We start from the raw sequence: 111747 nt of genomic DNA, 5'->3' as shown, positions 1-111747 counted from the left end.
CGACGGGCCAGCCGCGCCGGCCGATCCAGCCTCCTGCACACCAAGATGAAGATATGTCCGCGTAATTTCTTGTCGATGTTGGGCAGCGGCGCGCAATTAGGGGCAAGGTTGTGCCGGGTTTGTCGGAAGATAAGAGAATTGTTGGTCGGCGCTTCGGTGAAGCGCCGATCTCCCCCTTGTGGGGGAGATCACGCGCTCCACCGTTCACTCCGTCCTCGTGCCATGCTAACCACCCCTCATGGCTCAGAAGAAAGCATACGAGGTGGATTCCTGGCTGGCGAAGCCAGATCCGCGCATCTTGATCGTCCTGCTTTACGGTCCGGATCGCGGGCTCGTCGCCGAACGTGCGAAAGCCTTCGCTGAAAAGACCGGCCTGCCGCTCGACGACCCCTTCTCGGTGGTCCGGCTCGACGGCTCCGAAGTCGAGCGCGACGAGGGCCGCCTGCTCGACGAGGCGCGCACCGTGCCGATGTTTTCCGACCGGCGCCTGCTGTGGGTGCGCAATGCCGGCGGCCAGAAGGCGCTGGCCGACGATGTCAAGGCGCTGACGGCGGAGCCCGTGCGGGACGCGATCATCCTCATCGAGGCCGGCGATCTGAAGAAGGGCGTCGGGCTGCGCGCCGTCGTCGAGGCAGCCGACAACGCCATGGCGCTACCCTGCTACGCCGACGAGGCCAGGGACATCGATGCCGTCATCGATGACGAGCTGCGCAAGATAGGCGCGACGATGACGCTGGAGGCAAGACAGGCCCTGCGCCGCAATCTCGGCGGCGACCGGCTGGCCTCGCGCGGCGAGATCGATAAGCTGCTGCTTTATGTCCATGGCCAGAAGGAAATCGGCCTCGAAGACGTCAGGGCGATGTCCGGCGACGTGTCCGGCGCGTCCTTCGATGATGCCGTCGACGCGCTTCTCGAAGGCAAGGTCGGCGAGTTCGACACCGCGTTCACCCGCCATTGCCAGGCAGGCGGCCAACCCTTCCTGGTGCTGTCCTCGGCGATGCGACAGTTTCATGCGATGCAGTCCATGCGCGGCCAGATGGAGGCCGGCGGCCGCAATGCCGCGTCGGTGGTGGCGGCGGCGCGCCCGCCGGTTTTCTTCTCGCGCCGCAAGCTGGTGGAGAAGGCACTGGAACGCTGGACCGTAGAGGCGCTCGGCCGCGCGCTGACCCGGCTGCAGACAGCCGTGCTCCAGACGCGGCGAAGGCCGGACCTGGCGGCGGCGCTGGCCAGGCAGGCGCTGCTCGGCATTGCGGTGGAAAGCGCGAGATTGGCGCAGCGTTAGGCCCTTTGGCGCCGGGCGCTGCCTCCGTTGGTCAATTCATTGTCATGGCGCCCACCGGCTCAAAAGGTCGGCAGCGCCTGGGGAAAGGCCAGCACCGCCGCGCCATAGAGCAGCAGAGCGATACCCGATAGCTTCGCGATCCCATTTCCAGACGGCAGGGTCTTTTCCGCGAATATCAGCAAGGTGACCACGGCCATTGCGGCAACGTTCATGATCCCGAGAGGAAAGAGGGCGAGGAACAAAAGCCAGCAGCAGCCCAGGCAGAAAAGTCCATGCTCCAGACCCATGCGAACCGCGCCCCAGTAACCATCGCGCCATGAGGTCAGGATGAACCCGATCGGCGTGCGGCATTTGGCCAGACACAGATCCTTCAGTGGGGAAAGTTGATAGGCGCCCCCAAGCATCAGCAGCGCGCCGCCGATACGCGCGGCCGTCACTGTGGACAATCCCACATGCCCGGCAAGCATTTCCGCACCCGCCGCGCCGGCAAAGGCCATAACGCCCATCACGCCCCAGACCAGCATGTACCCGGCCACGAACACCCAGCTCGAGACAAAGGTCTCGCCCCGGCCCTGTTTGCCGGCCTGGACCCGGTGAAATGTCAGGATCATGGGTGCGGCCGTCGGAAACATCATGGCAATCATCATGATCATCCAGACGGCAAGAAACAGCGGCGCCTTCATGCCCATGGTGAGTGAGTACATTTCCATGCGCATGTCCGCGTCCATGCCCGTCTGCTGCCAGATAAGCAAGGTCCACGCCGCCGCCGCGATGGCGATCAGCAGCGCGAGAATGACGTATCGCTGCAACGTCTGCACCATGGACGAAATACGTTCCGTACTCTGCGGCCAGCGCTACTGCTGCCCGGACCAATTGATCGGGGCGTAATGTCCGTTCCGGCGGGAATTGTCCCAGCTCATGCCATGGTCGCTGAATGTGCTGCCTTCCGCCCCCATCGCCAAGGCGAGCCAGTCGGGGTTGACGGGATGGCCGGTGGCCGCCCACATCTGCCCGTCCTCGCGCATCGTCGGCAGAGGCTCGACCGCCATCCGCATAACGCCGGCAATCTCCGCCGACCGCTTGTTGCCGTCCATCCGGTAGCTTATCGGCACCTTCTTGGCGCCGAGGTTCGTGCCGATCATGGGTGCCAGCACCGCCATGGGGCCGCCCGCGGCGCCAGTGAAGATGGCGCCCAGCGCCTCTGTCTGCCTGTCATCGGCCCGTTCGTCGATATAGGCGGCGGCCGTCCAATTGCCGTCTGCCATCGGACCCGGCGTGTGGGCAACCATCGCGACGCTGAGCCCGTCCAACCGAACATCGCCGTAGGTGCCCGTATCGATATGAAAAACCAGGCCGACGTCGCAAACGCCTTGCGTCGGCCTTGATGTCAGCTGCGCGTTGGTGGACAGCAGGCAAGGACACACGACATCGCAGCTACAGTTTTCGAAGTAACTTCCGGACAATTGCCAACGGACTGCCATTTGCACCTCCCCACTTGCGTCAGGCGCGTCGGCATATTGGTTTGGCGAGGCGGTGCCATTTCACGACTATTGCACGAATGGCAGATAGCCCTCGCCGCGACTGACCGGCACGCCAGGGCAATTAATTTAAGCCTTGTCTAATAGAGGTTACGCCGTTGCCGGGCACTGTCAAGCCGCGAGCGCCAGGGCTGGCGACAGGTGCTGATGGGCCGCTTTTTTGCCAATCGTCGGCGCCTCAAACGAAAGGGCTGACCGACGGCCAGCCCTCGTTGCGCTGAATCAAGCTCCCGCTTTTCCTAACTTCGCCGGCTAACTACCGCTCTTGTTTCAATCTCCGGCACAGCTCGTCAAGCTGCTCCAGTGTCCGGTACGCCACGCGAATCTCCCCGCCTCTGTTCGTGTGATCGATGGTCACGACCATGCCCAGTGTGCCGGTCATCAGCTTTTCCAGCGCCAGCGTATCGGCGTCTTTTTCCGGCGCGCTTTTCGCCTGCTTCGGCTTGGCCGGCGTCGGACCGGCCGGCATCTGCGCCAGCGCTTCGGCCTGGCGCACCGAGAGCCCTTCCTCGACGATGCGCTTGGCGAGCCCTGCCGGGTCCTCCGCCGTCACCAGGGTGCGGGCATGGCCTGCCGACAAGGCCCCGTCGACCAGCATGTCGCGGATCACGTCGGGCAGCTTCAACAGCCGCAGCGTGTTGGCGACATGGCTGCGGCTTTTGCCGATGACCTGGCCGAGATCGGCCTGGGTGTAGCCGTGATCGTCGATGAGCTGCTGGTAACCGAGCGCTTCCTCGACCGGGTTGAGGTCGGCGCGCTGGACGTTCTCGATGATGGCCAGTTCCAGCGCCGTGCGGTCGTTGACCTCGCGCACGATGACCGGAATCTCGGTCAATCCGGCGCGTTGCGCGGCACGCCAGCGTCGCTCGCCGGCGATGATCTCGTAGCGCCCGGCCTGGGCCGGCGAAGGCCGCGCCACCACCGGCTGCACCACGCCGTGCTCGCGGATCGATTGCGCCAGGTCGGTCAGCTCGGCGTCGCCGAAATGCCGGCGCGGGTTTTTCGGATTGGGCGTCAGGAACTCGATCGGCACCTTGCCGTCGGCACTTATGCCAGGCTTCTCCGGCGCGCTCGGACGGTCGATCTCGCCGATCAGCGCCGCCAGCCCGCGGCCCAGTCTTTTTCTCGAAAGGTCTTCGCTCATGTCGGTTCCAGATTGTTTCGGTATCGAATCGGCTTTTGCTCCATGCGCGGCCGCTTGTTAAGCGGCGCGCAATTTACGCTCGCGACGGATCACTTCCGACGCAAGCTGCAGATAGGCCTGGCTGCCGGAGCATTTGAGATCGTAGAGGATCGCCGGCTTGCCGTAGGACGGCGCCTCAGACACCCGCACATTGCGCGGAATGATGGTCTCGTAGACCTTGTCGCCCATATGCTCCCGCACGTCCTGCACCACCTGGTTGGCGAGGTTGTTACGGCCGTCATACATGGTCAGCACGATGCCCTGGATAGTGAGGTCCGGGTTGATCGAGCGGCGCACCTGCTCGACGGTCTCGAGCAACTGGCTGAGGCCTTCCAGCGCGAAGAACTCGCATTGGAGCGGCACCAGCACCGAATCGGCCGCGGCCATTGAATTCAACGTCAAAAGATTGAGCGACGGCGGGCAGTCGATCAGCACATAGCCGAAACCGGCCGAACGCGCCGACGCTGCGCGCAAGGCGTTACGCAGCCGCAGCACCCGGTCCGGCGCCGAGGCGATCTCCATCTCGATGCCGAGCAGATCGAGCGTCGACGGCACGATCGACAGGCCGGGCACCGCCGTCGGGATCGCCGCCTCCTCAAGCTCCAGCTCGCCGGTCAGCACGTCATAGGACGACACCGTACGGTCCTTGCGGTCAATGCCGAGGCCGGTGCTGGCATTGCCTTGCGGATCGAGGTCGACGATCAGCACCTTCTCGCCGATCGCCGCCAGCGCGGTGGCCAGATTGATGGCCGTGGTGGTCTTGCCGACACCACCCTTCTGGTTGGCTACGGTGATGATTCGAGGGCCGTTCTTCATCATGGGTCTATGCCAGGAATTCATTTTGGGTCGCCAACACGGATTCGGACAGGTCTTTGTTCAGACAGGTCGCACATTGGACAGTTCAAGGATGACGCCGCCAGGGTCGGTCATGCTTGGATGTTCTACCAGATCGAAGCTCCAGCGGTTAACGCTTTCTTGCACTTCGGCGCGGTAATCCCGGCCTTTGTGAAATAGCCCGCGCGCGCCTAATGTCAGCCACGGCCCCGCCAGCTCGAGCAAGGTCGAAAGCGGCGCCAGCGCCCGCGCCGTGACGATTTGCGGTGCCTCGACAAGCGCATGGCTCTCGTCGATGCGACGCGCCACGACACGCGCCGGCAGCCCGAACTGGCCGACGACGGCTTGCAGGAATCCCGCTTTCTTGCGATTGCTTTCGACCAGGTCGATGCTGGCGCCGTCACGCTCGGCAAGCAGGAACGCCAGCACCAGTCCCGGGAACCCGCCGCCCGAACCGATATCGACCCATCGCCGCGCTTTGTCCTCGATTCGCCAGAGCTGCGCGCTGTCCAGTATGTGCCGTTGCCAGACATCGGCCGCCGTCGACTGCGCGACGAGATTGATGCTGCGGTTCCATTTCTGGAACATCTCCTCGAATGCCACGAGGCGGTCGAATGTTTCACGTGAAACGGGACCGGCAGCGTCCTGCAGGCTCTTCCAAGTGGCAGCGCTCACGCGACATCCCTTTGGCCGGCCGCGCTTTCGGAATGCCTGATATGAGCGACGATGATCGCCAGCGCCGCCGGCGTCATGCCTTCCATGCGCTGCGCGTCGGCAACCGAACGCGGCCGCCTTGCACGCATCTTCTGCTTCAGCTCGTTCGACAGTCCCGGAACCTCGGCGAAGTCGAGCGTCTCGGGGATGAGCCGGCTTTCCTCGTGCCGGATTTGGGCGACGTCGCTCTTCTGGCGATCGAGATAAACGGAATATTTCGCTTCCGTTTCAAGACGTTCCGCGGTCCTGGCATCGATCGCACCGAAATTGGCATCGATTCGCGCCAGCCAGGCCACGTCGACGCCGGGATAGGCGAGCAGTTCATAGGCGGATCTGCGCACGCCGTCGCGATTGACCTCCAGCCCGTGGCGCGCCGCCTCGTTGGGGGTCAGCTTGACGCCGAGCGCCAGCCGGCGCGCTTCAGCTAGGCGCTGCTCCACCTCGCCAAATCGCAACAGGCGCTGCGCGGACGCGATTCCCAGCTTTGTCGCCAACGGCGTCAGCCGTTCGTCGGCATTGTCGGCGCGCAGCGAAAGCCGAAACTCGGCGCGCGAGGTGAACATGCGGTAGGGCTCGCTGATGCCGCGGCTGGTCAGATCGTCGACCATCACGCCGATATAGGCTTCGGTGCGGCTGAGCACGATCTGCTCTGCGCCCGACGCCCGCCTCGCCGCATTGAGCCCAGCGAGCAGGCCTTGCGCGGCCGCCTCCTCATAGCCGGTCGTGCCGTTGATCTGCCCGGCAAGAAACAGGCCGCCGACGCGCTTGGTCTCCAGTGTCGGGTTGAGCTCGCGCGGGTCGACATGATCATATTCGATGGCATAGCCGGGCTGCAGCATCACCGCGCGTTCCAGCCCTGGGATGGTCTTCAAGATTTCGAACTGGACCTCCTCGGGCAGCGAGGTCGAGATGCCGTTCGGGTAGACCGTATCGTCGTCCAGGCCTTCCGGCTCAAGAAAAATCTGGTGGCCTTCACGGTCGCCGAACTTGACGATCTTGTCTTCTATCGACGGACAGTAGCGCGGCCCCACGCCTTCGATAGAGCCCGAATACATGGCTGAGCGCCCGAGATTGGCGCGGATGAGCTCATGCGTGGCCGCGGTCGTGCGCGTGATGCCGCATTCGATCTGCGGCGTCTCGATGCGATTGGTCATCAGCGAGAATGGCACCGGATCGTCATCCGCCGCCTGGCTTTCCAGAGACGCCCAGTCGATGGTGCGCCCGTCGAGGCGCGGCGGCGTGCCGGTCTTCAGGCGGCCGAGCTTGAAGCCCGCGCGGCTCATCGTCCCCGACAGCCCAAGGCTCGCCTGTTCGTTCATGCGACCGGCGGCGATCTTCTTTTCACCGATATGGATCAGGCCGCGCAGGAAGGTTCCGGTGGTCAGGACCACCGCGCCGCAGGCAAGGCGCCGGCCGTCGGCCAGGATGACGGCGCGCAGGCACTCCGAATCGTCGATCTCGAAGTCGAGCACCTCGCCCTCGATCACATCGAGATCGTCCTGCTGCCGAATCGCTTCCTGCATGGCGAGCCGGTAAAGTTTCCGGTCGGCCTGGGTGCGCGGGCCGCGCACGGCCGGCCCCTTGCGCCGGTTGAGCAGGCGAAACTGGATGCCGGCGGCGTCCGCCACCCGGCCCATCAGTCCATCCATGGCGTCGATCTCGCGCACCAGATGGCCCTTGCCGAGCCCGCCAATGGCCGGATTGCAGGACATCACGCCGATCGTGTCGAAACGCAGCGTCACCAGCGCCGTCCTGGCGCCCGCACGCGCAGCCGCGCTGGCCGCCTCGCTCCCCGCATGGCCGCCACCCACCACAACCACATCATAGTGATCGGTCATTTCAAAAACGTCCTGGATTCGAAGTTGGTGGACAGATGTCCCCGCAGGGCGACAGTGTCAAGAAACTTCGCCGGAGTTTCACGTGAAACAGGCGGCGAACCTTGTTGCGTGTTTCACGTGAGTCAAGCAAGTCGGCGCCGCCCCTGTCGCCCTGTCGGGCACTTCTCTCTGTATAGAGGCGGGGAGAAGGGAACTGGCCGCAACCGCGGCGCCTCTCTTGCAGCGCTAGTGATTGGGGCGGCGCCGACGCTGGCGATTGGCCGGCGCGCAAAGCCGTTTCACGTGAAAACAAGGTCGCGCCGCAAATTCTGTTTCACGTGAATCCCCGCAGCGACAATCGCCGAAGTCAGCGCCGCGCTCATCCCCTGCCGGGCACTTCTCCCCGAATAGAGACGGGGGAGAAGGGGCTGTCCGCAGCGCTGGCGCCCTCTTTGCAACATCGGCGATGATGGCGTCCCTCTCCCCGTCGCTATACGGGGAGAGGATGCCGGCAGGCAGGCGAGGGGCGTCGCTGGCGCTGGCGATTGGCCGGCACAGCCGTTTCACGTGAAACCACCTTCCGCGCACCTCGACAATGTTCCACGTGAATCATTTCCCGATGCAGAACTGCGAAAAAATCACATCCAGCATGTCCTCGACATTCACCGCGCCGACAATACGGCCGAGCCGGTCGGCGGCCAGCCGAAGATCCTCGGCTCGCAGTTCCTGCCCCGCGTCCGGGCTCTCGGCCGCGCGCAGCAGGAAGCGGTTCGCCTCGCCAAGTAACTCGACGTGTCGGAGCCGGGAGGGCAGGATGTCACCCGCGTCGCCGACCTGTTGGGCCGCCAGCCTGCCGATGTCGGCTAGCAGCGCCGCTACGCCAGTCCCGTCCTTTGTCGAAATGACGCGATCGTAGCCGCCGGCGGCCGCTTGCCCCCGCACCAGATCGAGCTTGGTGCCCACGCGCAATGTCGCGATTCCCTCGCGTGGCAGAGCAACGGGATGCGGGTCGGCAATGTCCTCGAGCACGAGCAAGAGGTCGGCGCCATGCGCCTTGGCTCGCGCTTTCTCGATGCCGATCGCTTCCACCTTTCCGGCGGCATCGCGTAGGCCGGCGGTGTCGGTCAGCCTGACTCGCAGGCCATCGAGGTCAAGCACGATTTCGAGCAGGTCCCGCGTCGTGCCCGGCTCATCCGTTACAATAGCTGCATCGCGCCGCGCCAAAGCGTTGAACAGGCTCGACTTGCCGGCATTCGGGGCACCGAGGATGACGACCTCGAACCCCTCGCGGATGATTTCGCCGGCACGAAACCCCGCAATGTGGCGGTCGATCTCGCCGATCAATGTCCGGACATCGGACCAGACCGTATCCGAAACGGAACCGGGAATGTCGTCCTCGTCGGCGAAATCGATCTGGGCCTCGATCATGGCGCGTGCATGGGTCAGCCGCCGACGCCAGCTCAGGTAAAGCTCGGCTTGGACGCCTTCGGCATTCTGCACCGCGAAGCGCCGCTGTGCTTCGGTCTCGGCGTTGACCAGATCGGCCAGCGCTTCCGTTCTCACCAGATCGACCTTGCCGTTGAGGAAGGCCCGGCGCGTAAACTCGCCTGCTTCGGCATGCCTGATGCCTTCGAAGCCCGCGATCGTCTCCAACAGCCTCGCCACCACGGCGCGGCCGCCATGCACCTGGAATTCCGCCACGTCCTCGCCGGTGAAGCTGCCGGGCCCCGGGAAAAAGATCACAAGGCCGCTGTCGAGCACGCCGCCACCGGGCGCCCGCAGCTTGCGCAGGCTGGCCACACGGTTCTTAACCATGCCGCCGGCAATCGTTTCGATAACGAATCGAGTCTTTGGCCCCGAAACACGGATGACGGCCACGCCGGCGGGCAGGCGCCCGCTGGAAAGCGCGACGATTGTGTCGGCCGAAATCATTTGCCCGCCTTGTTGGACCGCCCTAGCTTCATTGTCCAACCCTGTTTCGCCGGATCGCCTCATCGTGACATTGCCTGCTCAAAATCTGCTTGCCGACGAAGCCAGCCCCTATTTGCAGCAGCACAGCGGCAATCCGGTGCATTGGCGGGCCTGGTCGCCGGCATCGCTTGACGAGGCGAGGGCGCTGGATCGGCCGATCCTGCTGTCGGTCGGCTATGCTGCCTGCCACTGGTGCCACGTCATGGCCCATGAAAGCTTCGAGAATGACGACGTCGCCGCCGTCATGAACCGTCTGTTCGTCAATATCAAGGTCGACCGCGAGGAGCGTCCCGACATCGACCAGATCTACATGGCGGCGCTGTCCTCCATGGGCGAGCAGGGTGGCTGGCCGCTGACCATGTTCCTGACGCCGGACGGCAAGCCGTTCTGGGGCGGCACCTATTTCCCTCGCGAACCGCGCTATGGCCGCCCGGGCTTCATCCAGGTGATGGAGGCGATCGACAAGGCCTGGCGGGAGAAAAGGGCAAGCCTGAACCAGAGCGCCGACGGGCTGACTGCCCATGTCGAGACCAGGCTCGCCGGCGCGCATGCCGGCACCGCGCTCGACCGCGACACGCTGGCCGCTCTCGCCAAAGGCATCGACGGCATGATCGACAAGGATCTCGGCGGCTTGCGCGGCGCGCCGAAATTCCCCAACGCGCCGTTCATGCAGACGCTGTGGCTGTCCTGGCTGCGCGACGGCAATGCCGGCCATCGCGACGCTGTCCTCTTGAGCCTCGAACGGATGCTGGCCGGCGGCATCTACGATCATGTCGGCGGAGGGCTCAGCCGCTATTCGACGGACGCGCAATGGCTGGTGCCGCATTTCGAAAAGATGCTCTACGACAACGCGCAGCTCATCCGTTTTTGCAACTGGGCCTACGCCGCGAGCGGAAAGGATTTGTTCCGGGTCCGAATCGAGGAGACCATCGACTGGCTGCTGCGTGAGATGCGCGTCGATGGCGGTGCCTTCGCCGCCAGCCTCGATGCCGACAGCGAGGGCGAGGAGGGCCTTTTCTACACATGGAGCCGGGAGCAGATCGAGGCTGCGCTAGGCGACGAATCCCCGTTATTTTTCAGGCACTTCACGCTCTCCAGCCCACCCGGTTGGGAAGGCAAGCCCGTCATCCACCAGACGCAGGCCCAGCAGACGCAGGGCATCGCCGAGCAGCCGCTTCTGGGCGCTCTCAAAGCAAGGCTGCTGGCCGTCCGTGAACGGCGCGTCAGGCCCGGCCGCGACGGCAAGGTCCTCGCAGACTGGAACGGCCAGATGATCGCGGCGCTTGCCGAAGCGGGGCGCTCTCTGGCGCGGCGAGACTGGATCGATGCGGCCAAGTCCGCATTCGCCCATATCGCCGGGTCCGCCGAAGGAGGACGGCTGCCCCATTCCATGCTCGGCGCCAAGAAACTGTTCCCGGCCCTGTCGAGCGACTATGCGGCGATGGCCAATGCGGCGATCGCCCTGTTCGAAGCCACCGGCGACTGGAACTACGCCGATCGGGCCCGGCAATTCGTCGAGCAGCTCGACCGCTGGCATGCCGATGCCGACGGCACCGGCTACTATCTCACCGCCTCCGACAGCACCGACGTGCCGATCCGCATCAGGGGCGATGTCGACGAGGCCATTGCGTCCGCCACCGGCCAGATCATCGAGGCGCTGGTCCGGCTCGCCGCGCTGACCGGCGATCTCGAGCTGCAGGAGAAAGCGACGAAAGTCGCCGAACACGCCGCCGGCCGCGCAGCGCACCAGGTCTATGGCCAGGCGGGCATCGTCAACGCTTCGGCGCTCGCCATCGAGCCGTTGAAGCTGGTGCTTGTGGAGGATCTGACGAATCCAGAGCTCGTTCCCGTAGCGAATCGCAATCCCGATCCGCGTCGGGTGGATGTTGTGCTGGCGGTCGGTACGCAGGCGGATCGAGCTTCCTTGCCGGGCGGAGTATTGCCGCCGACCGACAAGCCCGGTGCGTGGCTCTGTACGGGGCAGGTGTGTCTGCCCGCCGTGGCCGATCCAGGAGCTCTCGATAAACTGTTGCGTCGATCAGACTAAGCGCCGGCGGGACAGCGCTCCTCTGCGCTGCCGGGCATCTCCCCCACAAGGGGGAAATCGGATATCGCGGCGATTCCGCCGATTTTTCGACGTCTAAGAAGTCTAAGAAAAGGTGCCAGCGTGAAACTGCTAGTCTCCCCCCTCGTGGGGGAGATGTCCGGCAGGACAGAGGGGGCGCGAAGGAACTCGACGCCCATCCCAAAACCTTACGTATTCATCGAATCGAAGAAGTCGGCGTTGGTCTTGGTCTGCTTGAGCTTGTCGATGAGGAACTCGATCGCGTCGGTCGTTCCCATCGGCGCCAGGATGCGACGCAGCACGAAGATCTTCTGCAGGTCGGCGCGCGGCACCAGCAGGTCCTCCTTGCGGGTGCCCGACTTCAGGATGTCCATGGCCGGATAGATACGCTTGTCGGCGACCTTGCGGTCGAGCTGGATTTCGCAGTTGCCGGTGCCCTTGAACTCTTCGAAGATGACTTCGTCCATGCGGCTGCCGGTATCGATCAGCGCGGTGGCGATGATGGTCAGCGAACCGCCTTCTTCGATGTTGCGGGCGGCACCGAAGAAGCGCTTCGGCCTTTGCAGTGCGTTGGCGTCGACGCCGCCGGTCAGCACCTTGCCCGAGGACGGCACCACGGTGTTGTAGGCGCGGCCGAGGCGGGTGATCGAATCGAGCAGGATGACGACGTCGCGGCCATGCTCGACCAGGCGCTTGGCCTTCTCGATGACCATCTCGGCGACCTGGACGTGGCGCACGGCCGGCTCGTCGAAGGTCGAGGAGATCACCTCGCCCTTCACCGAGCGCTGCATGTCGGTCACTTCCTCCGGCCGCTCGTCGATCAGAAGCACGATCAGATAGCATTCCGGATGGTTGGCGGTGATCGAGTGGGCGATGTTCTGCATGAGAACCGTCTTGCCGGTACGCGGCTGCGCGTTAATCAACGCGCGTTGTCCCTTGCCGATCGGCGCCACCAGGTCGATCACGCGCGGCGAGATGTCCTTGGAGGTCGGGTTGTCTATCTCCATCTTCAGCCGCTTGGTCGGATAGAGCGGCGTCAGATTGTCGAAGTGGATCTTGTGACGGATCTTCTCGGGGTCATCGAAATTGATGGTGTTGACCTTGAGCAGCGCGAAATAGCGCTCGCCCTCTTTCGGGCTGCGGATCGGCCCTTCGACCGTATCGCCGGTCTTCAGTGAAAAGCGCCGGATCTGCGATGGCGAGATATAGATGTCGTCGGGACCCGGCAGATAATTGGCGTTGGCCGAGCGCAGGAAACCGAAACCGTCCTGCAAGACTTCGACCACGCCGTCGCCGATGATCTCGATGTCCTGCGCGGCCAGCTTCTTGAGGATTGCGAACATCAGCTCCTGCTTGCGCATGACGCTGGCGTTCTCCACCTCGAGTGATTCGGCATAGGCGATCAGCTCTGGCGGTTTCTTGTTCTTGAACTCGGTGAGTTTCATTTCTTGCATTAGGATAGACTCTGGGTAGGCTTTTGGGAGGAAATCGGCGGGATGCGATAAATGCCGGGCGCGGCCAAAAGCAATGAAGGGCGGCGCATGACGGGAAGGAAGACCCGTCTTTTATCGTCGGCCGGCTGAAAGAGCAAGCCGCCTTTTAGCAGGTCGTGAGAGAGGTCTGAGGGTTCAGAACGGCTTGACGACGACCAGGATCACGATAGCGATCATCAGCAATGTGGGGATTTCATTGACGATCCGCCAGTGCCTCGCGGGCTTTTCATTGCGGTCCTCGGCGAATTTCCGCACAGCGCCGGCCAGATAGCCGTGGATGCCCGACAGGATCAGCACCAGCATGATCTTGCCGTGCAGCCAGCCGCCCTGGAAACCAAAACCTTTCCAGGCCAGCCACAGGCCGAACACCCAGGTGACGATCATCGCCGGATTGATGATGCCGCGCAGCAGCCGGCGCTCCATCACCTTGAAGGTCTCCGACTGCACCGAACCCTTCTCGGCATCGGCGTGATAGACCAGCAGCCGCGGCAGATAGAGCATGCCCGCCATCCAGGATATGACGGCAAGAACATGGATCGCCTTGGCCCAGAGATAGAAGCCGTCGGGCGCCGCCAGAAAGAGCAGCGCCGTCAGCACGACCAAAGCGGCGATGCCGATCACCATGCGCATCATCGCCTGGGCCGTGCTGTTGGTGTTGCTCATCCCGGCCATCAGCGTGTCGCGCTCCTCACCAGTTTCACCATCGCCTCGACATGCGCCACCGGCGTTTCCGGCGTGATGCCGTGGCCGAGATTGAAGATCAGCGGGCCGCTTCCCAAGCTCTCCAGGATTGCGCTGACGCCGTCAGCCAGCGCCTTGCCGCCCGTCACCAGCCGCAGCGGATCGAGATTGCCCTGGATGGCCCCTTCCCGCTGCAACGCCTTGGCTGTCTCCAGCGGCACAGTCCAGTCGATCCCCAGCCCCGTGACGCCGGTCTTCTCGCGATAGCTCCGGTAGCGAGCGCCGGCGCCCTTGGGAAAACCGATGATCGGCACATCGGGATGGACCGCCCGAACCTGCCTGACGATCTCGGCCACCGGCTCGACGCAGAACAGCTCGAAACAGGCATCGTCGAGCACGCCTGACCAGGAATCGAATATCTGCACCACATCGGCGCCGGCCTCGATCTGCCTGATGAGATAGGCGGCCGAATGATCGGCCAGCACCTTGAGCAACTGACGAAACGCCGCCGGCTCGCGATAGGCAAACAGCCGCGCTGGCGCCTGGTCCGGCGTGCCGTGCCCGGCGATCATGTAGGTCGCCACTGTCCATGGCGCGCCGCAGAAGCCGATCAGGGTGGTTTCATCGGGCAGTTTCGCGCGCAATCGGCGAACCGTCTCGTAGACCGGTTCGAGATTCACGTGAAACACCGTGCTGTCCAGGGCCGCGATTTCAGCCGCCGTGATCGGCGTCAGCAGCGGCCCTCGCCCCTCTTCGAAGCGCACGTCGCGGCCGAGCGCATGCGGAACGACAAGGATGTCGGAGAACAGGATCGAGGCGTCGAAGCCGAAACGCTCGATCGGCTGCTTGGTCACCTCGAAGGCAAGGTCGGGATCATAGCAGAGGTCGAGGAACGAACCTGCGCGTCGGCGCGTCTCGCGGTATTCCGGCAGATAGCGCCCGGCCTGGCGCATCATCCAGAGCGGCGGCGGAAACACCGTCTCACCCTTCAGCACGTCCAGCATGATCCGTCTTGCAGGCATAGAGCGCTCGCCTCTCCCGGCTTTCCCTTAATCAAATATCTTATTTCTAGAGAATCTTCTGATTCTAAGAGTCTGTTGGTTGTGGTGGTTGTCACCTGTCCCGCTTTGGCCGTCAAAACACCAGCAAGCATATTGTCGCGCATTTCCAATCGCCCCTTGCAAGGTTCTGGGGACGATCCGGAATCTTCCATTGGACTCAACACGCTAGAGCAGCGATCCTGCAGGCTCGTCCTGTGGACGGACAAAAGGCAAAAATATTCGTCCACGGACTTGTCCCCAGCCGCCCGACGAAGCCTACAGCGCATCGAATTGTGGACAAACCGGCATCTGATACAGTCGCCCTGGCCGGCGGGTCTTCCGAACCCTGCTTTATCCACATCCGCCCACAGCCCTAGGTAAAACCCTGTGAACAAACCCCAGAGCTTCTTCCACCTGCACCTGATCTCCGACGCCACCGGCGAAACGCTGCTCGCGGCCGGCCGCGCGGCTTCGGCCCAATACAAGGATGCGCGCGCCATCGAGCACATCTACCCGCTCATCCGCACCGAAAAACAGGTGGCCAAAGTGTTCGAGGATATCGAGGAGGAGCCGGGCATCATCCTCTATACCGTCGTCGACCAGAAGCTGGCGCGCGGCATCGACGAGCGCTCGGCCGCCATGGGCCTGCCCTGCGTCTCCGTGCTGGAGCCGGTGCTCACCGTCTTCCAGTCCTATCTGGGCACGCCGGCCGGCCGCCGCGTCGGCGCCCAGCATGTCCTCGATGCCGAATATTTCCGCCGCATCGACGCGCTCAACTTCACCATGGAGCATGATGACGGCCAGCTGCCGGCCAATATGGACGATGCCGACATCGTGCTGGTCGGCATTTCGCGCACGTCCAAGACGCCGACCAGCATCTATCTCGCCAACAGAGGCATCAAGACCGCCAACATTCCGATCGTGCTCGGCGTGCCGGTACCTGAAAGCCTGGTCAACGCCAGGACGCCGCTGATCGTCGGCCTTGTCGCCACCGCCGAGCGCATCTCGCATGTCCGCCAGAACCGTATCCTCGGCAACTCGAGCGCCTATATGCCAGGCGACTATGTCGACCGCGCCGCTATCAATGAGGAACTCGCCTATGCCCGCCAGATCTGCACCCGCCACGGCTGGCCGATGATCGACGTCAGCCGCCGCTCGATCGAGGAAACGGCGGCGGCCATCGTTGCCCTGCGGGGAAAGACGCGGTAGGTGCAGATGAGTGAGTTTTTCCGAGTTTTTCTGGCGGAAATCGGCGCTGCCCCTCACCTGCCTGCCGGCATCCTCTCCCGTATAGTGACGGGGAAAGGGGCGCTGTCATCGATGGTTTCGCCAATCGCCAGCGCGGCCGGAAAGAACGCTTGCGCCGAAGCTGCCCTTTCCCCGTCTCTTTACGGGGAGAAATGTCCCGCAGGACAATGAGGGGCGGCGCCGACTCTACAGATCAAAGCGCCTCATACGCCAACCGCCCGTGTTTGCATCCGAGTGAAAAAATGACCGAAAAAATCATCCTCGCTTCCGGCAGCCCATTCCGCAAGGCGATGCTGCTCGCTGCCGGCATCGACGTCGAGGCGGTTGCGCCTGACGTCGACGAGCGCGCGCTCGAGGCGCCCCTGCAAGGCAGCGGCGCCTCGCCCGAGGATGTCGCGCTGGTGCTTGCCGAAGCCAAGGCCACCGAAGTAAGCGAGCGCAGGCCCGGCGCACTGGTGCTCGGTTGCGACCAGACGCTGTCGCTGGGCGACGAGGTGTTCCACAAGCCGGCCGACATGGAAGGCGCGCGCCGCCACCTGCTGGCGCTGTCGGGAAAGACCCATCAGCTCAACAGCGCCGCGGTCCTGGTCCGCGACGGCGAGGTGCTGTGGCGCCATGTCGGCATCGCCAGCCTCACCATGCGTAAGCTCAATCCGGCCTTCATCGGCCGCCACCTGGCGCGGGTCGGCGCCAAGGCGCTGTCAAGCGTCGGCGCCTACCAGATCGAAGGCGAAGGCATCCAGCTCTTCGAGAAGATCGAGGGCGACCATTTTACCATTGTCGGCCTGCCGCTGCTGCCGCTGCTGGCCGAACTGCGCACGCTGGGAGCGATCGATGGCTGAGGCGACCAAAAAGGCCTTCGTCACCGGTCACCCGATCAAGCATTCGCGCTCACCGAAGATCCACGGCCACTGGCTGGCCAGATACGGCATCGACGGCAGCTACCAGGCGATCGACGTGGCGCCGCAGGATTTCGCCGAATTCCTGCGGACATTGCACGCGAGCGGTTATCTCGGCGGTAACGTTACCATCCCGCACAAGGAGGCGGCGTTCGCCCTGGTCGAGCGCCGTGATGGGGCGGCCCAGCAGATCGGCGCCGTCAACACGCTGTGGCTGGAAGATGGTCGGCTCTGGGGCGGCAACACCGACAGCCATGGCTTCGCCGCCAATCTCGACGACCATGCGCCGGGCTGGGCGTCCATTGGCCCGGCGGTGGTGCTCGGCGCCGGCGGGGCCTCGCGCGCCGTCATCCACGCGCTGAAAGAGCGCGGCATCCGCGATATCCGCATCGTCAATCGCACGCTTGCCCGGGCGATGGAATTGCGGGACCGGTTCGGCGCCGGTGTCTCGGCGCATGGCACGGAGGCGACCGGTGAACTGCTTGCCGATGCCGGCCTGTTCGTCAACACCACGGCGCTCGGCATGCAAGGCAATGAGGGGCTCGCCGCCGACCCGGCCCTTTTGCCGGACCACGCCATCGTCACCGACATCGTCTATGTGCCGCTCGAGACGCCGCTGCTTGCCGCGGCGCGGGCAAGAGGGCTGAAGACCGTCGACGGCCTCGGCATGCTGCTCAACCAGGCGGTGCCGGGTTTCGAGCGCTGGTTCGGCATCAGGCCCAAGGTTACCCCCGAGTTGCGGGCGCTTGTCGTTGCCGATCTGGCGCCCAAATCATGATCGTGCTCGGGCTGACCGGGTCGATCGGTATGGGCAAGTCGACGACGGCGAAAATGTTTGCCGAGGCCGGCGTGCCGGTGCACGATTCCGACGAGACGGTGCATCGCCTCTATGCCGGCAAGGCAGCCCCCCTGGTCGAGGCCGCCTTTCCCGGGACCACCGGCGCAGGAGGCGTCGACCGGGCAAAGCTCGGCGCCCGCGTGCTTGGCGATGCGGCCGCGCTGAAAAGGCTGGAAGCGATCATCCACCCGCTGGTGCGCGCCGATGCCGACGCGTTCCTGGCGCGCAACCGTGCCGCCGGCGCGCCGCTGGCCGTCCTCGACATTCCGCTTCTGTTCGAAACCGGCGGCCGCGACCGCGTCGACAAGGTCGTCGTCGTCACCGCGCCGGCCGACGTCCAGCGTCAGCGCGTGCTGGCACGTCCCGGCATGAGCGAAGAGAAACTCGCCTCCATCCTGGCCAGCCAGGTGCCCGATGCGCAAAAGCGGCGGCAGGCCGATTTCGTCATCGACACCAGCCAGGGCCTGGACGCCGCGCGGGCCGCCGTCACGGCCATCATCGCGAAACTGACCGGGGTGTCTGGTCACTGACGCTTCCCTTCTCCCACAAGGGAAGAAGGGAAAAACGGCATTGCCCATTGCCATTTTGTTCTGGTGTATGATTCTGCTCTCTGGAGCGACTGATTCGATGCGTGAGATCATTTTCGACACGGAAACCACCGGCCTCGACATGCGCGACGACCGCATCATCGAGCTTGGCGGCGTCGAGCTGGTCAACCGCTTTCCGACCGGCAGGACCTTCCACCACTACATCAACCCGCAGGGCCGCTCGATCCACGCCGAGGCGCAGGCCGTGCACGGCATCAGCATGGCGGACCTGCAGGGCAAGCCGTCCTTCGCCGAGATCGTCGAGGAGTGGATCGCTTTCACCGACGGCGCCAAGCTGGTCGCACACAATGCCACCTTCGACATCGGCTTCCTCAATGTCGAGTTCGGCCGGCTCGGCCATCCGGCCGTCGACATCGGGCGCGTCGTCGACACGCTGGCGCTGGCGCGGCGCAGGCATCCGATGGGTCCCAATTCGCTCGACGCGCTCTGCCGGCGCTACGGCATCGACAATGCGCGGCGCACCAAGCATGGCGCCTTGCTGGATTCGGAGCTGCTGGCCGAAGTCTATATCGAGCTGATCGGCGGCAAGCAGACGGCTCTGATCCTCGATACCGTTGCCGTGCAGATGAACGGCGCGGGCGAAGTGGCCGACATCGACATCTCCGTCGGCGCGCGGCCGATCGCCCTGCCCCCGCGCCTGAGCGAAGCCGAGCGCGCAGCCCATGCCGGCATGGTCGCCACGCTGGGCGAGAAGGCGCTGTGGCTGAAGGTGATGGCCGCGGAGTGAACGGACAACTGCGCAGGCGCTGTCCCGCCGTCCCGTCCAAACAAAAACCCGGCGCGAGGCCGGGTTCTTCAATGCTGCGGAAGAGCCGCCGTCAGCTCACCTGAACCTTCGACGCCGCCTGGTCCTCGGCCAGCTTCTGCTGGAACATCTGCGCGAAATCGATCGGGTCGAGCATCAGCGGCGGGAAGCCGCCATTGCGCGTCGCCTCGGCGATGATCTGCCGGGCGAACGGGAACAGCAGGCGCGGGCATTCGATGAACAGGATCGGCAGCATGTGTTCCTGCGGGAAACCACTGATGGCGAAAACGCCGCCATAGACCAGCTCGACGTTGAACAGCACTTCCTGGTCGAAGGACGCCTTGGCGTTCAGCGTCAGATTGACGTCGAACTGCTTGTCGGAGAGCGGATTGGCGTTGACGTTGACGTTGATGGCGATGCCGGGCGCCTTGTCGCGGCCGCGCAGCGAGTTCGGCGCGCCGGGGCTCTCGAAGGAAAGATCCTTCACATACTGGGCAAGGACGTTGAGCGAGGGCTGCGCCGTATTGCCGTTTCCGTTGGCGCCGACCGGCGCGTCATCTTTGCTGGCCATGAGCCTTGTGTCCTTTTGCCTGGGCAGCATTGCTGACCGAATTGAAATCGGGCGTTCGCTACCATGGCCGGCATGACAAGACAAGGTTTGCCGCCCTGCGAACCGAGGGGCTAGACCGTGTCGAGATTCAGGTCAGGCCGGCATCACCGGAATATCGATACAGTCTCAATCGTCTTTCAGGCGGCGCCATGGCGAGTTGTGGTCCGGCCCGCGCTTGAAATCGTCTTCGCGCGAATAATCGCCGTCGTCGAGGTCGATGACCCTGTCGCGCGGCCGGCCGCGGAAGCCGCCGGCCGAGAAATTCGTTGCCACCACGATGCGGCGCTTGAGCCTGCGCCAGGCAAGGTCGCGCACCGGCGGCAGGAACAAGAGAATGCCGAAAATGTCCGATATGAAGCCCGGGATGATCAGCAGGATCGCCGCGAGCACGATCATGGCGCCGTGCGCGAGTTCGCGGCTCGGATCGCGGCCGGCGCCCATCTCGGTGCTGATGCGGCTCATGACGCCAAAACCCTGATGCCTGAGCAGCAGCGCCCCGGCGATGCTCGAGGCGAGCACCAGGCCGACCGTCGCCAGCGCGCCGATCTGGCGCCCGACTATGACGAAGCCGGCGATCTCCAGCAGCGGAAGCGCCAGAAGAAAAACGGGAAATAACGAAATGCGCAAGTCTTGCCGATCCTTCCGATCGTTCTGGCGTTGGTCTGTTTTGCCGGCCGCCGGCCGCCGGCCGCTGGCGCCGAGGCTGTTAGATAGGTATGGCTGCCTTTGATTTGAATGATTGCGCCTTGCGTTCTATATGGTTTGCATGTTGAACGCTATGCGACCGCTGCCCTGTTGGCCGGGCGGTCCGGCCGAGGGCAGGATTGATTGGCGGAAGATATGGGTTTCTTCGACTTCGGCACGATTTTCTTTCTGATTGCGGCAGTTGTGATCTTTTTCCAGCTGCGCAATGTGCTGGGCCGTCGTACCGGCAGCGAACGGCCGCCTTTCGACCCCTATACCGCCGCCCGCACCGGCGACAAGGATGCGCAGAAACCCGAGAATGTCGTGTCGCTGCCGCGCAAGCGCCAGCCCGGCGAGCCGGCCGGCGAGGTCTATGCGGCCATCGACGCCTTCGCCAAGCCCGGCACCGACCTCAACAAGGGCCTGCGCACGATCAAGGACAACGATCCGTCGTTCGACCCGAAGGGTTTCGTCGACGGCGCCAAGATGGCTTACGAGATGATCGTCATGGCCTATGCCGACGGCGATCGCAAAACGCTGAAGAACCTTCTGTCGCGCGATGTCTATGACGGTTTCGTCGCCGCCATCGGCGAGCGCGAGGCGCGGTCGGAAAAGATCCAGTCTTCCTTCGTCGGCATCGACAAGGCCGATATCGTCTCGGCCGAGATGAAGGGCGGCGAGGCGCATGTCACGCTGCGCATCATCAGCGAGCTGATTTCGGCGACGCGCGACAAGGCCGGTACGGTCATCGACGGCGACCCCGAAACCGTCGCCGAGGTCAAGGATGTCTGGACCTTCGCCCGCGACACGCGTTCGCGGGATCCGAATTGGAAGCTCGTCGCCACCGAAGAAGAAGACTGAATCCCCGACCGCGGCGGACCTGTCGTGTCCTTCCATCAGGCATTCAGCGAAAGATCCTTCGGCGATCTGCCCGGCTGGGATGACGACGACCATCTGGCAGCTTTCGAAGCCTTTCGCCGCTCTGCCTTCCATGTCCTGGCCAAGCCCTATCGCAGCGGCGCGCTCGGCGTCGACTTTGACGCCTTTGCCGGTGCCTATGCCGAGGCGCGCGCGGCCCCTGCTGCCAGCCGGTCGGAGGCGCGGAGCTTCTTCGAGCGTCATTTCGTCCCCATGCTGGTGCGTCCAGAGACCGGCGCCGGCCTCGTCACCGGATTCTATGAGCCGCAGGTCGAGGCCTCGCCGGTGCGCACGGAGCGTTTTGCCGTGCCGCTGCTGTCGCGTCCCGCCGATCTCGTCGACATCGACGACGCCAACCGGCCCGACGGAATGGACCCCTATCTCGCTTTCGCGCGCCGGACGCCCGACGGGCCGGCCGAATATTTCGACCGTGGCGCGATCGAACGCGGCGCGCTCGCCGGCAAGGGCCTGGAAATCGCCTGGCTGGCCGACAAGGTCGACGCCTTCTTCATCCATGTGCAGGGCGCGGCGCGGCTTCTCATGACCGATGGCCGGCTGTGCCGCGTCACCTATGCGGCCAAGTCCGGCCAGCGCTTCACCGGGCCCGGCAAGGTGTTGAGCGAGTTGGGCGAGATCCCGCTGGAAGAGGTGACGATGCAGTCGATCCGCGCCTGGTTCAGGGCGCATCCCGACCGCGTCGACGAGGTCCTGTGGCAGAACCGCTCCTATATCTTTTTCCGCGAGGCTGATGTGGAGGACGCGGCGCTCGGGCCGATCGCCGCCGCCAAGGTGCCGCTGACGCCCGGCCGCTCGATCGCCGTCGACCGGCTGCTGCACACATTCGGCACGCCCTTCTACATCGATGCGCCATCGCTGACGGCTTTCGAGGCAAAACCATTCCGCCGCCTGCTGATCGCGCAGGACACCGGCTCCGCCATCACCGGGCCGGCGCGCGGAGATCTCTTCGCCGGGTCCGGCGATGCCGCCGGCGAGATCGCCGGCGTGGTGCGCAATCCGGCCGATTTCTACGCGCTGGTGCCGCGCCCGCTCGTCTCGGGGTTGAAGCCATGACCCGCCGCACCGACAGGCTGAGCGAGGACGACCGGGTGCTGTGGAACCTGGTGGCGCGCACGGCCAAGCCGCTGAAGGGCAAGGCCGCCGTGCCCGTCCCGGATTTCGACCTCGAGGCGAAGCCGGCGCCGACGCAACAGGCCCGGCCCGTTGCCGGTCCGGCCAGCGCGGCGAAGCCGAAGGCCCAGCATGTCTCCCATGCGCTCGACGAGCCGACGCTGGACAAACTGTCGAAAGGCCGGCTGCCCATCGAAGGCCGGGTCGACCTGCACGGCATGACGCAGGACGAAGCCTATTCGCTGCTGTTCTCCTTCCTGCACCGCGCCCATGCCGGCGGCATCCGTTACGTCCTGGTCATCACCGGCAAGGGCTCGTCGTCGGGCGGCGACGGCGTACTGCGCCGCGCGGTGCCGGCCTGGCTGTCGACGCCGGCGTTCCGGCCGCTGGTCTCCAGCCACGACTATGCCGCGCGCAACCATGGCGGCTCGGGCGCGCTCTATGTCAGGCTGCGGCGGGTCCGGTCGTGAGGGTGGGGTCGTGACCCCGTTCGGCGAGAGGCTGCGGGCGCTGAGGGCCGAGCGCGGCGTCACCCAGAAGGACATGGCCGCCGCCATCGGCGTCAGCGCCGCCTATCTGTCCGCGCTCGAGCATGGAAGGCGCGGCGCGCCGACCTGGACGTTGATCCAGAAGATCATCGGCTATTTCAACATCATCTGGGACGACGCCGAGGAGCTGGCGCGACTGGCCGAAGCCTCGCATCCGCGCGTCAGGCTCGACACGTCCGGCCTGAGCCCGGCCGCGACCGAGCTTGCCAACCTCCTGGCCGAGAACATCGAAAAGCTCGAGGAGGAGGAACTGCGCCGCATCACCGCCTCGATCCGGGCGGCGCTGGGGCGGCGACGGTAGGTCGGGGTTGCCCGGCTCACGCGGCGGCTGAGCTCCCGATCGCGAAACGGTGCCCGCCAGCAGCAGCCGGCGGGCAGCCGTGACGAGATCAGTTCTTGCCGGCCGTGCTGCCGCCATTGCCGCCGCGGCCGTGATCACCATGGCCGCGGCCACCATTGCCGCCGCCCAGGCAGTCCGATGCGCCGGCAGCGCCGCAACAGCGGCCGCTCCACAGGTCGTTAAGATTGGTGTTGGCGCAGCTTGGAATGGTCTGATCGGCCAGAGCGGATCCGGCCATGCCCGACACCGCGACAGCGGCAAGAAGGGTGTTGCGCAGGAAAGCAGTCATTTGAAGTCTCCATGGTTGGTTTCGGTTCACGGCTGTGTGTCGCCGGCCGGGCCGAAATGGTTCACGGAGGGTGTGGGAATTTTTTGGGGAGTGAGCGAGGCGCGTCACTGCAACGTCGGCGCCGCTCCTCATCCGCCTGCCGGCACCTCTCCCCGTATCGTGACGGGGAGAAGGGAGACAGCCGCGCCCGCAGCGTACTTCTTGCGACGTCGGCAATTGGCGAAGTCATCGATGACAGCGTCTTTCTCCTCGTCACGATACGGGGAGAAATGTCCTGCAGGGGAATGAGGGGCGGAGCCGACATCCGGCGGTTGGCCGCGCCGCCCGCCGCAGTCCTACTGCACGGACCCCACCAACACCTGCTGGCCGCCGCGGATCGAGACCCAGCGGCCGGTGTTGTCGATCGCCTGGCGCTTGAGGAAGCGGTAGCCGGTCTCATCCCAGGCCTTGACCTTGTCGGTCAGATTGTCGAGCACATAGTCGCCCTTGTCGGTGCGAACCGTCAGCACCGAGTGTCCTTCGCCGTCGGGTTTGCGCACCACGGTGATGAGAAGATCGGCAAGCGATATGCCCATGCGGGACAGCAGGCGCCGCTTTTCCAGCACGTAGTCCTCGCAGTCGCCGACGCCCTTGGCGGGATAGGCCCAGACCTCGTCCTTGCCGTAGATGTCCATGTCGCTCATCGGCTTGACGGCGGCATTCACCCTGGCGGTGACCTTGGCCAGCTTGCGCCACAACCTGTCCGTCATCGCCGCCGGCGCAAGATTGCCGGGACGGATCGCGCATTCGCGGGCATTGAGCCTGCAGAAATCATAATGGCCGATGGGTTGCGACGCGACGCCGCCGGTCGTCATCGCTCCAGCCGCCAGGGCCGGCGCCACCCAGCCTCCCATCATTGTCGCCAGTCCGGCTACTGCGCACGCACGAAGCGTTCGCGCCATTGGTGAGGAATTCATTGTCCCCGCTCGCCCTTGTTATTAATGAAAGGTTAAGGGCGATCTACAGTCCGTGTCAATTACCACGATTGGGTGATTTGCGACATGGTTACCCGCGAGACGCATGGCAGCGGCGCCCGTGCGACAGGCCTGCCCGGCCTGTCCGGCGCGATCGGGCCGGCAATGCCGGCTGCCTATCTTTTGGCGGTGCGGACCAGCTTCGGTTTCACGGCGACCCGGTTCTGGCGGCCATAGCTGGTGATGAAGTCGACGATGCGCGGCACGATCTCGGAGCGGAAGCGCGAGCCGTTGAAGACGCCGTAATGCCCGACCGCGGGCTGCATGTAGTGCGCCTTCCTGTCGGCGGGAATGTTGACGCACAGATCGTGCGCCGCCCGCGTCTGGCCGAGGCCGGAAATGTCGTCGTTCTCGCCCTCCACCGTGAATAGCGCGACATTGCGGATGGCCGAGGGATCGATCGGCGTGCCGCGATGCGTCATCTCGCCCTTGGGCAAGGCATGCCGGACAAACACCGTGTCGACCGTCTGCAGGTAGAACTCCGCCGTCAAGTCCATCACCGCCAGATACTCGTCGTAGAAGTCGCGGTGCTTCTCGGCGCTGTCGCCGTCATGCTTCACAAGGTGCATGAAGAAGTCCTTGTGGGCGATGATGTGGCGGTCGAGGTTCATGCTCATGAAGCCCGAAAGCTGCAGGAAGCCTGGATAGACTTCGCGGCCGAAGCCCGGCACCGGCCAGGGCGCGCGCATCACGACATTGTCGCGGAACCAGTCTATGCCCTTCTCCTCGGCCAGAAGGTTGACCGCGGTCGGGTTGCGGCGCGTGTCGATCGGCCCGCCCATCAGGGTCATCGTCGCGGGAACGAAGGGGTCGCCGCGCGTTTCCATCAGCGCCACGGCCGCCAGCACCGGCACGGAAGGCTGGCAAACAGCCATCACATGCGTGTCGGGGCCCAGCACATGCAACATGTCGACGACATAGTCGATATAGTCGTCGAGATCGAATTGGCCGTCGGCCGTCGGCACCATGCGGGCGTCGATCCAGTCGGTGATGTGCACGTCGGCATGGGGCAGCATGGCTTCGACCGTGCCGCGCAGCAGCGTCGCATAGTGGCCCGACATCGGCGCCACGATCAGAAGCTTCGGATCGCGCCGCCGCCCGGCGGGCACGGCGCGCTCGAAACGCACCAGGTTGCAGAACGGCCGCGACCAGACGGTCTTCTCCGTCACTGCCACGCTCTTCCAGTCGACCACCGTCTTGTCGAGGCCGAATTGCGGCTTGCCGTAGCGGCGCGTGGTGCGCTCGAACAACTCGGCGCCCGCCGCGATCGAGCGGCCCCAGGACGTGTGCGACAACGGATTGAGCGGGTTGGAATAGAACAGCCGCACCGCATCGGCATAGAGACGGGCCGGCTGCAGGGCGGCGTGGTTCATTTCATAGAGCTGGTAGAACATCCGTTTACCCCGCTGCGGCCTGCGACCGAAGGGGCGGCGAGCAGCGCCTGGCCCTAACTGTCTCGCGGGGAAGTTAACAACTAATTGCTGCGATGCAATACGTCACGTGGCGTGATCTATACGCATTCTTGGTCCAAAGCTTTGGAAATCAGCCTTGGACGGTACAAGCCGGCTCATTGTGCAGGTGCGAAGGCGGCACGACGGCCCGGCCGCCAGGCCGGGCAACGTGGTCAGACGCGCGCCATGCAGACCGCGGTGTGGCCGGAACCGATGAAGCCGAGCTGGCCGGCGGCACCCTTCGACAGGTCGAGCACGCGTCCCCTGATGAACGGGCCGCGATCGTTGATGCGCACCACGACGCTGCGGCCATTGTGCTGGTTGGTGACCCGCAGCTTGGTGCCGAAAGGCAGCGTGCGGTGGGCGGCGGTCAAGGCCGAAGGGTTCATCCGTTCACCCGACGCGGTCCTGGAGTGAAGGGCGTACCAGGAAGCGCGGCCGCATTGGCCGGCGGCGGAGGCGGCTGGAGTGGCGGAGGCGCCGACCATCAGGCCAGCAGCGATCGTCACCGCGGCAAGCGCGGTCCGGTTGTTGTTATTCATATCTGGGGGAAGGCTCCGTTTTTGACAGACCCCAGCCGTTACGGAGACAATAAGGCACGAAATGCGGCAATCATCTGGCAGTTCCGTGGCATCGGCACACGTTTAGAGTCGCCCGGTAACAGTCTGTCAGTGATTTTCCGCTGATCCGCGATCAAGTCACGATGATGTTCCAGTCGACAGCCATGTCTTGTTTGACAAGATCGAGCGGCAACATCCAAGTAGAAGATGCTGCCCTTGACCCGATTCCTTTGCCTCTTTCATCGCGACGGCGGCGATGCAACCGATCAACTTCGGAAGGAGAATCCGGCAACGAGACTGACCAAAAATTTGCTGGCGTTGATCGTGGTGGCCGTCGGCGCGCTGTGGTCGCTGCAAGGCATCGGCGTGATCGGCGGCAGCTTCATGACCGGCCAGTCGCAATGGCTCACCATCGGCATCGTCGTCATGCTGGTTGGTCTCACCGGGCTGGTGTGGGCGAACCCTTCGCGCGGTTGAGCCGCTCTCACTGCGACCAGTACTGCCAGGCCCAGTAGAAGCTCTCATCTCGCGGCGGCAGGTGGTCACGCCCGGCCGGGAGTTGGACGGGCGCCGGCGAGCGCGGACCGTCCTCCCTTGTCGTGTTGTCCTCCTCTATCGCCTTGTCATCGGATGTCAGGCCCAGCAGCCAGGTGCCGAAATGGGCGAACAGCATGGCGGTGGAATGGGTCATCGTCATCTCCGTTTCCGATCATTCGCGTCCCGCCCACGGCACAAGCGCGCGCTCGGTCCTGCGGATGGCGAATTCGAGCACGAAGGCGATGGCCGCGATCACCAAAATGCCCATGACCACCACGTCGGTGACCAGGAACTGCGCCGCCGACTGGATCATGAAGCCAAGCCCGCGCGTCGCCGCCACCAGTTCGGCGGCGACCAGCGTCGACCACCCGGCGCCGAGCGCGATGCGCAGTCCGGTCAGGATCGACGGCAGCGCGCTGGGCAGGATCACGTGGCGGACCACCTGGCGCCTCGTCGCGCCAAGCGAACGCGCGGCGTTGACGCGCTCCTGCGAGACGCCGCGGACGCCGGACGCGGTCGACAAGGCCACCGGCGCCAGCATGGCGATGGCTATCACCAGGACCTTCGATGGCTCGCCGATGCCGAACCAGATGATAACCAGCGGCAGATAGGCGAGCGGCGGGATCGGCCGCAGGAATTCCAGCAGCGGATCGAAAATGCCGCGCCCTATGGTGCTGATGCCGATGGCGAGGCCAACCGGCACACCGACGAGGAGCGCCGCGATGAGCGCCGCGAACACCCGCCCCAGGCTGGCGGCGATATGCTGGACGAGCGTTGCGTCGACAAAGCCGTCGCGGGCGACGACGACGAATTTGTTCCACACCGCTAAAGGCGAGGGCAGGAACACCGGCGACACCAGCTGCAGGCGGGCCGACAGCGTCCAAAGCGCCAGCACCAGAAGAATGGTGGCCGCGCTGACCATGCGCGCCGAAACGCCCTTGCGCTTCGGGATCGGGCGCGACCACGGCACCGACAGGCCGTCGGCCTCTTCGATCCTGGAACTGGAGCGTTCGGTGTAGGATGAAACGGTCATGCCGCCTCTCCCTCGAAGATGGCGTCGGTCAGTTCGCCGCGCGCCGCGGCGAAGCCAGGATCGGCCTTGATGGCGCGGATGGCCTCGCCCGATGCGTAGCGCCTGGAGAAGCCCGGCTCCAAGGTCCGCACCACCCGGCCCGGGCCGGGCGCCAGGACGACGATGCGGGTGGCGAGCACCAGCGCCTCGTCAGTGCCGTGCGTGACCATCAGCACGCCGACCTTGCTTGCCGTCCACAGGTCGAGCAGCGTCGTCTGCATACGCTCGCGCGTCAGCGCGTCGAGCGCGCCGAGCGGCTCGTCGAGCAGCAGGAATTGCGGCTCGGCAGCCAGCGCCCGGGCAAGGCCGACGCGCTGGCGCATGCCGCCGGACAGCTCCCAGATGCGCTTGTCGCCGGCATCGGTGAGCTTGACCAGGCCGAGCAATTCGTCGGCGCGGCGTGCCCGCTCGGATGGCCCGACACCGCGTAGCCTGAGCGCGAAGGCGACGTTCTCGCGCGCGGTCAGCCAAGGAAACAGCGCGTCGTTCTGGAACACCACCGCCCGGTCCGAACCGGGTGCTGCGATCGGCCGGCCGTTGATCGTGGCCGTGCCGCGTGCCGGCGTGACAAAGCCGGCGGCGACATTGAGCAGCGAGGTCTTGCCGCAGCCGGAACGGCCGACAAGGATGACGAAATCATTCTTGGCGATATCGATCGACACCCGCTCGACGGCCGGTGCGGGCTGACCGTCATAGTGGACCGAGATTCTGTCGAGCACGAGATGCGACATGAGCCCTCGCAGGGAGTTCGTTGAAGTCCACCTGCCCGAAGCCGCGCCTCGTCAGCGGCTCCGGGACAGACGACACGCGGCGTCAAGAAAGACGTGCGCGTCTCATCGGGCGCCACCTGCCTGTCATGGCATGGGGCGCTCCAACAGTCGGATCAGTTCGAGGCCAGCGCCTCGGTGACGTATTTCGATGTCACATATTTCGAATAGTCCGGCAGCACGGCGTCGACCTTGCCCTGCTCCTTGAGGAACGCGGATGCCGCCGCGATCGCCTTGACCGTGCCGCCGCCGAGGAACTTGTCGGAGGCCTGTTCTTCGAGTGTCGGGAAGACATAGCCCTTGAGCAGTTCAGGCACTTCCTCGACCTTGGCGCCGGTCAGCTTGGCGATCTCAGCCGCCTGCGGCGACGCTGCCGACCAGGCATCGGGCTCGGCCAGGTACTCGGCATAGGCTGCACCCGTCATCTTGACGAAGTCGCGCACCGCTTCCGGGTTCTTTTCGGCAAAGTCGGTGCGCACGATCCAGGCGTCGAAGGTCGGCGCGCCCCAGGCGGCGACCTCAGAGGAATCCAGCACCACCTTGCCTGATGTCTTGACCTGGCCGAGCGCCGGATCCCAGACATAGGCCGCATCGATGTCGCCGCGTGCGAAGGCGGCGGCGATTTCCGGCGGCCTGAGATTGAGGATTTCGACCGACTTCGGGTCGACACTCTCATGCTTGAGCGCGGCAAGCAGGCTGTAATGCGTGGTCGAGACGAAGGGCACGGCCACCTTCTTGCCGGCGAGGTCGGCGACCTTCTCGATGCCGGCGCCGTTGCGTGCGACCAGGGCTTCGGATGGCCCGATCAGGCCGACGACGAAGATCGTCTGGACCGGCAACTCGCGGCTCGCCGCCGCCGCCAACGGGCTCGAACCGACATAGCCGATGTCGACCGAGCCGGATGCGACCGCGGCGATGACATCGGCGCCGGAATCGAATTTCCGCCAGTCAATGGCGGCCTTGGTAGCCTTTTCATAGGCACCATCGGCCTGCGGCACCTTGGAGGGTTCGACCACCGTCTGGTAGCCGATGGTGATCTTGAGATCGTCGGCAAAAGCCGGGCCCAGGAAGGCGGCGCCGGCAAGCGCCGCCGACAGGAGAAGGATGCGTCGCGAAATGGTGGTGGACATCAAGGGCTCCATGAAACAGGGGAAAACCGGATTGCTTCATGATAGTCCGCTAATTCTATCATTATTGTAGAGTTAAATTCTTCCAGTTGCGGCGGATTTGTTGGAAAAAAATCGTCGGTGACGGGGTGCCCGGACGGATTTGGCGGCCGCAACCGCCTTCATCGCCTTCGATGCCAATTCGCCGCATGAACAGGATGGTGCTCGGCAAAACCGCCAGGCCTCGTCATCCTCGGATCTGCGCCGCGTCGCTACGGTCCTTGTCGGCCTTGACGAGATCCGGAAAATCCGACGACACTGGGGGCAAGCGCCGGCACACTCATCCGCGAACAACGGTTCGCATTTCTGGCATGATATCGAGAAAATCATGCCTCAAATGACCAGGAAATTAAAAACATGTTCCGCCTATTCGGATTTAAGTATAGTAAGCTTATGGACATAGAGACTTGGAGGCGGCGATGAGAGGTCATACCCATCCGTATCGCGGCGATCACCTGTGGCACCAGTCTCAGGCCGTCGCGCCACGTTTTGTGTCCCCGGAGTCACAAGGCGGGTCCAAAATGACCGCAGCGGCTTGAAAACCAAGCAAGATCAATCGCGATTGGCTTGTATATCATGTCACTAGAATTTATGTGTCATGGGTGCTTGAGCGCGGCGGGAGGCACGCCAGGCGTTTCGCAACGGATGGCCTCGAGCCATCGCATGACAGAGAAACGTTCGGATCATGCTCACCAAGAAAGGCAAGTACGGGCTCAAGGCGCTCGTCCACCTGGCGCGGATGCCGGCCGGGCAACTTGCCTTCGTCAACGACATCGCGACCGGCAACAACATCCCGAAGAAGTTTCTCGACGCCATTCTGGGCGAACTGCGCAATGCCGGTTTCGTGCAGAGCCGCAAAGGCAAGGATGGCGGCTATCGCCTGGCGCGGCCGGCGGAGGAAATCAGGGTCGGCCATGTCGTGCGCGTGCTCGACGGCCCGCTGGCGCCGATCCCTTGCGCCAGCCGCACCCAGTATCAGCGTTGCGAAGACTGTAACGAGGCGACATGCCAGGTCCGACATCTGATGCTGGAAGTCCGGCAGGCGATCGCCGAGGTGCTCGACCAGCGCAGCCTCGCCGAGATGCGCGACATCGGCCTCGACGACCTTGCGACCGACGATCTGCCGGTTGCGGTGAAGGCCTGACGCCGGCGCTTCGCACGGGGCCGGCATGAGCGGCCGCGGCAGCTCGATCATCATTGTCGGCGGCGGCGCCAGCGGCGTCGTGCTCGCCGCGCATCTGCTGAGACAGCCCAATCCCGACCTTCGCGTCACGCTGATAGAGAAGCGCCCGCATTTCGGCCAGGGCATCGCCTATTCCACATTGCTCTCCGCGCATGTGCTGAACGTCAGCGCCGCCGGCATGAGCGCCTATGCCGACGATCCCGGCAATTTCTGGCGTTGGCTGCTGGAACGCCACCTGGCAACGCCGGCGCAGGCGCCGGTCTACGCGCCGCGCAGCATCTATGCCCGCTACCTCGGCGAATTGCTGGACGATCTCGAGGCGCGCGAGAGGGAGACTGGACGCCTCCGGCTGATCCATGAGGAAAGCCTGTCGATCTCGCCCACGGCCTCGGGGGTCGAAGTGGCGCTCGCTAACGGCACCAGCGTCGTCGCCCATCTGGCGGTACTCGCCACCGGCCATGACGAGGTGCCGGCCATGGGGCAAGGCCATGCAGTTCGGATGGGATCGGAGGCCGACACCGCGCTCGATCCCGACCGGAGCGTCATGGTGCTGGGCACCGGCCTCAGCATGGTCGATGCATTCCTGGCGCTCGAACAGCGCGGCCACCGCGCGGAGATCGTCGCGGTGTCGCGGCGCGGTCTGCTGCCCTCGCCGCACCGCAAGGGCAATCCGATCAAGCTTGACGTCGCCGACATCCCGCTCGGTACCCAGCTTTCCTATTTCGTCGGCTGGTTCCGCGATCTGATCCGGGAAAACCAGAAGGCCGGCATCGACTGGCGCGACGTCGTCGACGGCCTGCGCCCGTTCAATCAGAAGATCTGGCAGAACTGGCCGGCCTCCGCCAAGCGCCGTTTCGTCGAGCACACCAAGGCCTGGTGGGATATCCACCGCCACCGCATGGCGCCCGAGGTCCATTCCCGCGTCACGCAAGCCGTGCAGTCCGGCCGTATCCGCCTCGTTGCCGGCCGTGTCGTCGACATCGCGGCTGGCCAGGAGTTCACGGTCCAGGTTCAGTCGCGCCACACCAAGCGGCTGGAGAGGTTCGAGGTCGCCCGCATCTATGATTGCTCCGGCATCGTCAGGGATATCTCGGCCTCGTCGAACAGCGTCGTGCGCTCGCTGGTCGACCGCTCCCTGGCGCGGCCGGATCCGCTGCGCATCGGCCTCGACGTGACAGCCAATTGCGAGATCATCGCCGGCGACGGCACGGTGTCCAGGAAGATCCTCGCCGTCGGCCCGCTGACCAGAGGCACCTTCTTCGAGATCGACGCCATTCCGGATATTCGCGTCCAGTGTGCCAGGCTGAGCAAGCAGCTGCTGGGCTGAGGCACGGCAACAGGCGTGTGACTATCGAGCCTGGCGCTCTACGGCGCCCCCCTCTGGCCTGCCGGCCATCTCCCCCACAAGGGGGGAGATCGGCAGTTTCGCCGACCGCACCATTCTTTCAACGTTGGAGATTGGCGAAAGCCGTGGTGACAGCCAATCTCCCCACCCGTGGGGAGATGGCCGGCAGGCCAGAGGGGGGCGCTGTCCCGCCAACGTCCGAGTCCTGCACCACAGCGAAAACGCCGAACGGGAATTTCATTCTCCATCTAGCCGGTCGATTGGCACGATCTATCTTCTTTCCCACTGCAAAGGGCTGGAAAAGAGGATACGCTGCCGCCCTGCACGAGGCGGCCGCTTGATCATGGAGCATCGATATGAGCAGGCACAAGATCGCGCCCTCGGATAGCGCCCCTTTGGAAAGCGTCGCTTCGGAAAACGCAATGTCGCGCCTGCGGCCACCTTACGGATCGGTGCTCGACCTGATCGGCCAGACCCCCGTGGTCGAGCTGACCCAATTCGACACCGGCAAATGCCGGCTGTTCATCAAGCTCGAAAGCCAGAATCCCGGCGGCTCGATCAAGGACCGTATCGCTTTGTCGATGATCGCCGCCGCCGAGAAAGGGGGCAGGCTGAAGCCAGGCGGCACGATCGTCGAGGCGACGGCCGGCAATACCGGCCTGGGCCTCGCCCAGGTCGGTATCCCCAAGGGCTACCGCATCATCCTGGTCGTGCCCGACAAGATGTCGCGCGAGAAGATCCAGCACCTGCGCGCGCTGGGTGCGGAAGTGCGCATGACGCGCTCCGATGTCGGAAAGGGCCACCCCGAATATTACCAGGACATGGCCGAAAAGATCGCGGCCGAGCTGCCCGGCGCCTTCTACGCCAACCAGTTCGCCAATCCGGCCAATCCTGAGGCGCATGAAACCACCACCGGTCCGGAAATCTTTTCGCAGCTCGACGGCGATGTCGACGCGGTGGTGGTCGGCGTCGGCTCAGGCGGCACGCTGACCGGCCTTGGCCGGTTCTTCGCCAAGGCATCGCCGAAGACGGAAATGGTGCTGGCCGATCCGGTCGGCTCGGTGCTGGCGCCGCTGATCAAGACCGGCAAGATGGTGGAGGCCGGCAGCTGGACGGTGGAAGGCATCGGCGAGGACTTCGTGCCGCCCAATGCCGATCTTTCCCTGGTCAAGAAGGCCTATTCCATATCGGATAAGCAGAGCATGCTGGCGGTGCGCGATCTCCTGTCCCGGGAAGGCATCCTGGCCGGCTCGTCGTCGGGGACGCTGCTGTCGGCCGCCTTGCGCTATTGCCGCGAACAGACTTCGCCCAAGCGCGTCGTCACCTTCGTCTGCGACAGCGGCAACAAATATCTGTCGAAAGTCTTCGACGATTTCTGGCTGGCCGAACAGGGGCTGGCCGAGCACGAGCAGCATGGCGACCTGCGCGACCTGGTGATGCGCACGCACCGCACCGGCGACACCGTCTATGTCGGTCCGGACGAGAGCCTGCTCAACGCCTATGGCCGCATGCGCCGCTCCGATGTCTCGCAGCTGCCGGTGCTCGACGACGGCAAGCTGATCGGCATCGTCGACGAAAGCGACATTCTGGCCAAGGTCGACGGCCCCTATGAGGGCCGCTGGGAGCGCTTCAACGCGCCGGTGCGCTCGGCGATGACCTCCAATCTGCATACTTTGCAGGCCAGCCAGACGCTGGACGCGTTGCTGCCGGTATTCGACCGCAACGAGGTCGCCATCATCTTCGACGGCGACGAGTTCGTCGGCCTGATAACCCGCATCGACCTGATCAACCATCTGAGGCGCCGCGCACGATGACCGCATCCGGAAAGAACCGCCTGGCCTTCTCCACGCGCACCATCCATGGCGGCCAGAGCCACGATCCCCTGACCGGAGCGGTGATGGTGCCGATCTACGCCACCTCGACCTATGGCCAGCAGTCGCCCGGCGTGCACAAGGGCTTTGAATACGCCCGCAGCCAGAATCCGACGCGCTTTGCCTTCGAGCGCGCGGTGGCCGATCTCGAAAGCGGCTCGGCTGCTTTCGCCTTCGCCTCCGGGCTGGCGGCGATCGCCACCGTGCTGGAGCTGCTCGATTCCGGCGCCCACATCGTCGCCACCGACGACATCTATGGCGGCTCCTTCCGCCTGATGGAGCGGGTGCGCAGGCGCTCCGCCAATCTGGAGATCTCCTTCGTCGACTTTACCGACCTTGCCGCCGTCGAGGCTGCGATCCGCCCGGAGACGAAAATGCTCTGGGTCGAGACGCCGACCAACCCGCTACTGCGCATCGTCGATCTCGAAGGCGTCGCAGCCCTCGCCAGGCGCAAGGGCATCCTCTCGGTTGCCGACAACACTTTCTGCAGCCCCTATCTGCAGCGGCCGCTGGAGCTCGGCATCGACATCGTGGTGCATTCGACGACGAAGTACCTCAACGGCCATTCCGACATGGTCGGCGGCGTGGCTGTTGTCGGCGACAACAAGGATTTGGCCGATCGCCTGAAATTCCTGCAGAACGCCATCGGCGCCATTTCGAGTCCGTTCGACAGTTTTCTCGCCCTGCGCGGCCTCAAGACATTGGCACTGAGGATGGAGCGCCATTCGTCGAACGGCCTCAAGATCGCTCAGTGGCTGGAAGCCCGCAAGGATGTGCGCCGGGTCATCTATCCCGGCCTCGCCAGCCATCCGCAGCATGCCGTTGCCGTCCAGCAGATGCATGCGTTCGGCGGCATGATATCAGCCGTGCTCGACCGCGACCTCGCCGGCACAAAACGCTTCCTCGAACGCACGCAACTGTTCACGCTGGCCGAAAGCCTGGGCGGCGTGGAGAGCCTGATCGAGCATCCGGCGCTGATGACGCATGGATCGATCCCGGCGCAGAAGCGCGAAGAGATCGGCATATCGGATTCGCTGGTGCGGCTGTCGGCGGGCATCGAGGATGGCGACGATCTGATCGCGGATCTGGGGCAGGCGCTGGGGGGCTGAGCGGCGGCACTCCCGCTGAGACGAGCCAGTCTCCGAAGCCGGCGCCAACTTCGCAGAAAGCCAGCCACAACCCCGTTGACCCCAAATCCCATCTGCCCGAGATGTAGCGCTATGGGCACGCGCGACACATCTCCCGATACGCCCCTCACCTTCGCGGTGCTGGTGTTCCCCGGTTTTCCGATGATGGCGTTCTCGTCCGTCATCGAGCCGCTGCGCGCCGCCAACATATTGGCGAAGCGGGAATGCTATCGCTGGATCATCGTCGGGGCTACCCAGGGTGCGGTCGAGGCCTCGAACGGCGTCGTCATCCAACCGGGCTTCTATGCCGAGGATGCGCCCAAGGTCGACCGCATCGTCGTCTGCTCGGGCGGCGATGCCGATCATCTCGTCGCCGAGGATGCGGCAAGCTGGATCCGCCGCAGCTTGCGCAATGGCGCCCATATCGGCGCGGTGGCGGATGCCGCCTTCTTCCTCGCCCGCGCCGGCCTGCTCGACGGCCATGCCTGCACCTTGCACTGGACCAGCCAGGCGGCCTTCACCGAGGCCTTTCCCAACGTCGAGCTGAGGCGCGACCTCTATGTCATCGACCGCAAGCGTTTCACCTCGGCCGGCGGCGTCGGCAGCCTCGACATGATGCTGGAGATCATTACCCGCGACTACGGCGCCGAACTTGCGGCCGGCGTCGCCGAATGGTTCGTGCACAGCCAGCTGCGCTCCAGCGTCGACCGCAAGCTGATGCCGCTGCGCCTGCGCACCGGCGTGCGGAACGAGCTGGTGCTGTCGGCCATCGCCATCATGGAGGATGCTGTGGAGGAGCGGCTCGGCATGGCGGAGCTGACCGCGAGGCTCGGCGTGTCTTCGGACAAGCTCGAACGCTCCTTCCGCTCCGAACTCGCCATCTCGCCCAATGGCTATTACCGGCGGCTCAGGCTGAAGCGCGCCGCCGATCTGCTCGCGCACTCCACGCTCGCGGTGCGCGACGTGGCGCTGGCCTGCGGCTTTGCCTCGATGTCGAGCTTCGCCCGGGCGTTCAGGGAGGAGCATGGGCATCCGCCGAAACTGGCGAGACGGCATTAGGTACTTTCGAAGGTTGGCGGGGCGCCTGGCACCTGCATCTCTCGTTATTGTTAGCGGCATCCCGCACAACACACGCGGTTTTCCGCACAATGCATCCGCCCCTCCTGCGCCATGGTCAAGCCTTGCAACCCACCCAAGGTCAGCCCCCATGAGCATCGTCGTATTCGACCCCGACAGCACTGAAGACGTCGACTTCAAGGACCGCATGCGCCACCCCGCGGCGGCCGATCCGGCGGGCGGCATGTGGCTGTCCGACACCGAGCCGTCCTTCATCGATGCCGACGCCCTGCGTAAAGGCCGGCTTGCCAAGCTGCGCGGCTGGATGCGTGAGGCCGGCTATGGCGGCGTGGTGCTGTTCGATCCCTACAACCAGCGCTACGCCACCGGCTCGCGCAACATGTTCGGCTATTTCCTGCGCAATTCGACCCGCTATTTCTTCATCCCGACAGAAGGGCCGATCGTTCTGTTCGAATACCCGCAGAGCTACCATGTCTCGATGGTGCTCGACACGATCGACGAGGCGCGTCCGTCCAAGCTCGTCTGGTCGTCGGTGTCGGGCCGCGACGACGAGACCGCCGGTCCCTTCGCCGACGAGATCGCCGAACTCCTGAAGCAGTATGGCGGCGGCTCGATGAAGCTCGGGCTCGACCGCTGCAGCCACTTGCAGGCGCTGGCCCTGGAAAAGCGCGGCTGCGAGGTCCGGGATTGCCAGGGCGAGATCCTGGCGGTGCGCGCGGTCAAGACGCCGGAGGAAGTGAAATGCCTGCAGGTGTCGATGGCCGGCGCGGAAGCCGCTGTCTATGCGGTGCGCGAGGCGATCAAGCCCGGCGTTTCCGAGAACGAGCTGTTCGCCATCATGTATGGCGAGGTCATCCGCCAGGGCGGCGAGTTCATCGAGACGCGGCTGTTGACGTCTGGCCAGCGCACCAACCCCTGGTTCAACGAGGCCAGCGGGCGAAAAATCCGGCCGGGCGAATTGCTGGCGCTCGATACCGACACGATCGGCTGCTATGGCTATTACTCGGATTTCTCGCGCACCTTCCGCTGCGGGCCCGGCAAGCCGACCCCCTATCAGAAATCGCTCTACCGCATGGCGCACGACCAGGTTCAGCACAACATCTCGATCGTGAAGCCCGGCATGGCTTTCCGCGAGATCGCCGAAAAGGCATGGAAGATCCCTGACCGCTTCGTCGACCAGCGCTACACCTCGGTCATGCACGGCGTCGGCATGCATGGCGAGACGCCTTTCATCGCGCACGCCATGGACTACGAAACCTATGGCCGCGACGGCCATATCGTGCCAGGCATGGTGGTGAGCGTGGAAAGCTATATTGGCGAGAAGGGCGGCCGCGAGGGCGTCAAGCTGGAGGACGAGATCCTGATCACCGAGACCGGCACCGAGCTCCTGTCGCGTTTTCCTTATGAGGATGAATTTCTGGAGAAGCAGGTTTGATGTTCGCTGCTTGCCTCGGCGACGTATCGCAGCTGAAGAACGAGCGCCTCATTCCTTGGCGCCCCCCTCTGTCCTGCCGGACATCTCCCCCTCTAGGGGGGAGATCGGCAGCTTCGCTTGCGGCGCTTTTTCCTGCAACGCGGGTTATGGGCGAAAGCATTCGCGGCCGCCAATCTCCCCCCTTGAGGGGGAGATGCCCGGCAGGGCAGAGGGGGGCGCTTACCCTCCGGCATATGGAAGGATCGTGGACCGCCGCGCCCTTCCATGACGAGGGCTCACGCCCATGAAAACCCCCCTCTCCATCAAGTGCGGCACGGTTGCCGCTGTCTTCATCGACCTGCAGGAGGAGCACCGGCAGGACCCGCGCTACCTCGTCGAGGGCTTTGAGGCGATTCTCGCCAACGTCCAGCGCCTGCAGGCGGCGGCGCGGCAGAACCATGTGCCGCTTTACCACTGGGCCTATATTGTCGATCTCGACAAGCAGGACCGGCCCTTCCATCCCGTCGGAGAGGACGGCAAGTCCGCTTTCTCCGACAAGAGCGATCCGCTGACCGAAATCTGCCATGAGGTGGCGCCGGCCCAGGGGGAGACGCTGCTGATCAAGGCCGAGGCCAGCGCCTTCCGGTCGGGGCCGGCTACCGACCAGCTGAAGGCGCGCGGCATCGAATGGCTGGTCATAGCAGGCGTGTGGACCGAGGCCTGCATCGACGCCACAGTGAAGGACGCCGTGGCGCGCGGCTTTCGCGTGCTTCTGGTCAAGGATGCCTGCGGCAGCGGCAGTGCCGCCATGCACCAGACCGCCATCCTCAACCTCGCCAACCGGCTCTATGGCGGCGCCGTCACCGACACAGACGGCGCCTGCCGGCTGCTGGCCGGCGAGAGCGCCACCGTCTGGCAGGTCGAGGGCTCGGTACCGCTGCGCTTCAGCTTTGAAAACGCGGCCAGGCTTTACAGCGAGCTTTAAGGCAATGCCTTCCGTGGGCAGCAGTGAAACGACCAGGCGCGGCAAATACGCGACGCTGCTCGACCCTGCGCTGTGGGCCTATATAGACGGCATCAACGCCTGGTATCCGCCCGAGACGATCGACCTGCCGATCGCCAAGCAGCGGGCGATCTATGACAGGATGTGCCGAGCGCTTCGCCAGCCCTATCCGCCCGGGGTGACGGCCAGCGACGACCTCATCGCCGCCCCCGGCCGCGGCATAGCGGTGCGGCGTTACCGGATGCCAGGCACCGCGCCGGCCACGGTGCTTTATTACCATGGCGGCGGCTTCATCCTCGGCGGGCTCGACAGCCATGACGACATCTGCGCCGAGATCTGCGCCGGCACCGGATTTGCTGTGTTCTCGGTAGACTATCGGCTGGCGCCCGAACATCTTCATCCCGCCGCCTTCGACGACGCTCTGGCCGCCTTCGAATGGGCGGCGGCCACGGCGAGCGGGCCACTGCTGCTGTGCGGCGAGAGCGCCGGTGGCAATCTGGCGGCGGCGGTCAGTCATGCGACGCGCGCTCACGCGAAGAGGCCAACCGGCCAGGTGCTGATCTATCCCGGCCTCGGCGGCGACGAGACTGCCCGCTCCTATATCGAGCATGCCGAGGCGCCGCTTCTGTCGACCGGCGACGTCGCCTTCTATCGCCATGTCCGCTCGGCCAAGAGACAGGCGCCGAACGATCCGACCTTCTCGCCGCTGCGCGACGCCGACTTCTCCGGCCTACCGCCCACCGTCGTCTTTACCGCCGAATGCGACCCGCTGTCGTCCGACGGCGAGGCCTATCGCGACCGCATCCTGGCCGTCGGCGGCAAAGCGAGCTGGCGTGAGGAAAAGCGCCTCGTGCACAGTTTCCTGCGCGCCCGCACCACGGTGCCGGCCGCCGCCGAGGCGTTCCGGCGCATAATCGCGGCGATCGCCGCACTTGGCGCGGGCGAATGGCCCCTCGAACGCTGAACCCCGCGACGCAGCCCTCAATTGCGCCCGTAAAACGCGTTCTCGACATGCACCGGCCAGCGCCATGGCAGCACGGCAATCATGTCGAACCGCATCGACAGCCTGCCATAATCCGGCTGGCGCGACAGCCAGATGTCGGCGGCGCCTTCGATGCGGCGCTCCGATTCATGGGCGATAGCCTCCATCGCCTCGATCAGCGTGCGGCGCGCCTTGACCTCGACGAACAGCACCAGGTCGCCGCGCCTTGCGATCAGGTCGATCTCGCCGAAACGGGTGCGATGGCGGCGCGCCAGGATACGGTAGCCCTTCAGCATCAGCGCGGCCGCCGCCAGCCATTCGCCGCGATGGCCGCGCCGATAGGCCTTTTGGCGGCTGACGCTCGGGAGCCTAGCCACGGTCCTCTCCAGAGGCATCCCTGAGTTCCAGCAGCCGCCGATAGAGCGCCTGCTTCTGGCCGCCGGTCATCCTGGCCGCTTCCGCCGCCGCCTTCGAGGCCGGCATCTCGGCGGCGAGCGACAGCAGCAGGCGATCGATGTCCGCGGGCGTCTCCGCCCTGGCCTCGGCCGGACCGACACAGACGACGATCTCGCCCTTCGGCTTATCGGCCGCGGCATAGTGGTCGGCCAGCGCCCGCAGCGTGCCGGTGCGCATCTCCTCGAAGGTCTTGGTCAGTTCCCTGCCGACCGCTGCCTTGCGCTCACCGCCGAGCGCTTCGGCCATCGCGCCGAGCGATTCGGCCAGCCGGCGCGGCGATTCGAAGAAGATCAGCGTCGCCGGCACCGCTTTAAGCGCTTCCAGCCGCGCCAGCCGCTGCCCCGCCTTGACCGGCAGGAAACCGGCGAACAGGAAGGCATCCGAAGGCAGGCCGGATGCGGTGAGCGCGGCAAGCGGCGCCGACGGACCGGGGATAGGCACGACGCGAATGCCCTGGTCAAGCGCCTCGCCGACCAGCCGGTAGCCGGGATCGGAAACCAGCGGCGTGCCGGCATCCGAGATCAGGGCCACGCTCTGCCCCGACTGGAGCGCCGCTATCAATTTTGGCCCGGCCTCGCCGGCATTGTGCTCGTGATAGGCCGTGGTGCGGCGACGGATGCCGTAGCGGTCGAGCAGCACGCGCGACACGCGCGTGTCCTCGCAGGCGACGATGTCGGCGGCGGCCAGCGTCTCCAGCGCGCGCAGCGTGATGTCGGCGAGATTGCCGATCGGCGTCGCCACCAGATAAAGCGCCGGTTCGAGCGGCCGGGCCGCAATCTCGGTCTGCCCGATCACATAGCTGCGCTTGCCCGTCTCGCCAGTCACCGGTGCCTTCTCCGTCAGCGGCGCGCCCGCGTCCAGATGGAGCCGCGAAGGACGTTCCGAAATCATTCGCCTGTTTGGCACGGCCCGCGCCGGGTTGCAAAAGCGGCTGTAATGCAAGGCGAGCGCCATTCCTTCGCCACAGTAGGGAACGAAACCGGCTTTCGCAGATTTAGCCCCTGATTCCCCTGGGAGGACAGGATGGACAGACTGACGATACAGGACGCTTTCGAGCCCTACTATGCAGGCCGCAAGCGCTTTGCCGCGCAAGGAGACGGGAAGCCGCCCGCCACCACAGACGGCAAGCAGGGGCCCGCGCGCCGCCCGCCACCAGAGATCAAGCTACCCGACAACGAACCCGACAGCACGACGGAGCACTGACCGGACGATGCCCAATCGCTTCGATATTTTCATCACCCGTCTCGAAACCAAGAACGCCCGCCACGGCGCAGCACTACCCTCGATAAGCGACCAGCACCGCGCCCGCCGCGATAAGGGCGACGCCAAGCCAGTTCGCACTGGTGAGCCGCTCGCCGAGAAAGACCGCGCCAAACACCGCCACAAGCACGACGCTTAGCTTGTCGATGGGCGCCACCTGCGCTGCATTGCCGATTTTCAGCGCGCGAAAATAGCAGAGCCACGAGGCTCCGGTCGCCAGTCCCGACAGGCCGAGGAAAAGCCAGGTCTTTCCGGAGATCGAGGCCCATGATTGGAATTGGCCACTGGCGGCGAGGATGGCCGCAAGCACGACCAGGATGATAGCTGTCCGGATGAGGGTGGCGAAATCGGAATTGATCGTTTCGATGCCCACCTTGGCAAAGATCGCCGTCAGTGCCGCGAAAGCCGCTGACAGGAGCGCCCAGAATTGCCAGGAAAGCGTCAGGTTCATTTCGGGCCTCGCGATGTCCTGGGTCCAGATAACGTGAAACCCGCGCCTCCAGAAGCGCAATCTCCGGCTTCGGGATTGAGAGCGGTATCCCGCCTTCGTCCTCCTCGGATCTGCGCGCCGCTTCGCATTACTCCGCTGGTGGATGACTTCACTGGTGGATGTGGGAGCCTACCGCGCCAGATCGGCCACCACCGCGTCGAGCACGATCATGCCGGCGGGCGTGGCGCGCAGGCGGGCGTTGCCGATCGGCGCCACCAGGCCTTCGCCCTGCAGCACCGACAGCCGTGCGCTCGACAGGCCGCGCCCGGAAAACGCTTCGTAGCGCGACAGGTCGATGCCTTCCGCCAGCCTCAGCCCCATCAGCAGGAACTCGTCGGCCTCTTCCGAGCGCGTCAGGGTCTCGCCGCCGGTGACGCCATGGCCCTTGGCCTCGACAAGATTGGCCCAGGTCTCCGGCATCTTCTCCGCGATGGTCACGACGCGGTGGCCGTTCTCGACGAAACGGCCATGCGCGCCGGGGCCGACGCCGACATATTCGCCATAGCGCCAGTAGGTCAGATTGTGGCGGCTCTCGGCGCCCGGCTTGGCGTGGTTGGAAATCTCATAGGCCGGCAGGCCGTGCGCCGCCGTGATCTCCTGCGTCAGCGCATAAAGGTCGGCGGCGTGGTCGTTGTCGGGGATGATGAATTTCTTCGCCGCGTGCAGCGCGTGGAACGGCGTGCCTTCCTCGATGGTCAGCTGATAGAGCGACAGATGGTCGGCGGCGTGGCCGATCGCCTGTTCGAGCTCCGTTGCCCAAGCCTCCGGCGTCTGGCCTGGCCGTGCGTAGATCAGGTCGAAGGAGAGCCTTGGGAATATCTCCCGTGCGAGCCCGATCGCGTGCAGCGCCTCGTCCACATTGTGCAGCCGGCCAAGGAAGCGCAAATCCTTGTCGTTCAGCGCCTGCACGCCGAGCGAGACCCGGTTGACGCCCGCCGCGCGATAGCCGCGAAAGCGTTCGGCTTCGACCGAGGAGGGATTGGCCTCCAGCGTCACCTCGATGTCGTCGGGCACCGTCCAGTTCTTCGCCACGGCATCCAGGACCCTTGCTACCGTTTCCGGCTTCATCAGCGACGGCGTGCCGCCGCCGAGAAAGATGCTGGTCACCTCGCGCGGGCCGGTGCGCTGGCGCATCGTCGCCAATTCCGCCTCGAAGGCGGCGGCAAAGCGCTCCTGGTCGACCGGCTGGTGGCGGACATGGCTGTTGAAGTCGCAATAAGGGCACTTGGCCGCGCAGAACGGCCAATGCACATAGACGCCGAAACCGGGGCTGCGGTCGAGCGGCATGGTGGCGCCGGGCCTGATCATGCCGAGCCTAACCTGGCCAGACCCAATCGAGCTTGGGCGAATTTCTGGAAGGCGCGGGCGCGATGCGACAGCGCCGTGGCCTGGCCGGGCTTCCAGCCATGTTTCTCCTCGGCGCTCATCTCGCCGAAGGTTTTTTCGAAGCCGTCCGGCAGGAACACCGGGTCATAGCCGAATCCGAGCTCGCCGCGCGGCGGCCAGACCAACGTGCCTTCGGCCTCGCCGCGGTAATATTCTGCCTCGCCGTCGGGAAAGGCCAGGCAGATGACGGCGACGAAGCGTCCCGTGCGCTGTGCGGGCGTGGCCGCGCCGACTTCCTGCAGCGCCACTTCGGTGCGCTGCATGGCGATGCCGAAATCCCTGCTGCCATCAGGCGTTTCAGCCCAGTTGGCGGTGTAGACGCCGGGCGCGCCGTCGAGCGCGTCGACACACAGGCCCGAATCATCCGACAGCGCCGGCAGGCCCGTCGCCTTGGCCGCGGCGAACGCCTTGATATAGGCGTTCTCCTCGAAGGTGGTGCCGGTTTCGTCGGGTTCGGGCAAGCCATAGTCCTTCGCCGATTTCGCCTCGAATCCGAACGGCGCCATCAGATCGGCGAATTCGCGCAGCTTGCCTTCATTGTGGCTGGCGACGACGATCTTTTTTCCGTCGAGTGAATGCATCAAAGTCCCCAGATTCTCGGCTCGGCGAATTCGATCGAATTGCCGGAAGGATCGCGGATATAGAGCGAGCGGCCGCCTTGCGGCCATTCGAATTCGCTTTCGATGGCGATGCCCTTCGCCTCCAGATGGGATCTCCAGCGGCTGATTTCATCGGCGGTCGCCGCGAAGCAGAGATGGCCTTCGCCTGATGTGCCGTGCGGGGGTACTTTCAGCCTCGCGTCGGGCGCGGGCGGGACCTTGGTCGCCTCGGCGTTGAAGATCAGCAGCACGCCGGCTCCGCAACGGAAGAAGAGATGGCGGCCCTCGACCTTCCCGAGAGGAGTGAGGCCGAGGACATCGGTGTAGAACGCTTCCGCTGCGGCTAGGTCGGTGACGTAGAGGGCTGATTCAAGAATGGCGGAGGGTATCACGAGGCGCCCCCCTCTGCCCTGCCGGGCATCTCCCCCACAAGGGGGGAGATCAGCCGCCATCGCGGCTTTCGCCAATTACTTTCGTTGTAGAAGTGAACGGAGCGCCAAAGCTGCCAATCTCCCCCCTCGTGGGGGAGATGTCCGGCAGGACAGAGGGGGGCGCTCACGCTCGGCATCCAGGATTCAAACCACCGCCATCTGCTGCAGACTCACCAGCCTCTGGATGCCTTTCTTGGCCAGGCCCATCAGCTCGGCGAACTGCCCTTCCGAAAAGGGCTCGCCCTCGGCTGTGCCCTGGATCTCGACGATGCCGCCCTTGCCTGTCATGACGAAATTGGCGTCGGTGCCGGCGGAGGAATCTTCGAGATAGTCGAGGTCGATGACCGGCTGGCCTTCATGGATGCCGCAGGAAATCGCCGCGACATGGTCCTTCAGCACCTTGCCGACGCTCACCATCTGCCGCGCTTCCATCCAGCGCAGGCAATCGTAGAGCGCCACCCAGCCGCCGGTGATGGAGGCGGTCCGGGTGCCGCCATCGGCCTGGATGACGTCGCAGTCGACGGTGATCTGCTGCTCGCCCAGCGCCTGCAGGTCGACCACGGCGCGCAGCGAGCGGCCGATCAGCCGCTGGATCTCCAGCGTGCGCCCGCCCTGCTTGCCGGCGGAGGCCTCGCGGCGCATGCGCTCGCCGGTCGAGCGCGGCAGCATGCCGTATTCGGCCGTCACCCAGCCTTTTCCGGAATTGCGCATCCAGCCCGGCACCTTTTCCTCCAGGCTTGCCGTGCACAGGACATGCGTGTCGCCGAACTTCACCAGGCACGAGCCTTCGGCATGTTTGGAGACGCCGCGCTCGAAGGAGATGGCGCGCATTTCGTCGAACTGGCGTTTGGAGGGGCGCATTCGGCCTGCTTTCTTGTCAGCTTTTTTGAATCTTGGCCGGCTTTTAGACGCATGCGGGGCACGGCGTAAAGGAAAATGGACCGGCGACCGCAAACGCGGCGACACTGGGTGATCGCGCAACGCGACACCGGATGATCGCAAGTGCGACACCGGGATGATCGCAAGTGCGACACCGGGTTGCGCGCGGCGCCGCGAAGTCTATATCCTTGAACCGGAGGTTATGGCCGCAATGACCAAGGCAGTCGATCCCGCTTCGCAGTCGCTCGCTCTTCCCGCGCCGGCACTTCAGGCGCTCGATATGCGTTCGCGCGACATCTTCCGGCGTATCGTCGATTCCTATCTGAGGGACGGCGAGCCCGTGGGATCGCGCAGCCTGTCGCGCATCCTGCCGTCCTCGCTGTCGCCGGCCACCATCCGCAACGTGATGAGCGACCTCGAACATCTCGGCCTGATCTATGCGCCGCACGTCTCGGCCGGCCGCCTGCCGACGCAGGCCGGCCTGCGCTTCTTCGTCGACGCCTTCATGGAACTGGGCGACCTCTCCGACGAGGAGCGGCGCAGCATCGAGGCGCAGGTGCGCGCCTCCGGCTCGGGCGCCACGCTGGAACACATGCTGACCGAGGCCAGCCAGATGCTGTCTGGCATGTCGCGCGGCGCCGGCCTGGTGCTGGCCGCCAAGAACGAGGTGGCGCTCAAGCACATCGAGTTCATCCAGCTCGAGCCGACCAAGGCGCTGACCGTGATGGTGTCGCAGAACGGCGACGTCGAGAACCGGGTCATCGATCTGCCGGCCGGCATCACCGTCTCGCAATTGCACGAGGCCTCGAATTTCCTCAACGCCCATATTCGCGGCCGTACGCTGGCCGAGGCGCGGGCGGAGGTCGCGCGTATCAAGGAAGAGACAAGGGCGGCGCTCGACACGCTGTCGCAGGACCTGGTGGAGAAAGGGCTGGCGGTGTGGGCCGGCGCGGAAAGCGGCCTGCCGGCGCGCCTGATCGTGCGCGGTCGCGCCAATCTTCTCGAAAACGTCACCGCCCAGGCCGACATCGAACTCTTGCGCCATTTGTTCGAGGACATGGAGACGCAGGACGGGCTGATCCAGCTGCTAGACCTCGCCGAGGCCGGACCGGGCGTGCGCATCTTCATCGGCTCGGAAAACAAGCTTTTCTCGCTCTCCGGCTCGTCGCTGGTCGTGGCACCCTACCGCGACAAGGACGCCCGCGTCGTCGGCGCGCTCGGCGTCATCGGCCCGACCCGGCTCAACTATGCCCGCATTGTCCCGATGGTCGACTATACGGCGCAGCTGATATCGCGCATGCTGCGCTGAGGGCTGGGATCGATCCAGACGGCCGAGGAGAGAAAAGATGGCGCTGGAATCGTTCAAGGCCCAGATCAGCCTGCTGCTGGAGGAGATGGTCAACCAGCCTGAGGATGTGCGGGAAGTGCAGGAGCAATTGCGCGAGAAGCTGCGCGAAATGCGCGCCATGGGCATGCCGCTGCCGGCCGACCTCGTCGAACTGGAAAAGAACCTCGACGCCGATCTCGACGCGGATACCTGACCCGAATTCCCCGTGTCGTCCGGAACGACTGCCGAGCCCGCCCGTTCCCTTGATGCATGTGATCCTCGGTCTTGGGACAACGACATGCATAGCGAAGCGAGAAGCTGGAGACTGGGATGATCAGACTTGCCGGCGCCGTGGCGATCCCTGCAGCATTGCTTTTCGCCGCGACGGCATTGGCCCAGCAGACAGAGCCGGTGCTCAAGGGCGCGGCCGCATTCGGTGACTGGCGGGCCGACGAGCCGGGCGTGCGCCGGCTGATCAGCCCGCAAGACCAGCCCAGGCCCTATGTCACCAGATCCGCCTCGAACAGCGCCGGTCCGGTGCAAAGGCCGCAAGGCGCCGAGCCGCGGCTGCCGGCGGGTTTTTCGGCGGAACTGATCGCTTCGGGCATCGACAATCCGCGCGTCGTGCGCGTCGCGCCCAATGGCGACCTGTTCGTCGCCGACAGCGAGGCCAACCAGATCCGCGTCTACCGTCTGGGCGAGGGCAACGCGAAACCCGTCAGTGACGGCGTCTTCGCCCGCAATCTCAACCAGCCCTACGGCATCGCCTTCTATCCGCCCGGGGACAGTCCGCAATGGGTCTACGTCGCCAACAGCGACAGCATCGTGCGCTTTCCCTACCGCGATGGCGACCTGAAGGCCTCCGGCGAGCCGGAAACGATTGTCCGCGACATTCCGGCCACTCATCACTGGACCCGCGACATCGCCTTCTCGCCGGACGGTAAGACGCTCTATCTCTCGGTCGGCTCCGGCTCGAACGCCGCCCAGGACATGGCAAGGAAACCGCGGGGCGGGCTCGATGCCTGGGCCAAGTCGAAGCCGCTCGGCGCCGCCTGGGGCTCGGAGGAAGGCCGCGCCGACGTAAGGGCTTTCGACCCGGACGGCAAGAATGGCCGCATCGTTGCCACCGGCCTGCGCAATTGTTCGGGCATGGCCATCCAGCCGGCGACGGGCGCGCCGTGGTGCGTGGTCAACGAGCGCGACGCGCTCGGCGACAATGTGCCGTTCGAATATGCGACCGAAGTGAGGGAAGGCGCCTTCTACGGCTGGCCCTGGTACTATATCGGCGACAATGAGGATCCGCGCCACAAGGGCGCGCGTCCCGACCTTGCCGGCAAGGTCACCGTCCCCGACATTCTGATGCAGGCGCATTCGGCGCCGCTCAACATCGCCTTCTACGACGGCAGGAATGTCCGCGCGGGATCCGGTTTTCCGGCCGAATACAGGGGCGACGCCTTCGTCGCCCTGCACGGTTCGTGGAATCGCGGCAACAGGACCGGCTACAAGGTGGTGCGGCTCAAGTTCAAGGACGGCAAGCCGACCGGCGAATATGAGGATTTCATGACCGGCTTCGTCACCTCCGGCGGCGAGGTCTGGGGCCGGCCGGTCGGCGTGGCGGTGGCGAATGACGGCGCGCTGATCGTCACCGAGGACGGCAACGGCACCATCTGGCGCGTGACCTACGGCGACGGGCGGTCCTGATCCGCTTGGGAGGTCCCGAGCGCGGCGCATGCCTGGTGCAACCAAATCCGGATCCAGGCAATTCCCGCCTGCGAAACTCTGTGCGACAAGGCGTCCCAGCAGTTTCGCGGACGCAAGGCTCGATCCATGACCCTCACCGGCTTCCTCGCCTACAGCGCCGCCCTTGGCCTCGCCGCCGCCATTCCCGGCCCCGGCATCACCGCGCTTGTGGCGCGCGCGCTCGGCTCCGGCTTCCGCTCCTCGCTGGCCATGTCCTTCGGCCTGATGCTTGGCGACCTCCTTTATCTGACCGCCGTGGTGCTTGGGCTTGCCTTCGTCGCGCAGACCTTCGGCCTGGTGTTCCTCGCCGTCAAATGGGCCGGCGTCGCCTATCTCGCCTTCCTCGGCTGGCGCTTCTGGACCGCCGGCATCACGCCCGAGACGGTCGAGGCCAGGAAAGGCAAGAGCGGGCTGGCGTCGAGCTTCCTCGCCGGCCTGACGGTGACGCTCGGCAATCCGAAGACGATGATCTTCTATCTCGCCATCACGCCGACCATCGTCGACCTCAAGACCATCACGCTGGCCGATTACGGCATCCTCGCCGCACTCACCGTCCTCGTCCTGTTCGTGGTGCTGGTGCCTTATCTGGCGCTGGCGGCCAAGGCGCGCTGGTTCCTGCGCTCGCCGCGCGCCCTGAAGGCGCTGAACCGCACCGCGGCCGGTTTCATGGTCGGCGCGGCGGCGGCGATCGCCGCCCGCCAATAGGGCCATTTTTGCCAAAGCATTCCGCCGGCTCGGCTTTTGCGGGAATGCTTTTCCGAGGCCGATGCGTTTTAGACACGCGCCCCACTCGGATATTTTCGGGCGACGGTCTATCTTGCGTCCGTGGAAGGCCTATCCTGGCGGCCATCCGTCTGAGATCAGTTCCATCCGCCTGACATTCTGGGAGCCAAACCAATGAACAAGTCCGCCGCCTCCGCTCGTGTTCCCGGCCGTGGCCGCATCTACAATTCCATCACCGATACGATCGGCGACACGCCACTGGTGCGGCTCGACAAATTCGCCAAGGAGAAGGGCATCGTTGCCCATCTCATCGCCAAGCTCGAATTCTTCAACCCGATCGCCTCGGTCAAGGACCGTATCGGCGTGGCGATGATCGAGGCGCTCGAGGCAGCGGGCAAGATCGCCCCCGGCAAGACGACGCTGATCGAGCCGACTTCGGGCAATACCGGCATAGCGCTTGCCTTCGCCGCCGCCGCCAAGGGCTACAAGCTGATCCTCACCATGCCCGAAACCATGTCGGTGGAGCGCCGCAAGATGCTGGCGCTGCTCGGCGCCGAACTGGTGCTGACCGAAGGGCCGAAGGGCATGAAGGGCGCCATCGCCAAGGCCGACGAACTGGCGGCCACCATCCCCAACGCCATCATCCCGCAGCAGTTCGAGAACCCGGCCAATCCCGAGATCCATCGCACGACGACGGCCGAGGAGATCTGGAACGATACCCATGGCGAGGTCGACATCATCGTCTCCGGCATCGGCACCGGTGGCACTATCACCGGCGTCGGCCAGGTGCTGAAGAAGCGCAAGCCCTCGCTGCATGTCGTCGCGGTCGAGCCGGAAACCTCGCCGGTGCTCTCGGGCGGCCAGCCCGGCCCGCACAAGATCCAGGGCATCGGCGCCGGCTTCGCGCCGAAAATCCTCGACACCACCATCTATGACGAAATCGTCACGGTCTCGAACGAGGATTCGGTCGCCAATGCCCGCCTCGTCGCCCGGCTGGAAGGCGTGCCGGTCGGCATCTCTTCGGGTGCCGCTTTGCAGGCGGCGATCGTCGTCGGCTCGCGGCCGGAGAACAAGGGCAAGAACCTGGTGGTGGTCATCCCGTCCTTTGCCGAACGCTATCTGTCGACCATCCTGTTCGAGGGTTTGGGGGCGTAGCACGCAGCACGCAGCATAGATTCGCCGCGATCCTTCGCGCCGACGTCAAAAGGTCTTGCCGCTGCTCGCCTGGCCCGCTGAAAAACCAGCCGTGGCGGATGCCGCGGGCTTGAGCAGCGCCCTGCTTCCGGTTCATATCGCCCCGGGGCCCCGCAGGGCCGGCGGAGGACCTCATGTACAAGCTCTACACCCGTCCCGGCAGCGGCGGCTTCGTTGTCGAGGCGGCCCTGACGCTGGCCAAGGCGCCGTTCGAGCAGATCAACGTACCGAAATCCGACCGGCCCGATCCCGCTTTCCTGGCCATCAGCCCCCTGAACCAGGTGCCGGTGCTGACCTTGCCGGACGGAAGCTCGCTGACCGAATCGGCAGCCATCTGCATCCTGCTCGCCGAACGCCATCCGCGGGCCGGGCTGGCGCCGGCGGCCGACGCCCCGGCCCGCGCCGACTTCCTGCGCTGGATGGCGTTCATGTCGTCCGCCCTCTATCCGGCGGTGCTGCGTTTCTACTACGCGCCGCGCTACACGGTCGACGCCGACGGCGCCAAGGCCGTCAAGCAGGCGGCCGTGGCCGAGATGGACCGCGGCTTTGCCGTCGTCGATGCCGCCCTGCGCGGCCGCGACTGGCTGGCAGGCGAGGCGATGTCGGTGGCCGATATCTATCTGGCCATGCTGGTGGCCTGGCATCCCGACAGCGGTAAGGCACGCACCGCCTGGCCCGACATCGAACGCCTGTGGGCCAAGCTTCGCGAGCACCCGCTGATGAAGACGCTCAACGCATCGCACGAAATGTGGCCGGGCTGAACGGGCCGTCGGCAAAGCACCGCGCTCAAGCATTTCAATGCCTGAGCGTCGCGCGTTTTACCTGCAGGAAACGGCGTACCGCCGGATCGCTTTCGAGGCCGATCGCCCGGTCATAGGCTTCGACCGCCTGCGGCACCTGGCCGAGCCTGGCCAGAAGGCCGGCGCGCGCGGCCCAATAGGGCTGGTAATCATTGAGCCGGTTGTCGTCGCCAAGCACGTACAGCGCCGCCAGCCCCGCCACGGCGCCCTCAGCTTCGGCGATCGCCACCGCGCGGTTGATCGCCACCACGGGCGATCGTGCGATCGAAAGCAAGGCATCGTAGAATTCGCGGATCGCCACCCAGTCGGTCTCGCCGCTCAGCCGCCGCGCCGCGTGGACGGACTGCACGGCCGCTTCGAGCTGGTAGCGGCCGATGGCGTCCAGAGTGGCGGCGCGGCCGAGCAGGGCTTCCGCCTCGTCGATCAGCCCGTGATCCCACAGCGCATGGTCCTGCTCGGCGAGCGGCACATACTCTCCGGACCCATCGCGGCGCGCGGCGCGGCGCGCCTCGGCGAACAGCATCAGCGCAAGCAGGCCCAGCGCCTCCGGTTCGTCCGGCAGTAGCGAGGCCACCAGCCTGCCGAGCCAGATTCCTTCGGTGGCCAGGTTCCGGCGCCGCGTCTCGGTGCCCGCCGGGTCGGACCAGCCCTCGGCGAAGGTCGCGTATATGGCCTCCAGCACGGTATCCAGGCGCTCGCCGAGTTCGGCCCGCTCCGGTACGCGGAACGGAATGCCGGCTTCACGAATGCGGGCCTTGGCCCGCACCAGACGCTGGCCCATTGTCGCCGGCGGGACCAGGAAGGCGGAGGCGATCGTCGCTGCGTCGAAGCCAAGGACGGCCTGCAGGATCAATGGCGCGCGCACGCCAGGCTCGATCGCCGGATGCGCGCAGGCGAACATCAGCCGCAGCCGTTCGTCGGGCAGGTCCTGGTCGGTCATGCACGCCTCCGCCTCCTCGGCAATCAGCTTGAGATGGTCGCGGCCGGCTTCGCTGGTGAGCCGCCGCCGCACCGCGTCGACACGCCGCCGCCTTGCCACGGCAAGCAGCCAGGCCTCCGGCTTTTCCGGCACGCCGGTCTGCGGCCAGCGTTCGAGCGCCGCGGCAAAGGCGTCGGCCAGCGCGTCCTCGGCGGCGGCCACGTCGCGCGTGCGCGCCGCGAGCCAGGCGACCAGCTTGCCGTAGCTTTGCCGGGCGGCGGCCTCGGCGGCTGCCCGGGCAATCTGCTCGCTGCTGTCCATCACATCGTCATTTCTTGGGCATGTATTCGGCCATTTCCCAAATCGGCCGCAACTCGACCGTGCCGGTGCTGGCCGCCGGGCAGCGCGCCGCCCATTCGATGGCGGTATCGATGTCGGGCGCCTCGATCATGTAGAAGCCGGCAAGCTGTTCCTTGGTGTCGGCATAGGGGCCGTCGATCACGTTGGTCTTGCCGTCGGTGATCCGCACCGAGGTGGTTGCCTGGGTCGGGCGCAGCCTTTCTCCGGCCAGCCACGCGCCGGATTTCTTCAACGCTTCGGTATAGGCGCCATAGGCCGCGCTCATCTGTTGGGCCTTCTCGATCGGCGTGTTCGCCAGTGCGGCTTCGTCGTTGTTGATCAAAAGCATGTATCGCATGGGTCTTCTCCCGTGGTTTCATAGGCCGCGTCCTTGCGAGCCGGACATATGTCGCGCGGCAAGGGCCGATTTCGACAGGTGCCGGAAAAAATCTTTCGGCCAGGGTCGCGTCCCGCGCAAGCCGGGAGCTGTTTCCGCATCCATTCAACCGTTCGTCTAATGAATGCAATTGCGGGTTGGCATTTGCGGCCCGCCGTCTAAACTCGGCCGGTTCGCATCGAGGAGGTGGTGCGGCAGCCAATATTTTCAGGGAGGAAACCGGATGTTCCATTTCAGAACGAAGTTCGTTGCGGCCGGCGCAATGGCGCTTTCACTTGGGCTCGGCATTGCCTCGGCCAGGGCACAGGAATTCATCAACGTGCTGACCGGCGGCACGTCGGGCGTCTACTACCCGCTCGGCGTGGCGCTGTCGGAAATCTACAGCAAGGGCATCGCAGGCGCCCGCACCCAGGTGCAGGCCACCAAAGCTTCGGTCGAGAACCTCAATCTGCTGCAGCAGGGCAAGGGCGAGATCGCCTTCGCGCTCGGCGATTCCGTCAAGATGGCCGCCGAAGGCAATGCCGAAGCCGGCTTCCCCGGCAAGCTCGACAAATTGCGGGGCATCGCCGCCATCTACCCCAACTACATCCAGATCGTCGCCAGCCAGGAATCCGGCATCAAGACGCTGGCCGACCTCAAGGGCAAGAGCCTGTCCGTCGGCGCGCCGGCCTCCGGCACCGAGCTTAATGCGCGTGCCATCTTCGCCGCCGCCGGGCTGAAATACGAGGATCTCGGCCGGGTCGAATACCTGCCCTTCGCCGAATCGGTCGAGCTGATCAAGAACCGCCAGCTCGACGCCACGCTGCAGTCGGCCGGGCTTGGCGTCGCCTCGATCCGCGACCTCGCCACCTCGGTGCCGATCAATGTCGTCGCCGTGCCGGCCGAGGATGTCGCCAAGATCGGCGCCCCCTATCTGTCTGTCCTTATCCCCAAGGGCACCTATGAGGGCCAGGCCGAGGATGTCGCGACCGCGGCCGTCGGCAATTTCCTCGTCACCCGCGCCGACGTTTCCGACGAGACCGCCTACCAGATGACCAAGCTGATGTTCGAGCATCTCGACCAGCTCGCCGCCGCCCACGCCGCCGCCAAGGCGATCGACCCCGCCAAGGCGCTCGACGGCATGCCGGTGCCACTGCATCCGGGCGCGGAGCGGTACTACAAGGAGAAGGGGCTGTTGAAATAGGCGGGCAATCGGACATGTCTTCGCCAGGCGCCCCCCTCCGGCCTGCCGGCCATCTCCCCCGCAAGGGGGGAGATCGGCAGCGTCAATGTCGGCGTTTATCCTGCAATGTCGGCGTTTGGCGAAGAGCATTGCGACAGCCAATCTCCCCCCTTGTGGGGGAGATGCCCGGCAGGGCAGAGGGGCGCGCCTCGCACTACAATTCGCTCGCTTTGGAGTTGGCCGGATGAGCGAAACAACGCATGGAACGCCAGCCGACGGCAAATCCTCCACCTTCCATCTCCCTGTCGCCGAAGAGCAGGTCGAAGGCTTGCCGCCGGGCTTTGGCGACGGCATCGCCGGCAAGGCGGCCTTCGCAATTGCCGTCGCCTTTTCGGTCTTCCAGATCTACGTCGCCGCCTATGGCAGCATTCCGAGCCAGGTGGTGCGGGCCATGCATGTCGGCTTCCTGCTGCTGCTCGGCTTTGGCCTGATCGCCAATTTGCGCGCCCGAAGCCTGCCGGCCAAGGCCGTGTTCTGGGCGCTCGGCGTGCTCGGCTTCGGCACCGGCCTCTATAACTGGGTGTTCTACACCGACCTCATCCGCCGCTCCGGCTTCCTCACCGTGCCGGACCTGATCGTCGGCGCGGTGCTGGTGGTGCTGGTTTTCGAGGCGGCCCGGCGGCTGATGGGATTGCCGCTGGCAATCATCGCCTTCATTTTCCTCGCCTACTGCTTCGTCGGCAACCACCTGCCGCCGCCCTTCATCCATCGCGGCTACGATTTCGCCCAGCTCGTCGACACTTTCGCCTACGGCACCGAAGGCATATACGGCACGCCGGTCTATGTCTCGGCCGCCTATATCTTCATCTTCGTCGTCTTTGCCGCATTCCTCGAACGCGCCGGCATGATCGCGCTGTTCAACGATTTCGCGCTCGGCCTGGTCGGTTCGTGGCGCGGCGGCCCGGCGCAGGTCTGCGTTTTGTCTTCGGCGCTGATGGGCACCATCTCCGGCTCCGGCGTCGCCAATGTCGTGGCCAGCGGTCAGTTCACCATCCCGCTGATGAAGCGCTTCGGCTTCCGGTCGGCCTTCGCCGGCGCCGTCGAGGCGACCTCCTCGATGGGCGGCCAGATCATGCCGCCGGTGATGGGCGCGGTCGCCTTCATCATGGCCGAGACGCTGAACATCCCCTATGCCGAAGTGGTCAAGGCGGCGATCATCCCGGCGCTGCTCTATTTCGGCGCCTGTTTCTGGCAGGTGCATCTGGAAGCCGGCAAGGCCGGCCTGCACGGCATGGCCAAGGCCGAACTGCCCAATCCCTGGGATGCCGTGCGCCAGCACTGGCCGCTGGTGCTGCCGCTGGCGGCCCTCATCTATCTCCTGTTTGCCGGCTACACACCGATCTTCGCCGGCACGATGGGCCTGGCGCTGACCATCGTGCTCATCCTCGGCACGCCGCTGGCGGCCCTGATCGGCCCGCTCGCCTTCCGCGTCGTCTTCTGGCTGGCGCTCGGGCTCGCCGCCGCCTCGTTCATGCGCTTCGGCGTCAACATACTCGGCCTCGTCATCGCCGCGCTCGTCGTCGCCTGCTTCGCCTTCAAGGGCGGGCGCGAAACGCTGCGGATCTGCGTGGATTCACTCGCCGAAGGGGCCAAGAACGCGCTGCCGGTCGGCATCGCCTGCGCCATCGTCGGCATCGTCATCGGCACGCTGACGCTCACCGGCATAGCCTCGACCTTCATCGGCTGGATCATCTCCATCGGCGAGGACAATCTGTTCCTGTCGCTGGTGCTGACCATGCTCACCTGCCTGGTGCTCGGCATGGGCATCCCGACCATTCCCAATTACATCATCACCTCCTCGCTGGCCGGCCCGGCGCTGCTGTCGCTCGGCGTGCCGCTGGTGGTCAGCCATATGTTCGTCTTCTACTTCGGCATCATGGCCGATCTTACGCCACCGGTTGCGCTGGCCGCCTTCGCGGCCGCCCCGATGGCCAGGGAGAGCGGCCTCAAGATCGGCATCCAGGCGACCAAGCTCGCCATTGCCGGCTTCGTCGTGCCATTCATGGCGGTCTACACGCCGGCGCTAATGCTGCAGGATCCAGGCCCGATCGCCGCCCAGTTCGGCTACCCCGTCGAGGTCGCCTATATCGTCGTCAAGGCGTGCATGGGCATCGTGCTGTGGGGTGCCGCCGCCGTCGGCTTCCTTGCCAGGCGCATGGCGTGGTGGGAACGGCTCGTGGCCTTCTGTGCCGGCGTGCTGCTGGTCGCGGCGATCCCGCTCACCGACGAGACGGGCTGGGCACTGTCGTTCGCCTGGATCGGCTGGCATTTCTGGCGCGCGCGGCGGGCCACGGCCAAGGCATGAACCTGTGTATCCTTGCCGTGGGCAAGACGGTGACGCTGGCGGCCGCCGCCTTCACCCTGTCCTGGACGCATTCGGTGGAGCGCACGCGCTGGGAGGAAGACTGGAAGGTGATGCCTTCCGGCCTGCAAGTCACCGAGGCGCGCATAAAGGGCTCGGGCGCCGGCATGGAGCCGCCGGAGGGCGCGGTGCTGCGAGACGGCTGGTGGGCCTATGCTCCGAAGGTCGGGCCGCAGCGAAGCCTCGCGCTCGCCGCCTCCGGCGCGACCGGTGATGGTTGGACACTGTGCACAGGTCAGGGTTGCCGAGAGCTCGGCAAGGTGGCTGGCGGCACGATCGTGCTGGAGCCATGTGCGCCGGACGGCGCGAACCGGCCGCGGTAGCTCATCCCGGCTGGAGCAAACGCTGTCGAAGACGGTCAGCGGATGGCTTGCATCGAAGGGTATTCAGAAGGACGGCTTGGACTGGGCCGACTGGACTGGGGCCCGACTGGAGAAGGTCGCTCACGCAGGCCCCGCAGCCCCATGTCCTGAGACATTAAGCCAGCGAAGGCGGTCTCAAAGCCGCGGCGATGTCGCACGCCGCCGATCGGCGAAGACCGGGCGCTCGGCGCGATAGGTGGTGGCGCGCGACTCGGCGTCCGGCCTGCAGATGCGGCTGTTGTGTCGGCTCTCGAAAGTCATGGTCAGTGCGCGCCCAACGAGGTGCCGCGACGAGCGCAGGCCGGGCCTGGTCCGCGCATGTAGTAGCGCTCGGGCCGATAGGTTGGCGCGACGAATTCGCGGATCGCTGCGGCATAGCCGATTAGGTGCGTGAGGAAGTTCATTTTACCTGGTCCCTGTCCCGACTTTCGGGTGTCCCTTCCGAATTGCGGAAATCATAGCGTCGAGGCGTGAATAGTCGGTGAACGCGATGTTAATTTCTGGTCGAAAACCCGTCGCTTCATGGCCGGAATGCGGCTGATTCGGGGTCTTTCCACGCCTTTTGTCGCCATTTCGGCGTGTGTGACTTTTGCATCACATATGTTTCGTTTGAATGTCGCCTGGGTGCGGTTGCGTTTCAGCTTTCGTCCTGGCGGGAGAATTTCGTTGCTCGACGCCGCAAGTCCGGAACCCGGCCCGGGACGAGACGTTGACTCCTCGAGCCGGCATGGTCGGCCGATGGGGCCGCCGACCGGTGTCCCTCCAACCCGCAACCGCAGAGCAAAGGAAGGGTCACAATCATGGGCTTCTTTTCGAAGGACATCAAAACGCTGGACGATCTCTTCGTGCACACGCTGCGCGACATCTACTATGCCGAGAAACAGATCGAGAAGGCATTGCCGAAGATGGTCGACAAGGCGACCGATCCGCAGCTGAAGGCCGGCTTCGAGAAACATCTCGAGCAGACCAGGGGCCATATCGAACGCGTCGAGCAGGTGTTCGAACTGCACGGCGTCAAGGCCAAGGAGGTCAATTGCCCGGCCATAGACGGCATCCTCGAGGAAGCGGACGACGTCAGCGGCGACGTCGACGACAAGGAGGTGCTGGATGCGGCGCTGATCGCCTCGGCGCAAGCGGTCGAGCACTATGAGATGACCCGCTACGGCACCTTGATCGCCTGGGCCAAGCAGCTTGGCCGCAGCGATTGCGCCAACGTATTGGCCAAAAATCTCAAGGAAGAGCAGGCGACGGATCGCAAGCTGACCGAAATCGCGGAAAGCAAGATCAACCTGCAGGCCGCCGAATAGGGGCTGAAAGCCGGGGCCGGCGGCAATCGCGCCGGCCTTGGCTCGACCGGATTGGAACCGTTGGGGTCGTCGTCCGTTCCAGCCTGGTCTTTCTCTACAGGAAATCATCATGGCGCCGCGTCCCGCCTGGAAAGGCTATCTGAAGCTTTCGCTGGTCACCTGCGCCATCGAACTGACAAATGTCGTAACCCATGCCGAGAAGGTCTCGTTTCGCATCCTCAACCGCGAGACCGGCAACACGGTGAAACGGATTTATGTCGACGCCGAAACAGGCAAGCCGCTTGAGGACGGCGACGAGATCAAGGGCTACGAGGACGACGATGGCAATTTCATCCACATCGAAGAGGACGAGATCGAGGCCATCCAGATCGAGTCCTCGCATACGATGAGCCTCGACGGCTTCGTCGACAAATCCTCCATCGAGCAGATCTATCTCGATACGCCCTATTATGTCGCGCCGGCCGACAAGGTCTCGCAGGACGCTTTCGCCGTCATCCGCGACGCGATGGCCGGCAAGAAGATGGCGGGCCTGGCGCGCATCGTGCTCTATCGGCGCGAACGTCCCGTGGTCATCGAACCGCTCGGCAAGGGCATGGTGCTGACGACGCTGCGCTACGACAACACGGTGCGGCAGCCGGACACCGTCTTCGGCGACGTCGAATCGGTGAAGACGGATCAGGAGATGACCGATCTGGCCGAGCTCATCATCGACAAGAAGAAAGCGAAGTTCGATCCCTCGAAATTCGAGGACAAATACGAGGACGCGCTGCTCGAACTGATCCGCGCCAAGAAGGCGGGCCGCAAGGCACCCAAGGCCAAGGCCGCGCCCAAGCCGTCCAACGTCGTCAATCTTTTCGATGCCCTGAAGAAGAGCCTCTCGTCGGATGGTGGATCCGGCGAACGCCGCGGCAAGGCCTCCGTGAAAGCCAAACCGCCGGCCAAACGCGGCAAGTCGAAAGAAGCCGCGCCCAAGCGCAAATCGGCGTGAGGACACCAAGGGATGGCCAGCCTCGAACAATATCACGCCAAGCGCGATTTCAGGAAAACCGCCGAACCTCACGGCAAGGTCGCCCGCGGCAAGAAGAGCGAGGCCGGCGGCATCTTCGTCATCCACAAGCACGCGGCGACCAGGCTGCATTACGACCTGCGCCTCGAACATGCCGGCGTGCTGTGGAGCTGGGCGGTGACGCGCGGCCCGAGCCTCGATCCGCACGAGAAACGGCTGGCCGTGCATGTCGAGGACCATCCGATCGATTATGCGCCGTTCGAGGGCACCATTCCCAAGGGAGAATATGGCGCCGGCTCGGTCATCGTCTGGGACGAGGGCACATGGGTGCCGGAGGGCGATCCCGCCAAGGCGATGAAGAAGGGCCATATCAACTTCGAGCTCAACGGCCATAAGCTGCACGGCCGCTGGCACCTGGTGCGGCTGAGACCGCGCCCCGGCGAGAAGCGAGACAACTGGCTGCTGATCAAGTCGGACGATGGCGCGGCGCGCCCAGGCGAGGATATTCTGGAGGAAGCGCCGAAATCGGTGAAGTCGGGCCTGACCATCGAGGAGGTCGGGGCGGGCAAGGCCGCGAAAGGTGAGAAGGCGAAGGTCTGGCACTCCAACAAACCGGCCGCCGCCCAAGCCAAGGCCGGACACGCACAGCGCCTCGACTTCATCGAGCCACAACTGGCCACGCTCGAGCGGGAAGCGCCGCCGGGCGAGGACTGGCTGCATGAGGTCAAGTTCGACGGCTATCGCATGCAGGCGCAGATCGCCGGCACGGACGTGCGGCTGCTCACCCGCACCGGCCTCGACTGGACGAAGAAATTCGGCGACGCGATCGTCGCCGAGCTCGCCGGGCTGAAATGCAGCGACGCTATCATCGACGGCGAGATCGTGGTGTTGGCCGACAGCGGCGTCTCTTCCTTCGCACTTTTGCAGGCCGACCTGTCGGCGAAGCGCACGGACCGCTTCATCTACTACGTCTTTGACCTGATGCGGCTGAATGGGCGGGACCTGCGCCGCGAGCCGCTGGTCGAGCGCAAGCAGGCCTTGCAGGAATTGCTGGCCAGCCAGCCGGAGGATTCGGCGGTTCGCTTCAGCGACCACTTCGCCGAGCCCGGCAAGGTGATGCTCGAGCATGCCTGCCGCATGGGACTGGAAGGCGTCGTCTCCAAGCGCGCCGACGCGGTCTACCGCAGCGGGCGCGGGCTGTCCTGGGTGAAGTCGAAGTGCACGCTGCGACAGGAGTTCGTCATCGCAGGCTACCTGCCGTCCGACAAGACCGGGCGCGGGCTGCGTTCGCTGCTGCTCGGTTATTTCGAGGCCGGCAAGCTCCACTATGCCGGCCGCGTCGGCACCGGTTTCTCGACCGGCAGCGCCAATGCCCTGAAGAAGAAGCTCGATGCTCTGCAAACGAAGTCGTCGCCCTTCGACAAGGCCGTGCCGAGGGGCAAGGGCCTGGTCTGGGTGAAGCCGGAGCTTGTCGGCGAAGTGGAGTTCCGCAGTTGGACCTCCGACCGTATAGTACGCCACGCCTCGTTCCAGGGGCTGCGCGAAGACAAGCCGGCGGAGGAAGTCGTGCAGGAGAAACCGAAGGCACCGACAGGCAAGAGCACGGCCCGGGCCAAGCCGGCGTCAGGCGGCGCAACGCCGGCAAGGGCGGCAACCACCACGGTGAAGCTGTCCCATCCGGACAAGCTCCTGTGGCCCGACGAAAAGATATCCAAGCAGGGGCTGCTCGACCATTACGCGCTGGTGTGGCCGCGCATGAAACAATTCGTGGTCAACCGCCCGCTCAGCCTGGTCAGGGCCCCCGACGGTGTCGGCGGCCAACGCTTCTTCCAGAAGCACGCCTCACCCGGCATGCATGACAAGATCGAGAAGACGAGGGATCCCACGGACGGCGAGGAAATCCTGTTCATCCGCGATTTCGACGGCATCGCGGCACTTGTCCAGCTCGGCGTGGTCGAGATCCACATCTGGGGCTGCACCGTCGACGAGCTCGAGCGGCCCGACCAGATCGTCTTCGATCTCGATCCCGATGAGGGGGTGCATGTGAAGGCGGTCCGCGCGGCGGCACTCGATATACGGGGCAAGCTTGACGAGCTGTCGCTGCCCAATTTCGTCAAGACATCGGGTGGCAAGGGCTTTCATGTCGTCGTGCCGCTGAAACCATCGGCCAACTGGGAGGAGGTGAAAGGCTTCGCCCATGATTTCGCGCGCGCGCTGGAACAGGGCGCGCCCGACCGCTACACCGCGACACTGTCGAAGAAGGCGCGCACCGGCAAGATATTCGTCGACTATCTGCGCAATGGCAGCGGCGCCACCACGGTCGCGCCTTACTCGTCGCGGGCCAAGAAGGGTGCCACGGTGTCGATGCCGGTGACCTGGGACGAGATCGAGGCCGGCCTGCCGCCGAACGCCTTCCCCATCGGCGACAAGACGACGCTGAAGCGGCTGGCGGAAGCCGATCCGTGGAAGGATTTTTTCAAGAAGGGGAAGGTGTTGAAGCGGGGGTAATTCTGGCCGCATCTGAAGCGCAGCGATCCTTCGTGCCTGTCCCCGCCGACGGATCGATGCTGGCAACAGCGTCGATAACCTCAAGCCAAAAACACCTTCTCGAACGCCTGTTTGCCGGGCGGCGAAAAAATCACCGCGCGGCTGTCCTTCTCCCGGCGCGCCCATTTCTCGGCGAGAATCTTGTCGAGGATGGCGGCGCCCAGCGTGCCGGCGAGATGCGAGCGCCGTACGCTCCAGTCGAGGCAGTCGCGGCACACCGGCCGCCGGGCCTTCGCCTCCACATCGATGCCGATCGCCGCGAAATGCGAGGCGGCCGAAGGCGCCAACCGGATTTCGCCCTTGTCGCGCAGCAACAGCCTCCGGTCGATGAGACGGTCGAGCATCGCCACCGCCTGCTCGCCGGCAAGATGATCGTAGCAGACGCGCGCCACGCGCATCGCTCCGTCGCGCGGGCCCGGCCGCACCCGCCTGGGGCCGACGGTTTCGGCGACGCCGGCGATCGCTTCGATCATTTCAGCCACCTGCGGCCCGGCGAGCCCGTAATAGCGATGCCGGCCCTGGCTTGCCACGGTCAGCAGCCCGCCTTCCATCAGTTTCGACAGATGCGAGGAGGCGGTCGGCATCGACACGCCGGCCTCGAGCGCCAGTTCGCTCGCCGTCAGCGCCGTGCCGCCCATCAGTGCGTTGAGCATGTTGGCGCGGGCCGGGTCGCCGATCAGGCTGGCGATGCGGGCAATGTCGGGTCCTTCACGCATAGTTTCATCCCTATCGAAGCATTCTCGCCAGATAATCACTATCCTTCGCTCAGCTCAAGGAGCGCTGACGATGCTCCTGACAGGAAACTGGTAGCACAACGGCGTAGGCGACGTTTCGACAGAGATCGAATTATCTGTGCGCCAACTCAGGGAGACCGAAATGACCATCACCTGCTTCATCCGTTACGAGATCGATCCGTTCGGCAAGGCCGCGTTCGAGGAATATGCCCGTAACTGGGGCCAGGCCATTCCGCGCTGCGGCGCCGACCTGATCGGCTACTACGCGCCGCATGAAGGCTCGGCCACGACCGCCTATGCCGCCTACAACATAGAAAGCCTGGCCGCCTACGAAGCCTATAGGGCCCGGCTTGCCGCCGACCCGGCCGGCAAGGCAAACTACGAATTCGCCCGCCGTGAAAAATTCATCCTCAAGGAGGACCGCATGTTCCTGAAACTGGCGTCCGGCCCGCACGCGAAGTTGGTGCTGCCGTGATCGCCGTCATCTTCGAGGTCGAACCGGCCGCAGGCAGGCGCGATGCCTATCTGGGCATCGCCGCCGAGTTGCGGCCGCTGCTTGAAAGCATCGATGGCTTCATCTCGGTCGAGCGCTTCCAGAGCCTCGCCAATCCGGACCGCATCCTGTCACTGTCGTTCTGGCGCGACGAGGAAGCGGTGAAGGCATGGCGCAACACTGAGGAACACCGGCAGGCCCAGCAGGCCGGGCGCGGCGGCATCTTTGCCGGCTACCGTTTGCGGATTGCGCAGGTGGTGAGGGACTACGGGCTGACGGAAAGGGAAGAGGCGCCGGCGGACAGCCGGGCGGTGAACGGGTAAGGGAGTGGCGCGGCTCTTCCTTGGTGGCCTCGAGAAGCGAGGTCGGATGAGGGGTGCACCAGGGACCGCCAAGGTCTCATTCCGCTGGAACACCCCTCGTCCGTCTCGGCGCTACGCGCCGATCCACCTTCTCCCACAAGGGGAGAAGGAAGAACCGCCTAAGCGTTTCCGATCAGCACGCCCGCCGCGAACACCAGCGCGCCGCCGAGCACCACCTGGAAGGCGGCGCGCAGGAAGGGTGTCTGCATGTAGCGGTTCTGGACGAAGGCGATCGCCCAGAGTTCGAAGAACACCACCACGGCGGCAACCGCGGTCGCCGTCCAGAAATGCGGGATGAGGTAAGGCAGCGCATGGCCGAGGCCGCCGAGCGTCGTCATGATACCCACGGTCAGGCCGCGCTTGACCGGCGAACCCCGGCCCGACAGCTTGCCGTCGTCGGAGGCGACCTCGGTGAAGCCCATCGAGATGCCGGCGCCGATCGAGGCGGCGAGGCCGACGAGAAGCGTCTGCCAGGTGTCGTGCGTGGCAAAGGCGGCGGCGAAGATCGGCGCCAGCGTCGATACCGAGCCGTCCATCAGTCCGGCCAGTCCCGGCTGCACATAGGTGAGGATGAACTGGCGCTGCTCGGCCGTCGCCTCCTCGACCTTCACGGTGCCCGGCACGTGCTGCTGCTCCAGTCGCTGCGCCATGCTCTCATGGCTCTGTTCCGCCGCCGCCAGTTCGTCGAGCAGCTTTCTGGTCGAGGCATCGGTGGTGCGCCTGGCCGCCTCGACATAAAACAGATAGGCTTGCCGCTCCATCGCCTCGGCCTGGCGGCGTACCTGCTCGATGCCGAGCGGCTTGACCAGCCAGTCGGGCTTGCGCTCGTAATAGCCCTTCACATGCTCGCGCCGGATCAGCGGAATGCGCTCGCCGAAACGCCTGCGGAAAAGCTCGATCAGCGCGTCGCGATGACCGTCCTCCTCCTCGGCCATGTCCTCGAACATCTTGGCCGATTGCGGAAAATCCTCCGCCAGCCCATCCGCATAGGCGCGATAGATGCGACCGTCGTCTTCTTCCGACGAGATGGCAAGCGCCAGGATCTCCTGTTCGGAGAGCGAATCGAAGGAGCGGCGGCCGAAGCCGAAAACACGGGAAAGCATGAGGAAATCACCCTAGTTTAGAATTGTTCTAAACTAAAGTTTGCTGCCGCATCGGTCAATCGTGCGCCTGGGCGGCAGTCAAGATTTGTTGAAGCAGCTATCCGGGCGCCGGCCCTTCATTATCGGCAAATGTTCACTTATATGACGGAACTCAAGCCAACAACCGAGGAAGCCCGATGACAGCAAAGCCGCACGCCCATCACTTCGACCCGAAACCAGTCCTCGACCTCATCGCCAGCATCGAGGCAGATCTGCAGCGCCTGAAAGGCCTGGTCGAGCAGCAGATCGAGAAGTTCGACCCGGCCAACCCGCACAACAAGACCCTCGACGGCAAGCTGACCGAGGAAGGCGTCGAGTGCTGCTACCGCATGTTCGACGAAGGCAAGTCGCGCTATTCGGTCTCCCAGCAGATGAAGATTTCCTTCGCCGCCGCCACCCATCGCTTCAACGCCTGGCGCAAGGCCGGCGGCAACAAGCGGCAGCGGACGTTGTTGGGGTGAGGGTTGAACTGGACGGACCGGCAGGCAGGTGACGGCCAGCACTGCTGGCCGTCGTGACCCCAAACCTTGTGACGGTTACATTTTTTTGTTGGCCTCGCGCGGCCCTTTGCGTGCACCATGGCCGGACCACATCTACAGGACCCGCCATGACCACGCCTCCCGGCATCGCCGATATCCACGCCGCCGCTGCCCGGCTCTCCGGCCTTATTGTCGAGACGCCACTGATCGAATCGCCCGAGCTCAACAGCCGCTTCGGCGGTCGCATCCTGTTCAAGCCGGAAACGCTGCAGCGTACCGGCTCGTTCAAGTTCCGCGGCGCCTACAACAAGCTGTCCTCGCTATCGGCCGAGGAACGTGGCCGCGGCGTGGTCGCCTTTTCCTCGGGCAATCATGCGCAAGGCGTTGCCGCTTCCGCCGCCATGTTCGGCGTCAGGGCGGTCATCGCCATGCCGTCGGACGCACCGGCCATGAAGATCGGCAATGTCCGCAAGATGGGCGCCGAAGTGGTCCCCTTCGATCGCGTCCGCGAAGACCGCGTGGCCGTGGTTCGGCCTTACGTGGAGAAGGGCATGGTCCTGGTGCCGCCCTATGACGATCCCGCCATCATCGCTGGCCAGGGCACGATCGGCCTCGAACTGCTGCGTCAGGCCAAGGCGCTTGGCGTGAGCCTCGACGCCGTCGTCGTTCCCTGTGGCGGCGGCGGGCTGAGCAGCGGGATTTCGATCGCGGTCAAGGACGGTTCGCCCGCCACCGCCGTCTGGGCGGCAGAGCCGGAATTTTTCGACGACACCAGCCGGTCGCTGGCCAAGGGCGCCAGGGTAGCAAACGAGCCCGGCCACATCTCGATCTGCGACGCGCTTCTCGTTGCCGAGCCGGGCGCGCTCACCTTCGAGATCAACCGCAGGACGCTGGCCGGCGGCATTGCCGTCTCGGAGGAGGCGACGAAGCAGGCCATGCGTGATGCCATGGCCCATCTCAAGCTGGTCGTGGAGCCCGGCGGCTGCGTCGGGCTGGCGGCGCTCTCGTCGGGCAGGATCGACTTGGCCGGCAAATGCGTGGCCGTGGTGCTCTCTGGCGGCAATGTCGATTTCGACGCCTATGCCAAGATCATGGCTGCTGCCGCCTGACGCCCGCCCCGCGTGGCAGGGCGGGCAGCCTTGTTGTTTCGCAATTCCGGATGGAAACCGCTGCGCACTTTTCCTGGAATTGCCCCAGTGCCGTCAGTCGATGACCTTCACGATGCGACGGGTTCCGGGATCGACGAGGACGGTCTGACCGTTGACGACGACATAGCGGTACTGCACATCAGGGACATCGATCGCGTGCAGTTCCACTGTGTCCGGCAAGGTCGAGCCGATGGCCAGCTGGACGCCCAGCAGGTCGACCGAGGCGATCGGCTTCTTGTGCACATATTCGCGGATGACGGTCTCCTGCTGCGGCTCGATGATCACGTCCTGAGCGGCGGCCGCACCGATGCCGGCAAGCAGAAGCCCGGCCGCGGCGGCGGAAAGATACAGTCTCATCATTGCCTCCATTGCTGGTCGATAGAGCGCAATACACTTGCAAGTCTGTGCTCTAGGCTTCGCTTGCACTGAGGGGGCCATCTTGGCCCGCAAGTGGCAGCGGCGAGGCTGATCGACAACGCCGGGGCAGAAGCATGGTTCCAACCTTCCGGGGGCTGTTCAGTCCAGCGTGCGGCGGAAGCGGACAAGGGCGACGCCGGCAAACAGCGCCACGAACACCACCAGCCAGCCGATCTCTACGGCCACCGCCGGCAGCTGCGCGCCCTTCAGCATGACGGCACGGGTAATGCGCAGGAAATGCGTGAGGGGAAAGATCTCGCCAAAGATCTGCGCCCAGCCCGGCATGCCGCGATAGGGAAACATGAAACCGGAAAGCATGATCGACGGCAGGAAGAAGAAGAAGGTGAGCTGCAACGCCTGCATCTGCGTGCGCGCGACGGTCGAGATCGTGTAGCCGAGCAGCACCAGGGACAGCACGAACACCAGCACAGCCGACAAGAGCAGCGTCATCGACCCCGTGAAGGGGATGGCGAACAGAAGCTTCGACGCCGCCAGCACCACCACGACCTGAACCGCGCCGACCGCCAGATAGGGCAGCACCTTGCCCAGCATGATCTCGAGCGGGCTCGAGGGCATGGCGAGCAGGTTCTCCATCGTGCCGCGCTCTGTCTCGCGCGTCAGCGCGATCGAGGTCATCATCACCATCGTCATCTGCAGGATGACGCCGAGCAGGCCGGGGACGATGTTGTATTGCGAGATGCCCTCCGGATTGTAGCGCCGGTGCACGACCACATCGAGCTGGCCCCGGGCGGCCTCGGCGGCGGCCTCCTGCATGCCTTGCGCTCTGAGCAGCGCCTGGCCGGCGACGGTGCTGAGCGTCGAGATGGCGCCGCTGGCCACCGCCGGGTCGGTGGCGTCGGCCTCGATCAGGATCTGCGGATTGTCGCCGCGCTCCACCCGCCGCGCGAAATCGGCCGGAATGGTGACGACGAAGGCGACGTCGCCGCGCGCCATCAGGAATTCGGCCTCCTCGGCACTTTGCGCCACATGGTCGAAGCGGTAGTAGCCGGTGGTCTGCAGCGCCGAGACCATGGCGCGCGTATAGGGATCGCTGCTCGTCGCCACGAGTGCCGCCGGCAGGCTCTTCGGGTCGTTGTTGATGGCGTAGCCGAACAGCACCAGCTGGATCAGCGGCACGCCCAGCATCATGGCGAAGGTGATGCGGTCGCGGCGCATCTGGATGAACTCCTTGATCAGCAGCGCGCCGAGCCGGGCGAAGGAGAAGACCGCGTTCATGCCATGTTGTCCTTCGAGCCGGACATGAACTGGATGAAGACGTCCTCGAGGCTGGTTTCGCCCGGCGCCACCGTCACGCCCTTGTGCTCCTTCTCGACATCGGCCAGCGCCGCCTCCAGCTTCTTCCTGTCGGCCCCCACGACATGCAGCGTCGCGCCGAACGGCGCCACCTGGTCGACGCCCGGCCGGCCTTCGAGCGCTTGCGCCACCTGCTCGAGGCGCGGGCCCTGCAGGACGAAAGTGGTCAGGCCGGCATTCCGGACTACCTCGGCGACGGTGCCCGTCGCCAGCATCTTGCCGTAGGAGATATAGCTGATGCGATGGCAGCGCTCGGCCTCGTCCATATAGTGGGTGGAGACCAGCACGGTCAGCCCGCCGCTGGCCAGCCGGTGGATCTCGTCCCAGAACTCGCGCCGCGCCTTGGGGTCGACGCCGGCCGTCGGCTCGTCGAGCAGAAGCAGCTTCGGCTTGTGCATGATGCAAGCGGCCAGCGCCAGCCGCTGCTTCCAGCCGCCCGACAGCGTACCGGCGAGCTGGTTGCGGCGTGTCGCCAGGCCGAGTTCCTCCAGGGTCCTGGCGACATGCTCCTCGACCGGCTTCAGCCGGTAGAGCCGCGCCACGAATTCGAGGTTCTCGCCGATCGTCAGATCCTCGTAGAACGAGAACTTCTGCGTCATGTAGCCGACCTCGCGCTTGATGCGCAGGCTGTCGGTGAGGATGTCGAACCCCAGCACCGTGCCTTCGCCCTCGTCCGGGGTCAGCAGGCCGCACATGATGCGGATGGTGGTGGTCTTGCCCGAGCCGTTGGGGCCGAGGAAGCCGACGATCTCGCCTTCCGCCACCGTCATCGTGACATGGTCGACGACGGTCTTGTCGCCGAAGCGCTTGACCAGGCCGTGCACGTCGATGACGTTCATTTCCCTGAAACCGCCAGCTCGACATCGACGATCTGGCCCGGTTGCAGGGCGCTGGCGTCACCCTCCGGCCGCGCCTCGACGAGGTAGACCAGCTTCTGCCGGTTCTCCAGCGAATAGATCACCGGCGGGGTGAATTCCGGATCGGGCGAGACATAGCTGACGCGCGCCTTCACATCCGGGCCGCAGCCGTCGCAATGGACGCGGAGCAAGGTGCCGACCTTGACCGAGGAGAAGGCGGCTTCCGGTATATAGACGCTGAGCTTCACCGCGCCGTCGGGCAGCACGGAGATGACGGGCGCGGTCGGCCCTGCCGTGTCGCCCGGATTGCGGATGACGTCGCTGACGCGGCCCGGAGAAGGGGCCGCCAGGGTGCGCTTGGACAGCCGCCACGCCGCTTGGTCGAGCGCGGCCTGCGCCTGCTTGACCTGACTTTCGGCGGCCTTGATCGTCTCGGGACGCGCCGGCAGGCCGCCGGCGGCGAGATTGGCCTGCGCCTGTCCGACCTGCGCATTGGCCGTCTCCAGCGTGGCGGAGGCGGTGTCGTAGTCGGCCTGCGTGCCGGTGCCGCGCCTGAACAGGTCGGCGGCGCGGTCGTATTTGCGTCTGGCATCGTCAGCCTGTGCCTTGGCCATGTCGACCTGGGCCTTGAGGGCGGCGATTTCTTCCGGCCGCTTGCCCACTTGCAGATCGGCAAGCTGCGCCTGCGCCTGGGCGAGACTCGCCGTGGCCTGTGCGACCGCGATTTTCGCGTCGGCGTTTTCCAGCGTCACGATCGTCGTGCCCGACGTGACGCGATCGCCGCGCTTGACGGCGACGGTCTCGACCTGCGCCACCTCGATCGGCGCCAGCAGCACATAGTCGCCTTCGACATAGCCGACGGCCAGCGGCGAAGCCGGTGCGCAGGCGCCGAAGAGCTGAGCGGCAAGCGGCAGCGAACACAGAAAGCTCATCGTCTCGATCCCTTCCGGGCGGCCAGTATGGCGCCGAGGTTGTCCGATGTGACGGCCGCCACCTTGGCGGCCTCGGCGGCGCCGATCTCGCGCCAGCCCATGCGGCGCATGACCGCCTCGCGGCCGATGCGGAAATAGATGACCTGTCCGATCAGCGTGAACACGGTGAGCCGGGTCGCCTCGCTCTCGGCCGCCTCCCCGGTCGCTTCTTCCCAGAGCAGGCACAGGCGCCGATGCGTCGGCTCGAATACGCCCTCATAGATGCGGTCGAGCGCCGCGGTCGGGTGCGAGAGCTCACGCAGCACGAACTGCACGATCTCGCCGGCCTGCGGCTGCGCCACGACGAATGCCACCATCCGCTCCAGCGCCGCGAACAGCTGCGCGCGCGCCGTCTCGGGGTTCGCGATTGCCGGCGCCCGCGCCTCGCCGAGTGCCTGGCCGGCGACGGACTGTATGGTGTCCACGATATGGTCAGCGGCGGCGAGGCGCAGCCCTTCCTTGCTGCCGAAATGATAGGCGATGGAACCGATATTGGCCTTGGCCTCGGCCGCGATCTCGCGCGTGGAGGTGCCGTCGAAGCCTTGTCTTCCGAACAGCTTGAGCGCCGCGCGGACCAGGGCTTCACGCGTCATCTCCGCGGCGGGCGGCTCGCGGCGAAGGTTTCGGGCTTCGGGCGGCTTGATCATGCGGCACACTTTAATCAATCGATTGATTAAAGTCAAATCGGATCGCGGACATGGCTTGCCACGCCGGCCCGCGCGGGCTTTAGTGCGCGGCCATGGGCAAGGAAGTCGAGCGCAAGTTCCTGGTCTCCGGCACGGCATGGCGGGATCTGGTCGAGGTGGACATCCGCATCCTCCAGTTCTATCTCGCCGCCGCGCCGGGGCGCACGGTGCGCGTGCGCATCAGCAACGGCGCCTCGGCCAGGCTGACGCTGAAATTCGGCAGCAAGGCGCGCGAGCGCGACGAATTCGAATATCCCATTCCGCTGGCCGACGCCGTGGAGATGCTCGGCTTCGCCATCGGGCGTGTCATCGAGAAGACACGTCATCATGTTAGGCATGGCGGCTATCTCTATGAAGTCGATGTCTTTGGCGGCGCGCTGGCGGGGCTTGTGGTGGCCGAACTCGAGACGCCGGACGATGTCCCGGATGAAATGCTGCCAGACTGGCTCGGCCGTGAGGTGACTGGCGAACAGCAATTCTACAACGCGTCGCTCGCCCTCGGGGGGATTCCGGAGATCGCCGCATGAGCTTTCGCATCGATCCCCGCCTGCCGCTGACCGGCGAGGTCAGGCGTATCCTGGCCGAGGAAATCGGCAAGGCGCTTACTCATCTCGACACGGCGCGTGACAGGCCGGAGCAGGGACTGCACAAATCCCGCAAACGACTGAAGAGCGTGCGCGCCTTGTTGCGTCTAGTCCGTTCCGGTGACGAAACATTCTGTCGCGCGGAGAATGAGCGTTACAGGCAGGTCTCGGCATTGCTCGCCGGACCGCGCGAGGCGACCGCCTTGATCGAGACGATCGACCGTCTGGCCGACGCCTTTCCGGGGCAAAGCGGCGGTGACGGCCTCGGCCCCGCCCGCGATCGCCTGGTGATGCGCCAGCACGCGCTTCATGCCGGCGCCGGTCTCGACGCGGCCATAGAAGCTGCCATCGCCGCCTGCCAGGAGGGCCTCGAACGCGTCGACAGGCTGTCCTTGCCGGACCAGCCGGAGCGGGCCGCCGACATCCTGGCCGAGGGCGCCCGCGCCATATTGCGGCGCGCCCGCAAAGCGCTGGACAAGGCGGCCTCGAGCGGCGAGGCGGAGGATTTCCATGACCTGCGCAAGGCGGCCAAGACCCACAGCATGCATCTGTCGCTGCTCGGCCGCCTGTGGCCAACGCCAATCAAGGCTCGTCGCAAGGCGGTCGACAGGCTCGCAGAGCAACTCGGCGAACTGCACGACGTCTTCGTCATGCGCGCGATGCTGGATGCCGGCGGCGAGCCGCTTGGGCCGCCCGGGGATACGAAACTCCTCGGCAAACTCCTGAAGCATTCCGAAAAGAGCCTGAGGAAATCCTGCCTTGCCGAGGCGGCCGAACTGTTCGGCGACAGTCCCAGGCGCTCAACGAAGAAGCTGGCCCGCAAGGCGCGCGACGATCTTGCCGGCGCTCCGCCTGCGGAGGAATTGGCGGCGAGGTGACGCGACGGGATTCATCGCCGGTCATGCCGGCATTGGCCGTGGGTGGCTCGCCGGGAGGGGCTGGCCCTTCATTCGCGCACCGGCATCACGCGGGTGCGGGCCGATCGGCATGATTGCGGGAAACGGCGTCGCACCGAAGGCGAACGTCCATTTGTAGCCGACCAGTGCGTCCTCCGGCGTCGTATGCTGGTCATGATGGGCAAGCAACCGGGCTCGGTCGGCCAGTTCTTCCGCCTCGCGCCGCACCATCTCGGCCGTTTCCGGGCGCATGCGCCTGGAGAAGCTGACGAAGGTCGCCTCGTTCTCGATATGGGTTATGGCCCAGCCGATGAAATTCTTGTTGGTCATTTCGAATAGCGGCCTCAGCGGCCCTTCGAAATTCCACTGGATCGGCGTCTCCACCAGCAGCCTTGCCGACAGGCCGCGCCCAAGCGCCACCAGGCCCAGCTCCTCGAGGTCACGCAGATAAAGGAACATCGAGGCCTCGCTCAGTCCCTGCGAGCGCATGATGCCCTGTGGCGTGAACTTTTCCGACAGCATGACGAAGACGAACAGCAGCGCCGGCCGGCCGGCGAGCCTGCGCTCGATCTCCGGCGCGATGTGGTTGACCGGTCCCGGTCCCCTGTTCATCGAGCCGAGCACGTTCTCCAGCTCGACGCCGGCGGCCGCGCAGATCTCCATCAGCCTGTCGAGCTTGCAGTTGCGTTCGTGGAAGATGCGCTTCACCGTCGGCTCTGAGACACCCATCCGTTCGGCAAGCGCGCGATAGGTGAGGCCCTTGGCCTTCAATGTCCGCTTCAGCGCCTCGAAGATCGGACCGTTCATGGAATGAATCTCTTTTGCGAGGTTTCGTATCGACTTTCGATACTAGCAGCGATCAGTCTTCCCGGGAAGTATCGAAATCGCTAGCTCTACGCCGGCAATCACAGGAGACCAGTCATGAAGAGCCCCTCCATCCTTGTCGCCGTCGCGGTCGCCGCCATCGCGCTAGCCTTCCCGGCGCAGGCCGGCGAGACCTGGCGCGCCACCGGTTTCGAGCAACCGGAATCGGCGCTCTTCGACGCCGCCGACAACCGAATCATTGTCTCCAACATTGTCGGCAATCCCGGCGAGGCCGACGGCAACGGCTATCTGTCGCTGCTATCCTCCGACGGCAAGCTGATCACCCGTCACTGGGTCGGCGGCATGGACGCTCCGAAAGGCATGGCGATCTCGGGCGGCAGGCTCTACGTCGCCGACATCACGAGGATCCGCGTCGTCGATCTCGCCAGCGGCAAGCTCATCTCCAGCATCGATGTGCCGGACGCCGTCTTCCTGAACGACATGACATCGGATGTCTCCGGCAAGGTCTATGTCACGGATATGCTGGCCGACACCATCTACCGCATTGACGGCGACAAGCCGGTGCCGTTCGTCAAGGACGCACTGCTTGCTTCGCCCAACGGCATCTTCGCCCATGGCGGCAGGCTGATCGTGGCGTCCTGGGGCAAGGGCATCAAGCCGGATTTCAGTACGGGCGAGCCCGGCGGGCTGCTGGCGGTCGACCTCGCCGGCAAGACGGTGACGCCGCTGCCCGGCGCCCAGAACTTCGCCGATCTCGACGGCGTCGTGGCCATCGGCGACAGCATCTACGCCACGGCCTACATGACCGGCACGCTCTACCGGTACAGAGAGGGCGGCACGCCGGAAGCAGTGGCGCATTTCAGACCGGGCAGCGCCGACATCGGGACCGACGGCAAGTCGATCCTCTATGTCCCGCTGATGAACGACGGCGAAATCGTGGCGCTGAGGCTCGATTGAGAAGCCAGATTTTCGGAGCCGACCTTACGAGAGCCTTTGCCACATGGGCCGGGCGGATCTAAAACCAGCCGCCATGAGGATGGTCGTCCGCCGCCCGCTCGCCCGTTCGGAACTGCCGCACGATACGGCCGTTCTCGCGCGCTATCTCATCGGCAAGATCGTGGTGCGGGAACTGCCCGGAGGCATTGCCAGCGGCCGCATCGTCGAGACCGAGGCGTATGTCGCCGGTGACGCTGCCGGGCACGGCTACCGGGGAATGACCTCGCGCAACCGCTCGCTGTTTCTCGAGCGCGGGCATGCCTATGTCTATCTCGCCTACGGCATCTCATACATGCTGAATGTCTCGAGCGAGGTGCCCGGAATCGGAACCGGCGTCCTGATCAGGGCACTCGAGCCGCTCGACGGCATTCCGATCATGCGGCTCAATCGCGGCATCGAGCGCCTGCGTGACCTGGCGCGAGGACCGGGAAGGCTCGCCATGGCGTTGCGGATCGACCGTTCGCTCGACGGGCTCGATCTTTGCCGGGAAGGCCCTCTATGGCTTGCAAGCGATGGCCGCGACCCCGGCGAAATCGGGCAGGGCGTTCGGATCGGCATTTCGAAGGACGCGGACCGCCTGCTGCGATTTTATGTCCGGGGAAGTCCGTTCGTCAGCGGTTCGCGATCGCTCAACCCATGAGAGGTGCTTCCCGGCGCGCTGAAAGCAAGCAGAATGCAATTACTGCGCCGCCCTTTTTCCCTCCAGCTGCGCTCGCGCGGCCCGGATCGAGGCGGCGTAGGTCACCAGCGGGCGCCTGAGGCCGTGGTTGATCAGCGTGCGCCTTGTCTGCGGCGAAGCGCCCGATATGACAAAGCGCACGCCGGCGCGCCTGGCCTTGTGTGCGGCGCTCTCGATGACATTGGCCGCGGTCGAATCGAAGAACGGCACCGCCGAGCAGTCGAGGATGAAGTTCTTGCGCTGGTCGGCGATGCGGTCGAGCACTGCGCCGACGGTCGAAGCGGCGCCGAAGAAGAACGCGCCGGAAATGCGGTATACGACGGTGTCGGCGTCGGTCGCGTCCCTGGAATCATAGACGCTCTCGCGGTCGGCGACATCCTCCGGCACCAGGATCTGGTCGGCTTCGACGGCGATGGATTTCGCCATGCGGTCGATGAAAAGGATCGAGCCCAGCGCGAAGCCCACGACGATGCCTTCGGTCAAGTCGCGGAAGACCACGATCAGGAAGGTGGCCATCAGCACCAGGGCATCGCCGCGCGAGGCGCGCAGCAGCGTGGCGAAAGCCTGCTTCTCGAACATGTTCCAGCACACCACCGCCAGCACGCCGGCGAGGGCGGAGAGCGGGATGTAGCTGGCGAGCGGTGCTGCCACCAGCATCAGGACGAGCAGGATCATGGAGTGGACCATGCCAGAAACCGGCCCGTGCGCGCCGGCCCGCACATTGGTGGCGGTACGGGCAATGGTGCCGGTGGTGCAGATGCCGCCGAACAGGGCCGAGGCGATGTTGGCGAAGCCTTGCGCCACCAGTTCGCAGTTGGAACGGTGCCGGCGGCCGGTCATGCCGTCGGCGACGACGGCCGACAGCAAGGATTCGATGGCGCCCAGCAACGCGAAGGCGATGGCGTCCGGCAGCACGTCGATCATCCTGTCGAGGCTGACAGGGGGAAGCGCCGGCCATTGCAGGCTGCGCGGGATGCCGCCAAAGCGCGTGCCGATCGTCTCGGCCGGCAACGCAAACAGCGCCACCGCGAGCGACGCCAGCCCAATGGCGATCAACATCGCCGGCCATTTCGGCCGCCAGCGCTTCAGGAAAGCGATGGTTGCGATTGTCAGCACCGCCACGAAGGTCGCCGCGAGATTGATCGTGCCGGCCGCCTCGCCGATCGCCGTCAGCTTCGGCACCAGCGGGCCTGGCTCCTTGCCGGCGAGCTTCAGCCCGAACAGTTCGACGATCTGGCCCGAGAAGATGATGACGGCGATACCGGCGGTAAAGCCGACCGTCACCGGATAGGGAATGAACTTTATGTAGGTGCCGAGCCGCAGATACCCGATGGCGATGAGGAAGATGCCGGCCATCATCGTCGCCAGCAACAGCCCGTCCACGCCGACCCGCGCGACCGTCGCCGCCACGAGCACGATGAAGGCGCCCGCGGGGCCGCCGATCTGGAAACGGCTGCCGCCGAACGCCGAAATGATGAAGCCGCCGATGATCGATGTGTAGAGCCCGCGCTCCGGCGTCACCCCCGATGCGATGGCGATTGCCATTGACAGCGGCAAGGCGACGATGGCGACGGTCAGCCCGGCAATGGCATCGGCCCTGAGATGTTCGAGCCCGTAGCCTTCCCGCCAGACCGTCACCAGTTTCGGTGTGAACAGTTCGGAAAAAGTCGGCTTTGCCGGCCCATGGACCGGTTTGCGCGCGGTTTTGTGGAGTGTCTGCCCGATCTCGTCCATGGACTGCCTTCCGCACTTGAAAAGGCGGCGGGATCGTCGGCAGGACTGTCGGCGGTCGCCGTCGCGACTTATGCCGGCTCAGCTTTCGGATTGGGCGGCACGGCAGGCTTGAGGCGCACGCCCCGGCCGCCGCGCTCACTGGGTTGATTCTCGCCGATCAGCTCCACCCCGGCCTCGTCGAGGGCCTGGATGACCTTCATCAGCGTATCGACCACGCCCCTGACCACGCCATCGCTCGCTTCCATACGCTGGATGGTGGGAAGCGAAACGCCGGCGCGCTCGGCGAGCGTCTTCTGATCGATGCCGGCCAGCGCCCTCGCGGCGCGCATCTGCGCGGCAGTGATCATCGGCCGGGATCCCCGTCTGAGTCTGCGGATATGATGTATAATACGATCATTATGATGTTTCAAGCATCAGGATGCACGCCTGACCCTTGATCATCATAGCTGCCGAGCATTTTTTCGGATACTTCCCGAGCATTGAGAGCTATGGTGTTCCATCTGGGGCAGGGGATAACGCGGTTGACCATTTTCAAGACATTGACGACATCGGCATGCCTGATATCGGTGGTCCTTCTGCTAACGGGCTGCGGACACTTGATCAACCGGCTGATCTGACCGCTTCCCGCTCGGGCGTCGTCAGGCATCGTCACGCACCACCCTGCGCCGCTGCAGGACCCTTGCCGCCAACCAGCACAGCATGGCCCAGGCAAAGCCCGCGCACCAGCCGGCCAGCACGTCCGACGGCCAATGGACGCCGAGATAGATGCGGCTGATGCCGACCAGCACCGTCGTCAGCACGGCGAGCGCCAGAACATAGATCTTCGTCGTCCGGCCATGCAGGAAGCGCGCCGCAAGCGAGCCCAATGTGAGATAGGTTACCGCCGACAGCATCGCGTGGCCGCTCGGGAAGGAAAGCGAGGTCTCGTTGACCAGATGCGAGACGAGCTCGGGCCGCGGCCGGTCGACGCCGAGCTTCAGTAGGCTCGATAGCGTCTGGCCGCCCGCCACGGCGACGAAGATGAGAAGCGCGGTCCCGGGCCTGCGGATCAACAGCAGATAGATGATCGTCGCCGCCGTGATCAGCACCAGCACGCTGGTGCTGCCGAGGCTGGTGATGTCGCGCATCGCCCCTTCCATCCATGGCGGGCCGATCGGGATACCGGGTTGGCCCGCCTGGCGGAAGGCAAGCATGATTTCCGCGTCGAAGGCGTGCGGCGTGGTGGCCCGTGCCACCTCCATCAATTCCACGAAGCCCCAGAGGCCGGCGGCGACCACAAGGCCGGCCAGCAGCACCGGGAATTCGACTCGGCTCAGCAGAGCCTTTGCCGCAGTCTTCATCGGACCTCGTTTCGCAACCATGGTTTGCCGGTCATCGCCCTTGCACATAGGGTCCGAGCGTGATCAGCGCCACGGCGGCGATCGCCAGCACGATGCCGGCGGCCTGCAGCGTATTGATGCGCTCGCCGAAGAATATCAGCGCCACCAGATTGACCGATACCAGCTGGATGACGGCCGACAGGCTGAACGACACCGACATGCCGAACTCGCGAATCAGCCGCAGCATGATCAGGTTGCCCAGCGAATAGAGCGCAAGCGTCAGCACGATCTTGCCCAGGCTGGGCGCCATCCCCCATTGCTTGGCGGCCGCCGCCGCCAGCAGAAAGATCACGGTCGAAAGACCGAGCTGAAGTAACCCCGAAAAACTCACCCTGCCCCTCGATATTGATGCCGGTCGTCCGTGCCTTGTTTCGCAAGCGCGTCGGGACGTCAAGCAGCTGCCGTGGGACCAGGCTCTTGTGTCGGCAGGACCGAAGCGCCAAAGTCGCGGCACTGCCCTGCCCCTGCGGGTGGGGGCGAGGAGCGTGTCGTGCGATTTCTCGAAACCTTGTCGCGGCGCTGGAACGGACTTACGCTGGCTCTGCAGTTCATCATTGCCGGCGGCTTTGGGCTGCTTGCGGTGATGCTGGTGGTCGGCTTCTGGGTCACCGCGCAAATCCGCGAAAGCGTGCTCCATAATTCGGCGGCCACGACTGCCCTTTATGTCGACAGCGTGATCGCTCCGCTGCTCCCCGATCTGCGCACGAACCACCAGCTCGATGACACCGTCAAACGGGCGCTTGACGAGACCCTGGGCCAAGGCGCGCTCGGCAAACGGCTGTTTTCGTTCAAGCTGTGGCGTCGGGACGGCACGGTGCTGTATTCGAAGGACACGGCCTTGATCGGCCGGCAGTTCGGCCCGAGCGCCAACCTGCGTGCCGCCTTCGCCGGGAATGTCGTCGCCGAGTTCAACGAGCTAGGCGACGAGGACGACGAGGAGGAGAGGGCCGCGGGCGTGCCGCTGCTGGAAATCTACAATCCGGTCCGCGAACCCTGGTCGGGCGAGGTGGTCGCCGTCACCGAATTCTACGAGATCGCCGACGATTTCCAGGCGGCTCTGGCTTCCGCCTTGCTATCGAGCTGGCTGATCGTGGCCGGCGCCACGCTGGCGGCGCTGCTGCTGTTGTCGGGGATCGTCATACGTGGCAGCCGCACCATCGACAAGCAGCGCGGCGTTCTGCAGGGCCAGGTCTCCGAGCTGCAGGCGCTGGTCTCGCAGAACCGGGCGCTGCGCCTGCGCGTCCAGCAGGCGTCGCGCCGTGCCACGGCGCTCAATGAACGATATTTGCGTCGCATCGGTGCCGACCTTCATGACGGGCCGGCTCAGCTCGTCGCGCTGGCGGCGCTGCGTTTGGACAGCCCCGCCATTTCCGGCGAGGGTGCCTCCAGCGACAGCCGCAACGCCGAGATCGCCATGATCCGCATGGCGCTGGACGATGCGATGCGTGAAATCCGCGGCATCTGCAACGGCCTTGTCCTGCCGCAGATAGAAACGGCCGCGGCCGGCGACATTCTGCGTCTTGCCGTCGACGAGCATCAACGCAGGACCCGCAGTTCCGTGGCGCTGACCTTATCCAGGCAGTTGCCCGAACTGGGCGCTTCGGAGAAGATCAGCATCTATCGCTTCGTCCAGGAGGGGCTGAACAACGCCTACCGTCATGGGCAGGGCAAGGATCAGGAGGTGAAGGCCGGGATGACAGGCGGCAAGTTCTTCGTTGAAGTATCGGATGGCGGGCCCGGATTCGACCCGAGGCGGGCCGAGGGCCTGGGGCTCGCCGGCATCAGGGAGCGTATCGAAAGCATTGGTGGCCAGTTCGAGACCACGACCGGCCCGCAGGGAACACGATTGATGATTACGCTAGCCGTCGAGGATCAACCATGATCGGTACCATCCGTGTCGCCATTGTCGACGACCACCCCCTGTTTCGCGAAGGCGTTACCCGCAGCCTGTCGGAGATCGGCGGCTTCGAAATGGTGGCCCAGGGTGCCACGGCGCAGGATGCCGAACGCATCGCCTCGACTTTGCAGCCCGACATACTGCTGCTCGACATCAGCATGCCGGGTGACGGTCTTGCGTCGGTGGCCGGCATACTGGGTGCCAATCCCGGACAGAAGATCGTCATGCTGACGGTCTCGGAGGCCAATGCCGACGTGGCGCGGGCGCTGAACGCCGGTGTGCGCGGCTATGTGCTGAAGGGGGTCGGCTCGCGCATGCTGGCCGAAATCCTGCATGGTGTCGCGGCCGGCGAAACCTATGTGTCGCCGACCCTGTCGGCCCGCCTGCTTTCGGACCTGCAATCGCTGCAGCCGGCCAACGGCAGGACGGACCGCCTGCGTCAGCTCACCGGACGCGAGGCCGAGATCCTGCAGCTGGTGGCGGAAGGGCTGAGCAACAAGGAAGTGGCGCTGCGGCTGGCGCTGCAGGAAAAAACGGTCAAGCATCATATGACCGGTGTGCTGTCCAAGCTCAACGTGCGCAATCGCACCGAGGCGGCGCTGCTGATGCGCGAAGCGCGGGATCGGGCCGGCAGCTAATCCTGGTCGCCCGCAAGGGATCCCTGGTTTGGGATAGCGACACGCATAAATGAAAACCTGAAGCGCGGTGCAGCGGAACGCTCCAGGGCAAAAAAAGACGGCCCCTATACGGGGCCGGAGCGACAAGGTCACCTCCGCCGGGGGGCGGCGGAGGTGACACGTAAAGCGGGCGATGCCTATTGCCCGCTCTACAACCCCTTGAGGCGGCTTATATCCGCCGCCGTCGCAGGGCGCTCGACGATCGTGCGTCCCAGCGCGTCGGTCATTTTGAAGCGACCCTTCTCGATCTCTTCGCCGAAGCCGTTAGGGTGCTGCACCACGATCTTGTTGTCGTCTATTTCGACACGATCGCCGGTTGTTGCGTTCACATGCTTGCCGGAGCTGTTGGCACCGTTCCCCTTGCCACTGTTGCCGCCGCCATTGTTCACGTTACCGCCGGCGTTGCCATTGTTGCCACCGGCGTTGCCATTGTTGCCGCCGCCGCTATTCCCGCCCCCACCATTTCCGTTACCCCCATTCCCGCCATTGCCGCCGTTCCCACCAGGTGCGGCCTGGGCGCCGGACGCGGCAATGCCTGCGGTGGAACCGTGAAAATCGAGGTGATAGGGGGCTATGGTCAGCGCCAGTGCCGGCACTGCTCTCAGGGTCAGCCAGCAACAATGAGCCATGATCGAGCTGCGCATCAGTCCCTCACTTGATCGGACCGGCAAATTCAGAGGCCATCTCGTGCAGGTACGCGACCATCGGCGACATGGCGTGTTCGTGTAAGTGGCCCACGACCGATGCCGCGGCAATCCGGACCTTCGCCCCGATCGGTCTAGGACCTTAGTCCGAGCTTCAAACCGGATGTGGCGCGAGGTTCGCGGTCAAGCTGGCGGGTGCACGAATGTCACGAAAGTGTGACCGATCGTCTATAAGGGGTCGAAACGCGTGACACGCTCCAGCCATCCAGGAAGCCAGAGGCAGACCCATGACCGACCATCGCTCGCCCGACGCCAGATTCCGCACCAGCCTGCTTGAGGAAAATGAAGGTCCGGCGCCCAACCCCACCGACAACAGCACCATGGGCGAAATCATCGCCGAGCGGTTCTCCCGCCGTGCCTTCCTCAAAGGTTCGCTGGCCGTCTCGGCCATCGCCGCCACCGTCGGCCCGTTGGCGCTCGTGGCCGCCGACGATGCGCGTGCCGCCGAGGGTTCGGCCTTTTCGTTCGACGAACTCGAAGCCGGTATCGACGACAAGCACCATGTCGCGCCGGGCTACGATGCCGACGTGCTGTTGCGCTGGGGCGATCCGCTGTTTGCCGATTCGCCGGAGTTCGACCCGGCCAGACAGTCGGCTGAGGCCCAGGCAAGACAATTCGGCTACAACAACGACTATGTCGGCTATATCGGGATCGATGGCTCCGCCGAGCATGGCCTGCTGGTCGTCAACCACGAATACACCAATCCGCATCTGATGTTCCCGGGCATCGTCAAGATCGTCGAGAAGGACGGCAAGAAAGCGGCCGAACTCGCACCGCTCTCGAAGGAGCAGGTCGACGTCGAGATGGCGGCACATGGCGGCACCATCGTCGAGATCCGCAAGGAAGGCGGCAAGTGGCAGGTGGTGCGCGACGGCAAGTTGAACCGCCGCATCACCTCCAACACCGAAATGGCGCTGTCAGGCCCGGTCGCCGGTCATGACCGTGTCAAGACCAATGCCGACCCATCCGGCACCAAGGTCATCGGCACATTCAACAACTGCGCCGGCGGCGTCACACCCTGGGGCACCTATGTCATGGCCGAGGAGAACATCCACGGCTATTTCTCCGGCGAACTGCCGGAAGGCCATAAGGAAGCCGCCAATTACAAGCGCCTCGGCATTCCGGAAGGGGCCTATGAATGGGGCGCGCATTACGACCGCTTCGACCTCGCCAAGGAGCCGAATGAGCCCAACCGTTTCGGCTGGATCGTCGAGGTCGACGTCAACGATCCGGCATCCACGCCGAGGAAGCGCACCGCGATGGGCCGCTTCAAGCATGAAGGCGCCGAATCGATCGTCGCCAAGGATGGGCGCGTCGTCTTCTATCTCGGCGATGACGAGCGCTTCGACTATGTCTACAAATTCGTCACCGCGGGCCGTTTCAATCCGGACGACCGTGCCGCCAACATGAACCTGCTCGACGACGGCACGCTGCATGTCGCCAAATTCGCCGCCGACGGTACCGTGGAATGGCTGCCGATCGTCTTCGGCCACGGTCCGCTGACGGCGCAGAACGGCTTTGCCGGCCAGGCCGACGTGCTGATCGAGACGCGGCGTGCCGCCGACCTGCTCGGCGCTACCAAGATGGACCGTCCCGAGGACATCCAGCCCAATGGTGTCAACGGGAAGGTCTATGTCATGCTGACCAACAATTCCAAGCGCCAAGCCGACCAGGTCGACGCCGCCAACCCGCGCGCCGACAACGCCTTCGGCCACATCATCGAGATATCGGAGGATGGCGGCGATTTCGCCGGCACCAAGGGCAAATGGGAAGTGCTCCTGAAGTGCGGCGATCCGGCGGTTGCCGATGTCGGCGCCACCTTCTCCACCGCCACCACGGCCAATGGCTGGTTCGGCATGCCCGACAATTGCGCGGTCGATTCGGCCGGGCGCCTGTGGGTCGCCACCGACGGCCAGGGCCCGAAGGCCACAGGCCGCACCGACGGCCTGTGGGCGGTCGACACCGAAGGGCCGGCGCGCGCGACGTCAAAACTGTTCTTCCGCGTGCCGATCGGCGCCGAAATGTGCGGGCCGCTGTTTGCGCCCGACGATCAGACCGCCTTCGTCGCCGTCCAGCATCCGGGCGACGGCGGCGAGGATTGGGAGGCGTTCGGCCGCCCGTCCTATTATGAGGATCCGTCGACGCGCTGGCCCGATTTCAAGCCGGACATGCCGGTGCGGCCGGCGGTCGTCGCCATTACCAGGCAAGGCGGCGGCAAGATCGCGATTTAGAGGGCAATTCCGGGAAAGTGGGTTTCCGTCCGACGCATAAAACGAACCTCCAGCACGTTTCAGGGGCCGGAATTGGCGATCCGCCGGGCAATCCGCTCGGCGATCGCCTTGGCCTGGATGGCCGCGTTGGCGAAGCAGCCGCGGATGCTCGGCCGCATGCCGGTGAACCAGAGGCCAGGCAGTTTCGGATCGACATCGCCGCCGTTGAAGAGCGGAACGCCCTTGCCGTCGAGCACGCCGAGATCGCCGACCATCTGCTCAAGCCCGGTGCGGTAGCCCGTCGCGGCAATGACGATGTCGGGATCGATCAGGCTGCCATTGGCCAGGATGACGCCGTCGCGGGTGAATTCCCGCACTCCCGGCACGACGGTGATCCTGCCCGAGCGGATGGCGTCGATCGCGCCCTCGTCGGCGGCTATCGCGGTGTAGTCGGTGGTCAGGCGGCTGGCGCCGCCCACCGGTGCCGGCGGCACGCCGAATTTCGTCAGGTCGCCGAAAACAAGGCGCTGCGTCAAGGCGATCACCGCATCGGCGACCCGCAAAGGCAACCGCGCCATCAGCGGCGACAGCCGGTGCACGGCGATCTTGCCGATGCGCTTGGGCAGGACCGACGGACCATTGCGGGCCGACAGCCACAGCGAGGCGGCGCCTGCCTGAGCCAGGTGGTTGAGCGCGTCTATACCCGAGTTGCCGGCTCCGACGACCAGCACCTTCTTGCCGGCATAGTCCTTCGCGTCGCCGAAATCCGCCGAATGGATGATGTGGCCGGCGAAATCCCGCATTCCGTTCCATTCGGGGATGAACGGCTGTCTGTCGCGGCCGGTGGCGATCACGACGTGGCGCGCCAGGCGCATCCCGGCGCTGGTCGCTATCGCCCAGTGATCGCCCTTGAACAGGACCGTCTCGACGGCGACGCCGAGCTCCACCGGCAGCCGGTTCGCCTCGCTGAAATCGTTGAGATAGCGGATGACGGCGGCTCTGTGGGGGAAGGCGAGCGTGCCCTTCGGATAGGCAAGGCCGGGAAGTCCCGAAAGATCGCGGTGCGTATTGAGGCGCAGTTGCTGGTGACGCCGATGCCACGGCTCGGCCAACCGGCGCTCCTTTTCCAGGATCACCGTCGCCACGCCGGCCTTGATCAGCGCCTGCGCTGCCGCAAGACCGGCGGCGCCGGCCCCGATGACGATCGCCGGTTCGATGGTTACCGTCTGGTGCGCTGCCGGTCTGATTGTCGTATCTGCCATTCGATCACGAACCCCATTCCACCTTGTGGCGCTTCCGCCGACGCCGGCAGGACGCCCTCCCGCGCATGATCCATACAGCAGATCGGCCCCGGATTTCGAGGCCATGCGCCGCACCGCGGTTGCGTCCTATATGGCATATACGCGAGATCGGCGATAATCAGGTCGCGGCAATGTGATTGATTCGAGATCCGGGGGCTGGCGGATCTCTGTTACAGGTACAGGAATCCGAAGTCCTCGAAATGCTTTTTTCGGCTTCCTGTGCAAAATCAAGGCGCCACGGCGTATAGCGTACCCGGGTGCGCGCCGCAGATGCACGCGGAATCTCGACCCATGCCCTCCTTGCGGATCTATCTCGACAAAATCCTCGAGCGTGCCTCGCCCAAGGTCGAGCGCCAGGCGTTCACCCATGCCGAACGGCTGGCGCTGGTGCGCCGCCATGGCGACTTCTCGCTTGCCTACTCCTCCGCCGTGCAAGGCAGGCTCTCCTATTTCGGCGACGCCGACGGTTACATCGCCTTCGGCACCAAGATGAAGCATCATTTCGCGCTCGGCGACCCGGTCGCCGATCCGGCCCATCGGGCCGACTACATCAGGCGCTTCGTCGAGACCGCCGGCAGCCCCTGGTTCGTGCAGATCGGCGGACAGTCGGCGCGGGTGCTGGCCGGGCTCGGCTACAAGGTCAACCGGCTGGGCATCGACACCCGGCTGCCGCTGCCCGAACACGATTTTTCCGGCAAGCGCAACGAAACCGTGCGCTACTCCGAGCGCTGGCTGTTGAAAAAGGGCTTTTCCTTCGCCGAGGACAAGCGGACGATCTTTCTCGACGAGATCTCCCGGCTTTCGGCGAATTGGCGCGGTGACCGCATCGTCAAGCGTTGGGAGATGGGCTTCCTCAACCGGCACTTCGCCGACCATGTGGGCGTCGACATGCGCCGCTTCGTGCTGCACGGCCCCGATGGCGAACTGGTCGCCCTGCTCGACTTCGATCCGCTGTTTCGCGGCGGCAAGGTCATCGGCTACACCACCGCCTTCAAGCGCAAGCACATCGACGCCTCGCCCCATGCGGAGGTCGGCCTGACCAAATTCGCCGTCGACCGCTTTCGCGAGGAAGGCATTTCGGTCGTCACGCTCGGGCTGTCGCCGCTGGTCGACGTCGGCCCCAGTGGATTTGCCGAAAGCGATTTCTGGCGCAACGCCTTCCAGCGCGCCTATGATTCGCCCTGGGTCAACCGCCGCCGCTTCAACCTGCAGGGGCAGGCGGCGTTCAAGCGCCGTTTCCACGGCATCGAGGAGCCGGTCTACGTCGCCTTCCGCAAGGGAACATACATGGAGATGCTGGGCCTGCTGCGGCTGGTCAAGGCGATCTAGGGCAGTTCACCGTTCACGGAAACGGAGAACCGCTCTAACTCTTTGTTTTGACGCAACTCCCAAGGGAAAGCGCTACGCGCTTTTCCCGGGAAAACCGTATACACTTTTGCTGAAATTGCTCTAGATGCGGCCGCGACTTGGCAGGTCTTCGCCCGTCAGTTCCTCAGCCGATAGCCGGTCTTGAAGATCCAGGCGACGGTCGCCACGCAGATCAGCAGAAAAACCACGGTCATGCCGAGGCTGATGCCGACCGAAACGTCCGATTTTCCGAAAAAGCTCCAACGGAAGCCGCTGATCAGGTAGACGACCGGATTGAACAGCGTCACCGTGCGCCAGGCGCCCGGCAGCATGTTGATGGAATAGAAGCTGCCGCCGAGGAAGGTCAGCGGCGTGATGATCAGCAGCGGCACCAGTTGCAACTGCTCGAAGCTCCTGGCCCAGATGCCGATGATGAAGCCGAACAGGCTGAAGGTCACCGCCGTCAGCACCAGGAAGGCCAGCATCCAGAACGGATGCTGGATGGAGAGCGGCACGAACAGCGAGGCCGTCGCCAGGATGATCAGGCCGAGGATGATCGACTTGGTGGCGGCGCCCCCGACATAGGCGAGGACGATCTCGAGATAGGAGACCGGGGCCGACAACAGCTCGTAGATCGAGCCGACGAATTTCGGGAAGTAGATGGCGAAGGAGGCGTTGGAGATCGACTGCGTCAGAAGCGACAGCATGATCAGCCCCGGCACGATGAAGGCGCCGTAGCTGATGCCGTCGATCTCGGTGATGCGCGAACCGATGGCCGATCCGAAGACGACGAAATAGAGCGACGTCGACAGCACGGGCGAGACGATGCTCTGCAAAACAGTGCGCAGCGCGCGCGCCATCTCCACCCGGTAGATCGCCCATACCGCGCGCAGGTTCATGGCTCTTGCCTCAGAAGATTGACGAAGATCTCCTCCAGCGAGCTGTTCTGCGTGTCCAGGTCGCGGAACTGGATGCCGGCGGCCTCGAGATCGCGGATCAGCGATGCCACGCCCGGCCGGTCGCTCTGGTTGTCATAGGTGTAGGTGATCTGCCCGCCATCCGGCGACAGTTCCAGGGCGTAGTGCGAGAAGGCGTCCGGAATGGCGCCGAGCGGGCTGCGCAGTTCCATCACCAAGCGCTTGCGGCCGAGCTTGCGCATCAGTTCGGCCTTGCCCTCGACCAGGATGATCTCGCCGCGGTTGATGACGCCGACGCGGTCGGCCATCGCCTCGGCTTCCTCGATATAGTGAGTGGTGAGGATGATGGTGACGCCGTCCTCGCGCAGCCGCCGCACCATCGCCCACATGTCCTGGCGCAGCTCGACGTCGACGCCCGCCGTCGGCTCGTCGAGGAACAGCACGCGCGGTTCGTGCGACAGCGCCTTGGCGATCATCAGCCGCCGCTTCATGCCGCCCGAAAGCGTGATCGCCTTGGCGTCCTTCTTGTCCCATAGCGACAGATCCCGCAGCACCTTCTCGACAAAGGCATGGTTCGCCGGCTTGCCGAACAGGCCGCGGCTGTAGTTGACCGTCGCCCAGACGCTCTCGAAGGCATCGATGGTCAGCTCCTGCGGCACCAGCCCGATCAGGCCGCGCGCGGCGCGATAGTCTTTGGTGATGTCGTGGCCGTCCACCGTGACGCTGCCAGACGAACGGTTGACGATGCCGCAGACGATCGAAATCAGCGTCGTCTTGCCGGCGCCGTTGGGGCCAAGCAGCGCGAAGATCTCGCCGCGCTCGATGTCGAGATTGATTTCCTTCAGCGCCTTGAAGCCGGTGGCATAGGTCTTGGTGACCCCGGAAATGGATATGACAGGCTGCATGGCTGAAAACGGCTGCTTGAAAGAGGACCCCAGATATAGGCCGAATGTCGCCGCATGCAACCGGAAGTCAATGAAGTTGCTGACAATTCTCGACACTCGTTGCAGACAGGCCATTCCCGCGGATGAAGAGACAGGCCGAGATCGGGCGTGCCGCCCCTCCAAGGTAAACACGGTGCGGTCGTCCCGGGCCCATGCCTGTTCGACGTCCGACAGTGGGATGGGACTGCTCGCGAAGCGCGGCAGGCCCGGTGCTGCGTCATCTTGGCTTGGCGCTGCGGCGTTCCGCCTCGCGGCGGGACGCCGCTTTGACCGGCCGGCCCTACAAGCCTATTCTCCGCCCATTAGAAGCAGCCGGAGCCCGCCATGGACCCGCTCATCCTTTCTCGCATCCAGTTCGGTGCGAATATTTCGTTTCATATTCTGTTTCCAGCCATCACCATCGCACTCGGCTGGGTGCTGCTTTTCTTCAAGCTCCGCTACAACGCGACCAATGATTCGGCCTGGATGCGCGCCTATTTCACCTGGGTGAAGGTGTTCGCGCTGTCCTTCGCCATGGGCGTGGTTTCCGGCGTCACCATGAGCTTCCAGTTCGGCACCAACTGGCCGGGCTACATGGAAACGGTCGGCAACATCGCCGGGCCGCTGCTGGCCTACGAGATCCTCACCGCCTTTTTCCTCGAGGCGGCCTTCCTCGGCATCATGCTGTTCGGCTTCCGCCGCGTTTCCAACCGCATCCACACGCTGGCGACCGTGCTGGTCGCCGGCGGCACCACCGTGTCGGCCTTCTGGATCATCGCGCTGAACTCGTGGATGCAGACGCCGGTCGGCTTCGAGATGCGCGACGGCGTCGCCCATGCCGTCGACTGGTGGGCGATCCTCTTCAACCCCTCCATGCCCTACCGGCTCGTCCATATGCTGCTCGCCTCCGGCCTGACGGTGTCGTTCCTGATCGCCGGCCTGTCGGCGCTGCGCTACCTCAAGGGCGACCGCTCGGAATCGATGTGGAAGGCGCTGCGCACCGGCGTCTTCACCGCCGCTATCCTCATCCCCATCCAGATCCTTGCTGGCGACCAGCACGGCCTGAACACGCTCGAGCACCAGCCGCAGAAGATCGCCGCCATGGAGGCCAATTGGAACACCGGCCCCAACGTGCCGCTGGTGCTGTTTGCCATTCCCGATGAAGCGGCCAGGGAAAACAGGTTCGAGGTGACCATTCCCGACGGGGCAAGCTGGATCCTGCGGCACAGCGCCAGGGGCGTGGTACCCGGACTCAACGACTATCCCGGCAACCACCCGCCGGTCTTCCCGGTGTTCTGGGGTTTTCGCATCATGGTCGGCACCGGCCTGTTGATGCTCGCCGTCTCCTGGTCGGCCGCCTTCTTCCTCAAGCGCCGTCATAGCCTGCCGAGGCCGTTGGCGCTGCTCATGGTGCCGATGACCATTTCCGGCTGGGTGGCGACGCTCGCCGGCTGGTATACCACGGAGATCGGCCGTCAGCCTTGGCTGGTGACGGGCGTGCTGCGGACCGCCGACGCCGTCGGCCCGGTGGCCGGCAGCCATGTGGCGCTGACGCTGGCCGTCTATCTCGTTCTCTATGTGCTGTTGCTGATCGCCTATCTCGGCGTGCTGGTCCATCTGGCGCTGAAGGCGGCCAAGGACGGCGACACATCGCCGCTGCCGGGCGTGCTCAACAGGCCGATGTCGCAGCCGGCGGCTGGCGAGTAGGAGAGAGAAATGACCTATGACTGGCCGACCCTGCTCCCTCTCATCTTCGCCGGCCTGATGGGCCTCGCCATCCTGATCTATGTCATTCTCGACGGCTTCGATCTCGGCATCGGCATCCTGTTCGCGGCGGCCGAGGACGCCGAGCAGGACACGATGATCGCCGCCATCGGCCCGTTCTGGGATGCCAACGAGACCTGGCTGGTGCTGGCCGTCGGCCTTCTGCTGGTCGCCTTTCCGATGGCGCATGGCGTCATCCTCAGCGCGCTCTACATCCCGGTGTTCGTGCTTCTGGTCGGCCTCATCCTGCGCGGCGTCGCCTTCGACTTCCGCGCCAAGGTGGCGACCGAGCGCAAGCACCGCTGGAACCGTATCTTCTTCCTCGGCTCGCTCATCGCCTCGCTGGCGCAAGGCTATATGCTGGGCGTCTATGTGCTTGGCCTCGACTTCGGCCTGGGCGGCATGGCGTTCGGCGTGCTGGTGGCGTTCTGCCTGGCGGCGGCCTACGCCGCAATGGGGGCCGCCTGGGTCATCTACAAGGCCGAAGGCGACCTGCAGAAGAAGGCGGTGCGCTGGCTGCGCACCACCTTGGTGCTGACCGCGCTCGGCATGGCCGCCGTGTCGCTGGCCACGCCCTTCGCCAGCCCGCGCATCTTCGCCAAATGGTTCGTGCTGCCCGAAATGCTCTATCTGTCGCCGCTGCCGATCCTGTCGGCGCTGCTGTTCCTGTGGCTGTGGCGGCAGACCTTCCATCTGCCCAGGCCCGACGACCGCCATTCGCTGACGCCGTTCCTGACGCTGGCCGCCATCTTCGCGCTGGGTTTTGCCGGGCTCGCCTGGTCGTTCTATCCGTTCGTGGTGCCCGACAGGCTGACCATCTGGCAGGCGGCTTCCGCGCCCGAAAGCCTGGCCATCATCCTGGCCGGCACCGTCGTCGTGCTGCCGATCATCATCTTCTATTCCTTCTATGCCTACCGTGTGTTCGGCGGCAAGGCGACGGACCTGACCTACGACTGAGGGGCCAAGCGACGGGCGAAATCAGGGCCTCCGCCTGCCGCATGTCGCCGGCCGGAAAGACAATATTCATCTTCACGCGGAATAACCTTCCGCGACATGCTGCGGCCTGATGGCAGCGGTGCGAGAAGAAGGGCAATGCAATGCGCGGTGTCCCGGTTGCCTCGATACAACACGATCCGCAGGCGCGGCAGCGCTACGCACCTTTCCCGGGAAAATCCCTACGCCGCTTTCCTGGAGTTGCTCCCGCCCTGATCCGCCTGGTCACGCTGATCGCCGCGCTTGTGCTGGCCGGCCTGCTGCCCGCCGTCCAGCCCGCCCATGCCCAGCAGACGGCCAACTGGGCCGGTGTATGGGACACCAAATGGCGCGGCGGCGGCGCCCAGATCACCTTCAAGCAGGACGGCGCCGAGGTGAAGGGCGTCTATCCCCTGTATGGCGGCCGCATCGAAGCCAAGGCCGAAGGCGAAAAGCTGTTCGGCCGTTGGTTCGAGGGCAGTCGCCAGGGCGAGTTCAGCTTCGTCATGGCGCCGGACGGCGCGAGCTTCATGGGCCGTTTCGAATCCGCCACCGCCGAATGGTGGACGGGCGTGCGCGTCGACGCCGCCGAGACCCTCAAGGTCGACCAGACCAGCCCGATGACGACGATGCGCTCATTCCTTCAGACCATGAACGAGAGCGGCGCCGACAATGTGCCGCGCGCCACCGGCGGCGGCATGGGCCTTGCCGCGCAGGCGGCCGGCCTCGTCGACGTCACGGAGGCCGATCGCGGCGGCCTCAACATGCCCGATTACACCAAGCTCCTGTTTTCGGTGATCGACAACGCCACCTTGCGCCTGTGGAACCTGCCGCATGATGCGATCCCCGGCGACGAGGTGACAGCCAGGCTGCAGCAATATGGCAGCAAGGTTTTCTTCGACGTCACCTTCCGCCGCAAGGCCGGCGAATGGTTCATCGTCGGGCCGCAGCTTGCCGTGCTGGAGGCCAAGCTCGCCGAGTTCCAGGCGGCGCGTGGCGAAGCCCCCGACATGGTCGACGATCCGGCCAAGCTCGCCTCGCCGCGCGACACGTTCAAGATGCTGCTCGGCGGCATCGCCGACCAGAATGGCAGTTCGCCGCAAACGGCGCTCGACATGCGCGGTTACAATCCGGCGGTGCGGTCCGACGAGGCGGTTCTTCTCGAGAGCTATCTCAAGAAAGTCATCGACCGCATCGGCTACGTCTATTGGCAGGAAATTCCCGACGATCCCCAAAGCAACACGCCCTATGTGTATTTCGAGCACCCGGCCGGCAACATCGTCGTCGCTCCGGTGGGGACCGAAAAAGGCGGCAAGCTGTGGAAATTCACGCCGGAAACGCTGGCCAACATCCGCACGCTCTATGCCGATATCGAAGATGCGCCGGTGGCGCCGGAATTCACCGCCTTCGCCAGCAACGATCCGTTCTTCGCCACGAGAGGCCTTGCCCGCGAGATCAGCCCTGCCCTTTTGACCCGCGCCGGGCCGATCGAACGCTGGCAATGGCTGGGGCTCGGCATTGCGGTGCTTGCCGGCATCGCCTTCGGTTTCCTTGCCAACGCCGTCATCGTGTTCTTCGCCCGCAGCGGCAGGAGTTCGGGGCGGGCCGGCTTCTTCCGCGTCGTCGAGTGGGCGGTGCGCTCGATCTTCCTCGGCCTGTTCCTGCTGTTTGCGCTGCGGCCGCTCGGCTTGCCGCAGGTGATCGCGGCATCCGCCAAGGCGGCGGCCTGGAGCCTAATCCTGATCGGCGCGGTTCCCGTCGTCTGGCACCTGATCGGCAAGATCGCCGAGCGCTACCGCGCCACATTCAACGTGCCCGGCTACCACGAGACGCTGATCTCGCTGCTGACCGGCGTGGCGCGCATCGCCGCCCTGGTGGTCGCCTTCCTGCTCCTGGCCGAGGTGCTGGCGATCCCCTATCAGGGCGTGCTGGCCGGTCTCGGCATTGGCGGCTTGGCGGTGGCGCTGGCGGCGCAGCCGACGCTGCAGAATTTTCTCTCTGGCCTGACGCTCTATGCCGACCGGCCGGTCAGCGTCGGCGACTTCTGCAAGTTCGGCAACCAGTCCGGCACCATCGAGCATATCGGCATGCGCTCGACCCGCATCCGCTCGGTCGACCGCACGGTGATCTCGGTGCCGAACTCGGACTTCGCCGGCATGCAGATCGAGAACTATGCCCATCGCGACCGCACCCGCTTCGCCACGACGCTGCAATTGCGCTACGAGACGACGCCCGATCAGCTGCGCTACACGCTGGCGGCGCTGCGCAAGCTCCTGATCGCGCATCCGCGCGTCATCGACGATCCGTGCCGCGTGCGCTTCGTCGGCTTCGGCCCCTATTCGCTCGACATCGAGGTCTTCACCTACATCATGACCGCGGATGCCTCGGAGTTTCTCGCCATCCGCGAGGACATATTGCTGTCGATGATCGCGGTGATGGACGAGGCCGGCGCCCAGTTCGCCTTCCCGGCGCAGTTGGAATACAGCGCCGCCGACCTGCCGCTCGACCAGGAAAAGCGCATCGCCGCGGAAAAGCGGGTCAGCGCCTGGCGTGAAGAGGAAAAACTGCCTTTCCCCGATTTCAGCCAGCTCGACAGGCTGGAGCTCAAGGACAGCCTGCCCTATCCGCCGCAGGGCTCGGTGCAATACCGCGAAGCCCAGACCGCCCCCGCCACGGTCGAAGCCAAGGCCTCGCTGGAGAAGGCGCGCTGGAGCCTGCCGTGGCGCAAGAGGGTGTAACCTTCTTCGCAGGAGAGGCCGCGATCCCTCGCGCCCCCTCTGGCCGGCAGGCAGCAGGAGGCGCTTCCTGCCAGCGCCTCCAGTTCTGAACCTCAATTGCTGGCCGACAGCACCAGCACCGGCTTGTCGCTGTAGAGCTTCGGGAACAGCGTCTTCAAATTCGCCACCTTTGGCAGGTCGTTGTAGACGATGTAGGGATAGGTCGGGTTGAGCGTCAGGAAATCCTGGTGGTACTCCTCGGCCGGGTAGAAGGTCTTGCCGGTTTCGATCGTGGTGACGATGGGCTTGGAAAACAGCTTGGCCTTGTCGAGCTGGGCGATATAGCTCTGCGCGATCTTCTTCTGCGCGTCGTTCTCGGCGAAGATCGTCGAGCGGTACTGCGTGCCCTGGTCCGGCCCCTGATAGTTGAGCTGGGTCGGATTGTGGGCGACCGAGAAATACACCTGCAGCAGCTGGCCATAGGTGACTTTGGAGGGATCGTAGGTGATCTCGACGGATTCGGCATGGCCGGTGCGGCCGGTGCCCACCGTCTCGTAGACGGCGTCGTCCTTGGCACCGCCGGTGTAGCCCGAGACCGCCTTGGTGACGCCCTTGACGTGCTGGAACACGCCTTGTACGCCCCAGAAGCAGCCGCCGGCGAAGACTGCCGTCTCGCTGCCGCCCGCGGCCTTTTCATCCAGCGCCGGCGGCGGGATCACCACGGCGTCTTCCGCCGAGACGGCCGGCGTCAGCCAGAAGGCGGCGCTCGCGACGGCGAGCGCGAAAGCTGCGAGCGCGCCGCGGACGAAGCCGTTCGAACGCTTCTTGATGTCGGTCATGGTTGCACTCCTGATGGCTTCCATTGAGTTCAGTCTATTGAATTAGCGTCGCCGGCGCGATGCGCGAGTCGCGGCGGAGGCTCACATTCGCGTGCGGCCCCGGCGGGTGCGTAACTCTCCGCCGCGGTTGACCTAATTGGCAGGCTTCATCGCATCCGTCGCCGGCTTCATCGCGTCAGCCGCCGGCTTCATGGCGTCCGCCGGTTTCATCGCATCGGCGGCGGGCTTCATGGCATTGGTGGCCATCGGGTCGGCCGGCTTCATCGCATCGGTTGCCGGTTTCATCGCGTCGGCGGCGGGTTTCATGGCGTTGGTGGCCTCGTCGGCACGGGCGATGCCGCCGGCCAGCATTGCCGTCGAGCACAAAGCGAGCGCGAGCGCCGGTAGCGTCAGGCGGGAAAGAACGGTCATGATGGTCTCCTTGGTTGGTGGCGCGCCCTTGCGGCGGCCGGCTGTTGCGGTGCCGCAGGCGCGGCGTTGCGCAATTTCTGGTCGGGCATGGTCTCTCCCCGCAAACGGGAAGTTCCCGGAGGTAAGCTAATCGGCGGCAGCGGCCAGGATCGGCCCGCCGCCCGGCGACTGCACCAGCACGGCGGTGCTGAGGCCATCGGCGGCCGCCGGCACGTCGAGCGTCGTGGCCTCTCCGGTCCAGCTGCCGAGTTTTGTCAGCGCATGCACGACATTGCCGTGCGGCAAGGTGCGGCCGGTGTTCTCGCCGCGCGCCACGGGCACCTCGACGACGCCCCTGGCATAGCGCACCAGCCAGATGTCGGCCTTGCCGCCCGGCACGCTCCCCGCGCCGATGCTGGCCTTGCCGCCATCGAGCGACAGCGACGGTCCCTTGATGCGTCCGCTCGCCGCGATCAGCCGTTCGATCTCGCCGGGCGCGGCGCCGACCGCGTCGGCATGGCCGTTGACCACCACCTGCGGCGTGAACGGCCCGTCATGGCCGAGCAGCGGCTCGTAGCTGACCTGGCGCTGCGTGAATTCCTGCCGGCCGAAAATGTCCTTCCAGCCGAGATAGTCCCAGTAGGTGACGTTGAAGGACAGCGCCAGCACGCCGGGCTGGTCCTTGACCTTGATCAGATTGGCATTGGCCGGCGGGCAGGACGAACAGCCCTGGCTGGTGAACAGCTCGACAACGGTAAGCGGCTGCGCCGCGGCGGCACCGAGCGAGGCCGCAAGCGCAAGCGCGCCCAGGCTGGACATTGCGAGGAACCTGCGGCGTTTGGCTTGCGACATCGGCTTGCTCCGTGGGACGGCGCTGCGATGCACCGGTCATGCCCCCATTTCGCCGCCATTCGCCGCTTCGTTACAGAGCTCACCGGTTTGTGATTGCTGGACGTTCCGGAATTGGTGAAGGCGGACGCGACAGCCAATCTCCCCCCTCGTGGGGGAGATGTCCGGCAGGACAGAGGGGGGCGCCGTAGAGCGCCAACCTAGTCTAGGCGGGACTCGACAGGCATCGTTGCGCGACGGAGGAGAATAGGCAGGGGGCAGGAAGTGGGGGTTCCGTGGACCCCTGGCAAGGTCGGCGGGACAGCGCCCCCCTCTGGCCTGCCGGCCATCTCCCCCACGAGGGGGGAGATCGGCAGCGTCACTGCGTCAGCACGGTTTGCGAGGGGCGCTGGTTGAAGTCGCATTTGCCCATCACGGTGTAGAAGAAGTCGGCGTTGACGACGGGCGCCGGCACCGCCGAGCCGCCGTCTTCCCAGGCCTGGTAGCCGGTCTGGCCGCACGGCACGGCGGTGAAGATGTCCACGGTCTGGCCGGTTGCGATTTCGGGCATGTCGGTCGGGCTGGTGCCGATATAGAGCCGGTTCGAGGTTTTCGGGTCGTTCGACCTGAGCGTGGTCGGCTGGGCCGGTTTGGCCGTCGCGGCGGAGGGCACGTTCATCTCCAGATAGAGCTGGTCCATCTGGCTGACGTCGATGACCGCGCCGGCGCTGTTGGCCGGGCTGGTGGTGCAGACGGTCTGCCGCATCACGCCGTTGCCGTCGGTGCTGGTGATGGCGCCGGAGGGCGTGTTGTCGAAATTGGCGACCGTCGTGGTGTTGCACACCTGCTGCTGCACCTGGGTAAGCGTGGTGCCGCTGACGGTGGAGACGGTGGTGGTGCCATAGCCCTTTGGATCGCCGCCCTTGTTGTAGACATAGCTGATCTGCATCAGCTTCTGCTTCGTGGTCGAACCGAATTGCGTGCCGTAGAGATACATCGTCTTGTCCCACCAGCCCGATGCCTTCTCGATCTTGAAGGTGGTCTGCACCAGGGCCGGCGCCTTGTTGACCGCCGAGGTGACGCCGACCGGCACGGTGTTGATCCTGGCGATCTGCATGAAGTCGGTCGGCATGGCGAAGCTCGCCGAGGCCTGCGCCGTGGCGGTGCCGTTGGCCGCGATGGTGAAGCTCACCAGCGTGGCGGTGCCTTGCCCGCCATTGGCGGCAAATGTGTCCTGTAGCATTTGCCGGCGGGCCGCCAGCGCCGTCGTCTTCGGCAGCGTGGTGATGGCCAGCGTCGCCGCGTCGAGCGCCTGCTGCATGTTGGACCGGGTCTGGACCGCACTGGTATAATCGACCGAGAAGCCGACCACGGTGACCAGCGGCACCAGGCTGATGAAGAACAGCGGCATCATCGAGCCGCCGCGCGAGCGGGCGAACCTTCCTGCAAGCCCCGGCATGTTTTCTACCCCAAGAGACGATTTATCTGCGCAGGAACTAACATGCGCCGGCAAACCGGCGTCTAAGATGATCGTTCAAAGTTTAAGCATCCGGCCGCTCCCGCTCGCCGTTTCGGGCTTTTCCGCCCGGTTCACCGCTTTGTGATGACCGGGGCGCCCCTTGCGCCGCAAGCCTTGCCGCAGCAAGCCGCCCCTGCTAAAGCGCGCGGCATGAGCACGCCCCTCGACCACATCAGGAATTTCTCCATCGTCGCCCATATCGACCATGGCAAGTCCACCCTTGCCGACCGCCTGATCCAGCTCACCGGCGGGCTGGAGCTGCGCGACATGAAGGAGCAGGTGCTGGACTCGATGGACATCGAGCGCGAGCGCGGCATCACCATCAAGGCGCAGACGGTGCGGCTGAAATACCGTGCCAATAATGGCGAGGACTATATCCTCAACCTCATCGACACGCCCGGCCATGTCGATTTCGCCTATGAAGTGTCGCGCTCGCTCGCCGCCTGCGAGGGCTCGCTGCTGGTGGTCGACGCCTCCCAGGGCGTCGAGGCGCAGACGCTCGCCAATGTCTACCAGGCGATCGACAACAACCACGAGATCGTCGTGGTGCTGAACAAGGTCGACCTGCCGGCCGCCGAGCCCGAGCGCATCCGCGAGCAGGTCGAGGAGGTGATCGGCATCGACGCTTCCAACGCCGTGCTGATCTCGGCCAAGACGGGCCTCGGCATTCCCGACGTGTTGGAGGCCATCGTCCACCAATTGCCGCCGCCGCGCGAGGGCGATGCTGCCGCGCCGCTCAAGGCCATGCTGGTCGACAGCTGGTACGACGCCTATCTCGGCGTCATCGTTCTGGTGCGCGTCATCGACGGCGTGCTGAAGAAGGGCCAGACCATCCGCATGATGGGCACCGGGGCCAAATACCTGGTCGAGCGCACCGGCGTGTTCACGCCCGCCCGCATCAATGTCGATGAGCTCGGCCCCGGCGAGTTCGGCTTCTTCACCGGCTCGATCAAGGAAGTGGCCGACACACGCGTCGGCGACACCATTACCGAGGACAAGCGTCAGACCGCGCATGCCTTGCCCGGCTTCAAGCCGGCGCAGCCGGTGGTGTTCTGCGGCCTGTTCCCGGTCGACGCCGCCGATTTCGAGGATCTGCGCGCCGCTGTCGGCAAACTGCGCCTCAACGACGCCTCCTTCTCCTATGAAATGGAAACCAGCGCCGCGCTCGGCTTCGGCTATCGCTGCGGCTTCCTCGGCCTGCTGCACCTCGAAATCATCCAGGAGCGGCTGGAGCGCGAGTTCAACCTCGACCTGATCGCCACCGCGCCGAGCGTCGTCTACCGGCTGCTCCTCAATGACGGCTCGGTGAAGGAACTGCACAACCCGGCCGACATGCCCGACGTGGTCAAGATCTCGGCCATCGAGGAGCCGTGGATCCGCGCCACGATTCTCACCCCCGACGACTACCTCGGCGGCATATTGAAACTCTGCCAGGACCGGCGCGGCATCCAGGCCGATCTCTCCTATGTCGGCAAGCGCGCCATGCTGACCTACGACCTGCCGCTCAATGAAGTCGTCTTCGACTTTTATGATCGCCTAAAATCGATCTCCAAGGGCTACGCCTCGTTCGACTATCATCTCACCGACTACCGCGAGGGCGATCTGGTGAAGATGTCGATCCTGGTCAACGAGGAGCCGGTCGACGCGCTCTCCATGCTGGTCCACCGCACGGCGGCGGAGAAGCGCGGCCGCCAGATGTGCGAGAAGCTCAAGGAGCTGATCCCGCACCATTTGTTCAAGATCCCGATCCAGGCCGCGATCGGCGGCAAGGTCATCGCCCGCGAAACCATCTCGGCCCTGCGCAAGGACGTCACCGCGAAGTGCTATGGCGGCGACGTGAGCCGCAAGCGCAAGCTGCTGGACAAGCAGAAAGAAGGCAAGAAGCGGATGCGCCAGTTCGGCAAGGTGGATATCCCGCAGGAGGCGTTTATCCAGGCGCTGAAGATGGGGGATTGAGGTCCGGCCTCCGGCCGAACGCATCGCCCCGGCGGGCAGCGCTGGTCATGGTCGGTGTCCGAAGACCTTCGCTTTGTGGATGCGGCTCACCGCACTCGTTGCTGCATGGGGGCGGGGCGCTGACGCTGCTTCCCTTCTCCCCTTGTGGGAGAAGGTGGATCGGCGCGCAGCGCCGAGACGGTTGAGGGGTGTTCCAGGGAAGTGAGGCGGTGGGGTTTTCTGGTTCGGTTGGTTGTCGACGTCCGCGCCAAGCTGGAGCACCCCTCATCCGACCTCGCTTCGCGAGGCCACCTTCTCCCACAAGGGGAGAAGGAAGAACCAGCGTTGGCGCTGCCTCACCTGACGATCAGGCTGCTAGCACTGGCGATGCTGATGGGCGGCAGGATGGCACTGGTTCCTCGCCCCACGGAGTGGGGAGAGGTGGCCCGGCGAAGCCGGGACGGAGAGGGGGCAGCGCCGAGTCCAGAAGGTTTCGTGTCGGGGGCAGGCCAGCTCAACATGGTCGCGCCTTCTCCTGCCCCGGCTTTTGCTCGCAGAGGGCGTCCCCCGCTCCGTCCCGGCTTCGCCGGGCCACCTCTCCCCCACTTCCGCGGGGGCGAGGAAATCAGGCAGCGCGTGGCTCACCCCTCCAGCCAAACCTTCTCGAAATGCTGCTCCAGCGCCTGGTGCTGTTCGCAGCCTTCGACGCCTTTGCGATACGTCCGATAGACCGAGCGCCAGTAGGGCTGGATGATGATGCCTGAATCGCGCAAATTCTTTTCGATGCCGGCCATGATCTCCTTGCGCTGGGCGGCGTCGGGGGTGGCGAGCGCCTTGTCGAGCAGCTCGTCGAACTCCTTGTTGGCATAGGCGCTTTCGTTCCAGGCGGCGCCGGATTTGTAGGCCAGCGCCAGCACCTGGACGCCAAGCGGGCGGCCGAGCCATTCGGTGCAGGAGAAGGGATATTTGCTCCAGTCGTTCCAGAAGGTGGCGGCGGGCAGCACGGTGCGCTTGATCTTGAGGCCGGCCTCGCGCATCTGCGCCGATATGGCGTCGCCGGTGCTCTTTTGCCATTCGACGTCGACCGAGATGAGGTCGTATTCATGGTCCGCCTTGCCGGATTCCGCCAGCAGCTTCTTGGCCGCCTCGACGTCGCGCTTGGCCGGGCCGATATCGGCATATTCGGGGTGCATGGGGCCGACATGGTGGTTGTCGGCGGGCTTGCCCCTGCCGCCGAGGCCGAGCGCCAGCACGGCCGAATTGTCGACGGCGAGCTGGGCGGCGCGGCGCATCTTGACGTCGTCATAGGGCGCGTTGGCGACATTGAAGCGGGCGACGATGGTGGAGCCGGTGGCGATCTCGGAATTCTTCAGGCCCATCTGCTCGGTCTGCGAAACCGCATCGGAAGCGGTCTCGTGGTCGGTGTCGATCTCGCCGGATTCGAATGCCGACAGCATGGCGTTGGGGTCGGATCCGTAGTCGATCCACTGGATGCCGTCGAGCCAGAACTCGCCCTTCCACCAGGGCTTGTCCTTGCGCTTCACCTCGGCGCCGGTCTCGGCATCCCACTTCACCAGCTCGCAGGGGCCGGTTGTGATCGAAAGCGCCTTCAGGGGATCACCGTCGCCCTCATAGGAGCGGTGCATGATCAAAGCGGGATAGTCGGCCATGCCGGCGATCAGCGAAATGTCGGGCTTGGGCAAATTGAGCTTGATCGTATAGTCGTCGACCTTCTCGATGCCGCCGTCGACCACTTTCTTGGTATCGGCATTGACCAGCGCGCCCATGCGCGCGGCGACGGAATTGCCGGCAACGCCGGCCTCGCACCAGCGGGTGAGGTTGTGGACGACATCGTCGGCGTTGAAGGCGTCGCCGTTCGACCAGGAGATGCCCTTGCGCACGTGGAGTGTGAGCGTCCTGGCGTCGTCGCTCATCTCCCATTTTTCGAGCAGCCAGGGCTCGAAGGAAAAATCGGTGTTCCAGCGCACCAGATATTCGTTGCAGTGGCGCGCGACGTTGGACATTTCGACGCCGTCGAAGGTGCGCGGATCCTTGAAACCCTTGACGTTCATGGCGACGCGCAGCACGCCGCCCTTTCTGGGCTCCGCCGCGCGCGCCGGCGTGGGCGCCAGCCCGCCCAGGGCAAAAGCGCCGGCAGCGCTGACGCCGAGCCCGGCCATCAGCGCCAGATATTCGCGCCGGTTGATGGCGCCGCTCCTGAAATCCTCGGCGACGGGTTTGGCCCGCGGGTGCAGTTTCCTGTCGGTCAGCATGAATTTCATCGTCGTTCCCTCTTGTTGGGCGCCCGGCCGACCGCGTGCGCGGGGGCGGATGCGGCTCGCCGGACGCCATTGCCTGAGGGATGATAGGGCGAGCTTACGCAGCGGAGTGTTCTGGAATCCGCAGGACTTGTGCGCTGCTCCGCAGGGAGGGGGCGCCTTTCCTCTCTCCCCCGCTTCGCGAGGGAGGAGAAAGAGAAGCTGCTAGCCCCAGATCATCAGCGCAACGAGCCCGACGATGCCGACCACCAGCCGCCACCAGCCGAACAGCGCGTAGCCTTTGCGCGAGACGTAATCGAGCAGCAGGCGCACCACCAGCAGCGCGGTGACGAAGGCGGCGACGAAGCCGACGGCGATGATCGGCAGGTCGGCCGACGTCAGCACGTTGCGGTTCTTGAACAGGTCGAAGGCGAAGGCGCCGACCATGGTGGGGATGGCGAGGAAGAAGGAAAATTCCGCCGCCGCCCGCTTGTCGACGCCAAGCAGCAGCGCGCCGACGATGGTCGATCCCGAGCGCGAGGTGCCGGGGATCAGCGACAGGCACTGGAACAGCCCGATCTGCAGATAAAGCCGGGTCGGGAAGCGTTCGACGTCGCGGTACATCGGCTTGAGGTTCATGCGGTCGACGGCGAGCAGCACCACGCCGCCGATGATCAGCATGATGCAGATCAGCCGCGGCGATTCGAACAGGATGGTCTTGATGAAATCATGCGCCAGCGCGCCGATGATGGCCGCCGGCAGGAAGGCGATGAGGATGCCGATGACGAAATGCCGCGTCAGCCGGTCATGCGGCAGGTCGAGCAGCATCTGCCACAACCGCCGGAAATAGACGCTCAAGATAGCCAGGATGGCGCCGAGCTGGATCAGGATCTCGAAGGCCTTGCCGGTCGAGTGGAAGCCGAGAAAGTGGCCGGCGAGCAGGATATGGCCGGTCGAGGACACCGGAATGAACTCGGTCAATCCCTCCAGGAGACCGAGCAGCAGGGCTTCGACGATTGTCTGGCTTTCCATTGGCTACCTCGGCATTCGCGGGATGGACTGACAGGCTTGCTTGTCATGGCGCCGAACTCCCCCTATAGGTCGCAACACCCTGACGGCCCGCTTACCGGGCGGCCAAGACTTACCGGTGCGCCCGGCGATTCGCCAGTGTGGCAATCCGGAATTCGCCACAGCCGGGAGGAGCGCGATGCGCGAATTCCGGATTCTGAGCCACACTGCCAACTTCAAGTTCTGGTGTGGTTTGGATTTGAAGTTCCTGAACGCAGATGCCGTTGAGGGGACAGGAAGTTCAAATCCAAACCACCAGTGCGCTTTATCATAGCGGAACCATGCTGACGCTTTTCCATCATCCCATGTTCGCCTCCTGCCGGTTCGTGCGCCTCGCTTTCGGCGAGTATGGCGAGGAGCTGGCCCTGATCGAGGAGAAGCCGTGGACGCGGCGCAAGGAGTTCCTGGCGCTGAACCCGGCCGGCACGCTGCCGATCCTTTTGGCCGAGGGCGACGTGCCGATCGTCGGCGCCACGGTCATCTCGGAATATCTCGACGAGACGCGCGGCGTCCTGAAGCGCGACAAGCGCCTGTTCGCCGAGGACCCGATGCAGCGCGCCGAGATCCGCCGGCTGACCGACTGGTATCTCCACAAGGCCGAGAGCGAGGTCACCCGACATCTGGTGCGCGAGCGCGTACTGAAGCCGGTCATGCCGGAAACCGCCGGCGGCGGCTCGCCCGATTCGGCCGCCATCCGCGCGGCGCGGGCCAACATCCGCCAGCACATGAAATACACCAACTGGCTGGCTGGCACCCGCCACTGGCTGGCCGGATCGAGGGTCACCTATGCCGACCTTGCCGCCGCCGCGACGCTCTCGGTGCTCGACTATCTCGGCGAGATCGACTGGCGCGAGCACACAGCGGCGCGCGAATGGTACACGCGGGTGAAGTCGCGGCCTTCATTCCGGCCGCTCTTGACCGACCGGGTGCGCGGCCTGTCGCCGGTGTCGCATTATGCGGACCTCGATTTCTGACGCCGCGAAACTGCGCGCGCTGATCGACGCGCAGGCGCGTCGCGCCGGCTTCGAGGCGGTCGCCGTCACCACCCCCGATGCGATCCCGCTGGCGCCGGCCCGGCTCGCAGCCTTCGTGGCGGACGGGTTCCACGGCTCCATGGGCTGGATCGCCGAGACGCTGCAACGTCGTAGCGAGCCGTCGAGCCTGTGGCCGCAGGTGCGTTCGATCGTCGTGCTGGCGATGAATTACGGGCCGGACCACGATCCGCGCGACCTGTTGGCCAGGCGCGACCGGGGCGCGATCTCGGTCTACGCGCAAAACCGCGACTATCACGACGTGATGAAGGGCCGGCTGAAGGAAATCGCCGGCAAGATCGTGGCGCGGGCGGGAGGCGACGTGAAGGTCTTCGTCGATACCGCGCCCGTCATGGAAAAGCCTCTGGCCGAGGCCGCCGGGCTCGGCTGGCAAGGCAAGCACACCAATCTGGTCAGCCGGCAGCACGGTTCCTGGCTGTTCCTCGGCACCATTTTCACAACCGCCGAACTGGTCCCCGACATGCCGGAGGAGGACCATTGCGGCTCCTGCCGCGCCTGCCTCGACGCCTGCCCGACCGATGCCTTCCCGGCGCCCTACCGGCTCGATGCGCGGCGCTGCATCTCCTATCTCACCATCGAGAACAAGGACCCGATCCCGCATGAATTCCGGGAAAAAATCGGCAACCGCATCTATGGCTGCGACGACTGTCTCGCCGCCTGCCCGTGGAACAAGTTCGCCAAGGTGGCGTCCGAGGCCAAGCTCGCCGCGCGCGAGGATCTACGCGAGCCGGCGCTGGCCGATCTCCTGCGGCTGGACGACACGGCCTTTCGCGCCTTCTTTTCCGGCTCGCCGATCAAGCGCATCGGCCGCGACCGCTTTGTCCGCAACGTGCTGATCGCCGCCGGCAATTCCCGCGATGCAGCGCTCTCAGATGCTGTGCGTGCACTGCTCGCCGACGCCTCGTCGCTGGTGCGGGGCGCGGCAATATGGGCGCTGGCGCGGCTGGTGCCCGAGGCCGAATATGCCGAACGCGCCGCAGCCGGTCTGCAAACCGAAAGCGACGCGGCCGTGCGCGAGGAATGGGCGCGGCCGGTTCCAGCCAGGGCGACTGACATGAGCGAAAAGCGGATATTCATCTTCGGTGCCGGCTATTCGGGTCAGGCTTTTGCGCGCGCCAACCGGGATTCCGCCACGACGGTCCGCGGCACGACGCGCTCCGCGGAGAAATTCGAGGCGCTCCGCCAGGCCGGCATCGCGCCGCTGCTGTTCGATGGCGCGCTGACCGGCGAAATCGGCGATGCGCTGGCAACCACGACCCATCTGGTGATATCGATCGCGCCCGAGGAGGCCGGCGATCCCGTGCTGAACGCCGCCCGCGCGGCGATCGTCGGGATGCCCGCGCTCGAATGGATCGGCTATCTCTCCACCGTCGGCGTCTATGGCGACCATGGCGGCGCCTGGGTCGACGAGACGGCGCAATGCCGGCCGGTGTCGAAGCGTTCGGCGATGCGGGTGACGGCCGAGCAGGACTGGCTGCGGCTTGGCCGCGAGATCGGCAAGCCGGTGGCGGTGCTGCGGCTCTCCGGCATCTACGGCCCCGGCCGCAATGCCTTGGTCAATCTGGAAAACGGCACCGCGCGGCGGCTGGTCAAGCCCGGCCAGGTGTTCAACCGCATCCACTGCGACGACATAGCCGGCGCGCTGTGGTATCTGATCGGCAGCAACAAAGGCGGCATCTTCAACGTCACCGACGATGAGCCGGCGCCGCCGCAGGACGTCGTGGCCTATGCCGCCGCGCTGATGGGCGTCACACCGCCGCCCGAAATTCCCTTCGAGGCCGCCCAACTTTCGCCCATGGCGCGATCCTTCTATGGCGAGAACAAGCGCGTCGCCAATGCGGCGCTCAAGGCGGCGGGATATCGGTTCCGCTTCCCGGACTACCGCGCCGCCTTCGACCATATGCGGGCAAGCGGCGACTGGCGCGACGGTGCGCCGCGCAGCCCGATGAAACGCTGACGCATTCCAGGAAACACGTGACACGGTTTCGGTTTGGAATGCGTCGGAAAAGAAAACAGGGCGGTTGACCTGTTTGTGAAAAACGGAACCGCTCCGGTGATCGAAGCCACGTCCATTGCGTGCTATGATTCGGGCTTGGGTTTGCGGCGGGGTTCATGGAGACAGCGATGCGGCTCGGCAAGCGTTCACGGCTGGCGGCGGCTTTTGGCCTGCTCGCCCTCACAAGTCTCGCCGCGCGGCCAGCAATGGCCGAGGAACGGGCAAAGGACCTGTTCGGCGCCGAGAAACTGCCGGCGGCGACCGCCCCGCAATCCTTCGGCTTCTACTCCAAGGGCTGCTTTGCCGGCGGCGTCGCCATCCCCATGGACGGCCCGACCTGGCAGGTGATGCGGCCGTCGCGCAATCGCCGCTGGGGCCATCCGGCGATGATCGCGCTGGTCGAGAAACTGTCGCGCGATGCCGTCGCCGACGGTTGGCCGGGCCTCCTGATCGGCGATATCGCGCAGCCGCGCGGCGGCCCGATGCTGACCGGCCATGCCTCGCACCAGATCGGGCTCGACGCCGATATCTGGCTGACGCCGATGCCCCGCCGGCCGCTGTCGAGGGCGCAGCGCGAGACGATGAGCGCGACCTTGATGGTCGACGAAAAGACGCATCTGGTGAAGGACGCGCTGTGGACGCCGGCGCATACGCGGCTTTTGAAGCGCGCGGCGAGCTATCCCGAGGTCGAGCGCATCCTGGTCAATCCCGGCATCAAGAAGAAGCTCTGCGACACCGTCAGGGGCGACCGCTCCTGGCTGCGCAAGATCAGGCCGTTCTGGGGCCACGACTATCATTTCCACATGCGCATCGGCTGCCAGCCGGGCTCGCCCAACTGCAAGGCGCAGGAAGCGACCCCGGCCGACGATGGCTGCGGCAAGCCGCTGGCCTGGTGGTTTACCGAGGAGCCGTGGCGGCCCAACAAGAACCCGGATGCGCCCAAGGCGCGCGATCTGATGACGCTGGCGAACCTGCCCAGGGAATGCCGCGCCGTCCTCGACGCGCCCGGGCCGGCCTCGGTCGAGGCCGCCACCTACCATGGCGGCACCGTGCCGGTCGCGGTCGCCGCGCCCGAACCCGAAGCGCCGTCGCTGCCCGTCACCGCGGCCAGCGGGACGGCCGGCCTGCCAGGCGTGGTGAACGCCTTCACCGCGACGCCGGAGATCGGCGTGCCGTTGCCGCGGCCACGGCCGGGAAACTGACTGGTCATATCTGACAACCCGTCTCCCGCGAGCAGGAGGGCCGGTATTGCAAACGCAGGATATGGGCCTTCGCCGCGTCGTCCGGTGGGTGGTCCTTCTGAACCTGGGATACTTCATCGTCGAATTCGCCGTGGCATCTGCGATCGGCTCCGTGTCGCTGTTCGCGGACAGTGTCGATTTCCTGGAAGATGCCTCGGTCAATTTTCTTATTCTCGTTGCCCTGGGTTGGGGCGCACGCAGCCGCGCAAGGGTCGGCATGGCTCTGGCGGCGATTCTTCTGGTGCCTGCCTTGGCGACGCTCTGGACGGCTTGGGCCAAGTTCAACCTGCCGGTCGCGCCGGCGCCGTTGCCGCTGTCGCTTGCGGGCGTCGGCGCCTTGGCCGTGAACCTGTCCTGCGCGTTCATGCTGGCGCGCTTCCGCCATCACAGCGGCAGCCTGACAAAGGCGGCCTTTCTCTCCGCGCGGAACGACGCCTTTGCCAATGTCGCCATAATCGCCGCGGGCCTTCTCACCGCCGCGATCTGGCATTCTGCGTGGCCCGACCTGATTGTCGGCCTGGGAATTGCCGCCATGAATGCCGATGCAGCCCGCGAGGTCTGGTCCGCTGCCCGCGAGGAGCACAAGGCGGCAGCCTAGTCGCGGCCGCTCGACTTCATAAATCGGTCGTGCGCACCATCGGTTTCGAAAACCGTTTCCCTTTTTTAACTCATGCGCTAGTCAACAGGAGAACGGCAATGGGCCGTCGGGCGCCGGGGACGGACGACAAAGCATGCCAAACACAGGCGACGACGACACGGCGCTGCGGTTCCCGATCCTGATCGGCGACATCGGCGGCACCAATGCGCGCTTCTCGGTCGTGCTCGACGCCAATTCGGAAGCCGGCGAGCCGGCGATCGTCCAGACCGCCAGTTACAACACCATAGACGAGGCGATCCAGGCGGCGGTGCTCGACCGCTCCTCGGTTCGCCCCAATTCGGCGGTGCTGGCGGTGGCCGGCCCGGTCGACGGCGACGAGATCGAGCTCACCAATTGCCCGTGGATCGTCAAGCCCCGGCAGATGTTCGCCAGCCTCGGCCTCAGCGACATCGTCGTGCTCAACGATTTCGAGGCGCAGGCGCTGGCCGTCGTGGCGCTCGGCGAAGAGCACATGGAAAAGATCGGCGGCGGCGCGCCGGAACCCGATGCCGGCCGCGTGGTGCTCGGCCCCGGAACCGGGCTCGGCGTCGCCGGGCTGGTGCACGCGCTGCGCCATTGGATCCCGGTGCCCGGCGAGGGCGGCCATATGGACATCGGCCCGCGCAGTGTCAGAGATTTCGAGGTTTTCCCGCATATCGAGAAGCTCGAGGGCCGCATTTCGGGCGAGCAAATCCTGAGCGGACGCGGCCTGGTCAACGTCTACCGGGCGGTGGCCAAGGCGGACGGCAAACCATCGCCCTTCACCACGCCGGCCGAGATCACCGCAGCGGCGCTTGCCAAGACCGATCCGGTTGCGCAGGAGGCGCTGGAGATCTTCGTCACCTGCCTTGGGCGCACCGCCGGCGATCTCGCCTTGGTGTTCATGAGCCGCGGCGGCGTCTTTCTCACCGGCGGCATCGCGCAGAAGATCGTGCCGGCGCTGAAACAGGGCAATTTCCGCACCGCCTTCGAGGACAAGGCGCCGCACAGCGAATTGATGCGCACCTTGCCCGTCTATGTCATCACCCATCCGCTGGCGGCACTTCTGGGCCTCGCCGCCTACGCCAGAAACCCTTCGCTGTTCGGCGTCCAGACCGCAGGCCGCCGCTGGCAGGCTTAGCCCTGCGGTCGCATGACGGAAACAGGCGTCGGTCCGGTGCCCGCGACGAAGTTAATCAGCCGCGGGCATAGGCAAGCCGGCCGCTTGGCGCTAAGAGGGGCGCCAGAAGGGATGCTATGTGCAGCCCGGTCCCACCAAGCGGAAACCACGAAGCGCTCCCGATTTGACACTCCAAGCTACACATAAGCAGAAAGCCACCCCAGGCCAGGTCTGGGCGGTGCTGCGCCGTATCATCGCCGAGAACGGCCGCGACTACCTGTGGTCCTACGTCTTTGCCGGGGCCTGCCTGCTGGCGGTGTCCTCCACGACCGCGTTCACCGCCTGGATCATGAGCCCGGTCGTCAACCAGATATTCTACGAGCGGCGCGGCGATCTGATCGTGTGGATTTGCGCCGGTATCATGGGTGCCTTCCTCGTGCGCGGGTTCGCCGGCTACGGCCAGGCGGTGACGCTGGCCACGGTCGGCAACAACCTGGTTGCGCGCTACCAGCGCCGCATCTTCGATCACCTGATGAAGCTCGGCGTCGGTTTCTTCAACGACACGAGATCGGGCCGGCTGGCAGCGCAGGTCAACGAGAACGTCAACGGCATTCGCGACCTGCTGTCGATGACGCTGACGTCGATCGCGCGCGACGGGGTGACGCTGTTCGGGCTGCTCGGCGTCATGATCTACCAGGATCCGGTCCTGTCGCTCAGCTCGCTGGTGATCGGACCGCCGCTCATCTACACCGTTGTCTATCTGATGCGCCGGGTGCGTCGCATCACCCGCGAATCGGTGCAGATCAACTCGCGGCTGATCGGCGCCATGCAGGAAGCCACGCAAGGCATCGCCATCGTCAAGGCCTTCACCATGGAGGACGAGCTGTCGCGGCGCATCGGCCAGCTCGCCAACAGCGCCGAGCACCGCGGCAACAAGATCGCCCGGGTTTCGGAACGGCTGTCGCCGATTTCCGACATGCTGGCCGGTCTCGCCGTCACTGGCGTCATCGCTTATTCCGGCTATCGTGCGCTCGTCCTCGGGCAGCCGCCGGGCGCCGTCTTCTCCTTCATCACCGCGCTGATGCTGGCCTACGACCCGGCAAGGCGGCTGGCGCGCATGCAGGTCGGCATGGAGCGCGCGTTGGTCAATGCGCGCATGATCTACGAAATCCTCGATCTCGAACCGCAGCAGGGCGACGCGCCGGGAGCCGCCGAGGCGAATTTCACCACGGGCGAAGTGCGGTTCAACAATGTGAGCTTCCGCTATGTCGAGGAGGCGCCGGTCCTGCAGGACCTCAGCTTCGTCGCCGCCGCCGGCAAGATGACCGCCATCGTCGGCGCCTCCGGCGCCGGCAAGACGACGCTGGTGGCGCTGCTGCAGCGTTTCTACGACGTCGAGGCGGGTACGATCGAGATCGACGGCCAGGACATTTCGAAGATCACCAAGCAGTCGCTGCGCAGCTCCATCGCCTATGTTTCGCAGCAGCCCTATCTGTTCGAAGGCACCATCCGCGACAACATCCGCTATGGCCGGCTCTCCGCCACTGACGCCGAGATCGAGCAGGCGGCGCGACTGGCCCAGGCCGACGGCTTCATCCGCCAGCAGCCGCTGGGCTACGACACGCCCGTCGGCGAAAACGGCGCGTCGCTGTCGGGCGGCCAGCGCCAGCGTGTGTCGATCGCCCGCGCCATCGTCCGCCAGGCGCCGATCCTGCTGCTCGACGAGGCGACCTCGGCGCTCGACAACGAGGCGGAAGCCAAGGTCCAGGAAGCGCTGACCCACGTCATGGAGGGGCGCACCACCATCGTCATCGCCCACCGGCTGTCGACGGTGGTCAATGCCGACCACATCATCGTGCTGGAACAGGGTCATCTGGTCGAACAGGGCACCCATGCCTCGCTGATGGCCGATCCGCACAGCGTCTATTCCCGCTTCCACCGGGTGCAGGGCAGGAAGGGCCTGGGGCTTGTCGATGACGGCGCGCCGATCCAAACTCCGGCGCCAGGGCCGACGCAAACTATCGAGACGCAGGGCATCGCCGGGAGCGCGAGATGAGTGAAACGCCGACAGCCGACAGGCCCGCGGGCGATATGGGCCTGGTGGTGGTGGGCGCCGCCGGCCGCATGGGCCAGACGCTGATCCGCGCCATCCACGCAATGCCGGGTGCACGCGTCGCCGGCGCGATCGAGCGGCAGGGATCGCCCTATCTCGGCAAGGATGCGGGCGAGCTTGCTGGCATCGGCATCATCAATGTGGCGATATCGGACGATCCGCTGCCGGCCTTCGCCGGGGCGGACGGCGTGCTCGATTTCACCGCCCCGGCTGCAACCGTCGAATTCGCCGGCTATGCGGCGCAGGCGCGCATCGTCCATGTCATCGGCACGACCGGCTGCTCGTCCGACGACAATGCCAGGATCGCCGCCGCGGCGCGCCACGCGACGATCGTCAAGTCGGGCAATATGAGCCTCGGCGTCAACCTCCTGGCGGTGCTGGTCGAACAGGCCGCGCGCGCCCTCGACGCCGGCGATTTCGACATCGAGATCCTCGAAATGCATCACAGGCACAAGGTCGACGCGCCGTCCGGCACCGCTCTGCTGCTGGGCGAAGCCGCCGCCGCGGGGCGCGGCGTGCCGCTTGCCGGCAACGATGTGCGGGTTCGCGACGGCCACACCGGCGTGCGCAAGCCTGGCTCGATCGGCTTCGCAACGCTGCGCGGCGGCTCGGTGGTCGGCGACCACAGCGTCATCCTGGCCGGCACCGGCGAGCGCATCACGCTCGCCCACCATGCCGAGGACCGCGCCATCTTCGCCCGCGGCGCCGTCAAGGCAGCCCTTTGGGCGCATGGCAAGAAGCCCGGCCTTTACTCGATGCGGGACGTACTCGGGCTTGCCTGAACGACCCTGAACCGTCTTCGTCCCCATGCAATTCCGGACAGAAAACCGCTTCCCACTTCTGCTGGAATTGCTCAGATCCCAGAGGAGCAAAAATGTCGAGAACCCTCGTGCTCGTGCGCCATGGCCAGAGCGAATGGAATTTGAAGAACCTGTTCACCGGCTGGCGCGACGTCGACCTGACCGAACAGGGCCACGCCGAGGCCAAGGCGGCCGGCCAGAAGCTCAAGGCACGCGGCCTGAAGTTTGACATCGCCTTCACCTCGGCGCTGATCCGGGCGCAAAAAACCTGCCAGCACATCCTCGACGCCGTCGGCCAGAGCGAGCTGAAAACCATCCGCGACCAGGCGCTGAACGAGCGCGACTATGGCGACCTCTCCGGCCTCAACAAGGACGACGCGCGCAAGAAATGGGGCGAGGAGCAGGTGCACGTCTGGCGCCGCTCCTACGACGTGCCGCCCCCCGGCGGCGAGAGCCTGAAGGACACCGGCGCCCGCGTCTGGCCTTATTACCTGCACGACCTCCAGCCTCATGTGCTGCGCGGCGGCACGGTGCTGGTCGCCGCCCACGGAAATTCGCTGCGGGCGCTGATCATGGCGCTGGACGGCAAGTCGGGCGAGGAGATCGTCAAGCTGGAGCTCGGCACCGGCGTGCCGGTCATCTACACGCTCAACGCCGATTCCACCGTGGCCTCGAAGGAAGTGCTGGAAGGCTGACCGGTCCGGGGCCGGCAGTCAGAGGCTGCGGTTCTGGCCGGGCATGATCTTTTTGTGAAAGCCGGTCCCACCTTTCGGGATCATGTTCCAAAAACCGCGTTGACACACACCGCTTGCCCGCTTATTGAGCCCGCACCAGCCCAGATGGCGGAATTGGTAGACGCGCACGGTTCAGGTCCGTGTTCCGCAAGGAGTGGAGGTTCGAGTCCTCTTCTGGGCACCAAATTCCCGTTTCGAACCGTTCGAAGGTTCGGAGACCCAACAAAAAAGCCCGGCTCGTCCGGGCTTTTTTTGTTGGGTGCACGATCGCTCGCATGGTCATTCCCGCCGACGGAAAGCCGCTGGGACTTGCCCGACATCGTGCG

Annotated in this window: 109 protein-coding genes, 1 tRNA gene and 1 pseudogene; 59 read left to right on the top strand and 52 right to left on the bottom strand. The window is 65.2% G+C overall.

Features of this window, described 5'->3' with window-relative positions:
* The first annotated feature begins 238 nt into the window (after positions 1-238).
* The gene (gene holA / locus LB566_RS18155) at positions 239-1282 is read left to right on the top strand and encodes a DNA polymerase III subunit delta (RefSeq protein ID WP_224625381.1); all 1044 of its coding nucleotides are present in this window, start codon (positions 239-241) and stop codon (positions 1280-1282) included.
* Positions 1283-1341: 59 nt separating this feature from the next.
* Here holA and LB566_RS18150 read toward each other — a convergent pair whose 3' ends face one another.
* The 7 genes from LB566_RS18150 to mnmE all read right to left on the bottom strand — a co-directional run bounded on the left by LB566_RS18150 (position 1342) and on the right by mnmE (position 9300).
* On the bottom strand, positions 1342-2103 hold the full coding sequence (locus tag LB566_RS18150; protein ID WP_224625380.1) for a DUF2182 domain-containing protein: 762 nt from the start codon (positions 2101-2103) through the stop codon (positions 1342-1344).
* A 33-nt stretch (positions 2104-2136) separates the two neighbouring features.
* A complete protein-coding gene (locus tag LB566_RS18145; protein WP_224625379.1) occupies positions 2137-2763 on the bottom strand; it encodes a DUF1326 domain-containing protein in 627 nt (208 codons plus the stop codon).
* Between the two features lie 313 nt (positions 2764-3076).
* On the bottom strand, positions 3077-3964 hold the full coding sequence (locus tag LB566_RS18140) for a ParB/RepB/Spo0J family partition protein (RefSeq protein WP_224625378.1): 888 nt from the start codon (positions 3962-3964) through the stop codon (positions 3077-3079).
* Positions 3965-4021: 57 nt separating this feature from the next.
* The gene (locus tag LB566_RS18135; protein WP_140491929.1) at positions 4022-4822 is read right to left on the bottom strand and encodes a ParA family protein; all 801 of its coding nucleotides are present in this window, start codon (positions 4820-4822) and stop codon (positions 4022-4024) included.
* Positions 4823-4879: 57 nt separating this feature from the next.
* A complete protein-coding gene (gene rsmG / locus LB566_RS18130; RefSeq protein WP_140550544.1) occupies positions 4880-5512 on the bottom strand; it encodes a 16S rRNA (guanine(527)-N(7))-methyltransferase RsmG in 633 nt (210 codons plus the stop codon).
* Complete coding sequence (gene mnmG / locus LB566_RS18125; RefSeq protein WP_224625377.1) at positions 5509-7389, bottom strand: tRNA uridine-5-carboxymethylaminomethyl(34) synthesis enzyme MnmG; 1881 nt, start codon at positions 7387-7389, stop codon at positions 5509-5511. The genes rsmG and mnmG overlap by 4 nt, the downstream gene beginning before the upstream one ends.
* Before the next feature lie 588 nt (positions 7390-7977).
* Positions 7978-9300 (bottom strand): tRNA uridine-5-carboxymethylaminomethyl(34) synthesis GTPase MnmE, encoded by a 1323-nt coding sequence (gene mnmE / locus LB566_RS18120; protein ID WP_224625376.1) that lies wholly within the window; start codon positions 9298-9300, stop codon positions 7978-7980.
* A 64-nt stretch (positions 9301-9364) separates the two neighbouring features.
* Between mnmE and LB566_RS18115 the strand changes: the two genes are divergently transcribed.
* Positions 9365-11386: a thioredoxin domain-containing protein gene (locus LB566_RS18115; RefSeq protein WP_224625375.1), complete on the top strand. Its 2022-nt coding sequence runs from the start codon at positions 9365-9367 to the stop codon at positions 11384-11386.
* Positions 11387-11592: 206 nt separating this feature from the next.
* Here the strand turns inward: LB566_RS18115 and rho are convergent, their stop codons facing one another.
* The 3 genes from rho to hemE all read right to left on the bottom strand — a co-directional run bounded on the left by rho (position 11593) and on the right by hemE (position 14600).
* Positions 11593-12858 (bottom strand): transcription termination factor Rho, encoded by a 1266-nt coding sequence (rho, locus tag LB566_RS18110; RefSeq protein ID WP_140491913.1) that lies wholly within the window; start codon positions 12856-12858, stop codon positions 11593-11595.
* 174 nt (positions 12859-13032) lie between these two features.
* Positions 13033-13569, bottom strand: a complete 537-nt coding sequence (hemJ, locus tag LB566_RS18105) for a protoporphyrinogen oxidase HemJ (RefSeq protein WP_224625374.1) — start codon at positions 13567-13569, stop codon at positions 13033-13035.
* The gene (hemE, locus tag LB566_RS18100) at positions 13569-14600 is read right to left on the bottom strand and encodes a uroporphyrinogen decarboxylase (RefSeq protein ID WP_224625373.1); all 1032 of its coding nucleotides are present in this window, start codon (positions 14598-14600) and stop codon (positions 13569-13571) included. The genes hemJ and hemE overlap by 1 nt, the downstream gene beginning before the upstream one ends.
* 405 nt (positions 14601-15005) lie before the next feature.
* Here hemE and LB566_RS18095 point away from each other — a divergent pair, with 405 nt between their 5' ends.
* The 5 genes from LB566_RS18095 to dnaQ all read left to right on the top strand — a co-directional run bounded on the left by LB566_RS18095 (position 15006) and on the right by dnaQ (position 18938).
* Positions 15006-15827 (top strand): pyruvate, water dikinase regulatory protein, encoded by an 822-nt coding sequence (locus LB566_RS18095; protein WP_140550538.1) that lies wholly within the window; start codon positions 15006-15008, stop codon positions 15825-15827.
* A 281-nt stretch (positions 15828-16108) separates the two neighbouring features.
* The gene (locus tag LB566_RS18090) at positions 16109-16708 is read left to right on the top strand and encodes a Maf-like protein (RefSeq protein WP_224625372.1); all 600 of its coding nucleotides are present in this window, start codon (positions 16109-16111) and stop codon (positions 16706-16708) included.
* The gene (locus LB566_RS18085; protein ID WP_224625371.1) at positions 16701-17543 is read left to right on the top strand and encodes a shikimate dehydrogenase; all 843 of its coding nucleotides are present in this window, start codon (positions 16701-16703) and stop codon (positions 17541-17543) included. The genes LB566_RS18090 and LB566_RS18085 overlap by 8 nt, the downstream gene beginning before the upstream one ends.
* Positions 17540-18133 carry a dephospho-CoA kinase gene (coaE, locus tag LB566_RS18080; RefSeq protein WP_224625370.1) on the top strand — a complete coding sequence of 198 codons (594 nt, stop codon included), beginning with the start codon at positions 17540-17542 and terminating at the stop codon, positions 18131-18133. The genes LB566_RS18085 and coaE overlap by 4 nt, the downstream gene beginning before the upstream one ends.
* 97 nt (positions 18134-18230) lie before the next feature.
* Positions 18231-18938 (top strand): DNA polymerase III subunit epsilon, encoded by a 708-nt coding sequence (dnaQ, locus tag LB566_RS18075; protein WP_140550534.1) that lies wholly within the window; start codon positions 18231-18233, stop codon positions 18936-18938.
* Between the two features lie 91 nt (positions 18939-19029).
* On the opposite strand, the gene secB is transcribed toward dnaQ, so the two are convergent.
* Positions 19030-19527: a protein-export chaperone SecB gene (gene secB, locus LB566_RS18070; RefSeq protein ID WP_140491875.1), complete on the bottom strand. Its 498-nt coding sequence runs from the start codon at positions 19525-19527 to the stop codon at positions 19030-19032.
* A 165-nt stretch (positions 19528-19692) separates the two neighbouring features.
* The gene (locus LB566_RS18065) at positions 19693-20193 is read right to left on the bottom strand and encodes an FxsA family protein (protein WP_140550533.1); all 501 of its coding nucleotides are present in this window, start codon (positions 20191-20193) and stop codon (positions 19693-19695) included.
* 213 nt (positions 20194-20406) lie between these two features.
* Between LB566_RS18065 and LB566_RS18060 the strand changes: the two genes are divergently transcribed.
* From LB566_RS18060 to LB566_RS18045, 4 genes are read left to right on the top strand one after another with little or no spacing between them, the layout of a single operon-like run.
* The gene (locus LB566_RS18060; RefSeq protein WP_224625369.1) at positions 20407-21111 is read left to right on the top strand and encodes a Tim44/TimA family putative adaptor protein; all 705 of its coding nucleotides are present in this window, start codon (positions 20407-20409) and stop codon (positions 21109-21111) included.
* A gap of 24 nt (positions 21112-21135) precedes the next feature.
* Positions 21136-22239 carry a murein transglycosylase A gene (locus LB566_RS18055; protein WP_224625368.1) on the top strand — a complete coding sequence of 368 codons (1104 nt, stop codon included), beginning with the start codon at positions 21136-21138 and terminating at the stop codon, positions 22237-22239.
* Positions 22236-22766, top strand: a complete 531-nt coding sequence (locus LB566_RS18050; RefSeq protein WP_224625367.1) for a Smr/MutS family protein — start codon at positions 22236-22238, stop codon at positions 22764-22766. Before LB566_RS18055 ends, LB566_RS18050 begins: the two co-directional genes overlap by 4 nt.
* A 10-nt stretch (positions 22767-22776) precedes the next feature.
* On the top strand, positions 22777-23145 hold the full coding sequence (locus LB566_RS18045; protein WP_224625366.1) for a helix-turn-helix domain-containing protein: 369 nt from the start codon (positions 22777-22779) through the stop codon (positions 23143-23145).
* Between the two features lie 88 nt (positions 23146-23233).
* On the opposite strand, the gene LB566_RS18040 is transcribed toward LB566_RS18045, so the two are convergent.
* The 4 genes from LB566_RS18040 to LB566_RS18025 all read right to left on the bottom strand — a co-directional run bounded on the left by LB566_RS18040 (position 23234) and on the right by LB566_RS18025 (position 26479).
* Positions 23234-23473, bottom strand: coding sequence for a hypothetical protein (locus tag LB566_RS18040; RefSeq protein WP_140524470.1), 240 nt, complete (start codon positions 23471-23473; stop codon positions 23234-23236).
* A gap of 335 nt (positions 23474-23808) precedes the next feature.
* Positions 23809-24429: a transglutaminase-like cysteine peptidase gene (locus tag LB566_RS18035; protein WP_140550528.1), complete on the bottom strand. Its 621-nt coding sequence runs from the start codon at positions 24427-24429 to the stop codon at positions 23809-23811.
* Positions 24430-24602: 173 nt separating this feature from the next.
* Complete coding sequence (locus LB566_RS18030; RefSeq protein ID WP_224625365.1) at positions 24603-25880, bottom strand: polyhydroxyalkanoate depolymerase; 1278 nt, start codon at positions 25878-25880, stop codon at positions 24603-24605.
* A gap of 230 nt (positions 25881-26110) precedes the next feature.
* A complete protein-coding gene (locus tag LB566_RS18025) occupies positions 26111-26479 on the bottom strand; it encodes a septal ring lytic transglycosylase RlpA family protein (RefSeq protein ID WP_224625364.1) in 369 nt (122 codons plus the stop codon).
* A 234-nt stretch (positions 26480-26713) separates the two neighbouring features.
* On the opposite strand from LB566_RS18025, the gene LB566_RS18020 reads away from it, so the two are divergent.
* Positions 26714-26974, top strand: coding sequence for a hypothetical protein (locus LB566_RS18020; protein ID WP_411910489.1), 261 nt, complete (start codon positions 26714-26716; stop codon positions 26972-26974).
* A 7-nt stretch (positions 26975-26981) separates the two neighbouring features.
* Here the strand turns inward: LB566_RS18020 and LB566_RS18015 are convergent, their stop codons facing one another.
* The 4 genes from LB566_RS18015 to tauA form a co-directional block, all read right to left on the bottom strand.
* Positions 26982-27188 (bottom strand): hypothetical protein, encoded by a 207-nt coding sequence (locus tag LB566_RS18015; RefSeq protein ID WP_224625363.1) that lies wholly within the window; start codon positions 27186-27188, stop codon positions 26982-26984.
* Between the two features lie 18 nt (positions 27189-27206).
* Positions 27207-28067, bottom strand: a complete 861-nt coding sequence (locus LB566_RS18010) for an ABC transporter permease subunit (RefSeq protein WP_224625362.1) — start codon at positions 28065-28067, stop codon at positions 27207-27209.
* Positions 28064-28837: a taurine ABC transporter ATP-binding protein gene (locus tag LB566_RS18005; RefSeq protein ID WP_224625361.1), complete on the bottom strand. Its 774-nt coding sequence runs from the start codon at positions 28835-28837 to the stop codon at positions 28064-28066. Before LB566_RS18005 ends, LB566_RS18010 begins: the two co-directional genes overlap by 4 nt.
* A 152-nt stretch (positions 28838-28989) precedes the next feature.
* On the bottom strand, positions 28990-30003 hold the full coding sequence (gene tauA, locus LB566_RS18000) for a taurine ABC transporter substrate-binding protein (RefSeq protein WP_224625360.1): 1014 nt from the start codon (positions 30001-30003) through the stop codon (positions 28990-28992).
* A 721-nt stretch (positions 30004-30724) separates the two neighbouring features.
* Here tauA and LB566_RS17995 point away from each other — a divergent pair.
* The 8 genes from LB566_RS17995 to LB566_RS17960 all read left to right on the top strand — a co-directional run bounded on the left by LB566_RS17995 (position 30725) and on the right by LB566_RS17960 (position 40023).
* Positions 30725-31183, top strand: a complete 459-nt coding sequence (locus tag LB566_RS17995) for an RrF2 family transcriptional regulator (RefSeq protein WP_140550521.1) — start codon at positions 30725-30727, stop codon at positions 31181-31183.
* A gap of 25 nt (positions 31184-31208) precedes the next feature.
* On the top strand, positions 31209-32549 hold the full coding sequence (locus LB566_RS17990; protein ID WP_140550520.1) for an FAD/NAD(P)-binding protein: 1341 nt from the start codon (positions 31209-31211) through the stop codon (positions 32547-32549).
* Between the two features lie 374 nt (positions 32550-32923).
* Complete coding sequence (locus LB566_RS17985) at positions 32924-34381, top strand: pyridoxal-phosphate dependent enzyme (RefSeq protein ID WP_224625359.1); 1458 nt, start codon at positions 32924-32926, stop codon at positions 34379-34381.
* Positions 34378-35547, top strand: a complete 1170-nt coding sequence (locus LB566_RS17980; protein WP_224625358.1) for a trans-sulfuration enzyme family protein — start codon at positions 34378-34380, stop codon at positions 35545-35547. The genes LB566_RS17985 and LB566_RS17980 overlap by 4 nt, the downstream gene beginning before the upstream one ends.
* 111 nt (positions 35548-35658) lie before the next feature.
* A complete protein-coding gene (locus LB566_RS17975) occupies positions 35659-36624 on the top strand; it encodes a GlxA family transcriptional regulator (RefSeq protein ID WP_140550516.1) in 966 nt (321 codons plus the stop codon).
* A 148-nt stretch (positions 36625-36772) separates the two neighbouring features.
* Positions 36773-38077, top strand: coding sequence for a M24 family metallopeptidase (locus LB566_RS17970; protein ID WP_224625357.1), 1305 nt, complete (start codon positions 36773-36775; stop codon positions 38075-38077).
* Between the two features lie 283 nt (positions 38078-38360).
* Positions 38361-39041 carry an isochorismatase family protein gene (locus LB566_RS17965; protein ID WP_140550514.1) on the top strand — a complete coding sequence of 227 codons (681 nt, stop codon included), beginning with the start codon at positions 38361-38363 and terminating at the stop codon, positions 39039-39041.
* A gap of 13 nt (positions 39042-39054) precedes the next feature.
* On the top strand, positions 39055-40023 hold the full coding sequence (locus LB566_RS17960; protein WP_224625356.1) for an alpha/beta hydrolase: 969 nt from the start codon (positions 39055-39057) through the stop codon (positions 40021-40023).
* A gap of 17 nt (positions 40024-40040) precedes the next feature.
* Here the strand turns inward: LB566_RS17960 and LB566_RS17955 are convergent, their stop codons facing one another.
* Positions 40041-40418: a YraN family protein gene (locus LB566_RS17955; RefSeq protein ID WP_224625355.1), complete on the bottom strand. Its 378-nt coding sequence runs from the start codon at positions 40416-40418 to the stop codon at positions 40041-40043.
* Positions 40411-41322, bottom strand: a complete 912-nt coding sequence (gene rsmI, locus LB566_RS17950; RefSeq protein WP_224625354.1) for a 16S rRNA (cytidine(1402)-2'-O)-methyltransferase — start codon at positions 41320-41322, stop codon at positions 40411-40413. Before rsmI ends, LB566_RS17955 begins: the two co-directional genes overlap by 8 nt.
* Positions 41323-41520: 198 nt before the next feature.
* On the opposite strand from rsmI, the gene LB566_RS17945 reads away from it, so the two are divergent.
* A complete protein-coding gene (locus tag LB566_RS17945) occupies positions 41521-41700 on the top strand; it encodes a hypothetical protein (RefSeq protein WP_140491829.1) in 180 nt (59 codons plus the stop codon).
* Positions 41701-41773: 73 nt separating this feature from the next.
* On the opposite strand, the gene LB566_RS17940 is transcribed toward LB566_RS17945, so the two are convergent.
* The 5 genes from LB566_RS17940 to rph all read right to left on the bottom strand — a co-directional run bounded on the left by LB566_RS17940 (position 41774) and on the right by rph (position 45524).
* Positions 41774-42208 (bottom strand): EamA family transporter, encoded by a 435-nt coding sequence (locus LB566_RS17940; protein WP_140550510.1) that lies wholly within the window; start codon positions 42206-42208, stop codon positions 41774-41776.
* A gap of 168 nt (positions 42209-42376) precedes the next feature.
* Positions 42377-43555 (bottom strand): radical SAM family heme chaperone HemW, encoded by a 1179-nt coding sequence (hemW, locus tag LB566_RS17935; RefSeq protein WP_224625353.1) that lies wholly within the window; start codon positions 43553-43555, stop codon positions 42377-42379.
* Positions 43552-44214, bottom strand: a complete 663-nt coding sequence (gene rdgB, locus LB566_RS17930) for an RdgB/HAM1 family non-canonical purine NTP pyrophosphatase (protein WP_140550508.1) — start codon at positions 44212-44214, stop codon at positions 43552-43554. The genes hemW and rdgB overlap by 4 nt, the downstream gene beginning before the upstream one ends.
* Positions 44214-44624, bottom strand: a complete 411-nt coding sequence (locus LB566_RS17925; protein ID WP_140550507.1) for a VOC family protein — start codon at positions 44622-44624, stop codon at positions 44214-44216. Before LB566_RS17925 ends, rdgB begins: the two co-directional genes overlap by 1 nt.
* A gap of 183 nt (positions 44625-44807) precedes the next feature.
* Entirely contained in the window at positions 44808-45524 is a 717-nt protein-coding gene (gene rph, locus LB566_RS17920) for a ribonuclease PH (protein WP_140554507.1), read from the bottom strand.
* Positions 45525-45753: 229 nt separating this feature from the next.
* On the opposite strand from rph, the gene hrcA reads away from it, so the two are divergent.
* The 6 genes from hrcA to LB566_RS17890 all read left to right on the top strand — a co-directional run bounded on the left by hrcA (position 45754) and on the right by LB566_RS17890 (position 51287).
* On the top strand, positions 45754-46851 hold the full coding sequence (gene hrcA, locus LB566_RS17915; protein WP_140554505.1) for a heat-inducible transcriptional repressor HrcA: 1098 nt from the start codon (positions 45754-45756) through the stop codon (positions 46849-46851).
* Between the two features lie 37 nt (positions 46852-46888).
* A complete protein-coding gene (locus LB566_RS17910; RefSeq protein ID WP_140554504.1) occupies positions 46889-47083 on the top strand; it encodes a hypothetical protein in 195 nt (64 codons plus the stop codon).
* 116 nt (positions 47084-47199) lie between these two features.
* Positions 47200-48570 carry a PQQ-dependent sugar dehydrogenase gene (locus LB566_RS17905; protein ID WP_224625352.1) on the top strand — a complete coding sequence of 457 codons (1371 nt, stop codon included), beginning with the start codon at positions 47200-47202 and terminating at the stop codon, positions 48568-48570.
* A 126-nt stretch (positions 48571-48696) separates the two neighbouring features.
* A complete protein-coding gene (locus LB566_RS17900; protein WP_224625351.1) occupies positions 48697-49314 on the top strand; it encodes a LysE family translocator in 618 nt (205 codons plus the stop codon).
* Between the two features lie 192 nt (positions 49315-49506).
* Complete coding sequence (cysK, locus tag LB566_RS17895) at positions 49507-50487, top strand: cysteine synthase A (protein ID WP_224625350.1); 981 nt, start codon at positions 49507-49509, stop codon at positions 50485-50487.
* A 173-nt stretch (positions 50488-50660) separates the two neighbouring features.
* Positions 50661-51287, top strand: a complete 627-nt coding sequence (locus LB566_RS17890; protein WP_224625349.1) for a glutathione S-transferase family protein — start codon at positions 50661-50663, stop codon at positions 51285-51287.
* A gap of 34 nt (positions 51288-51321) precedes the next feature.
* Here LB566_RS17890 and LB566_RS17885 read toward each other — a convergent pair whose 3' ends face one another.
* Together LB566_RS17885 and LB566_RS17880 are read right to left on the bottom strand one after the other, a co-directional pair.
* Positions 51322-52566 carry an RNA polymerase sigma factor gene (locus LB566_RS17885; protein ID WP_224625447.1) on the bottom strand — a complete coding sequence of 415 codons (1245 nt, stop codon included), beginning with the start codon at positions 52564-52566 and terminating at the stop codon, positions 51322-51324.
* Between the two features lie 7 nt (positions 52567-52573).
* Positions 52574-52942: a YciI family protein gene (locus tag LB566_RS17880; RefSeq protein ID WP_140554494.1), complete on the bottom strand. Its 369-nt coding sequence runs from the start codon at positions 52940-52942 to the stop codon at positions 52574-52576.
* Positions 52943-53204: 262 nt separating this feature from the next.
* Here LB566_RS17880 and LB566_RS17875 point away from each other — a divergent pair, with 262 nt between their 5' ends.
* From LB566_RS17875 to LB566_RS17865, 3 genes are all read left to right on the top strand, one after another.
* The gene (locus LB566_RS17875; protein WP_224625348.1) at positions 53205-54164 is read left to right on the top strand and encodes a TAXI family TRAP transporter solute-binding subunit; all 960 of its coding nucleotides are present in this window, start codon (positions 53205-53207) and stop codon (positions 54162-54164) included.
* A 223-nt stretch (positions 54165-54387) separates the two neighbouring features.
* Positions 54388-56508 carry a TRAP transporter permease gene (locus LB566_RS17870; RefSeq protein WP_224625347.1) on the top strand — a complete coding sequence of 707 codons (2121 nt, stop codon included), beginning with the start codon at positions 54388-54390 and terminating at the stop codon, positions 56506-56508.
* Positions 56505-56888 (top strand): DUF1850 domain-containing protein, encoded by a 384-nt coding sequence (locus tag LB566_RS17865; RefSeq protein ID WP_224625346.1) that lies wholly within the window; start codon positions 56505-56507, stop codon positions 56886-56888. Before LB566_RS17870 ends, LB566_RS17865 begins: the two co-directional genes overlap by 4 nt.
* A 302-nt stretch (positions 56889-57190) precedes the next feature.
* On the opposite strand, the gene LB566_RS17860 is transcribed toward LB566_RS17865, so the two are convergent.
* The gene (locus LB566_RS17860; protein WP_013892047.1) at positions 57191-57331 is read right to left on the bottom strand and encodes a hypothetical protein; all 141 of its coding nucleotides are present in this window, start codon (positions 57329-57331) and stop codon (positions 57191-57193) included.
* A 396-nt stretch (positions 57332-57727) separates the two neighbouring features.
* Between LB566_RS17860 and LB566_RS17855 the strand changes: the two genes are divergently transcribed.
* The 3 genes from LB566_RS17855 to ligD all read left to right on the top strand — a co-directional run bounded on the left by LB566_RS17855 (position 57728) and on the right by ligD (position 61748).
* Positions 57728-58234 carry a ferritin-like domain-containing protein gene (locus tag LB566_RS17855; RefSeq protein WP_224625345.1) on the top strand — a complete coding sequence of 169 codons (507 nt, stop codon included), beginning with the start codon at positions 57728-57730 and terminating at the stop codon, positions 58232-58234.
* Positions 58235-58343: 109 nt separating this feature from the next.
* Entirely contained in the window at positions 58344-59222 is an 879-nt protein-coding gene (locus tag LB566_RS17850) for a Ku protein (protein ID WP_224625344.1), read from the top strand.
* A 12-nt stretch (positions 59223-59234) separates the two neighbouring features.
* Positions 59235-61748 carry a DNA ligase D gene (gene ligD / locus LB566_RS17845; protein ID WP_224625343.1) on the top strand — a complete coding sequence of 838 codons (2514 nt, stop codon included), beginning with the start codon at positions 59235-59237 and terminating at the stop codon, positions 61746-61748.
* A gap of 80 nt (positions 61749-61828) precedes the next feature.
* Here the strand turns inward: ligD and LB566_RS17840 are convergent, their stop codons facing one another.
* Complete coding sequence (locus LB566_RS17840) at positions 61829-62503, bottom strand: ArsR/SmtB family transcription factor (RefSeq protein ID WP_224625342.1); 675 nt, start codon at positions 62501-62503, stop codon at positions 61829-61831.
* A gap of 160 nt (positions 62504-62663) precedes the next feature.
* Here LB566_RS17840 and LB566_RS17835 point away from each other — a divergent pair, with 160 nt between their 5' ends.
* Together LB566_RS17835 and LB566_RS17830 are read left to right on the top strand one after the other, a co-directional pair.
* Positions 62664-62996, top strand: a complete 333-nt coding sequence (locus LB566_RS17835; RefSeq protein WP_140491782.1) for an NIPSNAP family protein — start codon at positions 62664-62666, stop codon at positions 62994-62996.
* Entirely contained in the window at positions 62993-63337 is a 345-nt protein-coding gene (locus LB566_RS17830; protein ID WP_224625341.1) for an antibiotic biosynthesis monooxygenase family protein, read from the top strand. Before LB566_RS17835 ends, LB566_RS17830 begins: the two co-directional genes overlap by 4 nt.
* Before the next feature lie 158 nt (positions 63338-63495).
* On the opposite strand, the gene mbfA is transcribed toward LB566_RS17830, so the two are convergent.
* Positions 63496-64479, bottom strand: coding sequence for an iron exporter MbfA (gene mbfA, locus LB566_RS17825; RefSeq protein ID WP_140491779.1), 984 nt, complete (start codon positions 64477-64479; stop codon positions 63496-63498).
* 176 nt (positions 64480-64655) lie between these two features.
* Here mbfA and LB566_RS17820 point away from each other — a divergent pair, with 176 nt between their 5' ends.
* Positions 64656-64979, top strand: a complete 324-nt coding sequence (locus tag LB566_RS17820) for a hypothetical protein (RefSeq protein ID WP_140491777.1) — start codon at positions 64656-64658, stop codon at positions 64977-64979.
* A gap of 146 nt (positions 64980-65125) precedes the next feature.
* Positions 65126-66106 (top strand): threonine/serine dehydratase, encoded by a 981-nt coding sequence (locus LB566_RS17815; RefSeq protein ID WP_224625340.1) that lies wholly within the window; start codon positions 65126-65128, stop codon positions 66104-66106.
* A gap of 93 nt (positions 66107-66199) precedes the next feature.
* Here LB566_RS17815 and LB566_RS17810 read toward each other — a convergent pair whose 3' ends face one another.
* The 5 genes from LB566_RS17810 to LB566_RS17790 form a co-directional block, all read right to left on the bottom strand.
* Positions 66200-66502 (bottom strand): DUF1236 domain-containing protein, encoded by a 303-nt coding sequence (locus LB566_RS17810; protein ID WP_224625339.1) that lies wholly within the window; start codon positions 66500-66502, stop codon positions 66200-66202.
* A 159-nt stretch (positions 66503-66661) separates the two neighbouring features.
* On the bottom strand, positions 66662-67798 hold the full coding sequence (locus LB566_RS17805; protein ID WP_140559144.1) for an ABC transporter permease: 1137 nt from the start codon (positions 67796-67798) through the stop codon (positions 66662-66664).
* Positions 67795-68715 carry an ABC transporter ATP-binding protein gene (locus tag LB566_RS17800; protein ID WP_224625338.1) on the bottom strand — a complete coding sequence of 307 codons (921 nt, stop codon included), beginning with the start codon at positions 68713-68715 and terminating at the stop codon, positions 67795-67797. The genes LB566_RS17805 and LB566_RS17800 overlap by 4 nt, the downstream gene beginning before the upstream one ends.
* The gene (locus tag LB566_RS17795) at positions 68712-69665 is read right to left on the bottom strand and encodes an HlyD family secretion protein (RefSeq protein WP_224625337.1); all 954 of its coding nucleotides are present in this window, start codon (positions 69663-69665) and stop codon (positions 68712-68714) included. The genes LB566_RS17800 and LB566_RS17795 overlap by 4 nt, the downstream gene beginning before the upstream one ends.
* A complete protein-coding gene (locus LB566_RS17790) occupies positions 69662-70351 on the bottom strand; it encodes a CerR family C-terminal domain-containing protein (RefSeq protein WP_224625336.1) in 690 nt (229 codons plus the stop codon). Before LB566_RS17790 ends, LB566_RS17795 begins: the two co-directional genes overlap by 4 nt.
* 92 nt (positions 70352-70443) lie before the next feature.
* Between LB566_RS17790 and LB566_RS17785 the strand changes: the two genes are divergently transcribed.
* The gene (locus tag LB566_RS17785; RefSeq protein ID WP_224625335.1) at positions 70444-70917 is read left to right on the top strand and encodes a CYTH domain-containing protein; all 474 of its coding nucleotides are present in this window, start codon (positions 70444-70446) and stop codon (positions 70915-70917) included.
* Positions 70914-71852, top strand: coding sequence for a CHAD domain-containing protein (locus LB566_RS17780; RefSeq protein ID WP_224625334.1), 939 nt, complete (start codon positions 70914-70916; stop codon positions 71850-71852). The genes LB566_RS17785 and LB566_RS17780 overlap by 4 nt, the downstream gene beginning before the upstream one ends.
* A gap of 21 nt (positions 71853-71873) precedes the next feature.
* Here the strand turns inward: LB566_RS17780 and LB566_RS17775 are convergent, their stop codons facing one another.
* Positions 71874-72677, bottom strand: coding sequence for a helix-turn-helix domain-containing protein (locus tag LB566_RS17775; protein WP_224625333.1), 804 nt, complete (start codon positions 72675-72677; stop codon positions 71874-71876).
* A 114-nt stretch (positions 72678-72791) separates the two neighbouring features.
* Here LB566_RS17775 and LB566_RS17770 point away from each other — a divergent pair, with 114 nt between their 5' ends.
* Complete coding sequence (locus tag LB566_RS17770) at positions 72792-73652, top strand: SMP-30/gluconolactonase/LRE family protein (protein ID WP_224625332.1); 861 nt, start codon at positions 72792-72794, stop codon at positions 73650-73652.
* Between the two features lie 73 nt (positions 73653-73725).
* Positions 73726-74331 (top strand): DNA-3-methyladenine glycosylase, encoded by a 606-nt coding sequence (locus LB566_RS17765; RefSeq protein ID WP_411910488.1) that lies wholly within the window; start codon positions 73726-73728, stop codon positions 74329-74331.
* Between the two features lie 39 nt (positions 74332-74370).
* Here the strand turns inward: LB566_RS17765 and LB566_RS17760 are convergent, their stop codons facing one another.
* The 4 genes from LB566_RS17760 to LB566_RS17745 all read right to left on the bottom strand — a co-directional run bounded on the left by LB566_RS17760 (position 74371) and on the right by LB566_RS17745 (position 77814).
* Positions 74371-76104, bottom strand: a complete 1734-nt coding sequence (locus LB566_RS17760) for a SulP family inorganic anion transporter (RefSeq protein ID WP_224625331.1) — start codon at positions 76102-76104, stop codon at positions 74371-74373.
* 68 nt (positions 76105-76172) lie between these two features.
* On the bottom strand, positions 76173-76451 hold the full coding sequence (locus tag LB566_RS17755; protein WP_140491757.1) for a helix-turn-helix domain-containing protein: 279 nt from the start codon (positions 76449-76451) through the stop codon (positions 76173-76175).
* 291 nt (positions 76452-76742) lie between these two features.
* Complete coding sequence (locus LB566_RS17750) at positions 76743-77444, bottom strand: phosphatase PAP2 family protein (RefSeq protein WP_224625330.1); 702 nt, start codon at positions 77442-77444, stop codon at positions 76743-76745.
* Between the two features lie 31 nt (positions 77445-77475).
* Complete coding sequence (locus tag LB566_RS17745) at positions 77476-77814, bottom strand: hypothetical protein (RefSeq protein WP_140493450.1); 339 nt, start codon at positions 77812-77814, stop codon at positions 77476-77478.
* 159 nt (positions 77815-77973) lie between these two features.
* Here LB566_RS17745 and LB566_RS17740 point away from each other — a divergent pair, with 159 nt between their 5' ends.
* A complete protein-coding gene (locus LB566_RS17740; RefSeq protein WP_224625329.1) occupies positions 77974-79365 on the top strand; it encodes a sensor histidine kinase in 1392 nt (463 codons plus the stop codon).
* A complete protein-coding gene (locus tag LB566_RS17735; protein ID WP_140491751.1) occupies positions 79362-80018 on the top strand; it encodes a response regulator in 657 nt (218 codons plus the stop codon). The genes LB566_RS17740 and LB566_RS17735 overlap by 4 nt, the downstream gene beginning before the upstream one ends.
* Before the next feature lie 188 nt (positions 80019-80206).
* On the opposite strand, the gene LB566_RS17730 is transcribed toward LB566_RS17735, so the two are convergent.
* A complete protein-coding gene (locus LB566_RS17730) occupies positions 80207-80701 on the bottom strand; it encodes a hypothetical protein (protein WP_224625328.1) in 495 nt (164 codons plus the stop codon).
* A 287-nt stretch (positions 80702-80988) separates the two neighbouring features.
* Between LB566_RS17730 and LB566_RS17725 the strand changes: the two genes are divergently transcribed.
* A complete protein-coding gene (locus LB566_RS17725) occupies positions 80989-82992 on the top strand; it encodes a PhoX family protein (RefSeq protein ID WP_224625327.1) in 2004 nt (667 codons plus the stop codon).
* A 59-nt stretch (positions 82993-83051) separates the two neighbouring features.
* Here LB566_RS17725 and LB566_RS17720 read toward each other — a convergent pair whose 3' ends face one another.
* Complete coding sequence (locus LB566_RS17720) at positions 83052-84233, bottom strand: flavin-containing monooxygenase (RefSeq protein WP_224625326.1); 1182 nt, start codon at positions 84231-84233, stop codon at positions 83052-83054.
* Between the two features lie 330 nt (positions 84234-84563).
* Here LB566_RS17720 and LB566_RS17715 point away from each other — a divergent pair, with 330 nt between their 5' ends.
* Entirely contained in the window at positions 84564-85601 is a 1038-nt protein-coding gene (locus LB566_RS17715) for a phosphatidylglycerol lysyltransferase domain-containing protein (RefSeq protein WP_224625325.1), read from the top strand.
* A gap of 155 nt (positions 85602-85756) precedes the next feature.
* Here LB566_RS17715 and LB566_RS17710 read toward each other — a convergent pair whose 3' ends face one another.
* Positions 85757-86518 (bottom strand): ABC transporter permease, encoded by a 762-nt coding sequence (locus LB566_RS17710; RefSeq protein ID WP_140551751.1) that lies wholly within the window; start codon positions 86516-86518, stop codon positions 85757-85759.
* Positions 86515-87441: an ABC transporter ATP-binding protein gene (locus LB566_RS17705; protein ID WP_224625324.1), complete on the bottom strand. Its 927-nt coding sequence runs from the start codon at positions 87439-87441 to the stop codon at positions 86515-86517. Before LB566_RS17705 ends, LB566_RS17710 begins: the two co-directional genes overlap by 4 nt.
* Positions 87442-87804: 363 nt before the next feature.
* Between LB566_RS17705 and LB566_RS17700 the strand changes: the two genes are divergently transcribed.
* From LB566_RS17700 to LB566_RS17690, 3 genes are all read left to right on the top strand, one after another.
* The gene (locus LB566_RS17700; RefSeq protein WP_224625323.1) at positions 87805-89166 is read left to right on the top strand and encodes a cytochrome ubiquinol oxidase subunit I; all 1362 of its coding nucleotides are present in this window, start codon (positions 87805-87807) and stop codon (positions 89164-89166) included.
* A gap of 9 nt (positions 89167-89175) precedes the next feature.
* On the top strand, positions 89176-90180 hold the full coding sequence (locus LB566_RS17695; RefSeq protein WP_224625322.1) for a cytochrome d ubiquinol oxidase subunit II: 1005 nt from the start codon (positions 89176-89178) through the stop codon (positions 90178-90180).
* 140 nt (positions 90181-90320) lie between these two features.
* Positions 90321-92933, top strand: coding sequence for a mechanosensitive ion channel family protein (locus LB566_RS17690; RefSeq protein WP_224625321.1), 2613 nt, complete (start codon positions 90321-90323; stop codon positions 92931-92933).
* 92 nt (positions 92934-93025) lie between these two features.
* Here LB566_RS17690 and msrA read toward each other — a convergent pair whose 3' ends face one another.
* From msrA to LB566_RS17670, 4 genes are all read right to left on the bottom strand, one after another.
* Positions 93026-93751: a peptide-methionine (S)-S-oxide reductase MsrA gene (gene msrA, locus LB566_RS17685; RefSeq protein ID WP_224625320.1), complete on the bottom strand. Its 726-nt coding sequence runs from the start codon at positions 93749-93751 to the stop codon at positions 93026-93028.
* Positions 93752-93883: 132 nt separating this feature from the next.
* Positions 93884-94162: a hypothetical protein gene (locus tag LB566_RS17680; RefSeq protein WP_224625319.1), complete on the bottom strand. Its 279-nt coding sequence runs from the start codon at positions 94160-94162 to the stop codon at positions 93884-93886.
* Positions 94163-94288: 126 nt separating this feature from the next.
* Positions 94289-94993 carry a DUF1223 domain-containing protein gene (locus LB566_RS17675; protein ID WP_224625318.1) on the bottom strand — a complete coding sequence of 235 codons (705 nt, stop codon included), beginning with the start codon at positions 94991-94993 and terminating at the stop codon, positions 94289-94291.
* Between the two features lie 355 nt (positions 94994-95348).
* On the bottom strand, positions 95349-96428 hold the full coding sequence (locus tag LB566_RS17670) for a TadE/TadG family type IV pilus assembly protein (RefSeq protein ID WP_224625317.1): 1080 nt from the start codon (positions 96426-96428) through the stop codon (positions 95349-95351).
* 210 nt (positions 96429-96638) lie between these two features.
* Here LB566_RS17670 and lepA point away from each other — a divergent pair, with 210 nt between their 5' ends.
* A complete protein-coding gene (gene lepA / locus LB566_RS17665; RefSeq protein ID WP_224625316.1) occupies positions 96639-98444 on the top strand; it encodes a translation elongation factor 4 in 1806 nt (601 codons plus the stop codon).
* A gap of 620 nt (positions 98445-99064) precedes the next feature.
* Here lepA and LB566_RS17660 read toward each other — a convergent pair.
* Positions 99065-100705 carry an ABC transporter substrate-binding protein gene (locus LB566_RS17660; protein ID WP_224625315.1) on the bottom strand — a complete coding sequence of 547 codons (1641 nt, stop codon included), beginning with the start codon at positions 100703-100705 and terminating at the stop codon, positions 99065-99067.
* 201 nt (positions 100706-100906) lie between these two features.
* Positions 100907-101713, bottom strand: a complete 807-nt coding sequence (locus LB566_RS17655) for an undecaprenyl-diphosphate phosphatase (protein WP_140551739.1) — start codon at positions 101711-101713, stop codon at positions 100907-100909.
* Positions 101714-102030: 317 nt separating this feature from the next.
* Here LB566_RS17655 and LB566_RS17650 point away from each other — a divergent pair, with 317 nt between their 5' ends.
* From LB566_RS17650 to LB566_RS17605, 10 genes and pseudogenes are all read left to right on the top strand, one after another.
* On the top strand, positions 102031-102723 hold the full coding sequence (locus tag LB566_RS17650; RefSeq protein WP_140491712.1) for a glutathione S-transferase family protein: 693 nt from the start codon (positions 102031-102033) through the stop codon (positions 102721-102723).
* Positions 102704-103849, top strand: a pseudogene (gene queG / locus LB566_RS17645) (tRNA epoxyqueuosine(34) reductase QueG); the annotation flags it as partial. The gene LB566_RS17650 and the pseudogene queG, both read left to right, overlap by 20 nt.
* Positions 103850-103855: 6 nt before the next feature.
* Positions 103856-104758 (top strand): SDR family oxidoreductase, encoded by a 903-nt coding sequence (locus LB566_RS17640; RefSeq protein ID WP_224625446.1) that lies wholly within the window; start codon positions 103856-103858, stop codon positions 104756-104758.
* 155 nt (positions 104759-104913) lie between these two features.
* Positions 104914-105999 (top strand): penicillin-insensitive murein endopeptidase, encoded by a 1086-nt coding sequence (gene mepA / locus LB566_RS17635; RefSeq protein WP_224625314.1) that lies wholly within the window; start codon positions 104914-104916, stop codon positions 105997-105999.
* Positions 106000-106060: 61 nt separating this feature from the next.
* A complete protein-coding gene (locus tag LB566_RS17630) occupies positions 106061-106636 on the top strand; it encodes a cation transporter (protein WP_224625445.1) in 576 nt (191 codons plus the stop codon).
* Between the two features lie 133 nt (positions 106637-106769).
* On the top strand, positions 106770-107795 hold the full coding sequence (locus tag LB566_RS17625; RefSeq protein WP_224625313.1) for a glucokinase: 1026 nt from the start codon (positions 106770-106772) through the stop codon (positions 107793-107795).
* Positions 107796-107958: 163 nt separating this feature from the next.
* Positions 107959-109830 (top strand): ABC transporter ATP-binding protein, encoded by a 1872-nt coding sequence (locus LB566_RS17620; protein ID WP_224625312.1) that lies wholly within the window; start codon positions 107959-107961, stop codon positions 109828-109830.
* The gene (gene dapB, locus LB566_RS17615; RefSeq protein ID WP_140551731.1) at positions 109827-110669 is read left to right on the top strand and encodes a 4-hydroxy-tetrahydrodipicolinate reductase; all 843 of its coding nucleotides are present in this window, start codon (positions 109827-109829) and stop codon (positions 110667-110669) included. The genes LB566_RS17620 and dapB overlap by 4 nt, the downstream gene beginning before the upstream one ends.
* A gap of 92 nt (positions 110670-110761) precedes the next feature.
* A complete protein-coding gene (locus tag LB566_RS17610) occupies positions 110762-111382 on the top strand; it encodes a 2,3-bisphosphoglycerate-dependent phosphoglycerate mutase (protein WP_224625311.1) in 621 nt (206 codons plus the stop codon).
* Between the two features lie 138 nt (positions 111383-111520).
* Positions 111521-111605, top strand: a tRNA-Leu gene (locus tag LB566_RS17605).
* Positions 111606-111747: the final 142 nt, after the last annotated feature.

It is taken from the genome of Mesorhizobium sp. CA13, from assembly GCF_020165235.1.
In the GTDB taxonomy this organism is placed as follows: domain Bacteria; phylum Pseudomonadota; class Alphaproteobacteria; order Rhizobiales; family Rhizobiaceae; genus Mesorhizobium.
This window is presented reverse-complemented; position numbering and strand designations above follow the sequence as displayed.

Coding starts and splice junctions, on each gene's coding strand:
- LB566_RS17795 (WP_224625337.1), bottom strand. CDS start 69,665: ATGAGCTTTCTGTGTTCGCTGCCGCTTGCCGCTCAGCTCTTCGGCGCC.
- LB566_RS17850 (WP_224625344.1), top strand. CDS start 58,344: ATGGCGCCGCGTCCCGCCTGGAAAGGCTATCTGAAGCTTTCGCTGGTC.
- LB566_RS17670 (WP_224625317.1), bottom strand. CDS start 96,428: ATGCCGGGGCTTGCAGGAAGGTTCGCCCGCTCGCGCGGCGGCTCGATG.
- LB566_RS17840 (WP_224625342.1), bottom strand. CDS start 62,503: ATGCGTGAAGGACCCGACATTGCCCGCATCGCCAGCCTGATCGGCGAC.
- LB566_RS17675 (WP_224625318.1), bottom strand. CDS start 94,993: ATGTCGCAAGCCAAACGCCGCAGGTTCCTCGCAATGTCCAGCCTGGGC.
- LB566_RS17725 (WP_224625327.1), top strand. CDS start 80,989: ATGACCGACCATCGCTCGCCCGACGCCAGATTCCGCACCAGCCTGCTT.
- hemE (WP_224625373.1), bottom strand. CDS start 14,600: ATGCCTGCAAGACGGATCATGCTGGACGTGCTGAAGGGTGAGACGGTG.
- LB566_RS17820 (WP_140491777.1), top strand. CDS start 64,656: ATGACAGCAAAGCCGCACGCCCATCACTTCGACCCGAAACCAGTCCTC.
- LB566_RS17970 (WP_224625357.1), top strand. CDS start 36,773: ATGAGCATCGTCGTATTCGACCCCGACAGCACTGAAGACGTCGACTTC.
- LB566_RS18035 (WP_140550528.1), bottom strand. CDS start 24,429: ATGAATTCCTCACCAATGGCGCGAACGCTTCGTGCGTGCGCAGTAGCC.
- LB566_RS17870 (WP_224625347.1), top strand. CDS start 54,388: ATGAGCGAAACAACGCATGGAACGCCAGCCGACGGCAAATCCTCCACC.
- LB566_RS18150 (WP_224625380.1), bottom strand. CDS start 2,103: ATGGTGCAGACGTTGCAGCGATACGTCATTCTCGCGCTGCTGATCGCC.
- LB566_RS17640 (WP_224625446.1), top strand. CDS start 103,856: ATGAGCGAAAAGCGGATATTCATCTTCGGTGCCGGCTATTCGGGTCAG.
- LB566_RS18060 (WP_224625369.1), top strand. CDS start 20,407: ATGGGTTTCTTCGACTTCGGCACGATTTTCTTTCTGATTGCGGCAGTT.
- LB566_RS18025 (WP_224625364.1), bottom strand. CDS start 26,479: ATGAATAACAACAACCGGACCGCGCTTGCCGCGGTGACGATCGCTGCT.
- mnmE (WP_224625376.1), bottom strand. CDS start 9,300: ATGATTTCGGCCGACACAATCGTCGCGCTTTCCAGCGGGCGCCTGCCC.
- holA (WP_224625381.1), top strand. CDS start 239: ATGGCTCAGAAGAAAGCATACGAGGTGGATTCCTGGCTGGCGAAGCCA.
- LB566_RS17705 (WP_224625324.1), bottom strand. CDS start 87,441: ATGCAGCCTGTCATATCCATTTCCGGGGTCACCAAGACCTATGCCACC.
- tauA (WP_224625360.1), bottom strand. CDS start 30,003: ATGTCCACCACCATTTCGCGACGCATCCTTCTCCTGTCGGCGGCGCTT.
- rph (WP_140554507.1), bottom strand. CDS start 45,524: ATGCGCCCCTCCAAACGCCAGTTCGACGAAATGCGCGCCATCTCCTTC.
- LB566_RS17730 (WP_224625328.1), bottom strand. CDS start 80,701: ATGCGCAGCTCGATCATGGCTCATTGTTGCTGGCTGACCCTGAGAGCA.
- LB566_RS17905 (WP_224625352.1), top strand. CDS start 47,200: ATGATCAGACTTGCCGGCGCCGTGGCGATCCCTGCAGCATTGCTTTTC.
- LB566_RS18085 (WP_224625371.1), top strand. CDS start 16,701: ATGGCTGAGGCGACCAAAAAGGCCTTCGTCACCGGTCACCCGATCAAG.
- LB566_RS17775 (WP_224625333.1), bottom strand. CDS start 72,677: ATGAACGGTCCGATCTTCGAGGCGCTGAAGCGGACATTGAAGGCCAAG.
- LB566_RS17695 (WP_224625322.1), top strand. CDS start 89,176: ATGACCTATGACTGGCCGACCCTGCTCCCTCTCATCTTCGCCGGCCTG.
- cysK (WP_224625350.1), top strand. CDS start 49,507: ATGAACAAGTCCGCCGCCTCCGCTCGTGTTCCCGGCCGTGGCCGCATC.
- LB566_RS17770 (WP_224625332.1), top strand. CDS start 72,792: ATGAAGAGCCCCTCCATCCTTGTCGCCGTCGCGGTCGCCGCCATCGCG.
- hemW (WP_224625353.1), bottom strand. CDS start 43,555: ATGATCAGGCCCGGCGCCACCATGCCGCTCGACCGCAGCCCCGGTTTC.
- LB566_RS17630 (WP_224625445.1), top strand. CDS start 106,061: ATGGGCCTTCGCCGCGTCGTCCGGTGGGTGGTCCTTCTGAACCTGGGA.
- dapB (WP_140551731.1), top strand. CDS start 109,827: ATGAGTGAAACGCCGACAGCCGACAGGCCCGCGGGCGATATGGGCCTG.
- LB566_RS18140 (WP_224625378.1), bottom strand. CDS start 3,964: ATGAGCGAAGACCTTTCGAGAAAAAGACTGGGCCGCGGGCTGGCGGCG.
- LB566_RS17810 (WP_224625339.1), bottom strand. CDS start 66,502: ATGAGACTGTATCTTTCCGCCGCCGCGGCCGGGCTTCTGCTTGCCGGC.
- LB566_RS17980 (WP_224625358.1), top strand. CDS start 34,378: ATGACCGCATCCGGAAAGAACCGCCTGGCCTTCTCCACGCGCACCATC.
- LB566_RS17855 (WP_224625345.1), top strand. CDS start 57,728: ATGGGCTTCTTTTCGAAGGACATCAAAACGCTGGACGATCTCTTCGTG.
- dnaQ (WP_140550534.1), top strand. CDS start 18,231: ATGCGTGAGATCATTTTCGACACGGAAACCACCGGCCTCGACATGCGC.
- LB566_RS17990 (WP_140550520.1), top strand. CDS start 31,209: ATGAGCGGCCGCGGCAGCTCGATCATCATTGTCGGCGGCGGCGCCAGC.
- LB566_RS17690 (WP_224625321.1), top strand. CDS start 90,321: ATGCGCGGTGTCCCGGTTGCCTCGATACAACACGATCCGCAGGCGCGG.
- LB566_RS17860 (WP_013892047.1), bottom strand. CDS start 57,331: ATGAACTTCCTCACGCACCTAATCGGCTATGCCGCAGCGATCCGCGAA.
- LB566_RS17835 (WP_140491782.1), top strand. CDS start 62,664: ATGACCATCACCTGCTTCATCCGTTACGAGATCGATCCGTTCGGCAAG.
- rdgB (WP_140550508.1), bottom strand. CDS start 44,214: ATGCATTCACTCGACGGAAAAAAGATCGTCGTCGCCAGCCACAATGAA.
- LB566_RS17720 (WP_224625326.1), bottom strand. CDS start 84,233: ATGGCAGATACGACAATCAGACCGGCAGCGCACCAGACGGTAACCATC.
- LB566_RS17785 (WP_224625335.1), top strand. CDS start 70,444: ATGGGCAAGGAAGTCGAGCGCAAGTTCCTGGTCTCCGGCACGGCATGG.
- LB566_RS17865 (WP_224625346.1), top strand. CDS start 56,505: ATGAACCTGTGTATCCTTGCCGTGGGCAAGACGGTGACGCTGGCGGCC.
- LB566_RS17715 (WP_224625325.1), top strand. CDS start 84,564: ATGCCCTCCTTGCGGATCTATCTCGACAAAATCCTCGAGCGTGCCTCG.
- LB566_RS17940 (WP_140550510.1), bottom strand. CDS start 42,208: ATGAACCTGACGCTTTCCTGGCAATTCTGGGCGCTCCTGTCAGCGGCT.
- LB566_RS17880 (WP_140554494.1), bottom strand. CDS start 52,942: ATGCGATACATGCTTTTGATCAACAACGACGAAGCCGCACTGGCGAAC.
- LB566_RS17875 (WP_224625348.1), top strand. CDS start 53,205: ATGTTCCATTTCAGAACGAAGTTCGTTGCGGCCGGCGCAATGGCGCTT.
- LB566_RS17765 (WP_411910488.1), top strand. CDS start 73,726: ATGAGGATGGTCGTCCGCCGCCCGCTCGCCCGTTCGGAACTGCCGCAC.
- LB566_RS17975 (WP_140550516.1), top strand. CDS start 35,659: ATGGGCACGCGCGACACATCTCCCGATACGCCCCTCACCTTCGCGGTG.
- rho (WP_140491913.1), bottom strand. CDS start 12,858: ATGCAAGAAATGAAACTCACCGAGTTCAAGAACAAGAAACCGCCAGAG.
- LB566_RS17650 (WP_140491712.1), top strand. CDS start 102,031: ATGCTGACGCTTTTCCATCATCCCATGTTCGCCTCCTGCCGGTTCGTG.
- mepA (WP_224625314.1), top strand. CDS start 104,914: ATGGAGACAGCGATGCGGCTCGGCAAGCGTTCACGGCTGGCGGCGGCT.
- LB566_RS18030 (WP_224625365.1), bottom strand. CDS start 25,880: ATGTTCTACCAGCTCTATGAAATGAACCACGCCGCCCTGCAGCCGGCC.
- LB566_RS17655 (WP_140551739.1), bottom strand. CDS start 101,713: ATGGAAAGCCAGACAATCGTCGAAGCCCTGCTGCTCGGTCTCCTGGAG.
- LB566_RS18015 (WP_224625363.1), bottom strand. CDS start 27,188: ATGACCCATTCCACCGCCATGCTGTTCGCCCATTTCGGCACCTGGCTG.
- LB566_RS17900 (WP_224625351.1), top strand. CDS start 48,697: ATGACCCTCACCGGCTTCCTCGCCTACAGCGCCGCCCTTGGCCTCGCC.
- LB566_RS17985 (WP_224625359.1), top strand. CDS start 32,924: ATGAGCAGGCACAAGATCGCGCCCTCGGATAGCGCCCCTTTGGAAAGC.
- hrcA (WP_140554505.1), top strand. CDS start 45,754: ATGACCAAGGCAGTCGATCCCGCTTCGCAGTCGCTCGCTCTTCCCGCG.
- LB566_RS18040 (WP_140524470.1), bottom strand. CDS start 23,473: ATGACTGCTTTCCTGCGCAACACCCTTCTTGCCGCTGTCGCGGTGTCG.
- LB566_RS17805 (WP_140559144.1), bottom strand. CDS start 67,798: ATGAACGCGGTCTTCTCCTTCGCCCGGCTCGGCGCGCTGCTGATCAAG.
- LB566_RS17750 (WP_224625330.1), bottom strand. CDS start 77,444: ATGAAGACTGCGGCAAAGGCTCTGCTGAGCCGAGTCGAATTCCCGGTG.
- LB566_RS17780 (WP_224625334.1), top strand. CDS start 70,914: ATGAGCTTTCGCATCGATCCCCGCCTGCCGCTGACCGGCGAGGTCAGG.
- LB566_RS18145 (WP_224625379.1), bottom strand. CDS start 2,763: ATGGCAGTCCGTTGGCAATTGTCCGGAAGTTACTTCGAAAACTGTAGC.
- coaE (WP_224625370.1), top strand. CDS start 17,540: ATGATCGTGCTCGGGCTGACCGGGTCGATCGGTATGGGCAAGTCGACG.
- LB566_RS17610 (WP_224625311.1), top strand. CDS start 110,762: ATGTCGAGAACCCTCGTGCTCGTGCGCCATGGCCAGAGCGAATGGAAT.
- LB566_RS18010 (WP_224625362.1), bottom strand. CDS start 28,067: ATGACCGTTTCATCCTACACCGAACGCTCCAGTTCCAGGATCGAAGAG.
- LB566_RS18050 (WP_224625367.1), top strand. CDS start 22,236: ATGACCCGCCGCACCGACAGGCTGAGCGAGGACGACCGGGTGCTGTGG.
- mbfA (WP_140491779.1), bottom strand. CDS start 64,479: ATGCTTTCCCGTGTTTTCGGCTTCGGCCGCCGCTCCTTCGATTCGCTC.
- LB566_RS17945 (WP_140491829.1), top strand. CDS start 41,521: ATGGACAGACTGACGATACAGGACGCTTTCGAGCCCTACTATGCAGGC.
- hemJ (WP_224625374.1), bottom strand. CDS start 13,569: ATGGCCGGGATGAGCAACACCAACAGCACGGCCCAGGCGATGATGCGC.
- LB566_RS18005 (WP_224625361.1), bottom strand. CDS start 28,837: ATGTCGCATCTCGTGCTCGACAGAATCTCGGTCCACTATGACGGTCAG.
- LB566_RS17700 (WP_224625323.1), top strand. CDS start 87,805: ATGGACCCGCTCATCCTTTCTCGCATCCAGTTCGGTGCGAATATTTCG.
- mnmG (WP_224625377.1), bottom strand. CDS start 7,389: ATGACCGATCACTATGATGTGGTTGTGGTGGGTGGCGGCCATGCGGGG.
- LB566_RS18135 (WP_140491929.1), bottom strand. CDS start 4,822: ATGATGAAGAACGGCCCTCGAATCATCACCGTAGCCAACCAGAAGGGT.
- msrA (WP_224625320.1), bottom strand. CDS start 93,751: ATGACCGACATCAAGAAGCGTTCGAACGGCTTCGTCCGCGGCGCGCTC.
- LB566_RS17735 (WP_140491751.1), top strand. CDS start 79,362: ATGATCGGTACCATCCGTGTCGCCATTGTCGACGACCACCCCCTGTTT.
- lepA (WP_224625316.1), top strand. CDS start 96,639: ATGAGCACGCCCCTCGACCACATCAGGAATTTCTCCATCGTCGCCCAT.
- LB566_RS17625 (WP_224625313.1), top strand. CDS start 106,770: ATGCCAAACACAGGCGACGACGACACGGCGCTGCGGTTCCCGATCCTG.
- secB (WP_140491875.1), bottom strand. CDS start 19,527: ATGGCCAGCAAAGATGACGCGCCGGTCGGCGCCAACGGAAACGGCAAT.
- LB566_RS17815 (WP_224625340.1), top strand. CDS start 65,126: ATGACCACGCCTCCCGGCATCGCCGATATCCACGCCGCCGCTGCCCGG.
- LB566_RS17965 (WP_140550514.1), top strand. CDS start 38,361: ATGAAAACCCCCCTCTCCATCAAGTGCGGCACGGTTGCCGCTGTCTTC.
- LB566_RS17660 (WP_224625315.1), bottom strand. CDS start 100,705: ATGAAATTCATGCTGACCGACAGGAAACTGCACCCGCGGGCCAAACCC.
- LB566_RS17755 (WP_140491757.1), bottom strand. CDS start 76,451: ATGATCACTGCCGCGCAGATGCGCGCCGCGAGGGCGCTGGCCGGCATC.
- LB566_RS17710 (WP_140551751.1), bottom strand. CDS start 86,518: ATGAACCTGCGCGCGGTATGGGCGATCTACCGGGTGGAGATGGCGCGC.
- LB566_RS17890 (WP_224625349.1), top strand. CDS start 50,661: ATGTACAAGCTCTACACCCGTCCCGGCAGCGGCGGCTTCGTTGTCGAG.
- LB566_RS17885 (WP_224625447.1), bottom strand. CDS start 52,566: ATGGACAGCAGCGAGCAGATTGCCCGGGCAGCCGCCGAGGCCGCCGCC.
- LB566_RS17680 (WP_224625319.1), bottom strand. CDS start 94,162: ATGACCGTTCTTTCCCGCCTGACGCTACCGGCGCTCGCGCTCGCTTTG.
- LB566_RS17800 (WP_224625338.1), bottom strand. CDS start 68,715: ATGAACGTCATCGACGTGCACGGCCTGGTCAAGCGCTTCGGCGACAAG.
- LB566_RS17910 (WP_140554504.1), top strand. CDS start 46,889: ATGGCGCTGGAATCGTTCAAGGCCCAGATCAGCCTGCTGCTGGAGGAG.
- LB566_RS17790 (WP_224625336.1), bottom strand. CDS start 70,351: ATGATCAAGCCGCCCGAAGCCCGAAACCTTCGCCGCGAGCCGCCCGCC.
- LB566_RS17760 (WP_224625331.1), bottom strand. CDS start 76,104: ATGGACGAGATCGGGCAGACACTCCACAAAACCGCGCGCAAACCGGTC.
- LB566_RS18090 (WP_224625372.1), top strand. CDS start 16,109: ATGACCGAAAAAATCATCCTCGCTTCCGGCAGCCCATTCCGCAAGGCG.
- ligD (WP_224625343.1), top strand. CDS start 59,235: ATGGCCAGCCTCGAACAATATCACGCCAAGCGCGATTTCAGGAAAACC.
- LB566_RS17995 (WP_140550521.1), top strand. CDS start 30,725: ATGCTCACCAAGAAAGGCAAGTACGGGCTCAAGGCGCTCGTCCACCTG.